The following is a 115,343-nucleotide window of genomic DNA, read 5'->3' on the forward strand; positions in this document are numbered from 1 at the left end:
GTATGGAACGTTACTTACAAATGTCAGCTGAAAATAACTGGTTCGTAGCAAACTGTTCAAACGCAGGTAACTACTACCACTTATTACGTCGTCAAGCAGCATTATTAGGTACAGAAGGCGTTCGTCCACTTGTGGTTGTATCACCTAAGTACTTACTTCGTCACCCATTAGCTGCAGCAAATGCTGATCAATTAGCAAATGGTTCATTCCAAGAAGTAATTGAACAACCAGGCCTAGGTTCAAAACCAGAAGCTGTAGAACGCATTGTTTTAGGTTCAGGTAAAGTCATGATCGACATCGCAGACCGTATTAAAGACGGTGAAGGATTCGATCACCTACACATTGCTCGTGTAGAACAACTTTACCCATTCCCAAAAGAGCAAGTTGCTGTTATTATTGCTAAGTATCCTAATGTAAAAGAAATCGTTTGGGTACAAGAAGAGCCTAAAAACCAAGGTTCTTGGAATTATGCATTAGAAACATTACACGACCTTTCAGAAGGTAAAAAGCTACGTTATGTAGGCCGTCCTGCAATGAGCTCAACTTCTGAAGGTGATGCAGATTCTCATAAAGCAGCTCAAGCCGGACTTGTAGAAGAAGCAGTTGCTGAGCCTGTAAAGGTTAAATAATCACATATTAAATATTTTTGAGAGCCGGGCTACTTGCTTAGGCAGTAGCCCATTGATGTGCACCAATGCACGTTAATTAAAGGAGGAAATGAAAGTGGCTGAAATTAAAGTCCCTGAATTAGCAGAATCGATTACAGAAGGTAGTATCGCACAGTGGGTAAAAAAAGTGGGCGATCGCGTTGAAAAGGGTGAATTCATCGTTGAACTTGAAACAGATAAAGTAAACGCTGAAATCATATCTGAAGAAGCAGGAGTTTTAACTCAAATTTTAGCTGAAGAAGGCGATACTGTACTTGTAGGTCAAGTAATCGCAGTTGTAGAAGCTGGCGAAGGTGCAGCACCTGCTCCAGTTGCAGCAGCTCCAGTTGAGGCAGCTCCAGCTCCAGCAGCACCACAAGCAGCACCTGCTCCAGTTGCAGCAGCTCCAGTTGTAGTAGAAACTTCTGGTGAGCGTGTAATCGCGTCTCCAGCAGCACGTAAACTTGCTCGTGAAAAAGGTATTGACCTTGCTGCTGTATCTCCAGTAGATCCACAAGGCCGCGTACGTGTACAAGACGTTGCAGCTCATGGTACAGCTCCAGTTGCAGCACCACAAGCAGCTCCAGCAGCACCTAAAGCAGTAGCAGCTGTTGATGATTCACGTGTGACAATTGAAAAAATGAGCCGTCGTCGCCAAACAATTGCAAAACGCTTACTTGAAGTAAAACAATCTACAGCAATGTTAACAACATTCAACGAAGTAGATATGACAAACGTTATGGCTTTACGTTCTCGTAAAAAAGACCAATTCTTCGAGTCAACTGGCTCTAAACTTGGTTTCATGTCATTCTTCACAAAAGCTGTAGTAGCAGCACTTAAAAAATACCCATATGTGAATGCACAAATCGTTGGTGATGAAATTCACTTAAACAACTTCTTCGATATCGGTGTAGCTGTATCAACAGAAGAAGGATTAGTAGTACCAGTTGTACGTGACGCTGACCGCAAAAACTTTGCAGAAATTGAAGATTCAATTGCAGATCTAGCGAAAAAAGCACGCGACAAAAAATTAGGTTTAGGTGATCTTCAAGGTGGCTCATTCACAATTACAAATGGTGGAGTATTCGGTTCATTAATGTCTACACCTATCATGAATGGTACACAAGCTGGTATCCTTGGTATGCATACTATCAAAAAACGTCCAGTTGAAGTGAATGGTGAAGTTGAAATTCGCCCAATGATGTACTTAGCACTTTCTTATGACCACCGTATTATCGATGGTAAAGATTCTGTAGGCTTCCTTAAAACTGTTAAAGAACTACTTGAAAACCCAGAAGATTTATTATTAAATTCTTAATTCCCGAGTTTCTTAAAACCTTGCGAACTTTGTTTCGCAAGGTTTTTTTCTTGTGTGGAATATTTGAGGAAGAGAAGGTTAAAGTAATCGGAGCGACGGATAAAGCAATCGATACGACGGAATGAGGATCCAGAATGACGGATAAAAGAGCCGAAGTGACGGTAAGAAAACGAAGCGACGGATAAAGCAATTGATACGACGGAAAGAGGAGCCGGACCGACGGATAAAAGGGTCAAAGTGACGGAAAGGAAGTAGAACGACGGAAAGAAGGGCCGAAGCGATGGATAAAGCAATCGATACGACGGAAAGAGGAGCTGGACAGATGGATAAGAATCAAATCAATGGACAGGTTATCTCACCGCTTTCGAAAGCTTCACCAAGTTGCATATAGTATAAAGGCTATTATTTTTATTGATTAACAATTTCTTTTGAATTAATAGAAAGTATGTTAAGTATTAATTATTTGCGGATTTTCTTTAAAAAGGATAAAAAACCCTAATATTGTAATTAGTCAGAAAAGTGATGAAATTATCTTGACGAATAAGTTAGTTTTATAGTAGTATCTTAATAATCAATTAAATATTCAAACCTCACATTTTTCTATTGTGAGGTAGAGGCGCGGTATTTATTAGTTCATTGTTGAGTACAAGCAAGCGAAGACGCAATGAAGAAGGAACTATCGCCGAAGTGTAAAAGGAGCTCGTACTTTTATGCTGGGCCTGCAGTGAATAAGTGCAGGACTGTCCTAGTGGATTTTTCCAGGTTTACTAGGTTGTGCTATCTCGGAATGATGGAATTATAGTGAGGATTTGGGCAACTGTTGAAAAGTAAGACCTAAGTTCAGAGCTTAGGCTTTTTTAGTACAGTTGTCTTATTTTTTTACAGAAAAAGGGGGAGTTTTACATGAAAAGAAATTGGTTAGTAGTAATGTTGACCGTAGTGACTGCAATTTTGCTAGCTGCATGTGGTACAAGCGACAAGAAGGAGCCATCGTCATCTAGTAATGAGGGGGGCAATACGAACAACGAGGAAGCTGGCGGCGAATTCCGTATCGGAATGGAAGCAAGTTATGCTCCGTTTAACTGGACGCAGCAAGGTGATGCAAATGGTGCAGTAAAAATTGCCGATAATGCAGAATATGCAGGCGGTTATGATGTACAAATGGCGAAAAAAATAGCTGAAGGCTTAGGAAAAGAATTGGTTATCGTAAAATTGGAATGGGATGGCTTAGTACCAGCTCTACAATCAAATAAAATCGATGCTATCATTGCAGGTATGTCACCTACTGAGGAACGGAAGCAAACGATCGACTTCACAGAAAACTACTATACGTCTGATTTTGTAATGGTAATTAAAAAAGGTAGTAAATATGAAAAAGCAACATCTATCCAAGATTTCTCTGGTGCAAAAATTACATCACAGTTAAATACATCTAACTACACTGTTATTGATCAAATCAAAGAAGTAAAAAAACAAACAGCAATGGATAGCTTCCCAGCGATGCGAGTAGCATTAGAGGCTGGAAAAATTGATGGCTATGTAGCAGAACGTCCAGAAGGTATTTCCGCTGCTGCTGCAAACGATAAATTAACATATGTAAAATTTGAAGAAGGCTTCGATACAGACATTTCAAATACATCGATTGCAGTTGGTTTACGTAAAGGTGATGCAAACCTTGAGAAGATAAATGAAATCTTAAAAGGTATTTCTGAAGATGATCGCCAAAAAATTATGGAAGAAGCCATTCACCAACAACCAGCAGCACAATAATATGATTGCGCGGGCTAGCTACTAGTCCGTGCAATAGCATTATATTAGAATCTTACTAAATTATTATAATGTCTTAGCTAAATGTTTCATAAGATAAAAGAAACAGGGGCCCAATGAAAATGGTAGATAGCTAAGACGATTGTAACGAAAAAGCAACACGACGTTGTTAGGAGGAACATCATGAGTCTTGAATGGATTATTTCTATTGTTGAGAACAACTGGCAAATGTTTTTACGAGGTGCGTATTATACATTACTTATTTCGATTTTTAGTACAATTATTGGTGCACTTATCGGATTTTTCATTGGAATTATGCATACCATCAAAGTTCGTAAAAAGGGAGTAAAATTTTATAGCTTGAAATTCATTAATTTTATACTAACTTGCTATGTCGAATTCTTCCGTGGTACACCAATGATTGTACAAGCAATGGTTGTATTTTACGGATTAGATATAGCATTTGGTATTGATATGCACTTTATTACGGCAGGTATTGTAGTTGTTTCACTAAATACAGGTTCTTATATGGCAGAAATCGTACGAGGTGGAATTGTTTCTATTGATCAAGGGCAGTACGAGGCTGCATCTGCTATAGGTATGAATCATGTTCAAATCATGCTACATGTTGTATTACCACAAGTTGCCCGAAATATATTGCCGGCAACAGGTAACCAATTAATTATGAATATTAAAGATACAGCAGTTTTAAACGTTATTGGAGTTACGGAATTATTTTTCCAAACAAAGTCGATTGCAGGTAATAACTTCCGCTACTTCGAATCCTTCTTCGTAGCATGTGTCCTTTATTTCATCATGACATTCACAGCATCAAGAATTTTACTGTATATAGAAAAACGGCTGGATGGACCAGATGCCTACCAAAAAGAACAGAAAGAAGCAGTATAGGGGGCTAATAAATGACAGTTATTAAAATAGAGCATTTAAGTAAATCATTTGGGCGTAACGAAGTGTTAAAGGATGTAAATTTTCAAGTAGAAAAGGGCGAGGTTGTCTGCTTAATCGGTTCTTCAGGTTCAGGTAAATCAACATTACTACGCTGCATTAATTTACTGGAAACACCAAGTGGCGGTCAAATTATTTACAAAGGTGAAAATATTTTAGATGAAAAGCATAATATCCAAGAATACCGTACACATTTAGGCATGGTATTCCAGCAATTTAACTTATTCAATAATCATAATGTCCTAAAAAATTGCACAGTTGGTCAAATGAAAGTATTAAAGCGTTCGAAGGCAGAAGCCGAGGAAGTTGCGCTAAAATATTTACAAATTGTTGGTATGGATCAATATGTCAATGCGAAGCCTCGGCAGCTATCTGGCGGTCAAAAGCAGCGTGTAGCGATTGCGCGAGCATTGTCAATGAGCCCAGAAGTAATGCTGTTTGATGAACCGACGTCAGCTCTTGATCCAGAAATGGTAGGGGAAGTATTAAAGGTAATGCGTCAGCTAGCGGATTCGGGAAATACGATGTTAATCGTTACACATGAAATGGAATTTGCCAAAGAAGTAGCCGATCGCGTTGTCTTTATGGATAAAGGTGTTATTGTAGAGGAAGGCCCACCAGCACAGGTTTTAGTAAACCCTCAGCATGAACGGACAAAAGCGTTTTTAAAACGGACATTAAAATAACAAAAAAAATAAGTACAAACGAATTTTATTAATAGTCAATATATAATGTGTAACAATGAAGCTGAACTAAATTTGTTCAGCTTTTATTTGTGATTAAGATATAATCTGGGCCACTCCGATTAACGATCACTCTAGGAACTTTCTTCCACTGGTAGCGTCAATTTTATGCAGTTAAGGAGATAGTATTTTGAAAAAATTATGGATTCTATTTACCGTAACTAGTGTTCTATTACTTGGATGTTCGCAAGAAAAAAGCTAAAACGTATGGGTTGATTCATCAACACAAAGTCAAAAAATGATTGATTTAGCGATAGAAAGGCTTACTGATGCCGAGGTTGATTTCATTATTGATGAAAATGGTAGTGTTTTAGTAAATGAAAAAGATATGGATAAGGTTTTAATGTGCTGTACTTAAGCTAATGGGATTATTCTTCAAGATTATTTTAACTTTATTGAAACGAAAACCACGAAATTCAGTCTAATTTTTTAAGGAGTGATGATAATGAAAAAATTTAGCTTAATTTTATCTCTCATATTTTTATCAATAGGGTTATTAGGCTGTCAAAAAAGTGGTAATGAAGAGGAACTCGATAAAGAGATTTCAAAGTCAAACGAGGACATAACAAATAAACCTACAATCATAGGCGAAATTGTTCGAATTGAAGGTGGAAGATTTTTAGTGGAAGACAAAACTGAAAAATTATCTGATGATAGACCATATGCGATATGGTTTTCAACATGAAATTGAATCTTTAAAAGAAGGACAAAATATTTCTGTTTGGACAAACGCAATTAAGGAAAGTTATCCCGCACAAGCAGATGCGAAAAAAATTGAGATGAATGAGTAATATGAGAGATTAAACAAGTAAGGAAACTTCCATGAAAAAATTTTTTATTGTAACTTAAACTTTCAAGTCTCCGTAAAGAATATCAAAGTAAAATGGCATGAGCGACTGATGAGCCTGTTCTCTTTTAGCCTTTCGAGCTGCAGTCCGTAATACTTCTTATAATAATTGAATGACTTTTAAAAATAAAAACGTACACTACTAAAATTGAATTTAGTAATGTACATTTTATTTTTTTACAATAGCATAGGATCCTTTATTTTCTAGAATTCCATTCTGCGTATAAAATAAAGCAAATTGCAAATGCAACGGCCAGGATAAAAAACCATTGCGGTACACCACCAAAGCTCATGTTAACACCTCGAAGTAAATTTTTTTATTAGGTATCTCCATTCATTTAGACTCCCATCTCTGCATGTATTGGGATGAGAGCTACAGTGAAATATCTACTGAATGAAGACATGTCCTCAGACGCATTGTTTATCTGTGCGACAGCACCTATTACGCCAATGAGAAATGGATATGGGTAAAAAAATGGATAGTTACGGAGAAAATATGGTCATCTATGGTTTTTTTCTCCACAAGCGGACAAAAATATTATAAAATAAGCTGTATACATTAGCTTCGTGCTAGTAAAGAGAGGTAGAGAGATTATGTTACATTTAAAATGGAAAGATGCTTCAACAGTACGTACAGTTACTTGTAAGCATACAAATGCATCAAAATATTTAGTGTCAAACGTATTAACAGTAGGGCAACAATATGATGTGAAAAATGAAACAGAAGAGTTCGTTTTTATTATCGATAACACTGGTAATATTGGTGGCTACTATAAAGATTATTTTGAATAAGCAAATCAATTTCGCGTTGGTGTAATTGAGTCCGGTTTTTCATTCAATAGGTTTGAGTGAAAACCAAAGGGTGGTTCAGATGATTTCTGAGCCACCCTTTTTTGTTGATTAAACGGAATCATCCCTGCTTAAAGGTTTTTAATTCAGCAACTTCTTGTAGATGCTCTTTTTCCTGCTCAGTAGCTGTATGAAGGGCGAAGACATCTTGGATAGCTGACTTCAGCTCATGCTGTGTTTCTTTGAATTTTGATACTTGCTGTGCAAAGGAAGGGCTCGTAAAACGATCATTTGCACGAGATAATTTTTCCTCTAGCTGCGCGTAGCGATGATCCATATGCATAGACAACATCATAGCTAACTGATTTTTCCAAAGTGGAATAAGGGTAACGATTGAAAATTCTATTTTTTCCGCTAGTGTTTGATTGGACTGTTGGATCATGCGTATTTGTGGCGCAGTTTGTAAGGCAACTTGCTGCGATACTTGTAAGTCATAAATACGTTGATCTAGACGTTCGATTTGAGCGGCAAAATCATTTAACTGTTGGACAGCTAGTGGTTGTTTTGATGCCTGTACACTTGTCACTTTTTCTGGAAGTTCTACTTCAATGGCTTGCTGCTTCTTCATTTGTCCAGCTACAATAGCAGTCGCTAACTCTTCAAAGTATCCTCTATTATGAGCATACAGTTCTTCTAGCATTTCTACATCTTTAATCATTTGAAGCTGTGCACGTTCAAGTTGAACACCAATTCGCTCTACTTGGATACTAGTACGTTCAAACTCCGTTAATGTTTGCTTAACAGTAGGCTCAATTTTACCAAACATTTTTTTAAAAAAGGACTGTTTTTTTGGTTCTAATGCGTTAGGGTCCACTCGGTCTAATGTATGCATTAACGAGTCTAGCATTTGGCCGATTTTTGTGACGTCTTTTTGTTTTACTTGTGCAAGCATTCGATCAGCAAATTGAGAAAGTGATCGTTGCGAATCTTGCCCTAAGGACAGGACTGATTCGAAGTTTGTTAGGTCAAGCTGACTAGCATATAAAAGTGCACGACTTTGTGCAAGAGGCGATAGCGTTTCATACGTCGCCATCGTCTCATTATTTGTAGTCTCTAAATAAGATTGCACAAGAGGGGAAATACCTTGTATTGTATTTAGTTGAAATGCGTGATCATTTGCCGTCACTTATCATCGCCTCGCCACTCCAATTGTTCTTTTCGTCGTATATTGGAACGATTCGCAAATTCGATTTCCATTTGAAGATGGTCGATGTCGTTAGAAAGTGCATCTTTTAAATCAATTTGAATCGTATCATTTAATTCTGTAAGTGTTTCTCTTGTTTTAGATAATGTAATTTGGATTTCCTTATCTTTCACAGGCTGCCTTGATAACATCGTATATTTATCCGTTAATTCAACAGCGGATGGGAGATGTGCATAAAAAAACTGTTCAACATTATAAAATTTTCGTGGATCTGTTTTAACAATTTTCACGATATTTTTTGAAATACGTGTCATTTCGAGTAATTGCTTAAATGCAGAAACAGAACGTACACGTAAGTAGTTTTGGCTTAATGTTTGGATGTTTTTATTGGCTGCTTTAAGTTGAGTTTCAATATGTTTGTATTCTTCTTTTGTTATACCGGCTAATTGCATGAATTTCTTTTTCTGTCTATGTTTCAACAACGTCGTACTTGACGCGTATGTTCCAGCGAACAATAAACTACCAAGTAAGTATCCTGGTGTTGCCGCAAATGCTGCAATAGAAACAGTTGTGATAGAAAATAAGAGGCTAGCGGTATGTCTAGAGAAAAACTGTCCGACACTGAGCATGTTTCTTCCTCCTAGCATTTAAATATGTCTATCTTCTTATACGAAATAATCGACATAAAGTTTCAATGAAAAATAAAGCTTACATAAATTTTACTGCTATTTGTAAAGTTTCTCAATGATATTACTTTAGAACAGGGAATTTCCTTATCTTTTTAATAGGCACAGTGGAAAGAAGTCGGACCAACCAAAAATCGACATCGTTAGTTCCAGATACTCATTGAGTGGTTGAAAACTTTAACTATCAAAGATTTTTTATTATTGCATAATCAATTCGTAGCTATTCATATAATTCGCAAATTGTTTGTCTTGCTTCACTTTCGTACAAATTTTAACGTTATGAATTCTCAGTAGTTTGAATGTCATTTTGTGTTAGTGAAACGTTTAATATTTGATTTTTTGTGAGTGATGAGGATCGAACATATAAAATAAAGTAGAAATAATAAAATTTTGTTAAAATTTGAGAATATGGGGATTGTTAAGTAAAAAAATATTTTTTATATAAAACTATTTACACATAGTGAATATGGTGATATAAAAGGAGAATGATAATTGTTATCAAATGAATTGATGGAGGCTTTCAAGTGTTTTTTAAGTGTAACAAAAAGACGATTGGCTTACTAATGGTTGTTTCAATGCTTTTCTTATTAGTAGGTTGCAATTCAAAAGAGGCGTCAAATAAAGATGCAAAAGATGTAACAGAATCAATCAGTATCAAACATGAAATGGGGACGACAGAAGTTCCGACAAATGCTAAAAAGATAGTTGTTTTAGAACTTTCTTTTGTGGATGCTTTACAAGGTGTTGGTATTACACCAATTGGTATTGCAGATGATAATAAAACGGATATGATTGAGAAGCTTGTAGGCGAAAAAATAAGCTACACTTCTGTTGGTACTCGTGAACAGCCAAACTTGGAAGTTATTAGCTCACTTCAACCAGATTTAATCATTGCGGATGTACAACGTCATAAAAACATTTATGAGGACTTACAAAAAATAGCGCCAACGATTGAATTGAATAGTCGTGAGTCAACATATACAGAAAATATTGATTCATTCAAAACAATTGCGAAAGCTGTAAATAAAGAGGCTGAAGCTGAGAAACGCCTCAAAGAACACGATAAGAAATTGGCTTCTTTAAAAGCTGAGTTAGCTGATGAAAAAGGAAAAAGTATTTTAACAGCAGTTGTTCGTGATACTTCTTTCCAAGGACATGCTGCTTCTTCTTATGATGGTGAACTTTTAGAGACTTTAGGCTTTGAAATCGCTGCAAAAAGTAATGAAGCTTATGTGGAAATCAACTTAGAGCAACTTTCAACAATCGACCCGGATATTTTAGTGTTAGCGCAGAATGAGGGAAAATTGGTGATTGATGATTGGAAGTCAAATCCTCTTTGGGAAAATTTAAAAGCTGTAAAAGAAAACAAAGTTTTTGTAGTAGATCGCGATTTATGGACTCGTTATCGAGGGGTTATTTCATCTGAAGCAATTGGTGATGACCTTGTTAAACAATTAAAAGATTAATTTCTTTCCTAAAAGCGAGAATGTTGATAATACAACATTCTCGCATTACTTATTTTTAGATATGTTTTCAGTTAAAGGTGTGATACAAACAATGGGTTCTAAACGAACATTGAATATATGGGTCGTTACAATTTTAAGTCTATCTTTTCTTTTAATTGGTTTATTTTTACACCTCAGTGTTGGTTCGACTATTATGAACATCCATACTATTTTTAATGCAATCTTTCAAATAGATCAATCAAGAGAAACAACGATTATTCAAACACTACGTTTACCTCGAACAATACTTACGGTGATGGTAGGGGCTGCATTAGCAGTAGCTGGCGCATTGATGCAAGCTATTACACGAAATGCACTTGCTTCTCCAGAAATCTTTGGTGTCAACGCGGGTGCCTCATTAGCAGTAGCATCTGCTACACTGCTATTTGCAACACTGAGTCCATCCATGACCGTGTATGCAGCGTTTATCGGTGCATTGCTAGGAGGGCTAACAGTATATGTATTCGCCTCTGGAAGGAAAATGACACATGTCAAACTAGCACTTGCTGGAACAGCGATTCATCTTTTCTTTTCTTCTATTACACAAGCTATCGTTATTTTAAATGAACGCGCAACCGATGTGCTTTACTGGCTTGTTGGATCTCTGAATGGGAAAGATTGGACACATGTACAAGTTGCATCGCCGTGGATCATTATAGGACTGGCAATTGCCTTTTTACTCTCGCGTTCATTTTCCATATTATCATTGGGAGAAAGTATGGCGTCCAGTTTAGGGGAAAGAGTCCAATTGATTCGCCTAATTGGAGGGTTACTAGTTATTATGTTGGCCGGTTCTTCGGTTGCAGTGGTAGGTCCAATTAGTTTTATTGGTTTAATTGTACCTCATATTACACGGAAACTTGTCGGTCCGGATTATAGCCGGGTCATTCCAATTTCGGCACTTTTAGGGGCAACTTTATTATTATATGCAGATATTTTGTCTCACTTTATCGTATATCCTTATGAGTCACCGGTGGGAATTGTTACTGCTCTAATAGGCGCTTCATTTTTCTTGTATTTAGTAAGGAAGGAGCGACTTATAAAGCAATGATTAGAAAGAAAAAGCCTAATTTACTTATTAGCATCTGTGGAATAATTTTGCTCGCATTTTCTTTTATTAGTTTAGGGATTGGTTCAATATCAATATCACCTATCGATATTTTTTATACATTAATAGGACATTCTAGTGATAATTCTTTCATTTTGTTTAACTATCGTTTACCTCGTATGATTATTGCGATTATCGTGGGAGCATCTTTGGCAGTTGCAGGAGCAATTTTACAAATAATATTGAAGAATCCACTAGCTTCTCCGGATGTTGTTGGTGTCACAAAGGGAGCTAGCTTATTTGCAGTTGCCTCCATGATTTTACTACCTAATGCTTTGACAATCATGTTGCCTATATCAGCACTTTTAGGAGCGGTCACTGTAGCAACGATTCTTTTAGTTTTTGCTTATAAGCAAGGAGCAAAAACGCACTCCTTTGCTTTAATAGGGATAGCATTAAGCGCGATATGCCAAGCGGGTATTCAATTTTTCATTGTTAAATTCCCTGATAATGTTAATACGACATTGCTTTGGCTTACTGGGAGTTTATGGGGACGTAGCTGGAACGAAATCATGTTCTTAATCCCTTGCCTTATTTTGGTACCGATCATGCTATTATTTGCTCGAAAATTAGAGATTTTAGGATTGGGAGATAAGGTGGCGTCAAGCCTAGGTGAAAATGTGCAATTATTACGTTATAGTTTCCTTTCTGTTAGCGTAATTTTAACAGGTGCTTCTGTAGCAGTTGTCGGATCAATAGGCTTCATAGGATTAGTAGTGCCACATCTTTCTAAAAGGCTTGTTGATACAAACGCACGTAGATTTATAATAATGTCAGCTATTTTAGGAGCCTTATTTTTATTAGTGGCTGATACGTTAGGAAAAGGACTTATGCCACCAGTAGAAATTCCAGCTGGAATCGTTACAGCTCTCATTGGTGCGCCGTATTTTCTTTATTTACTTAGACGTGAAAAAAATAAGTGAAAGGAGTATCGACTTTTATGACACAACTATCAGCAGAAGAATTAACACTGAATTATGAATCAAATACGATTATAAATGGAATCAATTTAAACATTCCAAAAGGGAAAATATCGATCATCATTGGGGCGAACGGGTGTGGAAAATCGACGATTCTTCATGCCTTAGGTCGTTTGATGAAACCTAAACAAGGTAGTGTCTATCTAAATGGGAAAAACATTCATCAATATTCTCCGAAAGAAGTAGCAAAGCAACTCGCCTTTTTAGCGCAGTCACCAGAAATACTGGAAGATTTAACAGTAGAGGAATTATGTCTATATGGACGTCACCCACATAAAAGCTTGTTTGCACGTCATTCAGATAAAGATAAGGCAGTAGTGGAAGAAGCATTAAAAGCTACAAAAATGGACTTATTAAAAGATCGAACATTAGATGCATTATCTGGTGGTCAGAGACAACGCGCATGGATTGCTATGGCATTAGCGCAAGAAACAGATGTATTACTACTTGATGAGCCAACAACATATTTAGATTTAGCACATCAAATAGAAGTACTTGAATTACTTCGTGCATTAAATCAGAAGCACAAAAACACAATAATAATGGTGCTTCATGACTTAAATCAAGCAGCGAGCTACGCAGATTATTTAATTAGTATAGCGGATGGGGAAATATATCAAGAGGGAACGCCTAATGATATTTTTACAGAAGAAATGATTCAACATGTATTTGGACTCAATTCAAAAATTATCGAAAGCCCTGTTAATCAAGCCCCCATTTGCATTCCAATAGGTGTTATTTAAATTAATAGTTTCATTTGAAATAAAAAGATTGAAGCAGTCGTTTTCAATCTTTTTATTTTTTTGCTATTTGAAAAAGCGTCTTCAAATACACATTACGCCTTTGCTAAGTTTAATCGTAACGCTTAAAATGCTTTAATTGTTCTGGCGAAAGAGTTGTCCCATCTATTGTATAATACTCAAATTGCCCTATATGGTCTTTATCATGAGCAAAATAAATATAGACGACATTTGTTTCATCAGAAAAAATAACATTCACCCAATAACTAGGAAGACCTGCAAAGTGCCAATTACATTCAATAGATTGGATAGATTCCTTCCGATACGACATATCTTCGATCAAATAGTTTTCGATTCTTTTTTCATAAAGACGCTTTTTGATATGTACTGTACAAAATGGTGCAAGCAACATAATGATTATCCCAACGATCAAAATTTTTTTCATTCGCCATCTCCCTAATCAGTTCTACCTATTTTCGTTTCTAATAATTATTATATTGTCTTGTCGTTTATAGATAGTCCTTTATATTTCATATAGTCACATCTAACTATATGTAGTTTTTTAATTTCATTTGAAAGAGATTAATATTGTTTAATAAGATAAACAACATTATAATAGTGTTAATTATATCCAATTCTTGGGATACTTTCATGTAGAAGAAAGGGAGTCTGCCATATGCTAAAGAACACAAAGAATGTTGAGATATTGGAAACTAAAATTATTTTAGAGAAATATAAGGAAAATATAGAATCAATTCAAAAATCATTAAATCAACTAGAGTTTGAAGTTAGTCATTTGCAAAGTGAAGGTTTAGTTGAATTAGAAAGGTTAGCAAATGAATTAAATATGTTGCAGCTACTTTCAACGAGTATAAAATTTAAAGCTAATAATCTAAACTGTAATAACAATAAAACCATTGTGTCATCAATAACTGAATAAAATAGTGAGATCAAGTCACATCCAATTTGAATTAGGTTTATAATATGCTTCATACTTTCAATTGTTACATATTCTGAGGGAGATAGATTCAAGAAGTGTGTTATTACTAGCGTGCAATAATAAAGAAGCTAGACTACATAATGACTTAGACTAGTAACTACAGTTTCTAACTGGAAAGAGCATAGGATATATCTTATCTCATGAGAGGAAAATTTGGCCACTTTAGGACCGATAGCAAGGCGCCACACTCACAACGAGTAGTGGCTTTTTATTTTACATGTTATTACATTATTAAAAGGGCCACCGAAGGGTAGTGACCCTTAGAAAGAAAAAGATATATTATTTTGAAAAATTCATTAAAGGTTTGAAGTTCATAATTGTCATGTTATGGATTAAATATCTATGAAATATGTCAGGTACGTTAATACGAATTATACAAAAACGCTGCACCGATAATAATTAGGAGAATAAAAAGAACAACAAGTAGCGCAAATGCTGAACCGTAGCCAGATCCTCCATTACCATAAGATTGAGACATAATAATTCCCTCCTTTCTGTAATTTATAATATGTATAGTTTTATATGGGGGGTGAGATATCTATCATAGGTTGTCTTAGAAAAAGATTTAACATCCTTCCAGGGGTATCCATTAACCTCGGAAGGAGAGCGAATACCCGCGGAGCAAAGCAATACCCGCGGAAGGAAGGCGAATACCCGCGGAAGCAGGGTAAATACCCGCGGAGCAAAGCAATACCCGCGGAAGCAGGGTAAATACCCGCGGAAGGAAGGTAAATACCCGCGGAGCAAAGCAATACCCGCGGAAGCAAGGTAAATACCCGCGGAAGGAAGGTAAATACCCGCGGAAGAAGAGCAAATACCCGCGGAGCAAAGCAATACCCGCGGAAGCAGGGTAAATACCCGCGGAAGCAAGGTAAATACCCGCGGAAGCAGGGTAAATACCCGCGGAAGCAAGGTAAATACCCGCGGAAGCAGGGTAAATACCCGCGGAGCAAAGCAATACCCGCGGAAGCAGGGTAAATGCCCGCGGAAGCAAGGTAAATACCCGCGGAAGGAAGGGAAATACCCGCGGAAGCAGGGTAAATACCGCGGAAGCGAAGAGAATACCCGCGGAAGGAAGGTAAATACCCGCAAAAGCAAGCAAGACAATAGGCGTGGGAGTTTACTTTCGAAATTCATTGTAGGTAGATAAATAATTCATAATGACTAAACATTTATTGTTTGCAGGAGACAACAATTAGTACAAGAACTTCATACTATTCTCTTTATGAGTGACATCCGCTAGAGGATTTGGTCACTCAGTCGTGTGTTGTCAACACCGCTGACGCCCCGCTTTCGCTACGTAACTCACTTACTGAAGGAATTTAAACAATTTTGTTCGGTATTAGTCCATATTGGCAGGAACTTTTGGGCATGTAGCAGAAGATACTATTATTGTATGTAATAGTAGGTTTTGTGATCATGAATAGTATAAGCAGTATACATACAAAGGTGGTTCATTTCTTCAACTTATTTTGTAAATAAATCCAACTGTAATATCAAAAAGTCTAATTTGAAGGAGACCAAAGTTATGAAAATATCGAAGGGAGTAGAAATGCTCCATATTGAATTTCATGGACATATTATTCATCCAACTCTTTTATGGGATCAAGAAATGGCTGTTTTAATAGATACTGGATTCCCTGGACAAATGGAAGATTTACGCGTGGCTATGGAAAAGGTAGGAGTGCCGTTTGACAAATTAAAAGTTGTCATTTTGACGCATCAAGATATAGATCATATAGGTAGTCTTCCTAATATATTACAGAAGTATGGAAATACTATTAAAGTATATGCTCATGAACTGGATAAGCCATATATTCAAGGGGATTTAACTCTGTTGAAGGATGGGCACCTAAAGGATCTACCAAAGGGCAAGGTGGATGATATTTTGAAAGATGGTCAAGAATTACCGTATTACGGTGGGATTCGCATTATTCATACTCCAGGGCATACACCTGGCCATATCAGCTTGTATTTGAAAGAAAGTAAAACACTAATTGCTGGAGATTCGATGTACAGTGTAAACGGAATAATTGGGGGAATTCATATACCGACAGCACTTGATATAGATGAAGCGCGAAACTCTTTGAAGAAATACCTAGAACTCGACATTGAATCTGTGATTTGTTACCATGGAGGACTGAGTAAGGATAAAATTAATGAGCAGATTCAAAAAGTAATTTCAGAACCTTAGTTAATTAAATCGTAAAAAGCCACTATGTATACTTGAGAAGTATAGAGTGATAAGAAGGGAAGTATAAAACTATGGATTTCGAAACTGTTATGCAGGAGCTTGAAGCACTCGGTAAGGAACGATCTAAAAAAATGTATATATCCAATGGTGCACATGAGCCTCTTTTTGGTGTTGCTACAGGTGCTATGAAACCCATTGCAAAGAAAATAAAAAAAAATCAACAATTAGCTGAAGAGCTTTATGCTACAGGTAACTATGATGCAATGTATTTTGCAGGCATTATTGCAGACCCAAAAGCAATGACTGAATCGGATTTTGAACGTTGGATAGATGGAGCGTATTTTTATATGCTATCTGATTATGTAGTGGCAGTAACATTATCAGAGTCAGATATTGCCCAAGAGGTTTCTGATAAATGGATTGCAAGTGGTGACGAGCTAAAAATGTCAGCGGGTTGGAGTTGCTACTGCTGGCTTTTAGGGAATCGCAAAGACAAAGATTTTTCTGAAAGCAAGATTTCCAATATGCTTGATATGGTGAAAAGTTCAATTCACGATTCACCAGGGAGAACAAAATCTGCTATGAATAATTTTCTATCCACAGTTGGGATTTCGTATTTGCCACTACATGAAAAGGCGATCGAGACCGCAAAGGAAACAGGTGTAGTAGAACTTAAAAGGGACAACAAAAAAACAAGTTTTTTAAATGCTTACGAAAATATTCAAAAAGAAATGGATAGAGGAAGAATCGGTTTCAAACGTAAGTATGTAAGATGTTAAAATTAGCTTTGCATTGAGTATTAATCCAAATAAATAACATTCTAAGTCACATCTAACAAGGTGTGGCTTTTAATTTTGCCAGCAAAGTCAGATAGAGGCTTCCACAATCAAAAAGTGTTAGACCTAATTTATATATAAAGATTGAAATAGCGCCATATAAATTACCACAGATTATAAATCAATGACGAAGTGTCCTATATGCGCCTACAATGGCATACAGTGTTTGGAAGCAAACATTTGAAAGGATGTGGAGGCAAATGAAAGTAACGGTTAAAGAATGGCGTGTTATGTCTGATCACAACAAACAATTACTTTTAAATGCGGTAGCGACTAAATAAAACATAGAAAAGAAGAAGAATGAGAACATGCAGCTACAAATATAGCACGTATTAGAAAAAGCAATCGGTGCTAGAAAGTAATAACAATGTTTATAGTTTATCTGCACAAATAATCAATTAAGAGTTGTCCAATAGGCAACATCTCATTTAATGGATAAAATTAATGAAATCACTCTTAAAGGTGATGGCCCTTCATATAGCTGAGAAAATTTAAGACTTAATGGTTTTAATGCGAGTGCGAGAGTGATTCAAAATACAATCATTTAAATGACGTGTTAATTTCCCAATAAAACGAATAAGGTCAAATAAAAAAACAAAGCTCATGCTTTGTTTTTTTGTCTATTGCTTATGATAAGAGGAATAATACATAACGATCCTAGGAGAATGAACAGTATTAAAGTGTTGATTGGATTATCTTTTACAATTGTATCTGCTTGATGTTTTTTTTCAAATGCTCTTACCTCTTCTATAGTATTTACTTTATCATTTGGAAGCAGTTCATTTTTATCTACATCGTAGTAATAAAATCTGTGTTTGTTAAAGGTGAAAAAGTCATCATTTATCGTTTTATATGAACTTGAAATCATCGCTAAGTTCACTTTTTCCGTATCAGTCACTTTTTTTACATAGTTTTTACTTTCTTCTTTAAACAATTCTTTTTCTTTTTTTAATAAGTTAGCTGCTTCACTTTTTACCTTTTCTACATCTTGCAGCGTTGTTGCTTTTTTCAATCCCTCTTCTATTAAGGCTATTTGTTCCATTTTCATTTTTTCTTCAAATTCTTTTGTTTTTTTCTCTAATAATGACTTATCTTCTCTTGTTGTTTTGATGAGCACCGTTTTTGTTTCTTGTGCTAATATTTTGGCGGAATCGTTTTTGTAATTATGAATTTCATTTTTGTTTTTTTCGTTTACTGAATTCTGGTGCTCATCTGTAACGATTTTTGTTGCCATGCTGGCTGATGAAAAGACGATACTCAATATACATACTGACAGTCCGATCACACTTAATTTTTTTATAAATTTCATGTAAATCACCCCGTTCTTTCTGTTATTATCCATGAAATCCGTTATTGCATTTTCTCTCTTTTGTTCAAATGTTTTCTATTTTATGATGAATCAAGAAAATTTATGAAAAATCATAAAGAACAGCTAAAAAACGAGTTCCAATACATTAGGGCAGCAGAATAGGGAAGTGGCATATGCAACCACTTTAGAAATTAATGCTTGTTAGTGCATGTTTTCCGTTATTAAAAGATATATCAAAAGAAGTAAAAACTATGATTAGAAATTAGGTATTTAAAAAGTAAGAGGAATCGAAATAGGGGGGAATCAATGAATCATCAGCGGTTTTTATGGAAGGGGAAAATAAAAAGGACTGGGGTATTATTCCCAATCCTAATTAATAAAATTTAAATTTGGCGCCTGCAACGTCATTGAATTCATTCATTGGCCACAATAGCTAGCTATAATGACGCTACAAAAAAGGAGTAGCCAGATTAAACAATGTCTGAGTCCATGCGTGCATATCCTTTTAAATCATCAAAAAGCTCTAATGCAAATGAATTGGAATCTGCTTGAGGGCTAACACCCTTTTGAACAAAGACTAAAAATTCATCTATCGCTTTTTTGGATCCTTCTACTTCAACCTCAATTTGTTCTTGATCATTAAGTTTACAGTAACCTTTTAATCCTAGCTCAATTGCTTTTTGTTTAATGAAAAAGCGGTAGCCAGTCCCATAAACGTCACCGAAAAATTTAATTAGCGCTCGCTTATTCAAGCTTACACCTCCTAGTGAAGGGGAAAAGTACCCCCTTTGTGCTTAGTGCATAACACGTTCTTGTTCTAAATAGGCAATTAAGTTGTTGATATAATAAAGAACCTGCTTAGAAGCTTGATCTACTTCTTTTAAATGAACTTCAGCTTGTTCGATATTCCCAACTTTATAAGCTTCCGCTGCTAACTTCGCTGATTCGTGGACATGTAAATGATATGCATCTAAATCACGATAATCCTGTAGGTGCCCAAAACGTTCTACTGAGCGAGCAGATGTATACCATTTACCGAGTCGACAATCTGTATGCGATGAAACATCACTTGGTTGGACGTTTTCAAGACCGAGGAACATATTGTAAATTCGCCATTTCCATAAAATATGGTCGGCTTTTGATAATTGTAATAGTGCTATAGATGATAGCTGAACATTATTATTTGCAATAATGTCATTTCGGAATCGATTAATTTCTTTCCCTAATGCGTGAATATCACTAGATGTGTTATGGCTATAATCGCGAATATCATCTTGAAGACTAGAAATTTCAATCATTCTTGCGGATACTTCATCAATAGCTGCTGCTTGCTCCTCTGATATCGCCGCTGTATTTGTAACATCCAGATTAATACCTTCAATGGCATTAACAATCGCATTTAATAATGGTAACGATTCTTTAGCTTCAACGGTTGCTTCTTTTATAATCTCTGTCGTTTCCGTAATCGAGACTGACACGTCATTTGAATAGCTTTTTAAATGATGTACATTTGTAGAGACTTCACTAAGCGCTGATACTGTGCCCTCAGCGAGCTTTCGAACTTCCTGTGCAACTACGGCGAAGCCTTTTCCATGTTCACCTGCTCGTGCTGCCTCAATAGAAGCGTTCAAAGCAAGTAAATTCGTCTGATCGGCAATTTGGTTGATTAACGTTACAACATTTTCAATATCATTTACCCGCTTTTGCAATTCTGAAAAGGACTCAACAATCGTTGTAAATGTCTCTTCAGTTTTAAAGATTTCAGAAAGGGCATGCTCTATGGCATTTTTTCCTTGTACGGCGTGATCAACAGATTCAGTTGTTTTTTCTGAAATACGTGAAGACATTCGTGCAACCTCATTAATAGAAGCAGCAATTTCTTCAGTTGCTGCGGTAGAGGATTGAATTTCCTCATTTTGCTTATCTAAGCTAAATACTAAATCTTTCATATACATGATTTTTGCGTTAACATCCATTAAAGAAGAAATTTCAGCAACTACATTTTCAATTGTACGTTCTGTTAATACTTCAACGAGCAATTCCTGATCAACATTGACTGCAGATTGGAAGGATTTCATGTATTCAAATGCCTTATTAGGTTTCAAACCAAAATTATGTAGTATGTATGTAGTAATATAAAATGCAAATTGATTGAAGACGACGATTAACTTACCGGGCTCATATTGATTTTTTCTGAATAAATTGAAAAATTTAACGGTTTCATCTACATATTCATCATCACGAGTAGCTAAGAAAAATTGAGTTAAGTATCGATTAATATATTCTTCACTAATCGTTAGCTCAGTGGAGAGAGAGATTTCACTTAAATAGTTATTAAAAATAGCGTTCATTGAAGGCGTGATATCGTTTAATTTATTATAAAGAGTTTTTAAATTCTCTTCATCTTGAGAGTTGAAATGGTTAAATGCTAGTGTTTTATTAAAACGGCCTGTAGCATTTAAATTTGTACCACGCTTTAATAATTCATCGAGTTCGGCCTTAGGTCGAATACTTGAAAACATAAAAAAAATACCTCCAAAAATTATGAATAATAAGGTAATAATAGCATATTAAAGTGTGTATTAATAGACATTTCAAATGTCTTTGCTAAAATGAAAGTATCTTATTACAGCAGGGAATGTGGCAAATATGTATACAATCATTTACATGAAAGCTGATTATGAGCCTTGGTGGAAGTTTGAAGGCTGGGAGGCTTTTATACAAACAAATGAAACTTTCGAAACAGAAGAGCAATTTGAATCAGCTTTACAAAGAAAACTGCAACACTTCCGATCAACATATGACAATGAAGTAACGAAAGAAGGGGGATTTTGGGCTTTTTGGTCAGAGGATGAAAGTGCTTTTTGCGAAGCTTGTGATGATGATGTACAAATTTATCACGGTATTATCACTTTGAAATCTGAGTCATAGAAATAAAATTTTGACATTTTTAAAAAAACATTTTTCTTTATTTGACAAAATTATGAATGATGGTTATACTTAGGTTAACAATTTAATTGCTTCACCGGAAACATGAATTCACATATTACAAAAAGTGATCGCGTTAGTACGGTACTCTTTGTAATATGTGAATTTTTTCATTCGCTGAAGAAATTACATATTGTTCACTTTTATTTTTTTGGAGGTTTTCTTAAATGAAACAAGGTACAGTAAAATGGTTTAACTCAGAAAAAGGTTTTGGATTCATCGAAGTAGAAGGCGAAAACGACGTATTCGTACACTTCTCAGCTATCGGAGGAGAAGGATTCAAAACTCTTGACGAAGGTCAAAAAGTGGAATTCGAAGTTGTAGATGGCAACCGCGGACCACAAGCTGCTAACGTAACTAAACTTTAATTCTCAGTAATTAAAATTACTTTCGTTAAACTTAAGACATCCTATATCAATAGGATGTCTTTTTTTGTATTTAAATAGATTTAGTCGATGAGAAATGAACAATACATTTATTAATAATAATTTTATTATGTAAATTAAAAAGTCATTTAAAGAGTGTTTTTTTGGGCCAAATAGATGTATTTATAAAATTCTTTTTTACAAATGAGAGAAAAGAGAAGGGCTGTTTAAATATATGATTGTCAAAGAAAATCTGTAATATGGATGATATAGAGCATAGATCCTGCGAGATGCTAGGACACGAGACCTGGCAATGAGCGTCAGGAGCACATGTCTTACCCACGAAAAGTGAAGTGGATTTTTACCATTTATAATTATGCTAGAATTCTTATAGAACTTTTCAGACATGCCCTTTTTTAAATAATTTAGTATGGACTAATTATTTTCCTGTTGTTTTTTCTCCATATATTTTTTACCCCATTCACCCATAGTGTGCAATACGGGTATAAAGCTTTTCCCTTGTGCTGTTAGCGAGTATTCCACTTTAGGAGGAACTTGTTTATACACTTCTCTATGAACCATTCCATCCTCTTCCAACTCTCTCAGTTGTCTTGTTAATATCCCTTTTGAAATGCCTGGTAACAACCTTTGAAGTTCGTTAAATCTTCTTGTTCGTCTACTTAGATACCATAAAATAGTGATTTTCCATCTTCCAGCGATTACATTTTGAGTAAGTGTCAAAGAACATACTTCTTCTTGTTCTTCGGTAGGTGGTTCTCCTTGAAAATTAAATCGAGCCATTGATTGATATTCCCTTCTCTCATTAGGTACTTTTTTTGTGACTATGTCATAAAAAAATGCCTACTTTTATTTTTGTGACTGTGGATATAGTATATACCTAGATTTCATTTTTCAAAATGAAAATTTAATTGGAGGGGAAAAAATGAAAATATTAGTTACAGGTGCAACGGGAAAATTAGGGTCAAAGATTGTAGAAGCATTATTAAAAGCTGTACCGGCAAGTGAGTTGGCCGTTAGTGTTCGAAATCCTGAGAAAGCAGAAGGATTTCGAGCTCTCGGAGTAGAAGTTCGACACGGAGATTTTGATCGACCAGAAACATTAGATGCTGCCTTTTCAGGAATTGATCGACTATTAATGATATCTACGTTTGGGGATGATGAAACAATAATGAGACAGCATACGAATGCCGTAACCGCTGCTCAACATGCTCAAGTAAAATTTATTGCTTATACTAGTGTAACAAATGCACGTGAAAGTAAGTTTTTCCTTGCTTCATCCCATAGAGCCAGAGAAGAAGCTATTTTGAAAACAGGTATTCCTTACTCATTTTTACGAAACAATTGGTATTTTGAAAATGAAATTGGGAGCATACAGGGCGCGATGGTAGGAGCACATTGGGTTACATCAGCAGGAAAAGGAAAAGTAGGCTGGGTACTTCGACAAGATTTAGCAGAGGCAACAGCAAATGTATTGATTGGAAAAGGACACGAGAATACAATTTACGAGCTTTCTGGAAAGCTAAAGACGCAAGAGGAATTAGTATCTGTCCTTGTAGATGTATTAGCGAAAGAAATCCATCTACAACAAGTCGATGATGTTACTTATGCGGACATTTTGAAAGGTGCAGGAGTACCAGAAGCATACCTTCCTATGCTCGTAAACACGCAAAAAGGTATTCGAGAAGGTGGTTTAGAAATTGAAAGTAACGATTTAGAAAAATTACTTGGTCGCCCTGTTACACCAATAAACGAAGCTCTTAGCCATATTATTAGTGAAATTTCTCAAACAGGAAATTAAGTTTAATCAAAAAAATGACCTTCCTATCTGTAATGGAGGTCATTTTTATATAAAAGGACTGACGGCTTTACTTGTTAAATAATGTATAAAATAAACTAATTAGCATTGTGTAGTGTAGTTAACTATCAAAAATTGAACAACTATATTTTCAACCGTATTTAGCCATTGGTCTATTTATTTAATACACGTTGTAGCACCTGAACCGGTATAAATAAACCGACACGACCATATGGATCTTTTTTCGCAGTTGCAAAGACAATCCCGACAACCTCGCCATCAGCATTTATGACAGGACTCCCACTATTTCCTCGATAAACAGGGGCATCCATCATCATAACAGGTTCCTGCCAATCCTCTAGGTATGTTGATTCCAGTAATGTTCCTTCATTTGCGATGCCCGTAAAGGCTAGTGGATTACCAATGAAATAGACAGGCTCATTTTTGCTATAGCTCGGATTATTAGCAAGTGAAAGGGAAGGTAGATCATCCCCGGATACTTGCAATAATGCTAAATCTACGTCGGGGTAACTTTCCACTATCTTGGCACCCATTAATCCTTCCTCAGGGAAAACAACGAGTAATGATTGTGCATCTTCTACAACGTGTGCATTGGTTACGATAAGTCCATCTGAAGAAATAACAAAACCAGTACCTTTACTAGAACCTGTAGAGATCTCCACAACAGCCTTTTTATATGTTTTTATATCTTCTTGCGTTGATAACCGAGCAGACACTTTCAAAAATTCAATCGCTGGAATGGAGTAAATTTGAAAGATAAGTGCAAATGTATTCAAAAATAACACAAATGCCATACTCCAGACAATCCATTTGACAATCGGTCTTTGTTTTTTGGGCTTTTTACCTTTGAGGCGTTCTTCTTGTTCTTGTGCTAACGCTTTTTCCTGTTCAGCGAGGACAAGCTCAATCAATTCTTCTTCGGACAAATCTTCATCTGTTGTTGATCTATGTATGTTGTCACTCATAAAAGCCCTCCTTACTCAAAATGAAAAGCGCCCAAGCAGGACGCCTGTGAAGTAATTCTTATGCAATTTTTGTAGGGTAGGTTTAATGCCAAACGGTTCCATATTAGTGTCAACATCATGTCTTCTATACGGAATATGTCGTTTGGTCATTGTACCCTTTAGAGCGTGTAATCTAAAGGAAGTCAGGGGTGATTGAATAGTTCTAGTTACTTGCTATTTTACAGTGAGACTTCTTCAGTTCTTTTCTTTCATTATACGTGAAGTCTATAGGTTATACGAATATTATGAAAACCAGTTTACAAGAGATCTACTTGCTAGACACATCGAGCCGCTCACAAAAAATATTGCTAGGTATACTGGACAAAAGGATGTGTTAGCAACAAAAGCAATTGTAATTAAAATAATTATATTATGTAAACTGAGCTAGAAACTTGTAAGAGAGTCTCTAATTTAATATGATAGAGATGAATTTACGAAAATGGGGGCGTATAGATGTATCGACAAGTAGATGATTTTTTAAATGAGTGGTCAGCATCAGCACAAGGCACAATTCAAGTATTAAAAGCTGTAACAGATGAAAAGCTAGAGCAAAGCATCGTAGAAGGTCATAGCACATTAGGCTGGTTAGGGTGGCATTTAGTTGGTGCTGCTGGTTATTTCAGTTATTTAGCAGGTTTACAGGTGCCGATGATTCGTCAAGAAGATCCAATTCCATCTACAGCGGCTGAGATTGTAGCTGCTTACGAAAAACTAGCAAATGGTGTGAAAGAGGAAGCGGCAAAGCTATCAGATGAAGACTTGCTGGAAGAAGTAAAAGGCTTCACGGGACCAATTGCTAGAGGTGCATTATTACGTGTACTAATCGATCATCAAACACATCACCGTGGACAAATGACAGTGCTACTACGTCAAGCAGGCTTACTAGTACCAGGCGTAATGGGACCAACGAAAGACATGCAAAAGTAGACGTATTAGGCAGATACTCAATGTATCTGTCTTTTTTATTTTTTGTGAAAATGAAAAACAATTACATATAACGAGAAAATAGGCAATCCAACTAGGAAGTGCCTATTTTTGTTTAAAGTAGAATTGGATATAGGCTATAAATTTTTAACGATCCTTATTTAATAGCAAACCATCTAAAAATATTGCAATAAAGCCTTTACTTTCGTGTAACAAATCAAAATCTTTTCCAAAAACTAACCAGTCATATAAAGAACCTCGCATACAACGAGTCATGTAAATGACGGTTTCTTGCACATTTATTTGTACAGATAATTCACCATCCTTAATTGCCTTTTGTATAAATGAATGCAAGATTTTATACAATTTGCGTTCAGAATTAGAAAAGAAATTTCTTTCGTTTTCAATTAAGCCACTTTTGTAAACAGACCGCATTAAATCCATTCCTAAATCATCTTTTAAATATGTCATTTGTGCATCAATTAATAAGATTACCTTTTCCTTGAAGGAAAGTTTTACGGGCAGAGTAGTCGTAAATTCTTCATAAAAATGATCAATTTCTTTAAATTTTTCTAGGAAAATATCGTACTTTGAAGAGAAATGACCATAAAATGCTCCTTTTGAACTGTTGCTTTGCTGAACAATTTCATCAACCGTTACTTGATCAAAGCCTTTCGTTTGGAACAATGTAAGGGCTGTTAAATATAGATGTTTCTTCGTTTCTTGAGCCTGTTGTTTTCTTGTCATTTTCATTTCTACATCACCTAATTTCCGCTAGATTTGCTATTTAACTTTAGCATAATACTCGTTCATGTAATTAACTTGTTTTCTGAATTTTTAGAAATAATATTGACAACTATTTATCTTGACGATTAATATACAGACTATAGTCTATGAAACTATTTCAAAAGGGGTGTAGATCATGGATCTTTTAAGGGAGAGAGTTGCGCAACAGCCTGAAAAAAATTTTATTCGGTTTGAGGATCGTAACGGAATGTATGTCGAAAAAAATAATGGGAATTTTTATCAGGAAGTTATGCGCTTTAGTAATGCACTTCATAAGCTGTGCATTAAAAAAGGGGATCATGTTTACTCGCTCTGCAATTAGTGAAGAGGCATTGATTGCACATTGTCGGGAACGTCTCGCAAAATTTAAAGTGCCGGATCGTATTGAATTTGTGACAGATTTCCCTCGCACACCAGTCGGCAAAATTCAAAAGCATGTTTTACGTAACGCTATTTTTAGGTAAAGCGAATGAAATAAAAATTTGACTGTAGAGAGAAGGGGCTATATGAAAAATGTGAAAGTATTAGTAGCAAGTTTAGCAGGCTCAATCATTGAATGGTACGATTTTTATTTGTATGGTACGGCAACAGGATTAGTTTTTACAACGCTATTTTTCCCATCGACTAATCCAGTAATTTCGATTTTAATTGCATTTGCTACGTTTGGAGCTGGCTATGCGGCACGACCAATTGGAAGTTTAATCTTTGGACATATGGGTGATCGTGTTGGAAGGAAAGCCTCGCTTATGCTCACGTTAATTGGAATGGGCGGTAGTTCTTTTTTGATCGGTTTATTACCTACCTATGCGCAAGTAGGGTTACTCGCGCCAACGCTATTAGTCATTTTGCGACTTATTCAAGGGATTGCACTTGGGGGTGAATGGGGAGGTGCTGTGTTACTAGCTACCGAATCGGCTACAAAAGGTGTGCGTGGCTTTTTTGGTTCTATTCCGCAGCTTGGTGTTCCAATCGGTTTAGTTTTAGGGACATTTAGTTTTACACTTATTTCTTCATTAACGACTGAAGCACAATTTATGGCCTGGGGATGGCGTTTACCATTTCTATTTAGTGCAGTTTTAATCGTAATAGCGATATGGATTCGAAGTGGGATTGAAGAAACACCTGAATTTAAACGCAAAAAAGACAATGGTGAACTAGCAAAGATACCAATTGTCCAAGTATTTAAATATAACAAAAAAGACATTTTCCGCATTATTGGATTAAAAATAGGGGACGGATTCTTTAATGTATTTTTAATGTCATTTATTTTAGTGTATGCGACGACGTATATTGGCTACACAAGGGATGTCGCATTATTTGCTTTAACAATAAGCTGCGCAACAATGATAGTAACAATTCCACTAGTTGGTTATTTTTCAGACTTTATAGGACGTAAGAAAATTTATATCGGTGGCCTTATTACAATGTTACTGCTTGCAATTCCTTATTTCGTGATGATTCCGATTAGTTCAACGTATTTCTTTATGTTACAAGTCGTATTACTTGGTGTCGTATGGGCAGCCATTTTCGCGACGCAAGGTACGTTCTTTTCTGAATTATTCCCAGCGAATGTTCGCTATACGGGGCTATCCTTTGGCTATCAAATCGCTGCAGCAATCGTCGGTTTTGGACCAATGCTATGGACTTCTTTAGCAACAGAGTATGGGGCTTCACCGTATTTATTTGGTGGATTGATGATAGCCGGGCTTCTACTATCACTGCTACTTGCAGTATTTTCGCCTGATACACGGATAATCACTCAATATGAAGAAACTGTCGAGAAAGTACAGGAAAATGAACGACTGTCAGATACTCAAGTGGAAGTGGCAATGACAACATCGACAAAGTAATCGTGGACATTATTTTTACAAGGAAAGCAAAAGTGTGTTTTATAGCAATAAAAAAACAGGGTTCTCCTTTTTGAATAGGAGAACCCTTTTAAAATTAGCTTAAGCCTTGGCTATCTTTCCACTCAAGGAATTCATCATAAGTTAATAGTTTATCTAAAATTGTGCCGTCTTCACGGATTTCGATGACACGGTTCGCAATTGTTTGAATGAACTGATGGTCATGAGATGTGAACAGCATCGCACCTTTGAAGCGCATAAGTCCTTCGTTTAGTGCTTGAATAGATTCAAGGTCAAGGTGGTTCGTTGGTTCATCTAGTAAAACAACGTTTGCTGTAGCAAGCATCATTTTAGATAGCATACAACGTACTTTTTCTCCCCCTGAAAGTACAGAAGGTGATTTTTTTACTTCCTCACCAGAGAATAACATACGACCTAAGAAGCCGCGTAAGAAGCTTTCTGTTTCATCATCAGGAGAATATTGGCGTAACCATTCAACTAATGATTTTTCTGAACCTTCGAAGTATTTATCGTGATCATTTTCGAAGTAACTTTGAGAAGTTGTTACGCCCCATTTGAACGTACCAGCATCTGCTTTTCTTTCATCCATTAGAATATCAAGAAGAGCTGTTTTGGCCATTGGATTACCAAGTAAAATGATTTTATCTTCTTTGTTCATTGAAAAGCGAATATCTTTAAATAGTGTTTCGCCTTCATTGCTTGCTGTAAGACCTTCCACTGTTAACACATCGTTACCGATTTCACGTCCAGTTTGGAAGTTGATGAATGGATATTTACGGCTAGAAGGTTTAATGTCGTCAAGCTCGATTTTATCCAACATTTTCTTACGAGAAGTCGCTTGGCTTGATTTAGAAGCGTTCGCAGAGAAACGAGCAACGAATGCTTGTAGCTCTTTAATCTTCTCTTCTTTCTTCTTGTTTTGGTCTGCCATCATTTTTTGTGCTAATTGGCTAGACTCATACCAGAAGTCATAGTTACCAACATATAATTGGATTTTAGAGAAGTCTAAATCCGCGATATGCGTACACACTTTATTTAAGAAGTGACGGTCATGGGATACGACAATAACCGTATTTTCAAAGTTAATTAAGAATTCTTCTAACCATTGAATTGCTTTTAAGTCAAGGTGGTTGGTAGGCTCATCTAGTAATAGAACGTCTGGTTTACCAAATAGAGCTTGTGCTAATAATACTTTGACTTTGTCAGAACCTTCAAGATCAGCCATTAGCATATAGTGAAGCTCGTCGCCAATTCCTAACCCGTTTAATAATGTTGCTGCTTCTGAGTCAGCTTCCCAACCATTTAGGTCAGCGAATTCACCTTCTAATTCAGCAGCACGCATGCCATCCTCATCAGAAAAGTCTTCTTTAGCGTAGATAGCGTCTTTTTCAGATTTTACTTCCCAAAGACGTTTGTTCCCCATAACAACTGTATCTAATACATTGAATTCATCGTATTCAAAGTGGTTTTGTTTAAGAACTGATAAACGTTCGTCCTTACCCATTGATACGTGTCCTTCTTGCGCTTCAATTTCACCAGAAAGAATTTTTAAAAATGTTGATTTACCAGCACCGTTTGCACCGATTAAACCGTAGCAGTTCCCTGGTGTGAATTTTATATTTACGTCTTCAAATAGTTTACGATCGCCATAGCGAAGACCTACATTACTTACTTGAATCATGCAAGTTCCTCCTTTTTTCACAATGGCACTAGTATATCATGAAATATGTACCATAGTCTATAAACATTATTAAATCAACGTTTGGTTATGTATTGTCAAATATTTGAGCGGGATAAGAGTGGGGATAATGTTAATAAAAAGTGAATACATATACTTTTTTATGTATTTAATCATCTCAAATGTAAAGAACAGGTTTTATGAAATAATGCCCTCTCTAGTGAGAAAGGCTTTATTTCACTAAATTATTTTAAATCAAACTTGAGAAAAGGCTTTTATCATTAAAGTTTCTCTTCCCATATCCAAATTGGCTGCTGAAGAACGATGGATGTAAGGTGACGGTTTATTTTTTTTGAATTCACCGTCATCTCATTGCTAAGAACAATCACTGTTAATTCTGCGTCATTTAGCCGTGTAACATAATGACGAAAACCACTCGGATATCCTCCTGGATGCCCAACAGCATTTTTCCCCATGACATCTTGAGTATACCAACCATATCCGTATTGATACGGAAACTTTTTAGCATGGGTCATACTCATCAGCTGAGAAGATTTTTTACTTATCAATACATGATTACGCAAGGCTCGGTCAAACAGTTCTAAATCTACAGCTGTAGAAATGATATCCCCAGCTGCATACGCTGCAGAATTATGCATTAATGGTCCGACTTTCCCCTCTATATGACCTTCCGCTTTCGGTAAATCATCCGGAACTGTAAACATAGAATTAATCATCTTACTCGGCTCAAAAATATGCTCTTCTATATAATTTGAATAGGGCTGTCCGCTGACTTTTTCAATAATAAGCCCTAACATCACATAACCAGTATTACTATAACTAAAGCTTCTACCTGGGGTAAATTCTAATTCAGAATCACTAACGGTATTTACAATATCAATTGGATTCCATTCTTTACTGTAATCAAAATTTTCCTTTAGATAGTCCGGAATTCCCGAGCTATGACTTAGTAGATGACTTATTGTAATAGTTTCTCCATTCGGAAAGTCTGGAAAGTATTGCGAAATTGGATGATCTAAGTTTAGAAGTTCCTTTTCTACTAGTTGCATGACTGCTACTGCTGTGAATGTTTTAGATAATGAAGCCATCTGAAAGAGCGTGCTTGGGCTATTAGGTAAATCAGTGGCAGCCAGTCCGTAACCCTTTGAAAATAAAACTTCATCTTCCTTAGCGATTAGGACAGTACCCTGAAATTTTTCATTTATCAAATATTAATCGATTTTTTCAGGAACGCTTCCAGATAAATTACTATGGTTACTACGTCCAAATAATAGCAAAGCTTCTATAGACACGACTACAATAACAAGAATAATAATTGAAGAAATTTTTAATGATTTATTCATATATACCTCGCAATCTATTTCTCTATAGCTTTTTAAAAACTTCCTACTTATTAGACGATATTTGACACGCAAAAAAAATAACAATTAATCATGATCTTGAATCAGTGAAGAAATTTTTTAAAATATGTAAGCTTTTTGGGTAAGTTAGACAACGGCTTATTTAAAAGTAAGAGGATGAACGATAGATCGTTTGACAAATAAATAAAACAAACGGTATGAGTATTACACTCGGATAATTACATACACACTGAGGGATAGATTAATTCGTATTTCTATTTTTTTATTTTATACAAATTATCCCTGAAATACCATATAATATTTACGCAGGGGAATATGTAATACAATACATTGTAGAAAAAGAAAGAGTTATAAACATTTTAGAAGAAGTAATACAAACTATTGAACAATCCAAGGTGTTACCTGAGGAAGTTCAGTGGCTGTTTTAGCGTCAATTATAAGCTATGAAGTACATTGGAAGACTAAACAGGTCATTAACAGCCTAACTAGGTGTGAATTTGTATCTGAATAAAATGGTATGGAATGAAAAATATATATTATTAAAGATACATTTTTTAAGGGTTTTTTATTTGTATTTATTCTTTTAACATTTGTCTTTATGAGTAGCAAACGCAAAGCATAATGAGGCATTGGCGGATGAATTAGAAAGGGTTGATAATGCATAAACATGTAGTAATTGAGGACATGACGCTTATTTAAGCTTTTACGATAATGTAGAAATGCTTTTTAAACAAATGGATGATTAAATCCAAATAGTTGTGAACGAAAGTATTTAGTAAGAAAGATTTATTCCAGGTACTCGAAAAAATGAGACTTGGTCTTTTTCAATTTCTTTAATTTAGAGGGGTTTTTATGCATAGAGAGCTAAAACAAAGAATAGTAAGTGAACCATCTGAATTCACTTTTTATGTGGAGAAACTAATTAGTACAAATAGATTTGACGATGGTGAAGTGTTGGAAATATCGATACTTGCCATAAAAAACGGACCGGGAAGATTATCAGATGAACAATGGCATGTCTTTATAGAAAATGGTTTATTACCTTATTATTATGATAAATGTGAAAGATGTACAGATGATATTCCATGGTCATTTATGTTCAGTGCTATTTTTATAAATAGAGATCATCTTTGTCCTTTCTGTAATTATTTAGAAAATAAAAAATAAGTCTTTTGCCTTCCGTGTTGAGGAGGGCTTTGCTTCTATTTTACAAGAAATACAGACATGTCATTAGTGGGAGTGATTTGGCGTATTCAGAAGTAATGGAATTAGATTTATTTGGTGGGCAAATGGACAGTAATAACTAACTATGTATCAAAAGCTTAAGCATGATGGAGGTGGATGGCTTTGCGATAGAACACATACATTTACACATTTGTCCTTTAAAACGCGTTCATACTTTCTATTAGATTATGATATAGAATATAAAATGATAATTTATTGAACTACTCCAATTTCGCTTCTCTTAGAAGGGGGAGATTCCAAAGCACACCTTCTTAATCGAAGGTTTTCATTACCTTACTGCCCTTTATATTTCTTAAAATGGAGATTACTGTCGGAAAATGAAAAAACAATCATAAAGACCTACAACAATTTAATAGGTTGTAGTTGCTTCATTGCTACAATATCGCTAGAATGATTATGTATCTTTTTTTGTTTTAGATTATACATACATATTTATTGTTGCATATGCGTTAAATGCATTTGGTTAGTTCTTAAAGTTGATATTCTGCTGCTATTCCAACCCCAAAGATTTACCACTACGAATATCAGTATAGGTAACTGTCAGTAGAAGACTATTATTTCATCATATTTTCATGCCGTGCCGTCCAAAAATGGTACCACTTGTTATAGGAAATGAAAACCCTTGAACTCACCAAGGTAAGTTATGTTAGTGGGATTCAATTTTATCTACTGTATGAAAAACTATTTTGAAAAGTACCTAGACTGTAAAGACCTATTAGGTTTGCTACGAACTCACGTTGAAATGTAAAACAGTTAATAACTATATAAATATGTCATGTCAACTTTTTCAAAAGGTGATCATGATTATAAACAAGAGATGCATATGGAAATTTTATCTATTGGAGGTATGTTATGGGTAAGGGCTTGATAAGATCAGCCATATTAATAGTAGTAATTGTACTAGGTATAGGAAGTTATTATTTTATAACAGATATTAGAAGTGAAATGGCACATAAAAAACTTGTGAAAAACTATGAAAAACCAATTCCGAAAACGATAAATGACGAATATGATGTAATAGTCATTGGTGGAGAGCCAGAAGGAGTTGCTGCTGCAGTTTCAGCAGCTCGTAATGGTGCAAAAACACTTTTAGTAGAAAAGCGTGAGGAATTAGGTGGGTTATTTACGTATGGAATGCTCAATTTCCTTGATATACCTCGAAATGACTCTAAACGACCAGTCAGTATGGGTATTTTTAAAGAATGGCACGACCTAGTTAGAGGGAAAGATGCCTTTGGAATTATAGATGCGAAGGCTGCCTTTAAAAAGCTTGTCGATGAAGAACCGAATTTAACGCTTTCTGTTCAAACAGAAGTTGTTAATGCCGGCCTTGATTCAAATCAGCTAACATCAGTAGAATTAAAAAATAAATATGGTACGTATATTGTAAAAGGCAAGACATTCATTGATGCTACACAAGATGCTGATTTTGCTACAATGTCAAAAGTTCCATTTTTCATGGGTGGAGAAGATATTGGTATTAAGGATAAGAGAATGGCTGTTACCTTGATGCTACATTTAAAAAATGTTGATTGGGATAAGGTGAAAAAAGAAGCAAACTCAAATACTTTTGGTGGTGCTCACCTAAATGATTCAGTTATGTGGGGCTTTACAAAGCTTCATGATGACTATAAGCCAGTACAAGAAGGTACGAGATTACGAGGCTTGAATTTAGCAAAAGTAGATGATGAATATTATATTAATGCTTTACAAATTTTCGGAATCGATGGTTTGAATGAACTTTCCAAACAGGAAGCAATTGAAAAAGGAAAGAAAGAGACTGAACATATTTTAAAATATTTACATGAGAAGTTTCCTGGTTTTGAAAATGCAGAAGTTGTGAGTTATCCGGAGGAACTATACGTCCGCGAAACAAGACATATTTGGGCAGAATACCAATTACCGATGTCTGATGTTTGGAAGAATAGTGATCATTGGGATAGCATTGGCGTAGCTGCGTATCCAGTTGATGTACAAGCGCAAACGCCTCATGATTATGGATATGTTATTTCAGCTCCAAAACAATATGCCATTCCTTTCCGATCTTTAGTGCCGAAAGAAATCGATGGCTTGCTTGTTGTAGGTCGTTCTGCAGGTTATTCATCACTTGCAGCGGGAAGTGCACGTGTCGTTCCAACGGGTATGGTGACAGGTGAAGCAGCGGGAGCAGCAGCAGCATTAGCGATTAAAGAAGACGTAACCTTTAGAGCATTGAGCAAGGACAAAAAACTCATCAATACTTTACGGGAAGATTTGAAGAAACAAGGAGCCTTTGTAGATCCTTTTGAGATGGATTATCCTTATAAAGGTGAATGGTATGATAAATCTATTCAAACTTTAATCAATTACGGTCTCGTTGTCGGTGGTTATTCGAATGATTTAAATGTTGAAGATACAGCAACAAAGATTAAATTTGCGAAAATGCTAAAAGAGGGCGTTCAACGTGTTAGTCCAGAGAAAATGAACGAGCTAAAGGATAAGCTGGATGTCGTTATCTATAAAGTAGCTAAAAAAGAAAAAAGCCCAATTAAAAGAGATGAAGTTGCAGAATTCTTGACGGAAGTATTAGTAGGTAAGTCAAGTGATAACAACTGGGATGTATTGATTGAAAAAGGGATTATCAGTGAAAAATTAGCAAAAAGATTAACAGAAAACAAGGAACTAAAATTAAAAGAGTTGTATGCCATAATGGCTGATGTCATCCATTATTCAGAAAAGGAACATACCCACTAATTAGTGGGGAATGTTCCTTTTCCTTATAGTTATGGCATTCATGTATTCGTAATATGCTCTATCACCTTAAGTGCTCCATTGGAATCGATTCAATTATTTAAAAATCAAAAGACGGTTGACTAAAAAAAGGAACTCCTGTAAAATATTTTGAAATTACAGATCAATTATGCTTCGGCATAATTGCGTCAGGAATCGGCTTTGTGCTTGCACAAAGAACTCCTTTCCGATCCCGTGACAACCGCCGGAGGCTTTAACTTTTTTCAGCTGGTGTTGAACATCTGTTGAAAAGTAGCTTAAATCTTAATTCAACTCACCACCTTTAGAGGGGAGTCTTCAGCTGAAAGAAGTTAAATTCGATGATAAAGAGAGTAGTTTATGGAGTTACTGGAAAGCGAATTAGGGATGGTGTGAGCCTAATGCAGGAGCTATAAATGAAACGCACTTTGGAGAAGGTTCTCGAATTAGTAGTAGAGAATATCGGGGAGTCACCCCGTTAACAATGGAAAGTGGTCATATTATATGGCAACTAGAGTGGTACCACGGGATAATTATGCTCTCGTCTCTATTTTAGAGACGAGGGCTTTTTTTATCTTCATTTAGTATGAATTGTGCGCGCACAATTCAAAATCCGGACACTTTGTTTGTCTACAAGAAAACGGGAGGAGAATGAATATGAATACACAAATTGCAAAAAGTATAGCTGTGGCATTAAATAATGTGCTGTCAGTTATTGAAATTCAAAATTTACTGGAGAAACCAAAAAAATTAGAATTAGGGGATTTGGCATTCCCGTGCTTTACGTTAGCCAAAAAACTAAGAAAATCCCCTCACACTATCGCGTCCGACATAAAAAATAATATAAGCTGCGATTTCATACAAGAAGTTCAAGTAGTAGGTGGTTATGTCAATATTTTTTATCATCAGCCAACGATAACTCAACTAGTTCTTTGCAAAATTGTAAAAGAGAAAAATTTATACGGGACTCAACAAGAGTCAAAAGGGAATATAGTGCTAGATTTTTCTTCACCTAATATAGCGAAGCCTTTTTCTATGGGCCATTTACGTTCAACAGTGATCGGTAATGCTTTGGCTAATATCGCCGAGAAAAACGGCTACAAAGCAATTCGCATTAATCATTTGGGTGACTGGGGAACGCAATTTGGTAAATTAATCGTCGCTTATCAAAAATGGGGAGATCAAAAGACGATTGAAGTTGCCCCAATAGAGGAACTACTGAAAATTTATGTAAAATTCCATGAAGAAGCGGAGCAGGATGATTCACTGAATGAACAGGCACGTACTGCATTTAAAGCATTAGAAGATGGGGATGAAAAGACGTTAGCTCTTTGGCAATGGTTTAGAGATGCATCACTCGAAGAATTCAAAAACATTTACGAATTGCTTGGAATTGGCTTTGATTCATTCGCTGGAGAAGCGTTCTATAATGACAAAATGGCTGCTGTTGTTAAGGAATTGGAAGAAAAAGAACTGCTTGTGAAATCCGAGGGTGCTCATGTCGTTGAAATAGACAATATGCCTCCATGCTTAATAACCAAAACTGATGGTGCTACGCTTTACGCTACACGTGATTTAGCAGCTGCTTTTTATCGTAAACAACAATATGACCCTAAAAAATCATTTTATGTTGTAGGGCATGAACAGTCACTTCATTTTAGCCAATTATTTAAGGTCATAGAAAAGATGGGGTATGATTGGGCAAAAGACTTGCAGCATGTACCTTTTGGGATGATTTTAAAAGAGGGTAAAAAAATGTCGACGCGTAAAGGAAAGATCGTTCTATTAACAGATGTACTAACAGAAGCAATTGCTACGGCGAAGCGAAATATCGAGGAAAAAAATCCAAATCTAATGCATAAAGAGAGTATCGCACAACAGGTTGGTGTAGGAGCGGTCATTTTTAATGATTTGAAAAATGATCGTCTTCATGATATTGAGTTTTCTATTGAGCACATGATGAATTTTGAAGGTGAAACAGGGCCATATATTCAATATACGTATGCACGTATCGCATCTCTTTTGGCAAAAGCAGATGCACAAAGTTATGAAGTATCACTCGAACCATTAGGTGAGCAAGCATGGCCTGTTATTTTATTACTCGAACAGTTTCCGAAAGTAATTGCTAACGCCTTTGAACTAGCAGATCCATCACAAATTGCTAAATACGCTTTACAATTAGCGCGTCAATTTAATAAATATTATGCGCAAAATAAAGTATTGGTCAATGACAGCCAAATAAAATTAAGATTAGCATTTTGTCTATGTGTATCCATTGTGTTAAAAGAGTCGTTGGCATTATTAGGCATTGCCGCACCTAAAAATATGTAAGTATGATTAGTGTGTCTACAACATCGTGCTAGCTATATCTTGCAACTAGTAATAGCTGTGGAAATTGACCGTTACTAGAAAAAATGGTAAAAGAGTATAGTGAGAATTCAAAGGTCTTATCAAATTTCGTTGAATTTTTAACCGCATAATTAGAGAGAAGGTTTTTAGAAAGTATGGAGAAAAAGCAAAGGCGTGTTTCCATGGTACTTGTGGTTGTTTGTATTTTCTTAGTTGCGCTCAATATGCGCCCAGCAGTCACAGGAATAGGACCACTATTTAATGTACTTTTAGAATCACTCCATATATCAAATACGAAAATGAGCTTTTTAACATCTATTCCGGTGTTTTGTATGGGACTCTTTGCACCATTCGCAGTCCCATTACAAAGAAAACTTGGAACAAAAACAGCTATTACGCTCTTAATAATCATCCTAATAATAGCAAATGGTCTACGCTTTTTAAAAGAAAGTTATGTACTACTTGTAGTCACAAGCTTTGCGGCAGGATTTGCCATTGCACTGATAGGACCTATATTAAATGCCTATATTAAGAAAAAATTCCCGAGTCGTTTTACTACGGTGGTTGGTATTTATTCATTTGGAATAGGAACAGGTGCAACACTGAGTGCGGCACTAACATTACCATTTTATAATCATTTTCATGAGAGCTGGACGATGGCACTTGGCTCTTGGGCAATACTTGCTATTATTGCTCTATGTATATGGATCCTGACAATACAAAATCAAGAGCTACCAGAGACAGCTGTATTTACAGAAAAAGTAGCACGGAATCCGTGGAAAAATGTCCGTGCTTGGACCATTTTAATTTACTTTGGCTTACAAACATCTTTGTTCTTCTCCATGATGTCCTGGTTAGCACCGATGTTACAGGATAAAGGCTTTTCCCTTGGCGCTGCAAGTACTATGCTAACATTTATGTCTATTGTACAAATGATTGGGAATATTTTGGTCCCTATATTAATGGAAAAATGGTCGAGTCGAATCGGCTGGCTCTTCTCCTTGGGGGTCTTTGGCATTTTTGGCTTTGTGTTGCTATGGGTAGGCTCAGGGGCTTTATTATGGATTGCGGTATTCATAATAGGTATTGTCTTAAGCGGCTTATTTCCAATCGGTTTATTACTACCTTTGGATGAGGCAAGAAATGACGAGGAAGCAAATAGCTGGTCATCTATGGTGCTTTCAGGCGGCTTCATGATAAGCGCCATTATCCCTATACTGATTGGCTATTGCTATGATGTGACGGGTAATCATACATTTACTTATGCAATTTTTATCACTTTAATGCTAGGCATTATAGCTACTATCATTTTTCTTAAAAAAAAATAATGTGGAAACATGCGCAAATGTACGCGCATGTTTTTTTTGCTGTTTTCGTGATTGATTTTGCCAAATAGGAACTATTGTTCTATAATGTGGAAGGAGTAAAATGGAGGTATATTTTATGAGACCTAAACTAACGAAAGATATAAGTGTAGATAATTTTAACGATTTTTATTGGTTAAAGGAAGAATTGCAATCTTTTTGTAGAAAAAACGGAATAAGTGCTTCTGGTTCTAAAATAGAGATTGCCAATAGGATTGAAACATTTCTACAGACAGGGGAGATTAAGAAGCCTGTCAGAAAATCAAAAGCGAAAAAAATAGAACAGCAAGTAGACTTACGTCTTGATACAGTCATTACCGAAAGTCATCGTTGTAGTCAAAATGTAAGGGCGTTTTTTAAGACAGTACTCCCAAAATTTCATTTTTCAACCTATATCCAAAACTATTTTAAAAACAATGTCGGAAAAACTTATCGTGATGTCGTAGATGCTTGGAATAAAGAGGAGGAACGAAAGAAAGACCCTTCATACAAGAAAAACATTGCACCCCAATTTGAATATAATCAATTCATCCGTGATTTTTTTTCTGACCCGGAAAACCAAGGGAAAAGTCGTGAAGAAGCGATTGAAGCATGGAATACAATCAAGAAACTACCTGGAAACAATAAATATAAAACTTAATAATTAGTTTACGGTGTTCAGTATATGGAATGATACATAATTTTTTAAGAGAAGCCTACCATTTATTTTCTAGATGGGGACTGGGACCACCGTGTAAATAAAGTAATAGCGGGTTATCATAGTTAGTACCAGAATGAAAGATCGGCACCATTAAACAAGACAAATTCCTCAATAGTAATTAACTTCTCGGATTTATTGTAATCGACCATTCTCCCTAATTATGATTACTTCATCTTTCAAACTATTTAAAGATATTCAACTGAAACGTCATTTTGGTTTTAATCCATATCTAATTGAGGTGTCTTCTTCAAAACCACCTTTACATCAACATAAAAACGATATAACTTCTTTTAAGACACACTACATTGTCTCCGATTCACTCGTCGAAAAACCTTTAAATAGATCTACTAAAAATAAATTCTTTTTTCAGCTACCTTGAACTCAACATGTCTTCCAAGCTCAGTAATTGAAGCGGGGAGGCATCTTTTTTTATATCAATTTAACTGCAAACGATAAGTTATTTTCTATAGCAAAGATAATAAAGAGTCGTTTTTTATAGGTAGAACGAATTGAACATAGGACAAGAGCCTAATTTTATTATTACATTTAAAATAATAATATTATTATGTAAACTTGAAACGTAGCGTAACCTTGTTTATGATAGAATAGAAAGATGTTTAACTTACTTTCAGTAATGAAACTTGCCACCTCTATAGGTGATGAGATGAATACGGGTTGAAGTTATTTTTCAGCACGTCCACTGAAAGAAGTTAAAGCCTTCGGACGCAATTATGCCAAGGCATAGTTGAATGATAGAAAGTTTTGGTGAACGTATGTGGAAAAAGATGCTCATTCTTGGAGCGACAACTTTACTTTTAACCGGCTGTGGCAATGAAACATTGGCAGAGGTAGTTCAAAGTAAAAAGAGTGATGTGAAATCGGAAAAGGCTGTGACGAAGCAGCAAGAAAAAATTGTTCCGGAAGTAAAAGTAGTTGGGGAGAACGGAATCGGTGCAGGGATTATTGTAAAAAAAGAGGATGGTAAACTTTATATTGTGACAAATGGGGCGCTCGTCGCTTCAAAGCCAACTGCGCTTGTACAATTTAACAATGATAAACTGAAGGAAGCCAAAGTTCACTATTTATCGACAGCTTATAATATAGCCATTTTAGAAGTTTCCTATAACGTATCGGTAAAGGTACCGACCGTTTATAATGAGGAATTAGATCAGTTAGCTGTTTATGTCGATAGTTTACCACACACTATTCAAAAATATAGTGACAGTGTAGCAGCTTATTACATAGATGCAAATCAAAATACACGTATAGGGAGTCCTGTTCTAGAAGCAGAGAATGGCAAACTTGTGGGCATCTATTTTAAACGTAAGGAAAACGGTGGATCACAGCCGTATATATTGCCATTTAAAGATATTGTGATGTTATTGGATGAATGGTGTGAAGGTGGCATGAAGCCAAGTAATAGACTAACTCAAGCCAAAAACTTGTATCCGTATATAGAACAGGGTAATAAGGAAGCCGTCCAGCAAGCAATTGATCAATATGGAAAGAACATTTTTGCTTTTAATACCGATGAAATAAAGCTATTTTTAGATACATTTCATAAGCAATTAAGAGCAGCTGTTGAGGTTCAAGATGCAAGTGTCATGAATTCTTTCGTAGGGTCAAACGATTTACAAAGCACCCTGGATAATATGGTTGCCTATTACGCTTCCAAAAAAGCGCAAATATATTTTTCCGATACGACGATAAAAAATATCAGCATGGAAGGACAAAATATTATTGTTCGTGCCAAAACAGAATATGTCCTAACAAATTCTGCTGGCCAAGAGGCACTTGCAAACTCTATGATGGTATATGAAATAAATAAAAATGAACAGGGCGAGTATAAGCTTATTCGTCTAACAACTGAGGAGTGAAAAGTTGGATGGAGCAAGCAAGACAAATGCTACAACATCATTTTGGCTATGATTCATTTCGCGATGGACAAGAACCAATTATTGAACAAACATTACGAGGTCAATCAAGTCTTTGTGTGATGCCAACTGGCGGAGGTAAATCAATTTGCTATCAAATTCCGGCGCTCATGCTAGATGGCCTTACAGTCGTCATATCCCCTTTGATTTCTTTGATGCAAGATCAGGTAGAAGCATTACGTGCTGCAAATATTCCAGCGGCGTATATTAATAGTACATTAACCGTGCAAGAAGTGAATGAAACGATCCAGCTCGCTAGTGCGGGTTATTTAAAGCTTCTTTATATAGCGCCAGAGCGATTAGAAAGTGCAAGTTTTTTACAAGTATTATCGAATTTATCTGTACCTTTGATTGCTGTGGATGAAGCACACTGTATATCTCAGTGGGGGCATGATTTTAGACCAAGCTACCGAGCAATCCAAAAATTTTTTACGTTGTGGCCGCAAAAGCCAACTGTCTTAGCACTTACTGCCACAGCTACACCAGCTGTTTGTGATGATATTAGACAATTATTAGACATTGACGAGCAATCAACTGTCATTACTGGTTTTTCACGCGACAATTTATCATTTTCTGTGTTAATCGGTGAAAACAAAGAGCGCTACATTAAAAATTACTTAATGAAAAATAAAAATGAAGCGGGCATTATTTATGCGGCTACACGAAAGGCTGTAGACGCGATCTATGAGCTGTTAAGTCGTTCGGGCGAAGCTGTTGCAAAATACCATGCGGGATTATCAGAGGACATGCGTATGTCAGAGCAAGAGCGCTTTTTAAAAGATGAGGCGCGCATTATGGTAGCTACCAATGCATTTGGAATGGGTATTGATAAGAGTAATGTACGCTTTGTTATTCATTATCAAATGCCACGCAATATGGAAAGCTATTATCAGGAAGCCGGACGTGCAGGGCGTGATGGATTACCAAGTGCTTGTATTTTACTGTATGCATCAGGTGATGTTCAAACACAGCGCTTTTTAATTGAACAGACGCAGGATGAAACACGGATTGCACAGGAATTAGGAAAGCTGCAAACGATGGTGGATTATTGCCATACAGAAGGCTGTTTACAAAATGCCATCTTAACGTATTTTGGCGAAGTACCAGGGGAGCCTTGTAGTCGTTGTAGTAACTGTAATGATGGACGAGAAGTGAAAGATGTGACGGTAGATGCACAAAAGGTGTTAGCCTGCGTCGTAAGGATGGGGCAAAAATTCGGTAAGACGATGGTAGCCCAAGTATTAATTGGCTCCAAAAATCAAAAGGTCACTGAATTTGGCTTTGCAAGGCTGTCTACCTATGGCATTTTAAAAGGACAATATTCCTCAAAGGATGTCTCAACCTTTATTGAGTTTTTAATTGCTGAGGGCGTTCTTGCCGTTAAACATGGCACGTTTCCAACCATTTATGTTTCAGAGGAAGGCAAAGAAGTTCTACTCGGAAATCAACAAGTCATGAGAAAAGAAGCTGTTACTGTGCGTAAGCTTGTAGACAATGATCCGTTATTTGAGCATTTACGATTATTACGTAAAGAGATCGCAGATGAGGAAAAGGTACCACCATTTGTTGTGTTCTCTGATAAAACATTACGTGATTTATGTGACAAAAAACCAAATGAGCTAGAAGATTTACGACATGTTAGCGGTATTGGTGAAGTAAAATTCGAAAAATATGGCGAGCGGTTCTTCGAGGCACTGCAGTCTTTTTTGAAAACAGTTTAAAGAGAAAAAAGGGAAGTGCTTAATTCAACAGAATTAGGCACTTCCATTTTATTTGCAAAGTATTACAACCTGTTATTTCTCCCAAAGCTCGATTAGTCGACCTTCAGGATCTTTAATCCAAATAAACTTTCCAAATTCACTTATTTCTTTTTCCTTCTCAAGTGGAACACCAATTTGTTCGAGATGCTTAATTGTTTCGTCTATATCATGTACTTGGAAATTTAACATTACTTGTTGTTCAGTTGGAAAATAACTGTCATCTTCGCTAAAGAAAGAAAAGATCGTCTCATTTCCTAATTGAGGTTTAATCACAGCCCCATTCCAATTTTCCATTTCAATCTTCAACACGTCACTGTACCATTTTTTTACTACATCAAGATTGTTAGTTCTCCAAAATATTCCCCCGAAACCTTTTATCATCGTATTTAGCTCCTGTCTGACTTTAAAATTTTTCGTTTTTCGAATTTAGGTTTAGTTCCTTCTTCACTATACCGCTTGAATTGTTTAAGTACAATTTTTCATAATATCAATTTCAGCATAAATATCCATTAAATAAATTACCATAAAGAATAACTAAAGAGGTGAATTGTCAAACCTACAGTAACAAAATAAAAAACCCGGAATTAATATTCCGGGCTTGATTCTCACTTACTTATAGTGCTCCATGACACACTGCCTCGCTTCCGCATTGATCTTAAATTTTTAAGACAACTGTGCTTTAGCTTCATTCAGCTTTGATGGTCCTTCTGAGTTACCGGTCAGCCCCACTCATCGGGTTAACCCTCCTTGTCATTGGATTTGAAAGTGAAATCTTAAATAGTATAGACCGATCATTATTTTTTATACACGTTTTTAAAAAGGAATAAAATCCAACGGCTATATTTATACTCCCGCATAAATGCGTCCTGAATTACCTTAGAGCCGCATATGTTTTTTTGCGTGAAAGCGAAGCGATAGAGCGACAGCAACAACATGTCTTCGTCTGTGCGAAAGCGAAGCGACAGCAACAACATGTCTTCGTCTGTGCGAAAGCGAAGCGACAGCAACAACATGTTTTCGTCTGTGCGAAAGTGAAGCGCCAGTAAACAACGTTTTGTCAGTTAGCTGTTATCGTAAGAAGAATAACTAAAGAGGGGATAAAACAAAAAAATAACCCGGAATATACATATTCCGGGCTTGATTCACTTACTTATAGTGCTCCATGACACACTGCCTCGCTTCCGCATTGATCTTAAAATTTTTAAGAAACTGTGCTTTAGCTTCATTCAGCTTTGATGGTCCTTCTGAGTTACCGGTCAGCCCCACTCATCGGGTTAACCCTCCTTGTCATTGGATTTGAAAGTGAAATCTTAAATAGTATAGACCGATCATTATTTTTTATACACGTAAACAAAAAAGAATAAATCCATTTCGAAAACGGCTAAACCTTGAGTTAAATAGGGGATTTGTCAATCAAAATGGAATTCCATAAAAATTATTTCACCCAATGCTCAGTGATGAACTGATCTCGGCCAGAAAGTGCTCGGTCTTTCTGATAATGCTCCGACTCTTTTTTATAAAAGTCCTGATGATAATCTTCTGCAGGGTAGAAGTATTTAGCAACGCGAATTGTGGTTACAATAGGTTTATCAAAGCGACCACTGTTTGCTAGCTTTTCCTTAGAGGCTTCTGCAATGCGTTTTTGTTCATCTGAATAAGTAAAGATAGCAGTCGTATATGATTCACCACGGTCATGGAATTGACCAAAAGCATCTGTAGGGTCTATTTGCATCCAGTAAATATCAAGTAGCTGCTCATAACTAAAAACGTTAGGGTCAAATTCAATTTCGACTACTTCTAAATGCCCAGAAGTACCTTTTTTGACATCCTCATAAGTAGGATTGTCTATATGGCCACCCATGTAGCCAGAAGTGACCTTATGTATACCATCCCATTCAACAAATGGCTTTACCATGCACCAAAAACAACCGCCAGCAAACGTAGCTTTCTCGATCATGTTCATCATCCTTTCTGTCGTGAAAATATTATAGCATTATTTGGTTCATTCCTGGCAAAAAGGGTGTAAAATAACCTTTAAATAGTTATTGAAAGGATTCGCAACATACTATAAAATGAACCTTTCTTAGATTGAATCGTTACATTACTATAAAAAATAGAGGAGTTAACAGTTATGGAAGAGCAAGATTATTCAAGACGCTCGCAGCGCCCACAAAAACGCCGCTTGCGTAAAGGGCGAGCATTGTTCACATTGTTATTACTTTTTGTCATCGTGATTGCAGGTTATTCCGTTATGCAATATCGGAGTGGACTGAAATTGGCAAGTGATACAAAGGTAGCCCAAGAGGCTTTCAAGGGCGATACAGTAAATGGCGATGTGGAAAACTATTTATTATTAGGGATCGATACTCGTGGTGAAGAAAAATCACGTACAGATACAATGATGGTATTATCGTGGAATAAGAAAACAAATGATATGAAGCTCGTGTCACTTATGCGAGATATTTATGCAGAAATTCCTGGTTATAAATCCTATAAGCTTAACACGGCCTACTATTTAGACGGTGTTCAATTATTAAAAGATACGATTACCAATATGTTTGGCCTCCCGATTCATCATTATGCCATTATTGATTTTAAAAATTTCGAATCACTTGTAGATATTTTAGCGCCAAATGGTGTTGAAATCGATGTAGATAAAGATATGTCTGAAAATATCGGGGTTTCATTAAAACAAGGTGTTCATAACTTAAACGGTCAAGAATTACTTGGCTTTGCCCGATTCCGTCACGATGCTGAAGGGGATTTTGGTCGAGTAGCACGTCAGCAAAAGGTGATTGAAGCCTTAAAAAATGAAGTTTTATCACCTCAAAATATGATGAACTTACCAAAATTCGTTGGAGCAGCGCAAGGATATATAACGACGGACTATTCATCAGCAGAAGAGGTTCAACAAGTGCTGAAAATGGTGTCGAAAGGTAAAGTCAGTATAGAAAAAGCAACAGTTCCAATTGAAGGTAGTTATAATTTCCAAAGCTTTAGAGGTGTCGGGGATTCAATTGTTATGGATGTGGAGAAAAACAAAGAATTTTTACGTAAATTTTTAGGAATTCCTTTAGAGTGATTTTTCGCAAAATCCAACATCATCTTGTAAAATAAGGATATAGGATTGATATTGGGGTGATTAGATGGAAAAAGACAGATCAGATGAGCGTTCAAATTTCTTTTCAACGAAGTTTATTCGCTTTATCGGTGGTAAAAACTTATTTTTTACACTGATTGTATTATTATTATTAGCATGCGTTATTTTTATGTTCCAAAAAGTTTCCTTTATATTTACCCCGTTAAAAGTTTTATTTGAGGTAGTTATTCTACCAGGGGTATTAGCCATTATTGGGTATTATTTACTTCGTCCAATATTGGGGCTTTTCGAAAGATGGCGGATCCCAAGGGTTTGGGGTATCTTTCTTCTATATATCATTCTGATCGGCATCATTACGTTATTAGTAGTACTTGTCTATCCGTTTTTACGAGACCAGTTTACTAATTTAGCACAGGAATTCCCGGGATATTTTATGGCATTTACACAAAATATCGCTGAGTTTCTCAATAATGCACGACTCAACGAGTACTTAGATAAAGTTAATTTAAATTATGATTCAATGGTAGAGAATTTTACTACAGATATGGTGGACACGGTAAAAGATACGGCTGCGAATTTAGCGCAAGGTGTAGCATCTGGAATTACTGGATTCGTATCAGCGTTAACTGGAATTGTTCTATCATTAGTGACGGTTCCATTTATATTATTTTACTTACTTAAAGATGGTAAAAAACTACCTAGTTTTATTATAAAAATTTGTCCGCCACGTATGCGTAAAGAAGTAACAGAAATCTTACAAGACATGGACAAGCAAATTAGTTCCTACATTCAAGGACAAATTTTAGTGTCCATGTGCATAGGTGCAATGGTGACTATCGGATTTTTAATTATCGGTATGAAATATGCCTTATTGCTTGGCTTCCTTGCTATGATTACGAGCGTGGTTCCATACTTAGGGCCTGTTATCGCCATTACGCCAGCGGTCATTATCGCTCTTGTTACATCGCCATTCATGCTTATTAAACTAGCCATTGTATGGACGGTTGTACAGCTCATTGAAGGGAAATTTATTTCTCCACAAATTATGGGTAAATCACTGAGTATCCATCCAATTACAATTATTTTCGTGTTATTAACGGCTGGTTCTTTATTTGGCGTACCAGGTGTCATTTTAGGGATTCCGGGTTATGCCATTTTAAAAGTGCTAGTAACACATTTATTTAAACTATATAAACAGCGTTATAATCGTTATACGGATGATATGCATCAAAAATATGATGTATAAGAAGAGACAGCTACTGCGAACGTGCAGTAGCTGTTTTTTATAAGGCTAGATATATACGTATGAGCACGAAAGAACAAAACGAGCAGCGACAATTTCGAATAATGCTGGAACTAAGGCCAGAGACCCGCTATATATTTGTCGGTAAGGCAAGTGGGAAAATAATTATCGCCTGCAGTATTTAGTAATAAAAATTACTGGACTATTCGTTCCGGAAATATTATATTATTGTTATTGAAAGGAGGAATTTACCATCGGACGTTCAAAAGAGTTTGACAAGGAACACGTACTACATAAGGCAATGTTAGTATTTTGGGAAAAAGGCTACGATGCAACGAGTATACCGGATTTGTTAGAAGCTATGGAATTAAGCAGATCAAGTTTGTACGAAACCTTTACAGATAAACAAACACTTTATGTTGAGGCAATTCACCATTACAAAAAATTCAATCAAAATAAACGCAATTTCTTGGTAAATGCGCCATCTGCGAAAGGTGGAATACGGCAGTATTTTGATCAGCATATTTCTTCTGCTTTTGATGATGATTTGCCCAAAGGATGCTTGATTACAAATGCAAGTATTGGTTTGGATTCACCGGATGAACAACTACGTAAATTGATACGAGACAGCTTTGAGGAATTAGAACAGTCTTTCTATGAACTATTAAGTAAAGGACAAAAGGTGGGAGAAATCGACCCTAAGAAAGATATTAAGGCTTTATCACATTTACTGCTTAATCTTAATCACAGTATCAAAGTAGTATCAAAGGTGAATAACAACAAAAAAAATATTTATAACATGATGAATACTGTAATTGAGATGCTATAGACAATTTTTTTTACTATTACTGGAATGTTCGTTCCAGTAAATAAGAATAAGACTTTAATAAAGTGAGGGAGAGTTTTCTATGAGTTTAATCGCAAAATAAAAAATGGAGAAACCTGTTTCATCGTGGATTATACTCATTCTGGCCATAGCTTGTGGCGTGATTGTTGCTAATCTCTATTATGCGCAACCCTTAGTAGGACCCATCAGTTCTACACTAGAATTATCTTCCGGGGCAGCTGGCCTCATCGTCACGCTGACTCAAATTGGTTACGGAATCGGATTGTTATTTATCGTTCCTTTGGGAGATATCCTGGAAAATAGAAAACTAGTTGTTACTTTATTGCTCTTCACTGCAGTCGTGTTGGCGATTGCTGCGGTGGTTAAAAGTGCTACGCTATTTCTTGCAACTTCACTGTTTATCGGGGTAGGCTCAGTAGCAGCTCAAGTACTAGTTTCGTATGCAGCTCATCTTTCATCCGATGCCACACGCGGCCGCAATGTGGGTAATGTTATGAGTGGTTTGTTACTTGGTATCATGCTCGCTCGTCCCATATCCAGTATTGTGGCGGAGTATATGGGTTGGCGCGCTATATTCGTCTTTTCCGCTGTAATAATTTTTGTTCTGGCTTTTGTATTAATAAAGTTACTTCCTACAAGGCAGCCATTGACAACAACACAATATCCAACACTGCTGAGATCTATGTTGCATTTACTCAAATCGACACCAGTCCTACAACGTAGAGCAATCTATCACTTTTGTGTGTTCGGAACTTTTAGTTTGTTCTGGACAACTGTTCCTATGTTATTGACTAGTCCGATTTTCAATTTTTCGCAAAAAGAAGTTGCGTTGTTCGCATTGGTAGGAGTATCTGGCGCGGTTGCAGCACCTGTGGCAGGCCATCTTGCTGATAAAGGTTGGGTTCGACCAGCTACAGGTTTAGCTTTAGCTTTAGTTATCATTTCTGTCATTCTACCCCTTATGATCCAAAGCGGCTCAACATTAGCATTAGTAATATTGGTAGTTTCGGCCATTCTTTTAGACATGGGGGTTTCTGCTAATCTAGTCCTTGGTCAACGCGCTATTTTCTCATTGGGAGCAGAGTTTCGAAGCCGACTTAATGGTTTATACATGGCCATTTTTTTTGGTGGCGGTGCAATAGGTTCTGCGACAGGAGGATGGGCATACGCCATGTTTGGCTGGAAAGCAGCATTATTGATTGGAATAGCTTTACCGACCATTGCGGCGATTTATTACGCGACCGAGAAAAAGTAATGGATAGTTGAAAAAATGATGCTACACAATAAAAATGGGTACGTGGCAAGCTATATATCATTATTCGTAGCGATTATTTCATGTTTAACTTGTTTAGAAGAAGGTAGGACTTGTTGTTGCTTATGAAGTTTATTTTTGCGTTCTCGTTTCTAGAAGAGATTGAAGCTACCTAATTGCCACTAGATAGGAGATGGGGAATTGTTATTTTTCGAAGGGGAAAACATACAAAATATTATATTTCAATCTTGGTCGATAGAATCAAGTTCTAAGTGGACTATTGCAAGGCTATTCGTCGTATCCTGATTCATTATTAAAATCAATAAAATTATGACTTAAAATACATCCATGCCTTTTACTGACATCATGACTCACATTTACAATAGGAGGATTTATAGAAAAGCAATTATAGAATTAATAAATGATTCCAAGTAAATCACCCTAGACAACCTAGATTTTAAACAGTAATATTAGATGTTGATCAAATTTGATAGCGTAGAATAAATAGAAAAGGTGTTATTTTTGAAAATCAATAAAAAATTCGAACCATTAATTTTTAGTATCTTTATGATTTTAGGTATATCCTGTATTATCTCTTTCGTTATGACTTCAATGAATGTTGGATATACAGCTTTTTTCCTTAAATCATGGATGAGAGCATGGGGGATTGCTTTTGTAGTTGCATTTTTAGCTTCTAACTTACTACCTTTCGTAGTTAAAAGAATAATGAGAATATTTATATTTGTTGAGAATAAAGCTTAATAAAAAAGTGAAATACTACGTCGGATATAGTACCAGGTATACTGTACAACCCCCATTAGTCGCCCCAATCCTTGAAAAGAACAACATATGCGTGTAAATCGGTTCCACGTATCAATTTCTTTTATGCTACTTTCATAGATCTGCACAAATTGTTGATCCATGAAAGTCTGCTTATTCTTTCTCTCCCAACATATTAAAAACAATTTATCTATTGTTCGAATAAAAAATAAAGTGTATGAGAATAGCTTTATAGAGTATGAACAAGAAAAAATTCTTTTAAAAAAGTATGATAAATGTTGCTATATAAGCTTTCTACAAGAAAATCCCTCTATTTTGAACGACATCGGTAAGAAAGATATGCTGAAGCAGTATCTATTCAATTTAAATCTGCTGTAAAATAGGAGAGAGAAGTTGTTTATGGATATTTGTAGAAAGAGGTGTTTTATGAAAAAGGTGTTATTAACAATCGGAATAATCATTTTCCTTGTTGGAGCATTCGTATTTTACAACAAACTTTATCTCCCTCCACTCCCAATAGAAAATATAAGTAAAAAGACAGTTATAGAAAAAATAAAGGATTCCAAGATACAAATGGTTAAATTGTCGAGCGAAAATGGTCAAGAATGGTATGTAATCAAGGAAAGAGATACATCTGTAGCTGATGAAATGATTAGAGAAATGCTTGATCAAAATGGATGGACTTTTAAACAAAAGGAGGGGAATGGACTCTTCTTTGAAAGACATGGCGAAAACTTGATTGTGTCGACACAAATGTGGACTGGAGACTATGTGTTAGTGAAAATTCCCGCCAAGTTTAACGAATGAGAGCTTCATGAAATAAAGGAGAACTTTATAGGATATATAAAGGATTCAAGCTAAGGCACAATGCTACAGTTTTTCTCTTTTAGATGATTTAACCAAAATATTAGTTCTCCTGAAAGGGGTAGCGTCAGGAAAATGCGGATTTAAAACGATAAAGAAGTTCCAAATTAAAAAGCCCAATTTCTCTGCAAAACAAAATAGAGAAAGTGAGCTTTTCAGTTACTTCATTATTTTATTCAAACTAATATAAAACTGCTAAGTTGATTTTTTAGCTCAGCTATTTATTGAATTCATTAACTGGAAGAAGTATTCAGGTTTATGAGTCTTATTTAGGTTATACCATGAATGTAATGTGTCGGGTGCAAATACATCTAATTTTTTCAGTACTTCCATCGTAAATTCTAGAGGTGCTACTCCTGATGCAGTAATCAAATTCTCACCAGATACCGCAGGTCTCATCTCATAAAATTTTTCTCCTTTATAATTAGGACAGACCATTTTAATATACTCTAAGTCATTGCTTGTGTGTTTTCTAGAATCTAAGTATCCCATATTCGCAAGGGCCTCAGTTGCACCACAAATTGCAGCAACAATAGTACCAAGCTTTAAAGCTTCGCCAATTTTTTTTAAGATAGGTTGATGAATATCTTCTCTCCAAGTAGTCCCTCCAGGTAAGACTAAAAGATCTTTACCCTCAAGTGTACATTCATCAATAGAAATATCTGGTTTTATGCTCAGTCCTCCCATCGTAGTAATCATTTCTTTATTAGCTCCTACTGTAACTACTTTTAAGGGTGCTAAATCTTTTTTGAAATATCTTCCTGAGTTTAATTCAGCAATTAAATATCCATATTCCCAGTCTGACATTGTATTAAAAACATAAAGATAAACTTTTTTTGTTTGCATCCAATAACACTCCAATCACAATTGATAAGCCTATTATAATATAACTTCCCTGACAGTTAACGTCAGGGAAGTTATCATACTTGATGAAATTTTATTAATTCCGACAGAACTTCAATAAGTCTTTTCTTAAGACTTATTGGCTCAATAACTTTAATAGATTTACCGTACGGTAAAAGTAAATAAGGTACATATGTATGTATCATATCTTTTTCAAGAAGAAAAACTGCTTGATTTGAAGTCCGTTCTTGTAAATAATGTCCTAAAAACCAATGTTGGCAAATATCATCCAACGTCCTTTTATTTCCATTAATAACCAAAGAAATAATCCCTTCCTTATCTTCTATAGTCGGAAGGAGGTTTTTCATAAAAAAGTCACGTGCTGAAAAATTTTCAGGCCGGCTAAACTTATTTTCGGTTAGCATTAGACTTTCAATTCGATCTACTCTAAAACTACGGATATCATTCCTAAGATGACAAAATCCAATCACATACCACTTATTATTCCAATAAATAATTCTGTACGGATCAACCAATCTATATTTTGATTGATCTTCGCCACTTTTATGGTAAAGAATTTTTAAAGAGTATCCGTTAGCTACGGCCTGCTCCAACTCCTTCAAGAAAGGTTCCATAGAGAGGGAACTTAATCGACTTATTACTTCAAGACTGGTCAAATGTTGGTTTATCTTTGTTTCCTGCTCTTGATTTGAATATTTGCTTAGCTTTGAAATAGCCCTATTTAGTGCTTCACCACCATAATATCTAGCTTCTTCTGCAAAAACAGCAGCATGATAAAGTGAAGTTTGCTCCTCAAAATCAAAAAAAAGAGGAGCCTCAATAAAATTGTTCAATAAAGTGTATCCACCGTTATGTCCTGGTTCTGAAATTATAGGTACGCCACTTGTTGAAATTGTATCAATATAACGATACACAGTCCTTATATTCATCTCTAACTTTTCCGAAATTTGTTTTGCAGTAATTTTTTCACCTGAACGAAGCATCCATAGAATTGCTAACATATTGTCAATCTTAGGCATATAATTCCACCTCTATATGAAATTTATTTTCTATTATATATTTCCGATTTTTGGTATAACTCATCAACTGTTCTTTTCCGATAGCTTTCTATATAATGAGGCCCTAGACACATTTGTAATTTCACAAATTTGATTTACAGTCATATCTCCTTCTTTATAAAGCTTTACTGCATAATTCATTCCTACATGATTTTTATGGTACTTCTTTAACCGACCTTTAAACTTTCCTTTTTTTTTAGCCAGTTCAATCCCGCCTACGGATAAGATCACGTTCTAATTGGTTTACATCCGCCATAACCGTAATTAAGAATTGGCTGTAGGGATTATCTTCTGATAAATCTAGCCATGTATCTTTTAAGGATTTTAAATTTGCCTTTTTACTCCATATATTATCGATTATAATTATTTCAAATAAATCTTGTGTACTACGAGTAATCCGAGTTAAGTCCGTAACATAAATGATGTCACCTTCTTGTATATTCTCTAACATTTTTTGAAGTTGCTCACGATCTTTTGTTGCTCCGGAAAGTAAAGGAGAAGCCATGAATGGACTGGCAAGAGCTATTTTCTTTGGAAAACAAGAGAGCTTAGGGAACGAACCATACAGCATCAATTGCAAAGAGCCAGTGCTTTAAACATAATTATCAATGCCATTAGTATTTGGAATACCTTACATCTAACAAAAGCACTTGAATATCAAAAACAGTCAGATAGTTTAAATGAAGAATTATTGCACAATATGTCACATCTAGGTTGGGAACATATTAATTTACTTGGAGGATACCTTTTAATTCAGAAAAAATGGTCTCGTTAGATTCTTTAAGACCATTGAAACTTTCTTAACGTTGTTAATAATGGGGGAATCGGCTTGAAAATGGGCTTAGCGTTGTAAATCCGCATTTTCCTGACGGTACCCCTGATAGACCAATACTTAAGAATTACATAATAATCTATAAAAACCCTTCCAACGATTAAAGTTAGAAGGGCTTTCATGTTGTTTAGCTCATGATTTTTGTAGTGCTAGTTGCACTTGTGCTAAGCGATCAACAGCTTCTTGCAACATTTCTTTCGGTTGTACTAACGCTAAACGTAAATAGCCTTGTCCAGCCGAGCCAAATACTGTACCAGGAACTGTCACGATGCCAGCTTGTTCAATTAGTTTAAAGGCTAGCTCTGTACAGTCAATATCGTACGGATATTTTGCCCAGACGAACATGCCACCTTCAGAAGGAGCGGCATCCCATCCTAAAGTATGTAAGCCATTCATTAATGTTTTATGGCGCTCAGAGAAAGTTGCGCGTAGGTCTGCAGTAATTTCCTCTGCATTATCAAGTGCTACGACGGCAGCATCTTGAATTGGTTCGAAAATACCGAAATCTAAATTTGATTTTAATTGTTTTAAAATCGAAATCATCTCAGCGTTACCCGTGATATAAGCGATACGTGTACCAGCAAGGCTAAAGCTTTTCGATAATGAGTTAATTTCCATCCCAACTTCTTTTGCGCCAGGAGTGGCTAGGAAGCTAATTGGGCCATCACCAGTAAAGTAGAACTCAGAGTATGCCGCATCATGTAGAACGATAATGTTGTATTTTTTTGCAAAGGCAATGATTTTTTCAAAATAAGCGATTGAAGGCATTGCAGGTACAGGATTACCTGGTAAGTTTAAAATTAATAGTTTTGCTTTTTGCGCAATCTCTTCGGGAACAGCATCTAGGTCTGGTAAATAATCGTTGTCAGCTGTTTGAGGCATATAGTAAGGTGTTGCGCCTGCTAGGTGAATTCCTGCATCATAGGCTACGTAAGCTGGGTTTGTAGATAGTACGATATCGCCTGGATCACAAAAGGCGATTGGTAAATGCACTAATCCCTCTTGAGAGCCGATCGTTTGAATGATTTCAGAAGCGGGATCTAAATCTACATTACTACGACGTTTATAGTAGCGACTAACGGCTTCATAAAAACGTTGCGTGCCTGTTAATGTATAGCCGTAGGATTCTGCTAAACCCGCTCTATACGATAAATGCTCGCGAATTTTAGCATGAGGAGGAAGGTCAGGACTACCTAAGCTTAAATCAATCATTTTCATGCCTTTTGCTTCCTGTTGCTTAGCATGATTTTTTAAATCTCCGAAAATTGCTGGTGTAAATAAAGACATTTTTTTAGATGGTACGATTTTCAAACTAGTACACTCCTTATAGTTGTATAACAGAATAGTAGTTCACATTTTATCATACTAAAGCATATAAAGGGAAAGATATTCTGAAAAAAGAATATATTTTTATAATGGAGAAATTGTATGCGTAGGCTAGCAGGAATAAATTAACTTCTTTCAGCTGAAGTCTCCCATCTTGATAGGTGATGTGATGTAACGAAAAGAATTTTCAGTTATTTTTCAGTGAGTGTGCAAAAACCAGCTGAAATAGAGGAACTCAGTCTAATAACGCCACGTCCTGTGGCATTATCGAAATGACCGACATCGTGTCGGTCCTCGTGCAGGCTTAAACACAAAGCCAATTCCGGACGCAATTATGCCGAGGGATAATTGATCTAATGCTGGAAACAATAATTTTGACGGAAAAAATGTACTGGTTCTGCTATCATAAAATGGAAAGGAGCTGTCAGTCATGGATGTTTATTCTTTGAGTGGTCCAAGTGGAACAGGGAAAAGTACAAGCGCACTAGTTTTCGCCCATAAAATCGGGGTAGAGGCTCTTATTGATGATGGTCTTCTTATTGTAAATGGTGTGAAAGTAGCTGGAATTTCCGCAAAATTTGAGAAAAATACGATTACAGCCGTTCGTCGAGCCATTTTTACAGATGATACACATCGTAATGAAGTAAAAAAAGCACTTGATACATATAAAGTACAGTCGATTTTGCTAATTGGTACGTCCGATAAAATGACTAAAACAATTGCTCGTCAACTTGAGATAGGTCCTATCAATACAAATTACTATGTTGAGGATGTACGTTCTCAAAAAGAAATTGCAAAAGCTCGCTTTATTCGACAGACGCAGGGGAAGCATGTGATGCCAATCCCGTACCGACAAGTCGAACAAAACTTTTTTAAACGACTCGTTCAAAAAGGGAAGGAGATTTTCTCTACAAAGCGTGAAAAAATAGGGGAGACGACGATTGTTCGTCCTGATTTTCAACAAGAGTATATTGAAATTGGTAAGCATGTTTATGTGCAGCTACTAACGTATTGCTGTGTAAAGCAAGATAACGTGCACAAAGTTGAGCACGTACAATTCGTGTTAGGCGACCTAGTACAAGCAACGATTACTTTACAGCTAAAGTTACCTATTACTTATTCCATACCAGATCGATTGTATGCATTACAAAAATCGATACAGGAGGAATTCTACCAGCATTTTGGGTATGAATTAGATGCGATTCATCTTCAAATTAAGTCGGTAGTACAAAAACGAAAATCCTAAAAACAGGTACTCCATTCGCAAGAGGGCGAGCGGAGTACCTGTTTTCTATTTCGATTGACGTGTAAATTGCGGCTGACGTTTTTCTACAAAGGCACGGCAACCTTCTGCAAAATCCTTTCCGACAAACGGTGTTGAGCCTTGCCATAATGAAGGTACACTGTCCACACATTCTTGAACAGATTGTTTCACAGCAAGTAAAGATTCAGGTGACATGCCTGCAACAAGCTTACCCATGCGAATCATGTATTTATTTAAGTCTTTTTCAGTTACTAAATAGTTAAGCATGCCAAGCTTAAAGGCTTCTTCAGCTTTAAACATGCGACCCGTAAATACTAAATCCTTTGTTGTAGAAGGGCCTACTAATTGAACTAAACGTTGTGCAAATTTGTTATTCAACGTGATGCCTAATTTACCAACAGGAATACCGAGCTTTGCTTTTTCAGAGCCGATGCGGATATCACAGGCTAATGCAAGCTCTAAACCAGCACCCATTGCGGGACCATTAATGACGCCAATTGTTGGAATTGGTAAACGCTCAATTGTGGAAATCGTTTTTTCCATATGTACAAACGCTTCTTCGGCTTTTTCAAGAGAAATGGCGTTGAATTCTTTAATATCTGAGCCAGCTGTAAAGTTTTCACCAGAGCCGCGTAAAATCAATACTTTATTTTTCGGATTATCTAATACTTGTAAGGCAATTTTAGCTAATTGATCCCACATATTTGCTGTAAGCGCGTTTTTAGCCTGTGGGCGATGGATCGTAATGATTGCTAGCCCAGCTGTTTCTTGATAAATAATTTTTGCGTCTTCTGCTTCAAGTCGAGTTGTTTTTACTTGCATACTTGAAAAGCCCCCTACATGTTATAGTTGTTACTCTTATTATATAACACAAACGGACATAAACACTAAATTATACGAATTTTCATGTAAATCAGCCTAGTTATACAAGAATAGAGGTATAGTAAAGAAATTGTATTACAACAAAGTGCGGAAAATTCCTATTGTAAGAAAACAAAAGATGTGGGACACTGCTATAGGATCATTTGTTTCTTCTTTTTGAAAGGAGCATTTGAACACTGGAAGCAGGATAGTGTATGAATACTACAGATTATCCGACATTACAATTTATATAAATGAATTATAAACTGACGCCCCCAAAATATAGTAAACTTAAATAAAACACGCACAGTTAATAAGGAGGTCGCAAGATGGTCACACTAGTGGAAGCATGGAACAGCTATTATTTACTTTTAAACTCTTTGAAGAAAAGTGCTGCTACGAAAAAGCAATACAATATAGATGGGCAGCAATTTTTAGCGTTTGCTCATGAGAATAACTACTTGTATGTAGATCATCATTTAAAAGAATTGTTATTTACATATAGTAATTATATAAAAGAGACCTACGCAAATGTCAACACGTTTAATCATAAAATTGCTACATTGCGGGGATTTGTAGACTTTGTCTTTTTAAGAGAATGGGTGGATCCCTTTGACTATGAGGCTATTTTACAACCCAAAAAGAGACAAAAAGAGGCTTTGACATTGTTGACAAAGAAGCAATTAATCCAAATTGCGAATGTCTGGCCAACTTATTTTCAATACGCTAAAACAATGGAGCATGCTTGGCTAGCAAGACGTAATGGCTGTATTGTTCAACTACTTATGGAAACAGGATGTAAGCCAGCAGAGCTTGTACGTATGAAATGGTCTCATATTCAATTTGACTCATCTGTGGTTTACATTGCTAATCAAAATGGGCGTAGAGAAATAAAGCTGACTTCAATTTTAATGGACATGCTGGCGCACTATAAGGAAGCAACAGAAGAATTACATGAAGAAAAGCTGGGAGAATGGATTTGGGTAAGCGAGGCTAGTCAATCTAAAGCCATCTCAACAAAAACAATTGAGCGAATTTTCCAAACGATTTCAAAGGATATCGGCACAAATGTAAGAGCCACGGATTTGCGCTATACCGTCATGCAAAAGGCATTTCAAAGTGAAAAAACAATCGAAAATATTCAGGGGAAAATGGGCTATGTACGGAAGTGGGTACTCACTGAAAGACAGGAGCGTTTTGAATAAAAATAGATCGTTTTTCGTCTTTATTGGATTGTGATTAAGCGTGTATAAATAACAATTGAAAATTTGTGCACGCTTTTATAAATGATTTAATAGTTTTTTAGTATATTTTTTAACTGTTCTATAATGGAGGTTATCATGGATTACTTTAAAAGTAAGGCATTTGAAGATCATAGAAAAAATACATATAGCATATTGGGACAAATACCTTCTGCTAAAAGTCCGGTTGGATGGACTTTTAAGGGTAATTTTAGTATTGGTGGTTTTGAATATTTCGGGTTTGATGAATCATCCGATTTGTTACTTGTCGTATCAAGTAACGGTAGGGGAATACTAGATTTAGCAAGGGCAGAAAAAATATCCCGAGATTATACAGATGACTTTGATTTAGATGAAACATTGTTAATTTGTGAAGGCTTCGACGTTTTAAAAAATAAATCGATTAAATTGGCAAGCAAATATGGTGGGAGCATACTGCCAGTCAGTAATAAATTCGGGGATTGTTACAAAGAGTATCTCCTCTGTACCCTTGTGAAGATATAATTTATCAACCTGCGTTTGAGAACTGTTTGGTCGAAGGACACAATAAAAATTGTGTTCGCATTTATAGAGGTTTTTTGTATTGTTATGGGTTTTCATTCAGTGGCAATTATTTTGTAATTGCAGATGACGGCGGTATTTTATTTTGGGAAAGAAATTATGCCGAGGCATAATTAAAAATGCGGTTTCATCCATTCCTTAATTAGATAATGAATAAATGTACTTAAAATAAGGGAGGGTGATTGTTCAATTAGTGCACTCGCTCTTTTACTAACGGCGCAAGTTAATTGAAGAAAAACGTCTGTTTTATCGTTTAACAAAAGAGATAGACGTACGCGCGAAAATAGATCATACAATTTCATATTAGTTTCGGTCAACCGTATCATAAGTAAGTGAGGTTTTTTTTGAAAAATAGTACAGCACTTCCCAAGATAGTAGAATAAGTGTTTTTTTGTTGTTTGGACGTATAAAAAGAATAAACTATGAGAACAGAATAGTGGTAAAGCAGAGAATAGAAGTTTCTCTGGATAGCAAGGTTCTAAAAAAATTGATTTAAACCAAAGAATTCCGTCAAAATGTCATTGATGATTCGCACTTATTGGAGTGATACGTGAACAATTTATTGGATAATGCGGTTAGACATACACCTCGCCATGGGGAGATTTTTATAGAATGCTATACGCAAAGATATTATCCAAATAATACTTTAGTTAAATTAATGTATTTGACTAAACCTAAATTTCTTCTTCGAATAAGATATATTATTCTAAATTGAAAAGAAGGTGGTATAATGTCAAATCAACGAAATCATAAAGATAGTAATGATGGGTCTAATTCCAAGGAATTACAAAGCGGTGTGGAAAGTAAAAATGAAAAAGTAAGGATTATTGTAAAAAAAGATGGAGAAGAAATTAGGACTGATGCTCCTGTATCGGATAAGTTAAAGGTTGTAATTGTTATAAATAATCAGTTCACTAGTGCACCTAATACCACGCAAATTGCAAGTGGGGCAGGAAGAAATAGTGCAGCTGGTAGTAATGCTGCAATAGATTCCTCGAATACCGATCAACAGCAAAGTGTGGGAGCACAAGGGGTAGCTAGAAACAGCGGTATGAAGGGGAAGCAGACTGAACCCCACGAACAGCATAAAGACTGTGATGGTGACGAAGAAATTGTTATCATCATCAATAATCAGATAAATAAGGGGCAAAAACAGTCGTCAGCTACTCAGGTAGCAAGCGGAAGTGGTTTAGATAGTACGGGAGGAACTAATTCAGCCATAGGAAGTTCTAATACGAAGCAGCAGCATGCGGTTGGTGGAGAAGGTCGTGCAATAAATAAAGGTGAGAATGGTGATCAAGAGGAAAAGTAACAATTCATTGGAAAAGTTAAAAAGGATTAAAATATAATATCTTTGTAAACTAAAAGAGAATTGATCCCATAGCTTATAGATAGTTAAGAATCAGTTTTTTATTTAATCAGATGGATAACGTCTGGGCCATATCATAGTTCTAGTTTTTTAGACTCGGCAGTAATGTTAACCATTGAAAGAATGGGTAGCAAATATTTATTCGTCTTTTTCATAGAATGAATATTCTATAGTTTTTACCTATAGGAAACGTAAATGCTGTTCTGTTCTCTCTCTCTTTTTAGATGATTGTAAAGCAGCGACTAATAGCGAATAGCTGACATGCGTAGGGCCAGAATAATGTATGAGTACATTTGATCGAAAACCTCATTTAGTTACGTTACGGTGAACATCATAAATAAGTGCGTTTTTTTCACAGAAGTCATCAAGAACAGTTATTTTTCCTAACATCCCAAAAGGACTATCCGGTTTGACTAAATATTTTTAATTAATCGCAACTCTTGGCTAACCACTACTACTTGTATTCGGGGGTTTGTAGTTGTTGGACCAAATTTGGCCCGAATTAAAATCCCATTTGGACTCATTATGGAGAAAAGTATCATAAGTAAATAAAGTTTTTTTGAAAAACAGAGAAAGCACCATTCCATTACGTGTGGATGGTGCTGTTTTATGTAAACAGAATTATAAATTTGAACGATCATCAGCTTCACTCCAACTTTTCATTCAATATGTAAACATTGGAATATTATAAAAAAAGAGCCCCTAAAAACATCAAATGTAAGCTGGGGAAAAATTGAATCAACAGTCATAGAAGTTGTTTCTAAATAACAAATACTTCTATTTATTGTGTATGAGAAATATACAAAGGGCTGTCATAAAAGTGAATTTTGTGACAGCCCTTATTCTATCCATGGTTTTCCATAAGAATGGATGTAACTTCATAGAACTCTATAATGACGTAGCGCTCACATTTTAACGAGAATATAAGCTAAGCAAATTTCTACATAGAAAGAGTTTAAGAAAAATTTATTCCTTTTTGGGGTTACAAAACCTCTAAATGGGTTGTGACTTTTTTATGTTTATTTGAAGTCTATAATTATGTTGACAGAATAGGACCGAATATTTAACCTACAAGGCATTTTTTTATAATTCTATTTTCTAGTCGCCTCGTTTCTCTAGATTTTTAACAGTTTTACTTTGGTCAACATCCTTTTGGTTTTTAAAGGTACCCATGAGAAAATCATAGGCTGGGTTCGTAACGCCATACCAGTAATTTTCATTTTTGAAATGATGCCATAAATGAACCTTTTTCATCCAACGCCCCCATGGAGATATTGGCTGAAGGGGACGATGGGCGATATAATGCTTCCACTCATAAAATAATAAAAAGAGCATGATACCTGCAATAAAAGCGTTTGTCATTACTAAGTTAGATGAAAATAAATTAAAAATGGCTGCTGCAATTGCAATGTTTGGCACACTATACCATAAGGGTAAAAATAATAAATGCAATTCATTCGGATTTGTATGGTGGTCATAATGTAAGCGTTTAAGCATTTTTAACAAAAATGCATTCTTTGGCGGTTTCAGATGAAAAAGAAACCTGTGTGTAACATACTCAGCTAAGGAATACATAATCATTCCCAAAATAAAAGCACCCAAAATTCCGATAGAGGTTAAATGTAGAATCATAAATCCAAAACTAATAAGGAATAGACAGGTCATGATTAATATATCAGGATAGAAAAAATATTCTTTAAAATATTTCAACTTCATTTATCACGCGCCTCCAGTATTCTTTATTTTTTTCTATCTTTCCAGAGTGCTAAGCTTTTCGCCATTGTTGTCGTAGATAACCTTTCCGCTTCCATTACATCTCCTTTTAATGCAGCTTTTAATAAGCCGTGGTAAAAGTCGAAAGACAACAGACGATGTTCTTTTACAGAAAAATATCTTTTTGCCATATCCAGATAAATAGAATCGAAGCTATTTAAAATGAGTAAGAAGATTGGATTGACTGCAAGGCCAGCACACCTTTTTTGCAAATTCCAATCAAATGCAGCATAGCTTTCTGCACTATCTTCGAGTTGCTCTAGATTGGCAAGGAGAGCAACCACTTTAGGTTGATTAAACGTGACAGCATCACGAATATAAGTCGGAGCCAAAGAACTTCTTAATTCTAATAAATACATGATAAATTCATCTGTTAAGGTATGATGATTCTCAATAATATTAACAAGTGTCGTTAAATTCCCATTGCGCCAATAATCATTAACAACCGCAGGCATTCTTTTTCTCCCTGTTATCCATCCACCCCTTCCTAAACGTTGAAGTACCTCCCGAATAGTTGGACGACCTACACCGAATTCTTTTGCAAGCTCTCTTTCTGGCGGTAAAGTACTTCCTACAGAATAAACACCAGCCACTATTGATCTAATTAATTCATTCTCAATTTTATCTGAGGAGCGTTCCTTTTCTTTCAAAACCTTGTCCCCTTTACTATGTGGTAATACAACTTAAATAAAGTGGTAATACCAAGAATTATATACTAAGTCTGATTTTTCTGTCAATGATACGTAGGAATTTTATAAATGGACATATCAAACAAGCCGTAAAATACTTAGTAGAATGCAATATAAATTTAAATTATTTGAATCAGACAATTGGTGGAAAGAGGGAAAAGGCATTAAATAAGCCTTCGCTAAGACAAATGAATTTCTCATTTCATAGCTTTGATGTCCATAGTGGTTTTAAAGATAAGGAAAGATATGTGAGAAGTATCCGTAGACAAAATCAACCTAGCAGTTTTAATAAATATGGTTAAAATTAGCTAATCAACATACCAAGTTTGAACCAAAGAATCGTCATGTTCTTCTTAGAACTGACCGAAAATAATAGTCTGAATTATAGAAATTTAACAGATTTCTATAAATAAAAGACGCTAATAATACCTGAATTTTCTTTGCTAATTTAAAATTTTTTTTGCTTACAATATGTTAATTTGACACATCTATTTACAAATTTAATAGGAGTTCGTTCTATTATTAATATAAAAAACCTTTGTGTGTATTTTTATTCACTTATTAGAATAAAAATTAACATCTTGTAAAATGTTACACTAAGTATTTTTTGGTTCAAAAGGGTAAATGAATTAATTTTCATAGCGATTCATTATTAAAAAATATTAAAAAATAAATTGACACTCAATTGTTTATGACTTAATATGAGTCTCAGCATAATAATATAGCTCTTATTAATAACCGTTGAGACGAGGGGTCGAAGATACGGTGGCCAAACAATTTAGTTCATAATGAACTGAATCCAGTGGGCCGAACCTGAGCACAAAATTAACTTTTGTGAACAATAAGAGGAACAGCAGCTGATAGTATTCGAAGCTTTCCTTAAAATTGGGTGAGCTTTTTTTTATGCCCTAAAAATCTATAATTTGTTAGGGGTAGTTAAAATTGTCAGAAAAAGTATTATTCACATCGGAGTCTGTATCGGAAGGACATCCAGATAAAATTGCAGACCAAATCTCAGATGCAGTATTAGACGCAGCATTATCGCAAGATCCGCTATCACGTGTGGCATGTGAAGTATTCACAACTACAAACACAGTAATTGTTGGTGGAGAGATCACTACAAAAGCAGAACTAGATATCGAAAAAATTGCCCGTAATACCCTAATCGGCATTGGTTACACAGATGATAAGTTCGGTATTGATGGTCATAACTGTAATGTACAAGTTTTAGTACACACGCAATCTCCTGATATCGCAATGGGTGTTGATTCTTCAAGCGATACAAAAGAAGTTGGTGCAGGTGACCAAGGTATTATGTTCGGTTTTGCGACTAATGAAACTGAAAACTATATGCCATTAGCAATTGAAATGGCACATATGCTTGTCAAACGTGCAACTGAGTTACGTAAAAATGGTCAATTCAAATGGGCTCGACCAGATATGAAATCACAAGTAACAATTGATTATACGGATAGTATGCAACCTAAAATTGATACTGTTTTAATGTCAATTCAACATGATGATGATTTTGACCGAGTAGAATTCATTGATTACGTTACAGAAAATGTAATTAAAGCTGTTGCGAAGCAATTTGGTATGAATGAAGACTTCCGCATTTTAATTAATCCTACTGGTCGTTTCGTAGTAGGCGGACCACACGGAGATGCAGGTTTAACAGGACGTAAGATTATTGTTGATACTTATGGCGGCGCAGCTCGTCATGGTGGAGGCGCATTCTCTGGTAAAGACTGTACAAAAGTTGATCGTTCAGCGGCTTACGCAGCGCGATACGTTGCAAAAAATATTGTTGCAGCAGGCTTGGCAGATAAATGTGAAATCCAATTATCATATGCAATTGGTGTAAGTGAACCAATTAGTATCGCTTTAGAAACATTTGGTACAGAAAAAGTAGCGAAAGAAGAAATTTCAAAAGCGATTCGTCAATTATTCGACTTAACGCCAAATGGCATTATTAACATGCTAAATCTACGTAAACCACAATATCAACAAGTTGCAGCTTATGGTCACTTTGGACGTAGTGATGTAAACGTAACTTGGGAAAAAATAGACAAAGTTTCAGAATTAGAGCAACTTTTAACAGTTGCTATGGGACAATAATGCAATGCGTGCAAAATCGAGTGGCTACTGAGGAATTTTTAGCCACTCAAGACCGCATGCCATTATTTGAAGCTTTAGTCAATTATACTAAACAAGATGTTACGCCGTTTGATGTACCTGGACATAAAATGGGGCTACATGAAAACCCATTAAAATGGACGCTTGGAGAAATGACATTAAGAATGGACGTAAACTCGATGAAGGAGCTTGATTTATTAAGCCACCCGGAATCGGTTATTAAAGAAGCTCAACAATTAGCTGCACAAGCATTTAATGTAGACTACGCTTACTTTTTAGTAAATGGAACTACTGTAGGAATTTTGGCGATGATTTTAGCGACATGTAAACAGGGCGATACATTGATCGTACCTCGTAACTGCCATAAATCAGTTATGAACGGCATTATATTAAGCGGAGCAAAACCAGTATTTATTCAACCTGAAGTTGATCAACATTTTGGCATTGCACACGGAATTTCAGTTGAAAATGTAAAAGCGGCACTTGCAGAAAATCCACAAGCGAAAGCTTTACTAGTAACGTATCCAACATATTTTGGTTCAATGAATCAACTGCAAGAAATTTGTAAGCTCGCACATGAACAAAATGTAACAGTTATTGTTGATAGTGCACATGGAGCGCATTTAACATTTTTACCTGATGCTAACGATGCGATTAGTGCTGGGGCAGATGCAGTAACAGTCAGTATGCATAAAACTGGGGGTTCATTAACACAAAGTTCGCTTCTATTACTACAAGAAAAACGAATCGATTCGAAGCATTTGCAAAAAGTATTAAATATGCTTCAAACGACGAGTGCGAATTATTTATTAATGAGTTCTTTAGATGTAGCGCGAAGAGAATTAGCGATGTATGGACAACAACGTTATAGCCAATTAAAGTCAATTGTTGATGCAGCAATTGAAGAAATTGAAAAAAATTCACGCTATGAAGTGCTTAAAGCTGATTATGTACAACAAAATTTCAATCAATCCTATGATTGGACGAAACTTGTTGTTCGTGTGAACGATCTCGGTTTAACTGGTTTCGAAGTTTACACAATATTGAAACAACAGTATGGCATTCAATTAGAACTTGCTGAAGGATATGTCATAATGGCAGTCATTAGTCATGTTGATACGAGTGAAACAATCGGTAAATTAGTACATGCGTTAAAAGATATTGAACTTAATCACACAAAAAAAGATGCTATTCAGTCGGCTTATGTGACAGCGAATCAAATTAATAAATTAGCAATGACACCGCAACAGGCGTGTAATGCTGAAACAGAAACAATTTTAATTTATGATGCGGTAGGTCGAATTAGTGCAGATTCATTAATGATTTATCCACCAGGAATACCACTAATTATCCCTGGTGAAGTTATTTCAGAGGAAGTAGTAGAATTATATAACTTCTATTTTCTTAATTTTGGGAATGTTCTGTTCGAAACGAAAGAAGAAAATTATATTACAGTCGTAAGGGAGACAAATAAATGAGCATTGAATTATCAACATTAGGTAGACACGTATTAATTGAATTCTATGGTTGCCCAAGTGAAATTATTGAGCAAAACGCATTAATCGAGCAGTTTATGAATGAAGCTGCTGACTATTCTGGGGCAACAATTGTAGAATCTTGCTTCCATCATTTCAACCCATATGGTGTTTCGGGTGCAGTAATTATTGCTGAATCACATTTAACGATTCATACTTGGCCAGAATACGGATTTGCTTCTGTAGATGTTTACACATGTGGTGACTCAGTAAGTCCTTGGAAGGCAGCAGAATATTTAGAACAAAAACTGCAAGCGAAAAAGACAGAATCATTTGAAGTACCACGTGGAATGGCAGATAAAATTCGCCAATTTGCAGAACAAGAAATTGATACAATTCTAGTGAAACAAGAAGTATTAGAGGACGTGATTTAATGAAATGGTATACAGAACAATGGAGCGATCACTGTAAATTTTCAATCGGATACAACGAAGAAATTCATAGTGAACAATCTCCGTTCCAAAAAATCGATTTTTATAAAAGTGAAGAGTTTGGTACTTTCTTCACGTTAGACGGTTTGATGATGGTTAATGAAAAAGATGAGTTCGTTTATCACGATATGATTACGCACCCAGCATTCGCTACTAACCCAGACATAAAAAAGATATTAATTATCGGTGGTGGTGATGGGGGTACTGCTCGTGAAGTACTACGTTACGAATCAGTAGAAAAAGTAGTAATGGTAGAAATCGATGAGTTAGTATTCCGTTTGAGCCAAAAATATCTTCCAATTACAGCTGCTGGTGTCGAAGAAGATCCACGTATGGAAATGATTTTCGATGATGGCTTAGCTTATGTTCAAAACGCAGCTAATCAGTCATTCGATTTAATATTAGTAGATTCTACTGATCCAATTTCAGTCGGTGAAGGTTTATTTACAACAGCTTTCTATAAAGAATGTTACCGTGTATTAAATGAAAAAGGAATTTTAATTAACCAACATGAATCTCCATACTTTGCCGAGTATGCAGAAAACATGCGCAAAGCACATAAAAAAATTAAAGGTATTTTCCCAATCGCGAGCGTATATCAATTCCATATGCCAACATACCCATCGGGACACTGGCTATTCGGATTTGCTTCAAAAGCATTACATCCAATTAAAGATATTCAAGTAAATGCTTGGGACAAATTTGATCTAAAAACGAAATATTACAATACAGATTTACACGTTGGCGCATTCGCACTTCCTACATTTGTGAAAGAGTCACTTGATCGTGATGAATAAGAGGCTGGGACAGAACTAAATCGTTCCTTTATAAAGCCGAATAAAATCTTGATTAACAAAACAAGATGAATATAAAAACCGAACGATTCCAAAAAACTTTATGAAAGTTTCATTGGATAGTTCGGTTTTTGTTGGGTCTGAAAGAAAATGTTCATAAGGGCGAGGTCATCCTTAGGTAAGAAATTAATAAAGGGTTACTCTACTGGAAGTGACCCAAAGTATAACTATAAGATTCTATTTGAACTTATCTAGTTTCTTAACTTTCATTGAGGCTACGTCTCCACAATTCTTACAAATAGTCAAAATCATTGGTGAACCTGTAATATTTAGCTTATCGATCCTAGTTCGTACGCTACAGCAAACTAATGAGCAATTTGAAGAGAATAATAAATAAGGTAATCCACAACTTATGACGAATCTCCAAGATTTTAAGAGAATTCATAATCAAAACCAAAAGAAAGCGTTCATGCTCTGCACATTTTGTAAAATTAATCTGTTCTTATGTTTTTATAGCTACAATCTTTTAGAAACAGCCTTTAAAAATCCATTTGACGTTTTCTACTATTTTTTGTATTATATTTGAGAAAAGAATGCCCGGACTAGAACGGGAGAGGTTCATAGCTGATACCCTCTATAAAAAACTATGGAAACATGATAATTATGCCATGTCCATATCGGACGTGGCTTTTTTTATGTTTTTACTTACGTTTTATTAGAACGATTGGTGATGCCTCTTTTGAAAAGTGTTGGGAAACATTTTACAAGGAGGTTTTTTTAATGTCTGGCCGAAGCCATGAAGAAGGACTGTAGGATTTACCATTATTGAGTAACCAAAGTACACAATATTTTAATTCGGAAAAGATTGATTATCGATAACTACGGTATTGAATCGTTCAATTAAGAAAGAGGTATTTAGCTACCCTCTAAAAAAAACTAAAAGAAGCAGTACTTTTTCTTATAGTGCTGTTTTTTTGAAACAAGGGAGTTTTTACAGATGAAGCAGGAAAAAGCAATTGTTGTATTTAGTGGAGGTCAGGACAGTACAACTTGTTTGTTCTGGGCAAAAGAACGTTTTCAAGAGGTTGAGGCAGTAACTTTTGATTATGCCCAAAGGCATCGTCTTGAAATTGAATGTGCAAAGAAGATAGCAGAAGATCTCGGTGTCAAGCATCACATTCTTGATATGTCACTCCTGAATCAGCTTGCTCCGAATGCATTGACACGACAAGACATAAAGGTAGAAGACGGAGAAAATGGTGAGCTTCCATCGACTTTTGTACCTGGTCGAAATCTTCTCTTCCTTTCATTTGCGGGCGTTTTAGCGAGCCAAGTACGAGCTAAGCATATTGTAACTGGCGTTTGTGAAACGGATTTTAGCGGATATCCGGATTGCCGAGATGTGTTTACTAAATCTTTGAATGTAACGTTAAATTTATCGATGGATGCTTCCTTTGTTATTGATACACCATTGATGTGGCTGGATAAGGCACACACATGGGAACTTGCTGATCAGTTTGGAGCACTTGAATTTGTTCGGGAAAGAACGTTAACTTGCTATAACGGTGTAATAGCAGATGGCTGTGGTGAATGCCCAGCATGTAAACTGCGAAAAAAAGGGCTTGATGAGTATTTGAGTTACAGGAAGGAGTCATAAGGCATGTCAGATTTTAGAATCGTCGATAAGCTCCAAAAACTAGATGTAGATATTCAAAGAAATCAATTGAACTATCATGCAAAGCGCGTTCTCGTAAGTAAAGAATTTACCTTCGATGCTGCTCATCATTTACATAACTATGAGGGGAAATGTAAAAACCTGCACGGTCATACGTATCGCGTAATATTAGGACTGAGTGGTTACACTGATGAACGGGGTTTGATGATTGATTTTGGTGATATTAAAGGAATATGGAAAGAAAAGATAGAGATTCATTTGGATCACCGTTATTTAAATGAGACGCTTCCACCAATGAATACGACGGCAGAGAATATTGTTGTTTGGATTTACGAAAAGTTGGCTGCGGCCTTGCTTGATGAACAAAGATATAACGGTGCGCGTGTTGAGTTTATCCGGTTATATGAAACTCCGACTAGCTATGCAGAAGCGAGACGGGAGTGGATGGAAGTTGAGTAAGATACCTGTTATCGAGATTTTTGGGCCGACGATTCAAGGTGAGGGAATGGTAGTTGGCCAAAAGACAATGTTTGTGAGAACTGCCGGCTGTGATTATTCCTGTTCTTGGTGTGATTCATCGTTTACGTGGGATGGCAGCGGAAAGCATCTTATTGTCCAAATGACAGCTGAGGAGATTTGGTCTGAGCTGAAACGTCTCGGAGGCAGCGGTTTTTCATTTGTTACGATTTCAGGCGGCAACCCTGCACTCATCCAAAATTTAGAGAAGCTCATTGCCATTTTAAAAGAAAATGACATAAAGGTCGGGGTGGAAACACAAGGTAGTAGGTGGCAAAAATGGATGTATGAGATTGATGAGTTGACAATTTCCCCAAAGCCACCTAGCTCTGGTATGACGACAAACTATTCGATGCTCTCTGAAATCTTCGAAAAACTTGAAAATCGAAACAGTAATCATCATGTATCTCTTAAAATAGTCGTTTTTAATCAAGAGGATTACGAGTATGCTAAACAAATTCACCATCGATATCCAACGATTCCTTTTTATCTTCAAGTCGGTAATGATGATCTCACGACGACTGACAATTCACGATTAATACTACATTTATTAGATAAATATCATGCACTGATTGATAAAGTGATGAAGGATGAGGAATTAACAGATATCAAAGTACTGCCACAGTTGCATGCCCTTGTTTGGGGGAATAAAAGAGGGGTATAGTGCACTTATGGCTTTAAGACATATTCTATTTGAAGTAGAAAATACTATTTTAATAGGAAGGAAATAATTACCTTACGTAGAATAATCTATATAAGAATAGAAAGTATTCTAGATGAGGTGTTCGATTGAATAAAATAAGAACTGAAACAGAAAGATTAGTTATTCGATTTCTTGAAGAAGGTGATTATTCTTCTTGGCTAACCCAGTATGAAAATCGTTTACCTTCTCAACATAAATACGATCAAGGTAAATTAGATATGAGCATCTGTACGAAAGAATGGTTTCGTGATTTAGTTACTAAACATCAGCAAATGGCTGAAGATGACAAAGTCTATGTATTTGGAGTATTTAGAAAAGAAGATAATACTCATATTGGTTTTATAGACTTTTCGACAATTATGAGGGAAGAATTTCAATGGGCCAGGTTCGGATATTCAATTCATAACCAGTTTTGGAGAAAAGGTTATGGGAAAGAGGCTGTAAAAGCTGCCTTTGATCTAGCGTATAAAAAATTACATTACATCGAATAGAAGCTCATATAAACCTTGATAATATAGCATCTATAAAGTTAGCAGAAAGTGTTGGAATGGTGTATGAATGCACGAGGAAAGGATTCATATTCGAAGACGACAAATGGACTGATCATCTAGTTTATTTTATAAACGCAAAATAAGTTTATAAGTAGACAAGAACAAAGAAGTTTTTTGTATACATTCTCTTATGAAGATTAAAAAGCAATAGATTTTAATAAAACCCCTGATTCTTCTGCTTAGCGTAGAAAAATCAGGGGTTTTTATTTAAACCTTTGATAAGTAACAAAAACTATTTTCACAAATAATAAAAAATCCTACCATTTTATCTACTTTTCAACCTTAATTTGCGTTAACTTAATATAAAAATAAGTTAACGCAAATTAAGAATAGGAGGAAATTACATAAAGTTATTACATGTTAATTTAAAAAGTAAGATGGAGGAAAAAAATGACCCGAAAGTTTTCTACTTATGATCTTGCTCAGATTTCATTGCTAGCATGTCTTATTATCATTACAGGCATGTTTAAAATTCCAACAGGTATTCCTGGGTCTGAATTTCAATTATCAGCACCCATAGCAGTTGCGATTGCAGCGGTATTTGGGTTTAAGCGGTATTTTCTAGCGGGGATTATTGCAAGTTTAATCTTATTTTTACTAGGGATACACTCGATCTTAAATGTGGAGATCGCATTGATTTTCCGATTGACTGTAGGCCTACTCATTGTTTCATTTGGGACTTCAATTCCAGTACTCGTTTTGGCAGGCCCAATTGGAACAACGATTGCTAGATTTGGTTTGGCTTATACGTTAGGGACTCCATTTTTACCGTTATTAGCTGTGGCTATTCCAGGGATGGTAATCACAGCTGTTAGTGTCTATCCCATAACGAAAATGTTACATACAATTAATAAGAAAGTAGTAGGTAATCATCATGTTAAAAGCGTGTTATAGCATTCGAATGCGTGCGGCTGAAAGAAGTCCTGAACTAGGGGAAAAGCATATATCTGGTGGTGAACGGATAGGTAGTAAATCTCAGATAGAGCCAATTGTAAAACAGTTATTGAAGAAAGCAAGTAATCATTCACGTGGCGATGCTGACTTTATTCAAATTACCGTTGAAAAAATTGCGCCTGATCAGATACAGTATATATCACCATTAGAAATTTCAACAGTTGAGGAGGCTTCAATCGAAAAGGCACGTAGTGAAGCAAGAAAGATACTAACCTCATTAGGTGTTTCAGAGCATGCACTGGATGTTGCTTTTCATCAACTTAGTAGGTATCAAAATCTTCGTGGGGCAATCATCCTAAATAGTAAAACTGGCTTACGGCTTGACGATCGAGGACAAAAGGGTGTGCGTGTATCACGAATCGATTGGCAAGATGATGATGGAGACCTTAATGAGCGTGTAGGTGAAGCGTTGGCTCTGGCGTCGAAAGTGGCAAATTCTCCGTTTACAATTGCAGAATTATGTTGGTCTGATGATCCAGATTACGTGACTGGATATGTAAGTAATCGTGGCATTGGCTATGTCAGAATTACTCCGTTAAAAAGGGATGGCTGTGAAAGTGGAGGTCGTGTTTATTTTGTGTCTGATGAAGTTGAACTAGAATCTTTTATAAACTATTTAGAAAGCGTACCGGTTCTCATTAGGAGGGATTAAAAAATGGATCATTGGTTTCAACGGGAACTACAATTAATAGAAGAGAAAGGATTGACAAGGAAGTTACGTTCGTTTTCAAATGGCAATGAGAGCGAGGTAATCATAAGTGGTAAGAAATTCTTGCTTTTTTCATCTAATAACTATTTAGGCCTTGCAACAGATTCTCGGTTGAAAAAGAAAGCATCGGAAGGTATTAGTAAATATGGTACAGGAGCTGGTGGTTCGAGATTAACAACTGGAAATTTCGATATTCATGAACAGCTTGAATCTGAAATTGCCGATTTGAAAAAAACTGAAGCTGCCATTGTTTTCAGCAGTGGTTATTTAGCGAACATTGGCGTGATTTCGAGTGTGATGAAGGCAGGTGATATTATATTTTCTGATGCCTGGAATCATGCGAGTATTATAGATGGTTGTCGCCTCAGTCAAGCAAAAACAATTGTTTATGAACATGCTGATATGGTGGATTTAGAGCATAAATTGAAGCAATCACGTGGAGATGGAAAGAAGTTAATTGTGACGGATGGCGTCTTTAGTATGGATGGTGATATTGCTCCACTTCCCGAAATCGTTGCGCTAGCAAAGGAATACAATGCTTACATAATGATTGATGATGCGCATGTGACAGGTGTCTTAGGAACTGATGGTCGTGGTACTGCTGATTATTTTGGGTTGAAAGATCAGATTGATTTTACAGTGGGCACGTTGAGTAAAGCGATTGGTGCAGAGGGTGGTTTTGTGGCGACGTCAGCAATTGCAAAGAACTATTTACTAAATAATGCTAGATCATTTATTTTCCAAACAGGTTTATCTCCAAGTGCGATTGAAGCCGCGCGAGAAGGGATATCCATTATTCAAAATGAGCCCGAACGAAGGGAACAATTGCTGAATAATGCTACGTATTTACGTTTGAAATTGGAGGAATCCGGTTTTGTAGTTAATGAGGGGGAAACACCAATTATAACGCTTCTTATTGGTGATTCCCATGAAGCTGTGCAATTTTCTGAGAAACTTATGGATGAAGGTGTCTTTATTCCAGCGATTCGACCACCAACTGTGCCAAAAGGGTCAAGCCGATTGCGGATTACAGTGATGGCTACACATACAATGGAGCAGCTCAATACAGTTTTAAATAAAATGAAGAAAATAGGAAAAGAAATGGGTATTGTATAAAAAGTCTTATAACACTTAATAATGTTGAAAATATGTAAATAATAGTTGGATTACTGAGATTTTCCGTTTTCAAATCAATAGTTCATAACAAAACCCCCTGATTCTTCTACTTAGGATAGAAAAATCAAGGGGTTTAATTTAAACCATTACCGTTATTTGTCACAAATGACTCAATGCTTTGACACTCACTTTAACTGTTAAATTGTGCTTTCCACCTGAATAAACACCTTCAACAGGGCTTATATCGGAATAATCACGGCCAATGCATAAAATAATGTGATGTTCTAATACTTCAACATTATTAGTTGGATCTAGACCAATCCAGCCGATTCCCGGTATCATGACTTCTACCCAAGCATGGGTTGCAATATCTCCGATCAAGGCAGAGTTTTCGTCCACATATAAATAACCGCTCACATAGCGCGCTGGAATTCCTTTAGCTCTTAGCACAGCCAGCATGACATGTGTGAAATCCTGACAAACACCTCGCTTCAGGGCGAAGGCTTCACTTGCCGTAGTTGTCACATCGGTTGCACCCGGATCGTATTCAAAAGTCGAGTATAAATATTGCATTAAATTTAATGAAAATAGTACAGGATTTTCAGCATGACCAATGGCATGATAAACTTCCTCTAACTGATTTTCTGTCATATACGTAAATTGTGTAAACTTTATATAGGGCAAATAATGCTCATAAAACAATTGCGAGTGAAAAATCGTCTGCATCTCTGGTGAATATTGAATACGATGAATGAATGGTGCACGTTGAATGCTGACAATAGAGGTTGTTTGAATTTCTAGTTCTTGATGCTGCTCTGGTATATAAAAAGTGCCAACTGTATTGCCCCATATATCTGTATGCTCCCGTGTTAAAGATGAAGGTGTAATGGCAATGCGATAGGATAATAAGCGCTGACGCTCATCGCCTCTTGGCTTTAAGCGGATTGTATTTAAGCTTTGATCGACTTCAGACTCATATTGAAAAATATTAGTATGTTGAATTTCAAATTTCATAGTGTCCGCTTCCTTTGAATTACTGACTTGCTTGTTGATAGGGAGCTGTCGTTGATTCCTTTCAAGGTTGTACGCTGGGTTCATATAAATGATATATTGTTGAAAATGTATTGCCTAAATCAATACATTGACACAATTTTTCCTCCATTAATAAAATTGTTTCTTCTAATGTACTATTCCAAACATCTACATTCATGATAGCAAACAATAAATTATCTAATGGAGCATGTAGCTCTAAAAATCTAGCAGAAAGAGGATCGTTTTCTAAACAAATAAATGCTTCCTCTAATTTTTGTAAGCAAAACATCACTGAACGTGGAAAATGCTTATCTTGTAATAAATATTGGAGCACACATAGTAAGTTAGTTTGGCGATGCTTTTGTAAATAAGACTCCGTCGCCTCTGATAAATCGAGTAAAAACGAACCGTCCGCTTCTACTAAGGAGATAGCTATCTCCTTATGTTGCTCCAGTATAATTAAAGCCATACGAATCGTTTTTTCTGCACGCTCTAACCATTTTCCAACTTGTATGAAATAAAACGGTACATCTCGATTCATCGAACCTTCGATAAGCCCTGTCACCGTTAATGAAGTTTTACGAACATTTTGTAAAAAAGAGTTAAGAACGATAAGTGGAATAGGTCTTTCACGTTCCAATAGTTCTTGCTGTAAGGATAAATAAAAGTCATTTTGCAATTCCCAAAGCTCAATGGGAATGCTATCTCGAGTTACACGCGCATTTTCTCTAACGGCACATAAAGTAGCATGAAGAGCGTTACAGTTATTAGTAGAAAAGAGTAGATATTCGATAAGTGGATTAACTCGAATCGACTCATATAAGGTCAAGTATTCTTCCTTCGAGGCGCAAATATTCAACACCGCTTCCCAATGATCGATGTATTCATTTTCATTGCCAGATTGCTCCAACATATTCAACAGCTGTACTTGTAATATATGTGCATTCGATTGTGATCGTTCACTATATCGTGCCATCCAGTATAGTGCATCGGCTACTCGACTTAGCATATTGCAATTCCTCCTTTAATATCCACGTATCTTTTGCTCCTCCACCTTGTGAAGAATTTACGACTAAAGATCCTTCTTTTAATGCTACACGTGATAAACCGCCAGGAAGCACATAAATATCTTTACCCTTCATCACATATACACGTAAATCAACATGACAAGGATAAAATCTTCCATCCTGAAAAGCTGGTGCTCTAGATAAACTAATCGTTGGCTGTGCAATGTATTGATGTGGGTTTTCCATAATTTTTTCTTTATAAATAGCGATTTCTTCATCACTCGCATGCGGACCAATAAGCATATCATAGCCACCAGAGGCACTAACATTTTTTATAACAAGTTCTCTTATATGCTCAAGAACCCAAGCTAATTGACGATGATCAGCTAGGTGATAAGTTTTCACATTACGTAAAATAGGTTCCTCATTCAAATAGTAACGAATCATATCCGGTACATAGGCATACATCGCCTTATCATCAGCAACACCGTTACCAACTGCATTTAATATAGCAATATTTCCAGCTTTATAAGCCTCCATAATATGCGGAACCCCGAGTAAAGAATCCTCACGAAAAACAACAGGATCTAGGAAATCATCATCAATTCGACGATAAATAATATCGATTTGTTCTAGACCGTAGATAGTCTTCATGTACACCTTATCATCTCGGACTACCAAATCACGGCCTTCAACAAGCTGAATATTGAGCTGTTGTGCTAAAAAAACATGATCGTAATAGGCCGAATTATACATGCCAGCTGTTAAAAGGACAGCTTTAGGTTCTCTATTCGGCTCCATACAAGGTGGCCGATGAGCAAGGAGTGCCTTCTTCATAAAGGCCATTTGTTTATCGAGTGACTGGATCGTATGTTTAGAGAAAAATTCAGGATACACTTCCTTCATCACAGATCGATTTTGAAAAACATAGGAAATACCTGAAGGATTGCGTAAATTATCTTCTAACACGTAATAAACACCATTTTCATCACGAATCAAATCGATACCAGCTAAAAAAATATGATTATCGATAGGTACTTTTACACCAAGCATTTCTTTATAATAATACGGATTGTTTTCAATGAGCTCTCTCGGAATAAGCCCATCCTCAAAAATAGATTGTTCATTGTAAACATCATGTAGAAAGCAATTTAACGCTTTTACACGTTGCTTCATCCCAGCTTCTATTTCTTGCCACTGTTCATTTGGAATAATAATAGGTATAAAATCAAAGGGCATTGTCCTTTCTGTTCCACCTTGTGCTCCATATACGGTAAATGTAATGCCTTGTTTAAGGAATCTAGATTGTGCTTGCTGATATTTTTCCTCTAATTGGTCCTTTGTGAATGCATTGAGCTTATGGTGGAAAGACCGATAATGAGGCTTCGGTTGATTGCCATCTAACATTTCATCAAAAAACAAACCAGATTCGTAAAACTTCATCATATGGATCGCCCTCCGAATTTAAGTAGTAGAGAAAACGTGTTACACTAAATATGAATCAATTTCGCCTTGGCGTAATTGTAGTAAATGGGTACCAATTGAAAAGGAACCACATCCGCATTCATCTCATCATTTTTAGAGAAATGTAGATAAATACATAAAAGGAGCTAGTAAAAATGACAATCATTAATTTAATGCAAGCTTATGAGTTAGACAAGCTTTCGAAATTAGATTTTACTAATAAGGAGATTGTGCGTACATTGCAAACAGGGGATTTATCAGTTTGGCAGGAAAAAGTACCAAACTATGAATTTTCCGAAACAATGGCACTTTTTCAAGAAGGGGAACAATTATTTTTGGACGCTTTGCATGGTAACTACCGTATCAAATATGTAACTTTGCCAGGCATTCAACGTCTACTGTATCTTCGCTTCCAATTAGAAGAAGGTAAGGATTATCAATTATTAGAAACAGGAATCCAACATTTAACTTGTAATGAGGAAACAATCGAGAAGCTTCAACGTATGCTATCAACAAATTGGTCTTTAACAAAACAAGTAGGTGGGACATATAGCATCTTTATTTCGTAAACGGATGTAGTCCTGGCGTAATGGACGCTTCACTGCCTTACAGGTAAAAAATGCGCCTGGAATTGATAAAATCCAAATAATCCCACGCGCGTTATGAGAGAAATCGACATGTATAGTTACCCATCTTTTCATTTTTCGAATCATCTCACAGCGCATAGTTCATTTAGTCCACTAGATTTAAATATTCATTTTTTTTGTGATTTATGCCTAAAAAGTGAAAACTTCTAAAAAACTTTTAAAAAAAGGTGATTTTCTTTCTATAAGGAAATCATCTTTTTTGTCGATTAAGAAAAGAACACTTGTTCCTTTTGTTAAAAAATATCATTTATTTCATTAAAAAGTTCCCAAATTTATATTTGGGAACTTTTTTTCGTGGTAAAATAGAGCAAATAGAGGTGATTTTATGGAAAAGCCTAAGCTACCAAAAATAATGAGAGATTTCCTAGTTTATTTAACAACGATTAAAGGGAAGTCTCAACGTACTAGAAAAGAATATGAATATGATTTGACATTATTCTTCCGTTTTTACATAGCCATTCAGAATGAACATGAACTATCAGATTTAACGAAAATAGATATTTCTACTATTTCAATAGAAGAAATTCGTGAGATGACCTTAGAAGATCTATATTTATTTATGGAATATTGCGAGGTACAGCGTGGAAATTCTGCATCAGCAAGAGCGCGTAAAGTAGCAACGTTGAAGTCATTCTTTAAATACTTGAAAGGGAAACGTCGCCTTGTAGAGGAAAATCCGGCAGATGAATTAGAAACACCAAAAATAGGACGGAAAAGACCAATCTATATGAATATCGAGGAAGCGACGCAATTTATCGACGGGATCCAGCCAAATCGAGCTTCACCAAGAAACTATTGTATGATGATGTTTTTCTTGAATTTAGGAATTCGTGTGACAGAGCTTTGCCAGCTAAATAAGTCATCCATACAAGGGCGCTACTTAACAGTTGTTGGGAAAGGGAATAAAGAACGGACTGTTTATCTGAATGATAGCTGTGTACAGGCACTTGCAGACTATGAAAATAGCGGGAAAACAACATTTAAAGGTGAGGGAGAGGAGCCCCTTTTCATCTCACAAAAAGGAACACGATTTACTCGTCAAACCGTCGCTAAAATCGTTAAACGAATTAATCAACAATCTGGACTTCAAAAAGAACGACTGACACCACATAAGTTACGTCATACATCCGCAACAATGATGTATAAATCAGGAGCGGATATTCGAAGTCTTCAGCACATACTGGGGCACTCAAGTGTGGCAACAACACAAATCTATACACATATTGAAAATGAAGAGCTGCAACATGTACTCGAAAACAATCCATTCAATATTGTTCGTAGTAGAGAGCAATTCATTGAATAAAATAGGCAACTAAAAAAGCCGATTATGCTTACTTGTAGGAATCGGCTTTTTGGCACAATTATCTGTTGTTAGCTTCCATTTCATCAATAGAGTTTGTTAGCTCAATAAACTGTCTTTCGATTGCCGTAATACTTCAGCATCTATACATATCCAAGGCGGAGTTTATCTGGCTTTTCAATTAGAAATCAGGGGAGAAAAGGGTGCATTTCGCTTAACACAAAAAAATTCCTATGGCCATGTCCAATTTGGTCATCTTATCATTGAAGAAAAAATGATACACCCTACTAATTTGTTTAATTCTAAAGATGTTTTATATGAAGAACTAAAAATGCCATCAAAACTAAATAATGACGCTATAAGCTATGTGAATCAAGCGTATACGTTGTTGGCAAAAGATATATTTGAGTGTACAAGACATATTCTGGATTTTAATGACGCTGTCAAACTACATCGATTGTTAGATGCAGTTCGAAAATCTGCAAAGAACGGAAAACGAATACTGATATAAACAAATATAGAATACTTCACATCATATAAAACATATACAGAAAAGGGAGTAAAAAACACTTAGTGGAGGAGATATCATATGAGTCAATTAATTAACGACCAACTATGTGAAACAAGAAATAACTTAGTAGAGGAGATCAAATTATTAAGTGATACTCAATTCAACGCTAAGCCTGATGCAAACAGTTGGAGTATAGCACAGGTTTGCCATCATTTAACTTTAACGGAGGCATCTTTCATAAGATTGATTGCATGGGCATTAAAACAAGAAAATAGTAAGCAAGCGGGACGTAAAAATATTCATATTATCGCAGATAGAACAAAGAAAGTCCCAGCGCCAGAATTTGTTGTTCCAGCTGAAGACTTTTTTACAGTTCAGCAAATTATTGAGTTACTTGACGAATCGAGAGGTAAATTTACAGCATTCCTTGATACAATTGAAGATCCATCTTTATTAGCAGAAAAATCCTATAAACATCCTTTTCTTGGCGATTTACCCCTCGATCAATGGGTAGAACTAGTTTCTATTCATGAACAACGACATATTGAACAAATAAAAGAAATAAAAAACATTCATCAAAGTTGAGCACTAATGAACTTCTAGGAGACTAAATACAAAGAATGAAAAAAAGCAAAGCTCGAAATTATATTAAAGAATTAATAAAAAGAATGAAAAAAAGCAAAACTCGATATTATATTAAAGAATTAATAAAAAGAATGAAAAAAAGCAAAACTCGATATTATATTAAAGAATTTATTATAGCAATTAAAAATTCAATCGTATCAGAAATAATTTGGAACATTTTAATATTTATCCCTAAAATGATCTTCCGATTATTGAAAAATTTATGGTGAATGGTCCAATTTCTCGATATTAATATTGAGAAATTGGGCTTTTTTGAAGTTCTAAAGAAGGAAACAAGTCACAAAAAGAAAGTAAGGACAGAGAGCCTTCCCTTCTTTTTTTGATTAATGGTATAATTATCATTATTTACTATTTTCAGTTAGGAGAAGTTATGAGAATTTATAAGTTAATTATTATATGCACTTCTATTATACTCTTATCTGGGTGTACTACATTTTCATCTAAAACAGAAGTACCCTCTAAAAATGAAACTTCAGAGGCTGTAAAAAAAGACCCTGTTGTTTTGGATAGCAAACATAAGGAGAAAGACGATAAACCTGTTGTCGTAGATATCACCAATACGGAAAAAGGCGATGAATCAATAGGTTCTCGTCCTATTAAAATATATGAAGAGGTAGCGGCTCCTCTAGGTGGAAGTAAATCATATTTTACTTATGAGGAAGATTTTCCATTTAGAGTGTCCGTATCAAATACTGGAACGAAAAGGTTTTATTACAAAATTCAAAATGTAGATAAAGAAGAAAAAATTGCAAATGGTATTTTAAACGGTAACGAAAGTTTTGAAAAGCTATTTAAAGGATTTCCCAAAGGAGCTTATGTCATAACTTACCGAGTAATAGAGGAAGAGCATCCAGTAGATATCAAACTAAAAGTAAAGGTAGAGATACTTCCTGAAGTATAATATTCGAAATAAAGAGAGCCATTGTTTTGATTAATCTTTTTCAAAACAATGGCTTTTATTATTTCATTAAATTAATACTTCAAGGATATTTTTAAATTGTAAAGCTTGACGAAATGAATCATCTGTTATATATTAATAAAAAATAATAACAACTGTTATAAAACAGTTTAATTTTAGGAGGAATTCAAATGTCAAAGTATCGTGATGGTTATGAGTTTTATTGTGAGATGTGTGAGCGTTATGGTTTAGAGCCAATTTCTTTCCGCTATTATGTGCTACAGTTATCACAGCAGCAACTTTCAGCTTATAATATGCAAGCAAAACAACTAGGTATTTAAAAGGTTTAAGATTAAAGGATGTGATTATAACGGACGCCGACGTGAATATTTTATGAAAAGCCCAGCCATACTAACTATAATGGACTGGGCTTTCAACTATTTGAAAGAAATATCAGACAATTCATTGACATAGTAAAGAAACTGTTATATATTATTAAAAAATAATTAATCTGTTGTATAACAAGAAAAGAAAGATGAGAATTTCTCAATATTAAACTGGATACGAAATTTTATCATTATTCAGTAGAAGACATTCACCTTTGAAGATGTGATGTCACTGATTTTCAAAGGAAGGAATTGTACGCTCACAATTCAAAATTCAGACTCAATTACGCCAAGGCGAATTTGATTGAAAGGATTGTGAACAATTTGATTTAGAGCCCATCAATTCCCATTTTTAAGTAAATCAATTATCACAAGAACAATTAGACTATTATTATGAAGTTCCACAAATGGAAGGAAGTATTACGATGACAAAATATCGCGAAGGCTATGATTTTTACCGACAAGTATGTGAGAAACACGGTTTAGAGCCCATTAATTTTCACTATTATATGTTGAACTTATCTCAGGAGCAACTTGATGCCTACAATGAACGAGCCAAAACATTGGGAGGTCCAATAGAATATGAAGTCTCTTAGCTTATAAAATACCTTACTGCCTAGTTATGACAGTAAGGTATTTTTGGTAACTATCATAAATGAAGTAATTATTCAAGTATCTAAAAATACAGAACAATCATTCAGTTGGAAGATAAATAGGCTAAACATAACATATAAATAGACTAAGGTACTTAGTGTATTCCAAAACAAGCGTATTAAATGAGTTAAAAGACCTTTTTTTGAGTCTGTTCTAACAAAAATCATTGTAATATAGATTTAAACGTTTGAATATTTGGGTTGAATTAACTGCTTTTCTAATACTATAATGTAATTACATAATAAAGGGCGATATCCCATAACTTTATACCCCGCATTTTATAAAGCAAAAGTACCAAACCCTTCTAATGAACGGAGAATGTAAATGATGAATATCACGCCTAGTAGTATTAATCAAGTTAACTATAGTCTGAAAGAATTGCAAGATATTTTTTCTGCAATGAATAGTTCAATCATTGTGGCAATCACAGACCGAACTGGGAAAATTACGTTTGTTAATGATCATTTTTGCAAAATTTCTAAATATACACGTGAAGAATTATTAGGGCAAGATCACCGTTTACTGAATTCAGGTTACCATCCACGATCTTTCTTTAGAGAAATGTGGAAAACGATAGGTAAAGGTGACATGTGGAATGGCGAGGTATGTAATCGCGCAAAGGACGGTAGTCTATACTGGGTGAAGACGACGATTTTTCCTTTTCTTGATGACAATGGTAAACCATATCAATATATTGCTATTCGAGTCGACATAACTGCACAAAAAGATATCAAAAAGATTACTCATATTGCCTATCACGATGAATTAACAGGGCTACCAAATCGTCGTAAGTTAGAGCAACGTTTAGAAAATGAATTTCATCAATCTCGACGTACAGGTGAGAAGTTTGCGTTATTTTTTATTGATGTAAATCGTTTTAAAAACATTAACGATGGACTTGGTCATATCATCGGGGATCTGTTCTTAGTGGAAATGGCGCATCGCCTACGCAACATTGATTACACATCGAATTCTATCTACCGCCACAATAGTGATGAATTTGTAATTATACTAAACGATGTTGAACGTATTGAAGAGAAGGCTGAGGAAATAATTAGCGTCTTTAATGAGAGTTTTATTGTGAATACGTATGAATTTTACGCAAGTATTAGTGTTGGAATTAGTATTTTTCCAGACCATGCAAACTCTGTAGAGGAATTATTGAAAAATGCAGATATCGCAATGTATGCTGCGAAATCTTCCCGTGGTAATCAATATCGCTTATATCGTCCAAATATGGATGAAGTCAATGATAAATGGCTATTACTTGAAACAAAATTACATCAAGCGTTAAAAAAAGATATTTTAGAATTACATTATCAACCAAAGATTGATTTAAAAACAAATACAATGATTGGTATGGAGGCTTTACTTCGTTGGCATGATCCTGTACTTGGGCATATACCTCCGGATCACTTTATTCCATTTGCTGAGGAATGTGGGCTTATAAATGATATAGGGGTATGGGTGTTAAGAAAAGCATCCGCCCAAGCACGCGCTTGGAACGAGGTACATAATTTAAACTTACGTGTTGCCGTAAACATTTCTCCGATTCATATTAGTACGACAGGCTTTGTCGAAATGGTACGCGAAATTATGTCAGAAACTAAAATCGATCCACACTTATTAGAAATTGAAATTACAGAAATGAGTATGTTGGATTATACTGAAGACTTGCTCAATACTATTAATCAATTAAGAGCACTTGGTATTACGATTTCATTAGATGATTTCGGAACGGGTTACTCATCACTCAATTACTTAAAATCATTTCCCGTAGATGTTTTAAAAATAGATCGGGCATTCGTCCGTGATATTTTACCTGAAAAATCAGGCATTGCCATGATTTCAGCTATGATCTCTCTAGCACATGCCCTAAATCTTCAAGTAGTAGCTGAAGGCGTCGAGGAAGAAGCTGAATTAAAAGTGCTGCGTGAACATGGCTGCGAGTACGTACAAGGCTATTATTTCAGTAAGCCACTATCGGTAGATGACTTTACGCAGTTGATAGTTGAGAGTAATAGTTAGTCGTTAGAAAGGATCTTGTCATTAATTTGGACAAGATCCTTCAATTGTTTAGAGATGATTTTCTATCGTGGAAGTACAGTTTTAACAGCCGGATAAAAAATGAACTGGGGGTATCCTGGAAGTTTATAAATGATTTCTTCTAAAACATAATGGGATACTGCTCGTATTGTATAACAGCATTAGAAGCAATTGAAATTGAAAACAGCTTTAAACGAAAGCTACAAGGCATTCCTTTTGGCTATATCGCAATTAATCAAGAAAATTAACGATTTTCCAAAAGGTGTATCCCAAATCAAATGGTGAAAATCCTTTACTATTGAAAGAGATCTTTAGTACGAAAAGCAATGGCAATTTTCAGATATTTCCCGAAAAATAATTATTAATATTTGAAATTTTTTTACTGTTTTGCTAAAGTTATATACAATATTAATTGATGATGTGGCCAAGTAGGGTAGAATTGTGAAACAGAAAATATAGCAATTGTTGAGAGCTATATCACCGCTTTTATCTGAAACCTACCACGGAGATGTTATGCAAACATAACCGAGTCGTTTTCGTTACAGAACGTTTGAGGGTTTTAAGATGTTCTTAAAACTAAATTCAAGGTGGTACCACGTTAATTCGGCACAAAGACGTCCTTATTTTAAGGACAGCTTTGTGCTTTTTTGTTTTTTTTTTCAATAGGTGACAAACACCCTTATCGAAATGGAGGAAAGAACATGACAACACAACAAAACGATTTTTCAAAATGGTACATTGAGACAATTCAAAAGGCAGACTTAATGGATTACACACCGGTCCGAGGCTGTATCGCATTTAAACCGGACGGCTATGAGATTTGGGAACATATTCAGGAGGAAATGGACCGCCGTTTTAAAGAAACAGGCCATCGCAACGCTTATTTCCCTATGCTAATCCCTGAATCCTTTTTCCAAAAAGAAAAAGATCATATCGAAGGTTTCTCACCAGAACTTCCTTGGGTAACAGAGGCAGCAGGCGAGAAATTAGAGGAACGTTTAGCACTTCGCCCGACATCTGAAACGATGATAGGACACTTATATTCAAATTGGATCAAAAGTTATCGTGATTTACCGGTCCTCATTAATCAATGGGCAAATGTTTTTCGTTGGGAGAAAAAAACACTTCCGTTCATTCGAACTTCTGAATTTTTGTGGCAAGAAGGCCATACAGCGCATGTTGATGAAGAAGATGCACGTAAAGAAACAATGCAAATGTTAACGATCTATAAAGAGGTAGTGGAGGATTTACTTGCAATCCCTGTCTATGATGGACAGAAAACACCTTCAGAACGTTTTGCAGGAGCGATTGATACATTTTCAATTGAAGCAATGATGAAAAATGGCAAGGCCGTGCAAGCTGGTACCTCTCACTATTTAGGGACAAAATTCGCTGAAGCCTTTGATATTAAGTATTTAAATAAAGCCAATCAGCATGAACATGTACACACAACATCTTGGGGGACTTCCACACGCTTAATCGGTTCGGTCATTATGGTTCACGGTGATGAACAGGGGCTTGTTTTACCGCCACGAATTGCACCAACCCAAGTTGTCTTAATACCTGTAGGTCCATGGAAAAAGAACCCTGAAATATTAGAGAAACTAGATGACATCTTCGCAGCCCTTAAGAAGAAGGGAATTCGAGTTCGTTTAGATGATTCAGACCAATCACCCGGCTTCAAATTTAACGAATGGGAATTAAAAGGTGTCCCGATTCGTATTGAACTAGGACCTCGTGATTTAGAGAAAAACCAAGTATTATTAAAAGCACGAGATGAAGATGAGAAGCAATCCATTGAACTGAATGACATTGTTTCAGCCATTGAGGTAGAACTAACAACGATGCAATCACGTTTATTTGAAAAAGCACGCACATTCCGCGATGAAAATGCTCATACAACGATTGATACACTGCAGGAATTACAGCAGCATATTAACCCGTCCCAGGAAAACAGATCTATACCAGGCTGGATTCTTGCTGGATGGTGTGGAGATGATGCATGCGAGGAAAAAGTGAAAGAAGAGACAAAATATACTTCTCGTAATATTCCATTTAACCCTCCAACTACGAAGACTACTTGTATTTGCTGTGGCAATGAAGCGAAACATACAGTTTGGTTTGCTCAAGCATATTAATCATTGTAGAGTTTAAAAAAGGATAATATTACAAATATAATAAGCTTGTTTCTCGCATTTTGAGAAACAAGCTTATTTTAATATTTAATTCTCTAGATAAACTCCGCAGTATCTCCATATAAACTACAGGTTACCCATTTATAGTATAGCTATCAAGGAGGTAATGAAAATGAATTTTATCAAACGAGCATTTTTAAGTGTTAAAGCAAGGAAGGGGAAATCGCTAATATTATTCACTGTATTTCTAGTAGTTTCCAATTTAGTATTAGCGGGTTTTGCAATTCAAAATGTCTCACAAAAGGCGAATGATCACGCTAGACAAACATTAGGTGTAGACGTGAGTCTTAGAATGGACGAAGAGAAGCTTATGGAAAATGTGGCGAAGCAGCGAGAAGAGAATCCAAATGGAAAAATAAAACACCCTGAACTTTTTGCAGATGAAGCAGACCAGTTAGCTAAATCACCCTATGTAATAGACTACAACTATCTAAAAAGTGACATGCTTGTTGCAGATGATTTTGCACCTATTAATAGTGAACAAGATGACGAAGGGGTAGTTGGAACTGTAGGCGGTAGTCACTCTGAAAATATGAAAATGCCTAATACATTTATCCAAGGTGTAAGAAGTTCTGATTTATTACAAGAATTTACAGATGGAACGAATGAAATTATTGACGGTCGTCCGATTACATCAGAGGATACGAATAAGAAAGTAGCTTTAATTGAAAAACGGTTAGCCGAACAAAACGAGCTTCAAGTCGGTGATAAGTTAAAGATTAAATCACCTGAAGAAACATCAGAGGTTGAGTTAGAAATAATAGGGATCTACAAAAATTCCGGGATCACTGATTTCGAGGCAAATTTACCAGCTATGATGCATCCGTCTAACAAAATATACACTATTTATGATTCGACGAAAGAAATGCATGAAGAAAGTGATGAAAAGGGTGTATCTATTAACGAAGCAATTTACTACTTAAATGATCCAGAAAATATTGAGGATTTTAAAGCGGAGGCAAAGAAAGCAAATATTGATTTCGATCTATTTAAGTTAGATGCGCATGATGCTTTATATCAAAAAATGGTAGGCCCAATCGAGAATATTGCCGCTACTTCCAAAATGATTGTCTATTTAGTATCCATTGCAGGATCCATTATATTAGGTCTTATTATTATGTTGACCATAAAAGAGCGACGTAAAGAATTAGGTATTCTATTAGCCATCGGTGAAAAAAAGAGGAAATTAATAGGACAACTGTTAGTAGAAGTACTATGTATAGCTGTACTAGCATTTGGCATTTCTATCATTACAGGTAAAACAGTGTCTCAAAAAATGGGAGACAGTTTATTACAGCAAGAAGTGATTGCTGCCGAAGATCAACAACAAGAATCAAATACTTTAGGATTCTCGTTTGGAAGTATGAATAAACAAGATAAAGATGTAGAGCCTATCGACGATATTGATGTAAGTATATCATCACAAGATGTGTTGAATTTAGGTGGATTAGGGTTATTAATCGCGATTTTATCAACACTTATTCCAGCATTATCAATTCTTCGTTTAAATCCAAAAGAAATTCTATTAAAAGATGAGTAGGAGGAGTCATATGAACACGATATTACAATTTAAAAATCTATTTTACTATTATCAAAGTAATAATAAGAAGAATACTTTATTAGAGAATGTAAATTTCACCTTTGAAACAGGATGTTTCTATAGCATTTTAGGTCCATCCGGTTCAGGAAAAACAACCGCACTTAGTTTAGCAAGTGGATTAGATAACCCAAAAGAAGGACATGTACTTTACAAAGGAAAAGATATACGGAAAATTGGTTTAGATAAATACAGAAATAAATATGTTTCGATCATCTTTCAATCTTATAATCTCATTACGTATATGACGGCACTTCAAAATGTCGTCACGGCAATGGAGATTACAGGAGTTAACATAAATGATAAAAAGAGAAGAGCGCTTGAATTATTAGAAATGGTTGGCTTGTCGGAAATCGAAGCAAAAAGAAAGGTGTTACAGCTTAGCGGCGGTCAACAACAGCGTGTAGCCATAGCTCGTGCATTGTCTTGTGAAGTAGATTTATTAATTGCGGATGAACCGACCGGTAATTTAGATGAGAATACTTCGGATGAAATTGTAAAATTGTTTAAAGAACTAGCTCATAAAGAAAACAAATGTATTATCGTTGTCACTCATTCCCAGGAAGTCGCTAAACAATCTGATAAGGTAGTGTATCTTGAAAAACAAAATTTGGTTTGTAAAAGTTTGAAGAAGAAACGGGAATAAAATGTTATCGAAAACCTTTTATAAAAATGTAAAATTGGAGTGAAAAAAATGTGGACGAAAATAGCACCATCCATTGCCTTAGTAACAATAGGAATAGCAATTGGTTTATTTGCGAATTTGATTAATTTAGGTGGAAACCTGGATCAAAGTGAAACGAATATGGACCAAGATCATAACACGTATTCAGAAGAAAAGATTCCCGATCAGCGACAGTGGGAATCTCCAAATCCAAGAGGAGAAATGACACCAGAACAGTGGGAGGAGTTCACAACAAAACCAGATGAACAAACACCAGAACAGTGGGATCCTTATTCATCTAATTCAGAAGAGGATATGATACAAGGTTCTACATCGGGTTCTACATCTCCTAATTGAATTTCTTAAATGTATGTAAATACAATTCTGTAAGATAATGAAGCCAATCAGATATATTTTCAGGCATAAATAAACTAATAGTTATGATAAACATATATTCCCCTTAGGATAAACAGGCTTGTTTATTCTAAGGGGAACTTTGCGTCTTAAAAATTCTCAAGAAAATTCAGTGAGAATTTTTTCTATTAGTGATGTTATTACATGTAAAAAACGATTTGTAGGAAGCTCAAAATTAATGGTAGGAAAGTGAAAAGAATAAAGAGGAGTGTTTTGAAACTTAAACGGCAAAATAAGAATCCATCTTTTTTCAAGATGGATTCTTATAATTGATCATATTGAAAATTAGATTTTAATAAATGTAATAAATGTCATATTAACAAGTGACTTCATACACTTAAAGAAGATGTCCTCTGCTCCCAATGCTTTAAGGGATACATATGTCAAACACGAACACATAAACAACATAAATACGACCAAAAATAACCATGGACGTAGATTGATTTTATACATAATAACTGCTCCTTAACTGAAAACGTTGAAAGATAACTGCTATATAGACAGAGAAATATTGATTCTGAACACTCTATAAAGGAGGTTAAAATCAATTTTCTTCCTAACAATTAATGTACATGACCAATCTGGAATCTGTATGAAGATATTGAGGAGTTTATATGGAGAAGTTGACCCGATAGCTTTTATTCAAGTGTAGCTTTGAAATAAAGTCGATACGTTTATAAAAATGTTCGATGAAAAACGTTATTGTGGATTAAAACAAGGTTTGACCGTTTTCTCTCTTTGAATAGTAATTTAAAATGGTATTTAAAAAAAGAATATCTAATTTTAAAGATCGATTAAGGAATGTAGAGTGACAATAAGCTGATCCACTAAAGGGCCATTTAATTGAATAACACATTAAAAGAAAATAGATGTTTATGTTAAGATTTATGAAAGCTTGTGAAGATATACTTAAGTCAACGATCAGGTTTCTTGAGGTATGAAAAAGTAATACTAACCATTAATAGTAGGTGTTAGAATAGATTATGTAATCGTGTTAATTAATATTTAAGAGGTGTTTTTATGAAGTTAGATGAATTTACAATTGGAGATGTGTTCGAAACTAAACCATACAAATTTACAAAAGAGGATATTATGAGGTTTGCAGGTGAATTTGACCCCCAATATATGCATTTAGATGAGGAAAAAGCAAATCAGGGAAGATTTAATGGAATCATTGCTTCTGGGATACATACACTAGCTATTTCATTTAAGCTATGGGTTGAAGAAGATAAATATGGAGAGGATGTTATTGCAGGAACAAGAATGAATAATATTAGATTTATAAAGCCGGTGTATCCTGATGATGAACTACATATCATTGTAAAGGTTATTGATATGAAAGCAACAAAGAATGAAATGGGTATCCTTACGGTATTGTTATCTACTTTCAATGATAAGGAAGAAAAAGTTTTTGAGGGCGAATTATCTGCATTGATAAAGCGATGAAGGTTATATTAAATTATTGAACGCCACCAGTTAATAGTATTTCAATTAAAGGGGAGAATTCTTAAGAGGAATTGCCCCTTTTTCAAGAATAGGGTCATATTATTGAATAACATTCTTTATGAAAGGTTCCTTACAATGATTAAAAACCTTCCAAAATCACGCTTAATAGGAACCAGACCTATATAATAGACAGAAATGAGCTGCAAAGAGGCCATTTTTTTCTGTCTATTCGGCAGCTTTTATCGATGCCATGTCAGAATGAATATTTGAATAAGAGGATAGTATAGCTTTCAAAGGGAATATGAGGTTTCTTCACATAAACTACAGATTGAAAGGTTATAATGTGCTTCGAGGGGGATATACCGATGAACTATCATATTCTTGTAGTAGAAGACGATTTAGAAATTCAGGAATTAATTAAACAGTTTTTAATGACACAAAATTATACAATAGAGGTTGCTTCAGATGGGCTAGAAGGAATGAAACGATTTAATACACAATCCTTTGATTTAATTCTTCTTGATGTCATGATGCCAAACCTTAATGGATTTGAAGTTGCCAAAATGATCCGTAGTCAGTCAAACATACCCATTATAATGTTGACGGCTTTGGAAGAAGAACAAGATCAAATGAAAGGCTTTGATATAGGGATTGATGATTATATAACGAAACCCTTTTCATTTCATGTGTTGATCAGACGAGTACAAGCAGTTCTAAGAAGAAGTTGTAATCAAAATAGCGATAATCATTTGAATTTTAATGAACTAAATGTCGATTGCGACGGATATAAAGCTTATGTAAATAAAGTTGAAATACCATTAACAACTAAAGAATTCGAAATTTTACAACTACTACTTCATAATGAACAAAAGGTGCTTACTAGAGAAATTATTGTAGAAAAAATTTGGGGATATGAGTATGCAGGAGAGACAAGGATGATTGATACACATATAAAAAATTTAAGAAAAAAGTTAAATATACCTTATATTAAAACGGTAAAGGGTATTGGATACAAAATCGATGAATAGGATTGTAAACATCATGAAGATGAAACGAATAACGTATAAGCTCTTTATGATCACTTCGCTCATATTGTTATCTTTTGCAGTCTTGATTTATTTAACGTTATACTTCTTCCTTCCAACATTTTATCAACAATATAAAACGAATCAACTCCAATCTGGAATTGAGGAAATAATTGATGAATCTAAAAATTTAACATTACAAAGTGCGATACCACTTTTGGATGAGTACACAAAAGAAAATAATGCCATCATTTACTTACAAACTAAAGAAGGAACTTATATATATTCGCCTTCTTTTTTTATTCAGGGGAATTCGCAACGATCAATGCTTACTGCAAAAACAGCACCAATACAAAATGCAGAAAGCTTTAATAATGCATTTAATGTTACTTTGCCCATTCAATTCCTAGATAAAGATAATTTAATGGTTACTGTATTTGCGACATTTCAACCTATTGACGAAGCGTCGCAGGTCTTAGTACGTTTTCTACCTTTTATAAGTATCATTGTAGTGATTATTGGATTGGGGAGTGCCTATTTATATTCAAGGTTCATTACAAAACCGCTCATCTATATTAATGAAGGTGCGCAAAAGATGGCCAACTTGGATTTTTCCGAAAACATCGTAGTTCGTTCAAATGATGAATTAGAGGAACTATCCAATAGTTTGAATGAGATGTCGAATAACTTGCAACGAACTATGCTCGATTTACAAAAAGCAAATGAGCAATTAAAAGATGATATTGAAAGAGAGCGAAAAATCGAAACAAAACGCCGAGAATTTTTCGCAACAGTTGCACATGAATTAAAAACTCCGCTTACTGTTATGAAAGGATATTTAGAAGGGATGATTTATAATATCGGTCCTTATCAAAATCGTGACCTTTACTTAGAAAAAAACCACAAAATTATCGAAGGAATGGAACAATTAGTTCGAGAGATTTTAAGCATGTCTAAATTAGAACAAGATACCTTTAAATTGCAATTGGAGGAAGTCAACCTTTTAGAATTATTAGATTCAATAACGAAAGATCTCGGTTTTTTTGCTTCTCAAAAAGACATTCAGATTATAAAACAAATTTCTCCTAACATGAATGTACGCACAGATAGAGATTTATTAGAAAAAGCTTTCAAAAACATCATCCATAATGCGATTACGTATTCACCGCATGGAGAAACAGTATGTATAGACGTAACTGATCTCCAAAAAGAAAATCAGATTCAAATACAAGTGATGAATACAGGTGTCACAATTAAAGAAGAGGAAATACAACAATTATTTGAGCCATTTTATAGAATCGAAAAATCGAGAAATCGAAATACTGGTGGGAGCGGACTAGGTCTTTATATTGTAAAGCAAATATTTGAATCACTTTCTATTATCTATTTAATGAATAATACCCAAAATGGTGTTCAATTTTTAGCTACTATTCCTAAAGGAAGATCATAGTATATATTTGGACTTAAACAACGCCTTCTAGTTAAAAAAATATCAGTCAAAAGAGTGTCAAATTGTGTAGGTATTTGACACTCTTTTTTATTGTTGTGAAAAAGTATAAAACGAATGTCATTTTGTCAAAAATAAAAATTGACTGGACACTAAATGGTGTCATATAATTAAGACACCATTTAGTGTCCTATTCAAAAAGGGAGAGGAGATTTTGAGCGAGAAAAATCTAGAGCGTGATGTTTATGCTGCGATTGCTGACCCAACAAGACGTCAATTAATACGCTTGTTGGCTGATGCAGAAGAATTACCTCTTCACGAATTAACGGCTCATTTTCAAATGGGGCGTACAGCAGTTTCTAAGCATTTGGCTATCTTGAAAGATGCTGATCTTGTAATTGCTCGAAGGGTTGGTAGAGAAACGAGATATCGGTTGAATCCCAATCCATTAAAGGAAATTCAAGATTGGATATCTTATTACGAAGGATTCTGGAAAGAAAGAATGGCTAAATTAAATCTACTATTGGAGGAAAAAAAATGAAAGCAGATGTATCTTTAGATTACCAATTTACAAGTTCAATCGAGAAAGTTTGGAGCGCATTAACGGATTCAGACACTCTTGAAAAATGGATATGGAAAAATAATTTTAAACCAATCGTAGGGCATAAATTTCAATTCCGAGCTGAGCCAAACGAATGGTGGGATGGAATTGTCAATTGTGAGGTGCTTATAGTGGATGAGCCACATACATTATCTTACACTTGGGCGAGTGCCGGAGAAATCACTACTGTTACGTGGACGTTGACACAAGGTGAAGATGGTACAACTAACCTACATCTTGATCAATCTGGATTTAGTGAAGCAACGAAAGCTCGACAAGGAGCAATCGAGGGAGCTAAATATGCTTGGATTAACAATGGTAATCAGCTTGAAAAAGTGTTAGCAGAACTATAATTCATTTTTATCGTTTATATAAATAAACCGTTCTTCTACAATTGACGCTTTTCCGAACACGGGAAGCGTCATTTTTAACTTCTTTCAGAAGAAGTTGACACGCATTTATGCCGAGGCTTAATTGATTGGCATGTCGATTCAAAAACACAGCAAATACTTCTGAAGTTATGCTAACATGACAATACTAGATTGAATGGAGAGTATCCGATGAAAATAAATCAATTAATTGCTAACAATATTAACCGGTTAGATGTCGACTTGCCGGAAGAACAATCATTAGGAATTGCTGGATTGTCCGGATCTGGTAAAACTACATTTTGCCAAGCAATTGGTGAAGAATCCAAAAAGCGTCTCGTTTCTTTATTACCAAAGGCTGAATATCAATATTTATTCCCGAATATTATGGTAACGAATTTTAGTGCCATTAAGATGGAAGAAATGCCTTTAGTCCTTTTTCTCGGGAAATCATCCATTTCAGCCAATCCACGTTCGACAGTTGGTACTCATACCGGCGTTTTTAAAGAGATTCGTGAAAAGCTGGCAAATAAATTTGATCTTTCGCCAGAAGTTTTTTCTTTTAATAATGCATTAGGCTGGTGTCCTGCTTGTAAAGGACGTGGTACGACTAAAAATGTCGAATGTAAAAAGTGTGAGGGAAAACGTTATAATCCAGAAGTTGAGCAAAATAAGTTTGAATTATGGGGTCAACCACATAGTATTTCCGATATTAACAACTTGAGTATAGAAGCGATTTATTCCCTTTCAGAGGAATTAGCAATTAGCGAAGAAAGACAACGTATTCTCACAAATATTATCCAAATGAATATTGGTTACTTAACGTTAAATCGGATTATGGGGACTTTGTCAGGTGGGGAATTAACACGACTGTACTTAGCAGAATTTATGGCAGCTAGTGAAAATACGGTCATTATTATAGATGAAATATCTGTTGGTCTTGATCATCAAACGCTGTTGAAAATTTTAGAGCAGATTAAACAATTGGGCTATAAAAACCAAATTTGGCTTATTGATCATTCTGATACAGTGCTAGATACAGCAGATGAGCAGCTGTTCTTTGGACCTGGTAGTGGTAAATACGGCGGTAAAATTGTCGAAGTATCACCACGTCCAGAACCAATCTATTGGGAACGAAATCAAGCAATGCCTACAGACTATTATCAATTTCATGATCTTTACTGTCGTAACATTGAAATGGCAAACATACAGATTCCAAAAAATAGACTCGTAACCGTTACAGGTGAGTCTGGCTGTGGGAAATCGACTCTGGTCAATGAGTGCATCGCTAAGGATTTCCAAAAACGATATCCGAAAGATAAATTGGTTATGGTAGGACAAGACCGCAACCAATCGATTACTAGTCGATCAACGGTTGCAACGTTTCTTGATATTAAAAAGAAAATGACGAAATACAGTGACGAAATTGATGATATTTTCCAACGTTCCATCGAGGACATTATCGTGGAGCTTCCAAATGAAGATATCGCTCATAAACGTTTAAGTTTATTAATTAAGCTTGGACTTGGTTATTTAACGTTAGAAAGAAAAACACAATCCTTATCGACAGGTGAATTTCAATGCGTTCATTTAGTGTCTGAGCTGTTTTCGAATGCCAGAAACCCCCATACATTATTTATTTTTGATGAACCTTCAAAAGGTTTATCACAAAATATTTTAAACCAATTCATTGATAGTGTTAGGGATATTTTGCGAGATGAATCTGTCTCTATTATGATGATTGAACATAATGCCTATATGATGGAAAGCTCTGATTTCATCGCCGGTTTTGGTAAAAGACAGCCAGAACCTGTTAGACATCTTGATGTTGTCAGTCATGATGATTATTTTAGTCAACATAACAAACTAAATAGTATAGCTCCATTGCATATATCTTCAACACTAAATTCTAAAAATGGCATTCATTACTTAGAAGAGAATCATATTAGCTATTTTAAAAATGCCGAAAACATTTATAAAGGTGGTATTTTAAAAAGCTTATCATCGATGGCCCGATTAATTTATGGTGAATACGAATCCGCAACTATTGCACCTGTCGTCGCCATCGATCTCGAAAGACACTTATATAGTCAATATAGTTTTTTATATGAAATAGGTGGTCTCATCAATCATATTGTGGCGTCACATCCGACGAATAAAGATACAAGAAGCTTCGATTTCTTTAGTCAGGAAAATCATTGCCCAAGCTGTTCTGGCCGCCTGCAAATTGAAAAATTTGATTTTGATTTGGTCATTCAGGACAAAACAGTGCCATTTTGGGATGGCTTATTACATCAAGACGTGATGGAAGTGTTAAAATATTATCAATATCCTAAATTGCAATTCCTCTTTGATGAGATAAAAAATGAACTGGGTCAAGATATTAGTAAAAGCTACAATGACATGACAGCAGAAGAAAGACATACATTCCTTTATGGTTATTGGGAAAAATCATTTTATGATAAAGCAACGAAGTCTTCGAAAAAATGGGAAGGGTTTAATTTGATCCTTGGACGTTATATGGTGATTTCGAAATCAATTATTAAAGAACAAATGAAAGCATCGAAAGAGATGATTGCCTGTCCTATCTGTCAGGGAGCGGTGCTAAACCATAAGAAACCACTAACATTTGGGGACACTGATATTCGTGAGCTTATCCATCAACCGATCGATCAGGTCATAAAAACGATTGGCAATTTACCAGAGCTTGAAAAACTAAAAGCAATTGTTGGTGGCGTTATGACACTTACGGAGGATGTCTCCTTACTTCCTAGAGAAACACAAGTGTCGTTAAAAATGCTGGAATTAGAACTCGCAAGCTTTGCTGGGTATGAAATAGTCCTACAAAATGTTTTACCATTTTGGGACAAAATCCAAAATAATATCGAAGCTATAAGCAGCAAAAATCAAATTACAATTTGTGATTTCGCGCATATTGACGAAACGAGAGAAGCTATTATTGATCAGTATTTTACGAATGGAAAATACAAAAAATTAACGTATGTTTATGAAGCATTTGGCTACAAAAAAATTGTTACACAAATTAATAAAATTAAAGCAAGTCATAAATGTCCATTCTGTAATGGGAAGAAGGTCATTTCTGAAGATAATCTCCATGATGGTGTTTATAAATTATCAGTACCATGTGTTCGCTGCTATGAAAGTGGTATCAATGACGAAGGGCGTAAGGAAATTGTCGATGGCATAGACGTGCAAACATGGCTAACCGGCAAAGTAAGCGATGTTGTTGCTGAAAACTTACGAACGGAGGCTGTTGCTAATATCCCTATTTTCAATCGTATTCGAGAGTTAAATAAACGAGAGATGATGGCGGTTTATCAATGCCTTGAGCAAAATAATTAATTAATGCAAGCTATATTTTAAAGGATTACTACATAAAAACTCATTTGCATTTATCATTGCAAATGAGTTTTTATGTTATCCTGAGAAAGTGCTTGTAAAAAAGTTAGTCGAATAAAAGGGGAAAGATATGAATGACAGAATTGATGGACTGGAAAAATAATGCTCAAGGGCATCGTTTTATAGCTTCATTTAGCGGAGGAAAGGATAGTGTCTTAGCTTTATATAAAGCAATGCAGGTTGGAGAAGCGGTTGGACTCATCGTCATGATGGAGGAAGAAGGAAATCGTTCCAGATCTCATGGGATGCCTCCGGAACTCATACGTGCTCAAGCTAATTCTATAGGTTTACCGGTTTATACTGCAGCAGCGAGCTGGACAGATTATGAAAAAGTATTTATGAGCCTTTTAGAAAAAGCTAAAAGTGAAGGTGCAGAAGTTTTAGTAACAGGTGACTTAGATATGCCTGAACATGGTTGCTGGCATGACAAAGTTACGAAGAATGCTGGATTAAAACTAGGCATGCCTTTATGGGAAATGGATCATCGTGAAGCTGTCGATGAATTTATAAACCTAGGATTTGTTACAATCATAGTCACTGTAAATTTATCATTAGGGATGCGAGAGGATGATTTAGGGCGAACATTAACCCCTGAATACGTGAAGGAGCTTGAAGCCCGCGGTATTGACCCTTGCGGAGAAGGTGGAGAATTCCATACGACAGTATTAGACGGACCAATTTTCAAACATCCTATTCCTGTTCGTAAATGTGATGTTATTAGAAGCGGAGAATATGCTTTTCTGCCTTTGGAACTTGATTAAAATGTAAGAGCCTTACTACATGTTATTGTAGAAAGGCTCTTTCATGTTGTTAATCCATATTAATTTACACAACAGATTAGTTAAAAAACTATTTTTTAAAATCATCTTAATTTTATAACAATGGAGAGTATGATCGATTTAATTCAGTCCTATTCTAAGTATTGGGATTGATTTGATTTATATAGCTACTGATCATACGTTCAAATAGCTGATTATTTAAGTACTGATACACTTAGATTAACTAAACTATTAAAAGGGTCACTGGTGGAAAGTAACCCTTAATGAATGGGAGGTAAACGGATTAGTTTGTATAATCCTATACATTATGAGCATGAAAGGTGGTTTTCGGTATTAGTAATAACCTATGAAGCTAGTACCAACAATAATCAATAGAATGAATAGAACTACGATTAGCGCAAATGATGAACCATATCCAGAACCAGAACCATTACCGCAATATTCAGACATAGTAATTTCCCTCCTTTCAATACTCTATAATATGAATCGTTGTTAAAATGATTAGCGATATTTATCTATTAAAACACAAAAATAATAAAATTAAATATCCAGACATTTATAAAAAGATGATTCAATTCTTCATCCGTGAAAATGTATATTTCTTTAGCATCCCCTTAATCAAATTCTAATTTTTTTGTATTAAAGTTATATCATACTGATTCGGTTAAACACTTTCTTTACTTGCAAGTACATTGGCATGAGCGAAATTTGGTGAAACTGTAGATATCAAAGTAAGTATTAAAGCTCAAATAAAACAGTAAACTTTTTAATTGCAACAATTCTCTTTTTGTATTTTTGTAAAATAATATATTTACAGATAATAAAAAAGTGATATTGTCATCATTTTACATAACTTACACATTGATGCATAATGTATATAAAGTGATGTGAGGTGTATTATTTGTATTTCTCGAATATGCAATTTTTAATGTTGATATTTGCTTTTATTATTGTGATTTTAAGCTTTATTAAAGTGTATCAAATAAAAAAAGAGTATTTGATTAAGCATAGGGAACTAGAAGTGGAATTGGAAAGAGTTGAATTAGAAAGACAAAAAATGAATGCCGGGATAAAAATGGCAAAATCTGATGGGAATACGTTTGGTAGAGGATGATTTGTTTTTAATTTTATGCAAGTTTAATTCATGAAAACCAACCGTGTATAAAATCTTGTATACACAATAAAAAGTTGTTCAAATGAAAGGCAGTAGTAACAAGGGTTTATCCGTTGTCGTTACTGCCTTTTTCTAATGATCCGAATAATCCCTATGATCATGAATGGTACGAAAATGACGAAGATTATACTTTTTAATATTTCTAGATTTTATCTGGGATCAAGGATAGCCTTAATCAGTTGTTCTTTTTAAATTGTACAAAAATATTCACCAAAATAATCAAAAATGGGTGCAATACAAAGGCTATTGCTATTTGAGCATATGAAGCATTGAAATATTCTGCATCAATCTCGAGAAGATATATGTTCAACAGCATAAATAGAGTCAATGCAGCCAATACAGTGTATCGAATGGCATTTTGAGAATTGATAATCGAGCCACAAATAGTTAACAGTGTAGAAATAAATAGAAGTACCTGTAGGGTAATGGCTTCATCCACTGCATATAAAACGGGTATATCAGAGGTAATCAATAAACCATAGGCGAAAGCACCCAGTAAAAAAAACGTGCCAAACATGAGTAATAAACTAGAAGTAAGGTTTTTTTTCATTTTTTCACCCTTTTTTAGAATTTAGGTTGTTGTTTTGTTTGGGGAAATGGGTCTTTACTATATTGGCGATAGGCTCGATTTTGAGCATACTATCGATGGTCAAATATAGACGAAACGAATTCAATGGGATACACGAGAATTAATAAAAGAGAAATCAAACGAACCTTTTAGCAAAGTATTTGTTATTTTATCAATAGGAAACGGTGATTGAATATACATATTATAAACCGGTACTAAACAGAATAGTTTTTAAGTCAGTACAAATTAGTACTGACTTTTTTAGAGGAGGGAGGGCATATGACATGGTATTGCCTAAAAGTATAAGAACGAAAAAAGGCATCTCATCCATAGATGAAACACCTTTTCTTGAAGTTATTGAGCTACGCGTTGAATAAAGGCGTCTAATTGTACTAATGTGACATTATCGTTAACCCCGAATGTATTGTCACCTTTACCAACCGTAATTTTATTGGAAGCGAGAATAGATACATAATTGTAAGCCCAATGCGCACTTGGAACATCCACGAATTGTACTGCTGATCCTTGTTGTTTTAAATGGAATGCTTCCACTAAAACTTTCGATAATTGACCACGTGTCATCGGAGAACCTGGATTGAATTTTCCATTTTCATCACCCGTAAAAACGCCGATTTTTTTAAGTGCTTCTGCAGCACCCGCATATTTAGACGATGGTGTTATATCTGGAAAACTTGAATTAGTGTTACTAGTATCTAACTTTAACTGCTTAGCTAGTTTAAGAGCTACCTCTCCACGCGATGCATAAACGTTAAAGTCAATCTCTGCATCTTTTACTTCTCCTTCAGAGAAGTTTGCTACGCGTTTTGCCCCTACGTAACGAGATCCCCAGTAATAAGGATCATTAAGTTTGTCAATTTTTACTCCAGAACTTGTAGTAGCTGAAATAAAATTGTTGTCACCTATGTATATGCCAACATGAGAAACGCCGCTTCCCGAAGTATTGAAAAATACAAGATCTCCAGACTTCAACTGAGCTTTCGCAATCGAAGTACCTTGTTGATATTGAGAACTCGATGTACGTTGTAGTGATATGCCCAACTTAGAAAAAACGATTTGTGTATATGCTGAGCAATCTATACCTGTCTTAATATCCGTTCCTCCATATTGATAAGGTACACCTATATATGATTTTGCTGTATTAGTGATATCTGCTACTGTTGCTGCTTTCGCATCATGAACACCCATGCCTGTGAAAAACATAAACGATGCAAAAATGGGAAGTAACCATTTTTTCTTCATGTAAACTTACTCCTTTCAAAAAGCTTTCAGTTTTTAATAAAGTAAGAATAGCATGAAACAGCCATGAGTTATTTTTCAATCATATTACCGATTACCGTTAAACAGCAAAATTGAAACCTTAATTTTAATTGTGTAAAACTTCTGCAATAATCATGGGCAATTTTACTAAAAATATTTTAAATAAATGGTTATAGAGGGTTTAAAGGGTTTATTTAGTGGTTTCATCCAACATAAAAACTTTAAGTGAATCATTGTTTTTCCACATCTAATCCTATTTAGTGCTTTATGGCATTGTTGGTCCTTTTCAGTTTACCGCCTTGTTTATTAGCTAGATTTTTATACTTATAAACGAAGACTTTCTTTACAAGCTAGTTCACAAAGGGCGAAATAGCACCTTTCATCCCCATTGTATTTTCATAAAGACAATTGGACATTCTCCATACATTTTTCATAATTTTTATTTATACTAAATAATTGATGTGTTTAATTAGATAAGGAAGGATTGGTGAATGGCTTTGGTAGGAGAATTGAATTTATTTCTTTCCTTTGCAGCGGGGTTATTGTCGTTTATTTCCCCTTGTTCATTACCACTTTACCCAGCATTTCTTTCGTATGTTACGGGGATGTCCTTTAATGAGCTAAAGGATGACAAAGGAGTATTTCATCGTAAAGCTTTGATACATACACTTTTATTTTTATTTGGTTTCTCTATTATATTTTTGGCTTTAGGTCTATCTACATCATTTATCGGTTCTCTTTTTATTATGCATAAAGATTTACTGAGACAAATTGGCGCTATTATTATCGTGATATTCGGTTTGATCATTTTAGGCGTTTTTAAGTTCGATTTTTTACTTTCAGATAAGAGAATACAGTTTAAGAAAAGACCTAAAGGATATTTTGGTTCTATTCTTATCGGTGTGGGCTTTGCTGCTGGATGGACTCCGTGTACTGGTCCAATTCTTGCTGGAGTTATTGCATTAGGCATATCTGATCCTAGTAGAGGAATTTTATATATGCTATTTTATGTACTTGGTTTCTCTATTCCGTTTTTAGTTATGTCACTATTTATTGGGAAAATGAAAATGTTTCAAAAACGAAGTGCTCTCTTTATGAAAATAGGTGGTCTGTTAATGGTGATTATGGGAATCATGTTATATTTTGATATGATGACAAAAGTGATAGCATTTTTATCACCGTTTTTAGGAGGATTTACAGGATTTTAGTCGATATAAAACGCGAGGTAAGGAGGAGTATGCAATAAGGTGAATAAAATCTCTACTAAATTAGCAGCTAGTTTTTTTGTAGTCGTGCTAATCATGGAATTATTTCTTATGTTTTACCTACATCGAAATATTATTAAGTCGAAAGTTGAAGAAGAGCTAGCCAGTTTATTAGCAAATGGAGAAAATCATAGAGATGTATTACTCGAGAATTATTCAGATATGACTATAAAGCATATCGTGTTAATGGAAAAGAATAAAGATCGAGAAGTCATGATCACAGATAAAAACGGTCGTATTATAGGTCGTTCCACTTTAAATAACACAATAGTAGAAGAATACCTGCCTTTCGTAAAAAATCTAAGTAAAACAAAGGATCAAATACTAGTAGCAGACTGGCGAAACTCTCCATATATAGTCAGCGTGCACCCTTATAAAATAAATAAAGATCAATCTGGTTATGTGGTCATGTTTCAAAGTACAAGTGCTATCAAAGAAATGGTTCATAATTTGAATAAACACTTTTTCATATCTGGTATTACTAGCATTGTCGTTCTTCTTGCTATATACGCATTATTATCGAAAGTCTTAACGAGACCTTTATTGCGTATGAAAGCAGCTACTGAAAAATTAAGTCATGGCGACTTTAATGTAAGTCTTGCCAATGTAGGAAAAGACGAACTAGGTGAGTTAGCAAGATCAATTCAGAAGTTAGCCGATGATTTAGAAAGGTTACAAAAAGAAAGAAATGAATTTCTGGCATCAATAGCGCACGAATTAAGCACACCCTTAACCTATTTAATGGGGTATTCAAAAGTAGCCATGAGAGAAAATTTGAACGAAAATGATCGAAATCACTATCTTGAAATTATTACTGAAGAGTCAAATCGAATGAAAGAACTTGTAAAAAACTTATTAGAATTAGCAAAAATGGATCAAAACACGTTTAGTGTGTCAAAGGAATATTTTTCTGCACGTCTATTTCTAGATAATATATGTAAGCGAGTTGCACCTTCTTTTGACATGAATAACATAAAGTTAATTCTTGTTTGCGAAGAGGACTTTGAAATATACGCAGATTCCATACGCCTGGAGCAAATTATGCTAAATTTATTAGATAATGCTTTGAAGTATTCAAATAAAAACACAAAAGTTAAAGTAGAAGCAATGAAACAAGAAGAAAGAACCGTAATAAACGTAATGGATGAAGGGATCGGTATTCCTTCAGACGAACTGGAATTGATTTTCGAAAAATTATACAGAGTGGAAAAATCACGTTCGCGAACTTTTGGGGGTTCAGGAATAGGACTTGCTATAGTTAAAGAACTAGTTGAGGCCCATGGCGGTACAATTAAAGTGAAAAGCAATTTAGGCGAAGGCAGTACATTTACAATCACAATATAGAAGGAGATAGGAATATAAATGAAAACAATTTTATTAGTTGATGATGAACTAAGAATGTTGGATTTAGTTGAATTATTTCTATTGCCATATGGTTTTAATTGCATAAAGGAAACAAGTGGCATAAACGCAATTGAGCTCGTAAAGAAAGAAGACATAGCTCTTATCATCTTAGATGTTATGATGCCCGAAATGGATGGATGGGACGTTTGTGAAGCAATCCGCGAATTCTCGAATGTTCCAATTATTATGCTAACGGCACGATCCGATAAAGTAGATTTAGCAAAGGGGCTAAATACAGGAGCGGATGATTATATTTCGAAGCCTTTTGACGAACGAGAGTTGCTTGCAAGAGTAAATGCGATACTACGTCGAACTTATCGTGATGAGAATAAAATTATTAGTTACAAAGATTTTACGTTGGATAAAGAAACGTACTCCTTACACTATCAGGATTTAACTGTTCAGCTGACGTTAAAAGAATTTAACATTATAAACACTTTAATTTCCCGACCATCTAAAACGTATACTAGAGAAGAATTATTACGTTCTGCATGGGAATATGATACAGATATCGATACACGAACAATAGACTCTCATATTCGAAATTTAAGAGAAAAATTAGTGAATGCTGGTTTTCCAAGTGATAATTTTATTAATACCGTTTGGGGAATCGGATATAAATGGGGCTAATGAAGCGCAAAGTATTATAAAGTAATATTAATTAGATGTCCAAAGTCAATTTTGACATGGATATCTTTTTTTATTGTCCAAAGAGTTATCATGATGTTTTTCAAGTATGATCTTGTAACTCCATAATTTCTTCATATTTATTTGCTACAGTTAATTTGTATTGAAATGCAAGGAGGAAACATCATGAAGCTTAAATTTTTGATTACTTCTTTACTAGTGAGTAGTGTGATCATTGGGGGATGTAGTGCTAGTAGTTCAAAATCTGATGAAACGATGGACCATTCCAAGATGACAAAAGAAGAAATGTCGAATATGGAGGGGATGGATCATTCCAATATGTCGGGAAAAAATATGGAAACAATGAATGGACATGAGAGCCATACGAATCCATTAGCATTAAATCATTCGACTGGAGAAAATGAACTGGCTCTTCCACCTTTACTAGAAGCAAAAGATGGCATTTTTACTATTACTGCGCAACAAGGAACAAGTGAAATTTTCAAAGGCATTAACACCGAAACATATGGCTATAATGGCTCGTATTTAGGTCCTGTCATTAAAATAAATGAAGGTCAAAAAGTAACGTTTAAAACAAACAATCAACTATCAGAGCCAACGACATTTCATTGGCATGGTGTAGATATACCAGGAGAAGGAGACGGAGGTCCGCATCATCTATTACAACCTGGAGATACGAAAAATGTGAAGTTTACTGTAAAACAAGGAGCATCGACATTATGGTTCCATCCTCATCCTGTAGGAGCGACTGCGGAACAAGTATATAAAGGTTTAGCAGGATTAATATATGTAGAAGATGAACATTCTAAAAAACTAGGCTTACCAAGTGAATATGGTGTGAATGATTTCCCTTTAGTATTCCAAGATAGAAAATTTGACGATAATAAACAATTAAATTTTAAAGCTGCAATGAATGAGGATGGTACTATAGGTGATACTTTGTTAATAAATGGCACAGTTAATCCTAAGCTAACAGTTGGCAAAGAAAAGGTCCGTTTACGTTTATTAAACGGGTCAAATGCCCGTAACTATACATTTAAATTAAATACAGGAGATTCATTTCAACAAATAGCTACTGATGGTGGCTTTGTAAATAAACCAATTTCGATGAATGAACTATCATTAACGCCAGGCGAACGTGCCGAAATTATAATTGATTTTTCAACATACAATGTGTCAACGGATATAGCTTTAATGAATGAAGAAGACACTAAATTACTATCATTTAATATCGTCGATAAAAAATCAGAAACATCTAGTGATTCTCTCAAAAACTTAAATAATTATGTAGTAACCGATGAAGAAAGAAAATTGCCAGTTTCTAAAAAGCTGGAACTTTTCGGAATGGGAAAGATGGTCACTATTAATAATAAACAATTTGATATGAATCGAATCGACTTTACGCAAAAACAAGGAGAGACTGAAATATGGGAAATTTATAATAAACCAGATATGATGGGCGGCATGACACATCCATTCCATATACATGGTACTCAGTTTAAAATTCTCTCCATCGATGGTAAAGAACCTCCGACAAACGAATATGGTTGGAAAGATACTGTCGCAATAGATGCTGGAGAAACAGTAAGATTAGCTGTGAAATTTAATAACAAAGGCATTTACATGTTCCATTGTCATATTCTTGAGCATGAAGAAAATGGTATGATGGGGCAAGTTAAAGTGGAATAGTGATCAATGATATAAAATATTTACTTTACGACAAAATCTGTCCATTTCAAAAGTTCTGTTTGAACCCTAATTATATTGTGATTTACAGTTAGAAGTCCTCTACAAAATAACCTGTAGAGGACTTTTCAATTATAGAAATAATCTACGGAAGTAATCATAGAAAATATCTATGGTTATTATAGAAATTATAGAATTGATATATAGTAATTTGATTCTTATAATTTTTTTATAAGCAATAGTTATTTTTAATGGGGAGGTAATACGGATGACAAATATTGCTGGTATTAAAATACCTGATAGCCGTTTGGCATTGGAAGCTCAGGATATTTTAAAAGAACATGGTTCAGAATTACTTTGGAATCACTCAAATCGTGTTTATATGTTTGGGGCTCTACAAGGTAAAAAAGCTCAGCGGAAATATGATGAAGAGCTACTATATGTAAGTGCTTTGTTTCATGATTTAGGTTTAACAAAACAATTCAGCAGCCTAGATAAACGATTTGAGGTGGATGGTGCAAATGCTGCACGTCAATTTCTAGCACACCATCATATTGATGATGCTTCAATACAACTCGTTTGGGATGCCATCGCACTACATACTACAATCGGTGTAGCTGAGCATAAAGAAAATGAAGTCGCTTTGCTGTATGCCGGAGTAGGTCTTGATGTAATGGGAGACGGTTATCATGATTTAACGCATGAAGAACGAAATGAAATTATACATGCATTCCCACGTAACCAATTTAAACAAAAAATTTTGCCAGCATTTTTTGAAGGATTCAAACATAAACCCGAAACAACATTTGGCAATATTAAATCTGATGTTTGTGCATTGTTCATTCCAAATTATAAATCTAAGAACTTTTGTGACTGCGTCTTGCACTCACCTTGGTCAGAATAAAAATTGATAGTAGATAAGGGGATTCATATATATGTTAAAACTAGCACATAAGAAAATTCGTCATGTTGCATTACAAGATAAAGTTGTATCAGCTCAAGAAGCGGCCTCTTGGATAAAAGATGGAATGTTATTAGGGATGAGTGGCTTTACAAGGGCTGGAGATGCAAAAGTAGTACCACTAGCGCTTGTAGAAAAAGCAAAAGAGGAAAAATTCCAAGTTGATGTTTATACAGGAGCTTCACTTGGTCCAGAGGTAGATCAACAGATGGCTGAAGCTGGCATTATTCGTAAGCGAGCACCTTATCAAGGTGATCCAGCTATTCGTCGTTTGATAAATAGTGGAGAAGTGCTGTATACAGATGCGCATGTTTCGCATAATGCAGAGTTAATTCGTCAAGGAATTGTAGGACCAATTGACTTTGCCATCATTGAAGCTACTGCAATTACGGAAGCTGGCTTGCTGATACCTACAACCTCTGTAGGAAACTCTCCAATTATTATGCAAATGGCAAATGAAATTATTATTGAACTAAATGTTTCGCACCCTGACTCTCTAGAGGGGATCCATGATATTTATATACCTGATGTACAAGGGAAGAGAAGTCCTATTCCTTTAAATAGTGCAGGTGAGCGAATTGGAACAGTTGGTATCCCATTAGATATTAGTAAGGTAAGTGGCATAGTACTCTCTGAAAAAACAGATGCTCCATCAACAATTGTACAGCCAGATGAGGAAACCGCTAAAATGGCAGAGCATTTACTCAATTTTTTACGTGATGAAGTTAAGGCTGGTCGTTTAACAAAAACATTAGCACCGATCCAATCAGGCGTAGGATCAGTAGCAAATGCAGTATTAAATGGTTTTTTAGAATCAGAGTTTGAAGATTTAGAAATATATTCAGAGGTGTTACAGGACGCCGTATTTGAATTAATTGAAGCGGGAAAAGTGAAATCCGCTTCAGGCACGTCCATTACACTATCACAGGAACGTGGTGAGCAAGTTTATAGTCAGCTAGAAAACTATAGAGACTGTTTACTTTTACGACCTCAAGAAATATCCAATCATCCTGAAATTATTCGCCGTTTAGGGTTAATTTCCGTCAATACAGCACTTGAAGTAGATATTTACGGAAATGTAAACTCAACACATGTTTCAGGTTCAAAAATGATGAATGGCATTGGAGGATCCGGTGATTTCGCTCGTAATGCGCGTTTAGGAATATTCGTCACAAAATCCTATGCGAAAGGTGGTAATATCTCAAGTATCGTTCCTATGGTATCTCACGTGGACCATACAGAGCATGATGTGGACGTCATTGTTACAGAATTCGGGGTAGCCGATTTACGTGGTTTAGCACCAAAAGAACGCGTGCCTTTGTTAATTAATAATTGTGCACATCCTGATTATCGTCCTCAATTGTGGGCGTATTATAATGCTGCTGTAGAGAAGACTGGTAATCATCACACACCTCATTTATTAGAAGAGGCGCTGTCTTGGCATGTTCATCTAGAGAAAGCTAAGACAATGAAAAAATAAGGCAATGTTGGCTAGGCATAGTGTTTAGTCAGTAGAAAAATAGAATCCACTAATCACAGCCATAGTATTGTGATTAGTGGATTTCTTATTGAGATTTTATCAATGATTGAATCAATAGTTGACTTTTTTCTGAAATTGAAAAGCCAGCTTTTTCAAGTCCCTCAACCATTAAACGAATAAAAGCTTTCGCCGCAAAATTAATGAATTTATCTTTTCTATATAGAAGTACAATTTCTCGCGTTAATGGTGGATTATAGATCGGTCGCTCACAAATAGTATTTGTTTTATATTGGTTACACAATGTTTTCGAAATAATTGTCGCCCCGACATTTTGTTCAACTAGTTTAAAAATGGCTTGAACACTAGCTGTCTCTATTTTAGGTTTCACATGAAGCTTTTCTTTGCGCGCTGCACTATCAATTACTTTCCTACATTGATGGATAGTTGGAAATAATATAAGCGGAAGCTCTAAAACATCTTGCAATGCTATTTTTTTTGATGCTAAAAGTGGATGCTCGATATGCGCAACGAATAGTAATTCTTCAGTAAACAATGGAATTATTAGAAGCTGCTCATCCTCATAATCGAAATATTCTTGTTTATAGGAAATCGCAAAATCTATTTTATTGTCTTTGAACTGTTTTAATAAATCATCTGTGCTATTTATGCAAATTTGTAAATCTGAATATTCAAGATGATAGTCTAACAAATAGTCCGACACTAAATTGGTTAATTCACCAGGTAGTGTACCTATCACTAATTTCCCGGCTTTTAATTCTTTCAGTTCAATTATCTGATTGCTTGTATTATCTATCGCTCGAAATATATGGGTACATTGTTCATGCAATATTTTACCTGCTTCTGTAATCGCTATTTTTTTCCCTAGACGATCGAATAGCGGAATGCCCAGTTCATTTTCTAATACTTTAATTTGATGGCTAAGCGTCGGTTGAGAAATATTCAATTTTTCGGCAGCCTTTGTAAAATGAAGCTCACTACATAGTACTAAAAAGTATTCAAGCTGTCGTATCTCCATATACGTACCTTCTTTAATAAAATTATTTCTTATATTATAACATTATTCTTATAGAGACCCGTATATTTCATCAGAGAATTAATATCAAATTTAGTAATGCGCAGAGGAGCTTTGACATCTACTAGCACGACAATGTAGATTTCTTTAAGCTTGTAGAGGGAGAATTAGTCGAATATATATTTAACATTAAAGCCGACAACTTAAATATGCTATTTTCACTATTCGTTAGTTATTTAACATGCAATCAAGGTACTAAATTACTATACTCGACTGAAATAATTTTATGGTATAATTTCCTTAAAAAGGAGTGGTAATTTTGGGAAATAAAAATCGTTTTAACGTAATAAAATTTCTAGTAGGCTTATCTGTTATTTTATGCATGATAAATTATCCGGTTATTTCCTTTGCTGAAACACTTGATACGCATTCTAGTGAGAAAAGCAAATCGAATGACATTGATTCGGGTATAGCAAACATGAACTACAATAATAACGAGGTTTTAGCTGTGAAAGGAGATAAGATTGATAGTTTCGTACCAAAAGAAGGTATTAACTCAAATGATAAGTTTATAGTGGTGGAACGTAACAAAAAATCACTTACAACCTCACCAGTGGATATTTCAATTATCGATTCTATGGCGAATCGTACTTATCCAGGAGCATTACAACTTGCAAATCAAGCTTTTGTAGACAATCAACCTAGTTTATTAGTGGCGAAAAGAAAACCGCTAAATATAAGCATAGATTTACCTGGTATGAAAAGAGAAAATACTACGACCGTGGATAATCCTACATATGGTAATGTTTCTGGTGCAGTAGATGAGCTAGTATCTACTTGGAGTGAAAAATATTCAACAACCCATACTTTACCTGCAAGACTACAATATTCAGAGTCTATGGTTTATAGCAAATCTCAAATAGCAAGTACGCTAAATGTGAACGCCAAAGTTCTTGATAATTCATTAGGAATTGACTTTAATGCAATTGCTAATGGAGAGAAAAAAGTGATGGTTGCGGCATATAAACAAATATTTTATACCGTAAGTGCAGAACTACCTAATAATCCATCAGACCTTTTTGATGACAGTGTGACTTTTGAAGAGTTAACGCGTAAAGGGGTAAGTAATGAAGCTCCTCCCGTTATGGTGTCAAATGTGGCTTATGGCAGAACAATTTATGTGAAATTAGAAACAAGCTCTAAGAGCAAGGATGTACAAGCTGCATTTAAAGCCTTACTTAATAATGTGAATACGAATGTAGAAACTAGTGGACAATATAAAGATATTTTTGAAGAAAGTTCTTTTACTGCAGTAGTATTAGGCGGAGATTCACAACAGCATAATCAAGTTGTCTCAAAAGACTTTAATGATATTAGAAATATAATTAAAGATAATGCAGAGTTTAGTCTTAAAAATCCAGCATACCCAATATCATATACAAGTGTTTTCTTAAAGGACAATTCAATTGCTGCTGTTCATAACAATACAGATTATGTCGAAACGACATCTACAGAATACTCTAAAGGCAGCATTACCCTTGATCATTATGGTGCATATGTTGCTCAATTTGAAGTAGCATGGGATGAATTTTCATATGATGAAAATGGCAATGAAGTGCTATCCCATAAAACTTGGAATGGAAACTGGAAAGACAAAACGGCTTATTTCTCAACTGTAATACCACTACCGCCTAATTCAAAAAATATAAGAATTTATGCGAGAGAATGTACAGGTCTCGCATGGGATTGGTGGAGAACAATTATTGATGAATACAATGTTCCATTATCTAAAGAAATAAAAGTTTCAATTGGAGGAACTACATTACACCCAACAGGTACTATTAATTAAATACCTATCATGATCCAATTTAAGCTAGGGCTTGAAGCGGGTAAATACGATCATGCATCCTGGTTAAACAAACGGCTGAGACTCTTGTTATTCAAGAACTCAGCCGTTTCTATTTTCACAAACATCTCTCCGAATAGAAAGAACACCTAAAGACTGGACCAAGTGTTATAGGAAGAAATTCTATTTTTACGACATAAAATGGAAACTGTTTTGTAACTTAGTTTAAACGAGTTCGTCGAATGGTAAGGGGGGACGTTCATGAAGAAATGTTTTTTATATGTAGTAGCTCTTTTAGGACTTACATTTATAACGGGGTGTTCAAATACTGGTGGATTGTCGGGAGAAAAACCTCCTAAAGCGTTTATAGAGATTGAAAATAAAAAATATGAAACTACACTCGGTACTTATTGTTGGCAAAATGGATGCGTTGATACTGCTGGACCAGTTGAACTTTTAGAAGGCCAAAAGCCTATAAAAGTTAAATCAGGTGAAACCATAACGCTTGAATTGGACTATGAAACAAAACCAAATGAATTTCATGTTGCGCAAATAAGTGGTAATAAGGAAACTGAGGTCGTGGTCAAAAACAATCGTTTTACGGCACCTACACAACGTGGCGTTTATTATTACTCTTATGGCGTTTGGTGGATGGATGAAAAGGAAGCGAATGTATCTAATGGCGACGCTTTCTATGCCTTTGTATTAGAAGTAGAATAGCTATTACATGATAAAGTGCGATATGGATCAACTACAGGTGAAAAAGTTGTGGGTATTGTTTTTCTTTGTGAATATGAATGGGGGAATCGATGAGCTCGAAGTGGTATTATGGTTAATTACTGAAGAACTATATGCCACCCCCAAGGCATTGATTCATATTCATTAGTCATCACTGCTTACAATTTATCATAGATGTAAAGTAGTTATACATAAATGGAGGGCTTTGTATGAATAAACGGATATATATTGTAAGGCACTGTGAAGCACAGGGGCAATCTTCGGAGTCACAACTTACGGAAAAAGGATTGATACAAGCAAACTATTTATCTAGATTTTTCTCCAATAGTGAAATTGATCGAATTATATCAAGTCCTTTTTTACGTGCAATTCAGTCAGTAGAACCGATTAGTGAGGAAACAAACATAATCATAGAGATTGATGAACGTTTATCAGAACGTACACTTAGTACTACGGATTTACCTGATTGGCTTGAAAAACTTAAAGCCACATTCAATGATTTGGAGCTGAAATTTCAAGGTGGAGAGTCAAGTAAAGAAGCTATGAATCGAATAGTAGCAGTTGTAGATGAAGTTTTTAAAAGTGAATCTGAAAACACAATAATAGTTACTCATGGAAATTTAATGTCTCTACTGCTAAAGAATTATGATAACAGCTTTGATTTTGATTGCTGGAAGAGTCTTAGTAATCCAGATGTGTTTGTATTATATTACACGAACAATGAAGTAAATATGGAACGTTTATGGAAAAAAGAACTAATAGAAAAATAGTAAAATTTCTTAAATAAGAGGCCAACTTTAGGGATGTCTCCACTCATCAAAGCTTAAAACAAAAAAAGCAGATTTATTCTACCCGTTTTGTAGAGTAAATCTGCCTTTTAGTTTTAACAGCAACGATCTTTGGGAAAGACTGTTTTCTCGAATCTTCAACTAAGCAACCGCTAGTTCAACAACTTCTTTAAAACAATTCTTGTATACGTTTTTAATTGTTTTAAATTACTTTGTGAATAAATCTTTATTATTTCTAATATCACATAAACCCGATAAGTCGTTTCATTCGCTAATTTTATAATGTAGTTCATTGTTACTTCCACTTCCTTTGCAAAGGAGCCCGTACAAAAAGTGAACGACTTTATAAGGCTCATCTAGTTCGGGTGAAATGTCTATTTTCGTGAAACCTTTAATTTGATTAATCTTGGTCTAAGGCAACTTATTTTTACGCTCGAATTTTATTTAGTAATGGTAAAAAAGATTGCTGTAGACCCACACGATATTCGTCTGATATCATAGTTGAGTATTAATTGGAGGAAGAAGAGTAAAGAGTATTTGCGAAGAATTCTTCCCACATTTTTTATGGATAAAACTCTTACTCGGAGGAGATATAAATGGTTAGTGAGAGAGAACAAATTAGCAAAAGAGTTGCATGGATTGCACTTATATCCAACATAATTCTTATGGTAGGTAAACTCTTCTTTGGTCTTTTTGGAGGTAGTGAGGCCGTTTTTGCAGATGGGATTCACTCTGGAGCAGATGTAGTTGCTTCGATTGCTGTGCTAGCGGTGGTCGGTATTTCTAATAAACCACCTGATAAGGATCATCCCTTTGGACATGGTAAGGCGGAGGTTATTAGTGAAGCAATCGTTGGAATTATTTTAATATTAGTTGCACTATATATTTTAGTAGAAGCAATTTTAGCATTTTTTGAAAAACCTAGTGTACCACAATACAGTGCATTGATCGCAGCTATCATTTCTTACATAGCGAAAGAAATACTATATAGATACTCTATAAAACAGGGGAAAAAGTGGAATAGTAAGGCGATTATAGCGATTGCATTAGATCATAAAGGTGATATTGTTGCATCACTTGCTGCATCTATCGGTGTCCTCTTAGCGATAATAGGAAATGCCATTGGATGGACATTTTTGTTATACGCTGACGCTATTGCCAGTGCTTTAGTAGCTTATTTTATTTTTAGAATCGCAATGGAATTAGTTAAACCTTCTGTTGATGTGTTAATGGAAAAAAGTGTGGATCAGGAACTTTTAGACAAATATGAAGTTACTATTCATGAATTTAATCAAGTGCAACGAATAGACAAA

106 protein-coding genes, 4 pseudogenes, 2 riboswitches and 2 other annotated features (2 of these 114 running past the window's edge) are annotated in these 115,343 nt (G+C 35.3%); of the genes and pseudogenes, 81 read left to right on the forward strand and 29 right to left on the reverse strand.

Annotated features, from left to right (window positions below; genetic code table 11):
* The 8 genes from ACFTQ7_RS09760 to ACFTQ7_RS09795 all read left to right on the forward strand — a co-directional run.
* Positions 1–629, forward strand: the 3' end of a protein-coding gene (locus tag ACFTQ7_RS09760; protein ID WP_386828352.1) for a 2-oxoglutarate dehydrogenase E1 component. It extends 2,197 nt beyond the left edge of the window; the window shows 629 of its 2,826 coding nt (coding positions 2,198–2,826); the start codon falls outside the window, past its left edge; it ends in the stop codon at positions 627–629.
* A 94-nt stretch (positions 630–723) separates the two neighbouring features.
* Positions 724–1,965, forward strand: coding sequence for a 2-oxoglutarate dehydrogenase complex dihydrolipoyllysine-residue succinyltransferase (gene odhB / locus ACFTQ7_RS09765; protein WP_386828353.1), 1,242 nt, complete (start codon positions 724–726; stop codon positions 1,963–1,965).
* 603 nt (positions 1,966–2,568) lie between these two features.
* A riboswitch (Lysine riboswitch) is annotated at positions 2,569–2,753 on the forward strand.
* 115 nt (positions 2,754–2,868) lie between these two features.
* The gene (locus ACFTQ7_RS09770) at positions 2,869–3,735 is read left to right on the forward strand and encodes a transporter substrate-binding domain-containing protein (protein ID WP_386828354.1); all 867 of its coding nucleotides are present in this window, start codon (positions 2,869–2,871) and stop codon (positions 3,733–3,735) included.
* 180 nt (positions 3,736–3,915) lie between these two features.
* Positions 3,916–4,641 carry an amino acid ABC transporter permease gene (locus tag ACFTQ7_RS09775; RefSeq protein ID WP_386828355.1) on the forward strand — a complete coding sequence of 242 codons (726 nt, stop codon included), beginning with the start codon at positions 3,916–3,918 and terminating at the stop codon, positions 4,639–4,641.
* An 11-nt stretch (positions 4,642–4,652) separates the two neighbouring features.
* On the forward strand, positions 4,653–5,384 hold the full coding sequence (locus ACFTQ7_RS09780) for an amino acid ABC transporter ATP-binding protein (RefSeq protein WP_386828356.1): 732 nt from the start codon (positions 4,653–4,655) through the stop codon (positions 5,382–5,384).
* Positions 5,385–5,886: 502 nt separating this feature from the next.
* Positions 5,887–6,126 carry a hypothetical protein gene (locus tag ACFTQ7_RS09785; protein WP_386828357.1) on the forward strand — a complete coding sequence of 80 codons (240 nt, stop codon included), beginning with the start codon at positions 5,887–5,889 and terminating at the stop codon, positions 6,124–6,126.
* Positions 6,104–6,232, forward strand: a complete 129-nt coding sequence (locus ACFTQ7_RS09790; protein WP_386828358.1) for a DUF3221 domain-containing protein — start codon at positions 6,104–6,106, stop codon at positions 6,230–6,232. The genes ACFTQ7_RS09785 and ACFTQ7_RS09790 overlap by 23 nt, the downstream gene beginning before the upstream one ends.
* Before the next feature lie 650 nt (positions 6,233–6,882).
* Positions 6,883–7,080: a DUF6501 family protein gene (locus ACFTQ7_RS09795; RefSeq protein WP_386828359.1), complete on the forward strand. Its 198-nt coding sequence runs from the start codon at positions 6,883–6,885 to the stop codon at positions 7,078–7,080.
* Between the two features lie 118 nt (positions 7,081–7,198).
* On the opposite strand, the gene ACFTQ7_RS09800 is transcribed toward ACFTQ7_RS09795, so the two are convergent.
* Positions 7,199–8,263, reverse strand: coding sequence for a toxic anion resistance protein (locus ACFTQ7_RS09800; protein ID WP_386828360.1), 1,065 nt, complete (start codon positions 8,261–8,263; stop codon positions 7,199–7,201).
* Positions 8,260–8,910 (reverse strand): 5-bromo-4-chloroindolyl phosphate hydrolysis family protein, encoded by a 651-nt coding sequence (locus ACFTQ7_RS09805; RefSeq protein WP_349657846.1) that lies wholly within the window; start codon positions 8,908–8,910, stop codon positions 8,260–8,262. Before ACFTQ7_RS09805 ends, ACFTQ7_RS09800 begins: the two co-directional genes overlap by 4 nt.
* 620 nt (positions 8,911–9,530) lie before the next feature.
* Here ACFTQ7_RS09805 and ACFTQ7_RS09810 point away from each other — a divergent pair.
* The 4 genes from ACFTQ7_RS09810 to ACFTQ7_RS09825 all read left to right on the forward strand — a co-directional run bounded on the left by ACFTQ7_RS09810 (position 9,531) and on the right by ACFTQ7_RS09825 (position 13,303).
* Positions 9,531–10,433, forward strand: coding sequence for an ABC transporter substrate-binding protein (locus ACFTQ7_RS09810; RefSeq protein ID WP_386828515.1), 903 nt, complete (start codon positions 9,531–9,533; stop codon positions 10,431–10,433).
* A gap of 82 nt (positions 10,434–10,515) precedes the next feature.
* Positions 10,516–11,523: a FecCD family ABC transporter permease gene (locus ACFTQ7_RS09815; RefSeq protein ID WP_386828517.1), complete on the forward strand. Its 1,008-nt coding sequence runs from the start codon at positions 10,516–10,518 to the stop codon at positions 11,521–11,523.
* Entirely contained in the window at positions 11,520–12,503 is a 984-nt protein-coding gene (locus tag ACFTQ7_RS09820) for a FecCD family ABC transporter permease (RefSeq protein ID WP_386828361.1), read from the forward strand. The genes ACFTQ7_RS09815 and ACFTQ7_RS09820 overlap by 4 nt, the downstream gene beginning before the upstream one ends.
* Positions 12,504–12,520: 17 nt before the next feature.
* Positions 12,521–13,303, forward strand: coding sequence for an ABC transporter ATP-binding protein (locus tag ACFTQ7_RS09825; protein WP_386828362.1), 783 nt, complete (start codon positions 12,521–12,523; stop codon positions 13,301–13,303).
* A 109-nt stretch (positions 13,304–13,412) separates the two neighbouring features.
* Here the strand turns inward: ACFTQ7_RS09825 and ACFTQ7_RS09830 are convergent, their stop codons facing one another.
* Positions 13,413–13,745 carry a DUF3139 domain-containing protein gene (locus ACFTQ7_RS09830; RefSeq protein ID WP_386828363.1) on the reverse strand — a complete coding sequence of 111 codons (333 nt, stop codon included), beginning with the start codon at positions 13,743–13,745 and terminating at the stop codon, positions 13,413–13,415.
* Positions 13,746–13,976: 231 nt separating this feature from the next.
* Here ACFTQ7_RS09830 and ACFTQ7_RS09835 point away from each other — a divergent pair, with 231 nt between their 5' ends.
* Positions 13,977–14,240 (forward strand): hypothetical protein, encoded by a 264-nt coding sequence (locus ACFTQ7_RS09835; RefSeq protein WP_386828364.1) that lies wholly within the window; start codon positions 13,977–13,979, stop codon positions 14,238–14,240.
* A 421-nt stretch (positions 14,241–14,661) separates the two neighbouring features.
* Here ACFTQ7_RS09835 and ACFTQ7_RS09840 read toward each other — a convergent pair whose 3' ends face one another.
* Positions 14,662–14,778 (reverse strand): YjcZ family sporulation protein, encoded by a 117-nt coding sequence (locus tag ACFTQ7_RS09840; RefSeq protein ID WP_349657852.1) that lies wholly within the window; start codon positions 14,776–14,778, stop codon positions 14,662–14,664.
* 111 nt (positions 14,779–14,889) lie between these two features.
* Positions 14,890–15,294, reverse strand: a complete 405-nt coding sequence (locus ACFTQ7_RS09845) for a hypothetical protein (protein WP_386828365.1) — start codon at positions 15,292–15,294, stop codon at positions 14,890–14,892.
* Positions 15,295–15,828: 534 nt separating this feature from the next.
* On the opposite strand from ACFTQ7_RS09845, the gene ACFTQ7_RS09850 reads away from it, so the two are divergent.
* Complete coding sequence (locus ACFTQ7_RS09850) at positions 15,829–16,494, forward strand: MBL fold metallo-hydrolase (RefSeq protein WP_386828366.1); 666 nt, start codon at positions 15,829–15,831, stop codon at positions 16,492–16,494.
* A 71-nt stretch (positions 16,495–16,565) separates the two neighbouring features.
* Entirely contained in the window at positions 16,566–17,273 is a 708-nt protein-coding gene (locus tag ACFTQ7_RS09855; protein WP_386828367.1) for a DNA alkylation repair protein, read from the forward strand.
* A 658-nt stretch (positions 17,274–17,931) separates the two neighbouring features.
* Here the strand turns inward: ACFTQ7_RS09855 and ACFTQ7_RS09860 are convergent.
* From ACFTQ7_RS09860 to ACFTQ7_RS09870, 3 genes are all read right to left on the reverse strand, one after another.
* Positions 17,932–18,639, reverse strand: coding sequence for a hypothetical protein (locus tag ACFTQ7_RS09860; RefSeq protein WP_386828368.1), 708 nt, complete (start codon positions 18,637–18,639; stop codon positions 17,932–17,934).
* Positions 18,640–19,109: 470 nt separating this feature from the next.
* Positions 19,110–19,391 carry an acylphosphatase gene (locus tag ACFTQ7_RS09865; RefSeq protein ID WP_197140733.1) on the reverse strand — a complete coding sequence of 94 codons (282 nt, stop codon included), beginning with the start codon at positions 19,389–19,391 and terminating at the stop codon, positions 19,110–19,112.
* Between the two features lie 42 nt (positions 19,392–19,433).
* The gene (locus ACFTQ7_RS09870) at positions 19,434–21,161 is read right to left on the reverse strand and encodes a methyl-accepting chemotaxis protein (protein WP_386828369.1); all 1,728 of its coding nucleotides are present in this window, start codon (positions 21,159–21,161) and stop codon (positions 19,434–19,436) included.
* Positions 21,162–21,288: 127 nt separating this feature from the next.
* On the opposite strand from ACFTQ7_RS09870, the gene ACFTQ7_RS09875 reads away from it, so the two are divergent.
* A complete protein-coding gene (locus ACFTQ7_RS09875) occupies positions 21,289–21,570 on the forward strand; it encodes a DUF1033 family protein (protein WP_349657857.1) in 282 nt (93 codons plus the stop codon).
* A gap of 224 nt (positions 21,571–21,794) precedes the next feature.
* Positions 21,795–21,995, forward strand: coding sequence for a cold-shock protein (locus ACFTQ7_RS09880; RefSeq protein ID WP_049665398.1), 201 nt, complete (start codon positions 21,795–21,797; stop codon positions 21,993–21,995).
* A gap of 432 nt (positions 21,996–22,427) precedes the next feature.
* On the opposite strand, the gene ACFTQ7_RS09885 is transcribed toward ACFTQ7_RS09880, so the two are convergent.
* Positions 22,428–22,793 carry a winged helix-turn-helix transcriptional regulator gene (locus ACFTQ7_RS09885; RefSeq protein WP_386828370.1) on the reverse strand — a complete coding sequence of 122 codons (366 nt, stop codon included), beginning with the start codon at positions 22,791–22,793 and terminating at the stop codon, positions 22,428–22,430.
* Positions 22,794–22,935: 142 nt separating this feature from the next.
* On the opposite strand from ACFTQ7_RS09885, the gene ACFTQ7_RS09890 reads away from it, so the two are divergent.
* The gene (locus ACFTQ7_RS09890) at positions 22,936–23,811 is read left to right on the forward strand and encodes an SDR family oxidoreductase (RefSeq protein ID WP_386828371.1); all 876 of its coding nucleotides are present in this window, start codon (positions 22,936–22,938) and stop codon (positions 23,809–23,811) included.
* A 170-nt stretch (positions 23,812–23,981) separates the two neighbouring features.
* Here ACFTQ7_RS09890 and ACFTQ7_RS09895 read toward each other — a convergent pair whose 3' ends face one another.
* Positions 23,982–24,794: a S1C family serine protease gene (locus ACFTQ7_RS09895; RefSeq protein ID WP_386828372.1), complete on the reverse strand. Its 813-nt coding sequence runs from the start codon at positions 24,792–24,794 to the stop codon at positions 23,982–23,984.
* A 492-nt stretch (positions 24,795–25,286) separates the two neighbouring features.
* On the opposite strand from ACFTQ7_RS09895, the gene ACFTQ7_RS09900 reads away from it, so the two are divergent.
* Positions 25,287–25,760 carry a DinB family protein gene (locus tag ACFTQ7_RS09900; RefSeq protein WP_386828373.1) on the forward strand — a complete coding sequence of 158 codons (474 nt, stop codon included), beginning with the start codon at positions 25,287–25,289 and terminating at the stop codon, positions 25,758–25,760.
* Positions 25,761–25,904: 144 nt separating this feature from the next.
* On the opposite strand, the gene ACFTQ7_RS09905 is transcribed toward ACFTQ7_RS09900, so the two are convergent.
* Positions 25,905–26,510, reverse strand: a complete 606-nt coding sequence (locus ACFTQ7_RS09905; RefSeq protein WP_386828374.1) for a TetR/AcrR family transcriptional regulator — start codon at positions 26,508–26,510, stop codon at positions 25,905–25,907.
* 296 nt (positions 26,511–26,806) lie between these two features.
* On the opposite strand from ACFTQ7_RS09905, the gene ACFTQ7_RS09910 reads away from it, so the two are divergent.
* Positions 26,807–27,007 carry an AMP-binding enzyme gene (locus ACFTQ7_RS09910; RefSeq protein WP_386828519.1) on the forward strand — a complete coding sequence of 67 codons (201 nt, stop codon included), beginning with the start codon at positions 26,807–26,809 and terminating at the stop codon, positions 27,005–27,007.
* 42 nt (positions 27,008–27,049) lie between these two features.
* Positions 27,050–28,393 (forward strand): MFS transporter, encoded by a 1,344-nt coding sequence (locus ACFTQ7_RS09915; protein WP_386828375.1) that lies wholly within the window; start codon positions 27,050–27,052, stop codon positions 28,391–28,393.
* Positions 28,394–28,487: 94 nt separating this feature from the next.
* On the opposite strand, the gene ACFTQ7_RS09920 is transcribed toward ACFTQ7_RS09915, so the two are convergent.
* Together ACFTQ7_RS09920 and ACFTQ7_RS09925 are read right to left on the reverse strand one after the other, a co-directional pair.
* Positions 28,488–30,092 carry an ABC-F family ATP-binding cassette domain-containing protein gene (locus ACFTQ7_RS09920; protein ID WP_197140750.1) on the reverse strand — a complete coding sequence of 535 codons (1,605 nt, stop codon included), beginning with the start codon at positions 30,090–30,092 and terminating at the stop codon, positions 28,488–28,490.
* Between the two features lie 278 nt (positions 30,093–30,370).
* Positions 30,371–31,318 carry a serine hydrolase domain-containing protein gene (locus ACFTQ7_RS09925; protein ID WP_386828376.1) on the reverse strand — a complete coding sequence of 316 codons (948 nt, stop codon included), beginning with the start codon at positions 31,316–31,318 and terminating at the stop codon, positions 30,371–30,373.
* Positions 31,319–32,323: 1,005 nt separating this feature from the next.
* On the opposite strand from ACFTQ7_RS09925, the gene ACFTQ7_RS09930 reads away from it, so the two are divergent.
* The 7 genes from ACFTQ7_RS09930 to recQ all read left to right on the forward strand — a co-directional run bounded on the left by ACFTQ7_RS09930 (position 32,324) and on the right by recQ (position 43,532).
* Positions 32,324–32,638 (forward strand): hypothetical protein, encoded by a 315-nt coding sequence (locus ACFTQ7_RS09930; RefSeq protein WP_386828377.1) that lies wholly within the window; start codon positions 32,324–32,326, stop codon positions 32,636–32,638.
* A 930-nt stretch (positions 32,639–33,568) separates the two neighbouring features.
* A complete protein-coding gene (locus tag ACFTQ7_RS09935) occupies positions 33,569–35,449 on the forward strand; it encodes an FAD-dependent oxidoreductase (RefSeq protein WP_386828378.1) in 1,881 nt (626 codons plus the stop codon).
* Between the two features lie 347 nt (positions 35,450–35,796).
* Positions 35,797–36,016 (forward strand) — a binding site (T-box leader).
* Between the two features lie 105 nt (positions 36,017–36,121).
* A complete protein-coding gene (gene argS / locus ACFTQ7_RS09940) occupies positions 36,122–37,795 on the forward strand; it encodes an arginine--tRNA ligase (RefSeq protein WP_386828379.1) in 1,674 nt (557 codons plus the stop codon).
* A gap of 173 nt (positions 37,796–37,968) precedes the next feature.
* Positions 37,969–39,141 (forward strand): MFS transporter, encoded by a 1,173-nt coding sequence (locus ACFTQ7_RS09945; RefSeq protein WP_386828380.1) that lies wholly within the window; start codon positions 37,969–37,971, stop codon positions 39,139–39,141.
* 115 nt (positions 39,142–39,256) lie between these two features.
* Positions 39,257–39,817 carry a DUF6434 domain-containing protein gene (locus ACFTQ7_RS09950; protein WP_386828521.1) on the forward strand — a complete coding sequence of 187 codons (561 nt, stop codon included), beginning with the start codon at positions 39,257–39,259 and terminating at the stop codon, positions 39,815–39,817.
* Between the two features lie 809 nt (positions 39,818–40,626).
* On the forward strand, positions 40,627–41,754 hold the full coding sequence (locus ACFTQ7_RS09955; RefSeq protein ID WP_386828381.1) for a TcaA NTF2-like domain-containing protein: 1,128 nt from the start codon (positions 40,627–40,629) through the stop codon (positions 41,752–41,754).
* An 8-nt stretch (positions 41,755–41,762) separates the two neighbouring features.
* Complete coding sequence (gene recQ / locus ACFTQ7_RS09960) at positions 41,763–43,532, forward strand: DNA helicase RecQ (protein ID WP_386828382.1); 1,770 nt, start codon at positions 41,763–41,765, stop codon at positions 43,530–43,532.
* 72 nt (positions 43,533–43,604) lie between these two features.
* Here recQ and ACFTQ7_RS09965 read toward each other — a convergent pair whose 3' ends face one another.
* Positions 43,605–43,952 carry a VOC family protein gene (locus ACFTQ7_RS09965; RefSeq protein ID WP_386828383.1) on the reverse strand — a complete coding sequence of 116 codons (348 nt, stop codon included), beginning with the start codon at positions 43,950–43,952 and terminating at the stop codon, positions 43,605–43,607.
* Positions 43,953–45,006: 1,054 nt separating this feature from the next.
* On the reverse strand, positions 45,007–45,528 hold the full coding sequence (gene msrA, locus ACFTQ7_RS09970) for a peptide-methionine (S)-S-oxide reductase MsrA (protein ID WP_386828384.1): 522 nt from the start codon (positions 45,526–45,528) through the stop codon (positions 45,007–45,009).
* Between the two features lie 174 nt (positions 45,529–45,702).
* On the opposite strand from msrA, the gene ACFTQ7_RS09975 reads away from it, so the two are divergent.
* The 6 genes from ACFTQ7_RS09975 to ACFTQ7_RS10000 all read left to right on the forward strand — a co-directional run bounded on the left by ACFTQ7_RS09975 (position 45,703) and on the right by ACFTQ7_RS10000 (position 51,600).
* The gene (locus ACFTQ7_RS09975; protein WP_386828385.1) at positions 45,703–46,653 is read left to right on the forward strand and encodes an LCP family protein; all 951 of its coding nucleotides are present in this window, start codon (positions 45,703–45,705) and stop codon (positions 46,651–46,653) included.
* A gap of 64 nt (positions 46,654–46,717) precedes the next feature.
* Positions 46,718–47,917, forward strand: coding sequence for an AI-2E family transporter (locus ACFTQ7_RS09980; RefSeq protein WP_386828386.1), 1,200 nt, complete (start codon positions 46,718–46,720; stop codon positions 47,915–47,917).
* A 298-nt stretch (positions 47,918–48,215) separates the two neighbouring features.
* Positions 48,216–48,743, forward strand: coding sequence for a TetR/AcrR family transcriptional regulator (locus ACFTQ7_RS09985; protein WP_386828387.1), 528 nt, complete (start codon positions 48,216–48,218; stop codon positions 48,741–48,743).
* A gap of 103 nt (positions 48,744–48,846) precedes the next feature.
* Positions 48,847–50,016 (forward strand): MFS transporter, encoded by a 1,170-nt coding sequence (locus tag ACFTQ7_RS09990; RefSeq protein WP_386828388.1) that lies wholly within the window; start codon positions 48,847–48,849, stop codon positions 50,014–50,016.
* A 519-nt stretch (positions 50,017–50,535) separates the two neighbouring features.
* On the forward strand, positions 50,536–50,775 hold the full coding sequence (locus tag ACFTQ7_RS09995) for a DUF2798 domain-containing protein (RefSeq protein ID WP_386828389.1): 240 nt from the start codon (positions 50,536–50,538) through the stop codon (positions 50,773–50,775).
* A 444-nt stretch (positions 50,776–51,219) separates the two neighbouring features.
* Positions 51,220–51,600, forward strand: coding sequence for a hypothetical protein (locus tag ACFTQ7_RS10000; protein ID WP_386828390.1), 381 nt, complete (start codon positions 51,220–51,222; stop codon positions 51,598–51,600).
* A 270-nt stretch (positions 51,601–51,870) separates the two neighbouring features.
* Here ACFTQ7_RS10000 and ACFTQ7_RS10005 read toward each other — a convergent pair whose 3' ends face one another.
* The 3 genes and pseudogenes from ACFTQ7_RS10005 to ACFTQ7_RS10015 form a co-directional block, all read right to left on the reverse strand.
* Positions 51,871–52,503, reverse strand: a complete 633-nt coding sequence (locus ACFTQ7_RS10005) for a type 1 glutamine amidotransferase family protein (RefSeq protein ID WP_386828391.1) — start codon at positions 52,501–52,503, stop codon at positions 51,871–51,873.
* A gap of 74 nt (positions 52,504–52,577) precedes the next feature.
* Entirely contained in the window at positions 52,578–53,540 is a 963-nt protein-coding gene (locus ACFTQ7_RS10010; RefSeq protein WP_386828392.1) for a helix-turn-helix transcriptional regulator, read from the reverse strand.
* A gap of 63 nt (positions 53,541–53,603) precedes the next feature.
* Positions 53,604–54,069, reverse strand: a pseudogene (locus ACFTQ7_RS10015) (recombinase family protein); the annotation flags it as partial.
* Between ACFTQ7_RS10015 and ACFTQ7_RS10020 the strand changes: the two are divergent.
* A pseudogene (locus ACFTQ7_RS10020) lies at positions 54,068–54,383 on the forward strand (Tn3 family transposase); the annotation flags it as partial. The pseudogenes ACFTQ7_RS10015 and ACFTQ7_RS10020 overlap by 2 nt on opposite strands.
* Before the next feature lie 160 nt (positions 54,384–54,543).
* Here ACFTQ7_RS10020 and ACFTQ7_RS10025 read toward each other — a convergent pair.
* On the reverse strand, positions 54,544–55,722 hold the full coding sequence (locus ACFTQ7_RS10025; RefSeq protein WP_386828393.1) for an aminotransferase class I/II-fold pyridoxal phosphate-dependent enzyme: 1,179 nt from the start codon (positions 55,720–55,722) through the stop codon (positions 54,544–54,546).
* A gap of 445 nt (positions 55,723–56,167) precedes the next feature.
* Here ACFTQ7_RS10025 and ACFTQ7_RS10030 point away from each other — a divergent pair, with 445 nt between their 5' ends.
* Complete coding sequence (locus ACFTQ7_RS10030; protein ID WP_386828394.1) at positions 56,168–56,983, forward strand: hypothetical protein; 816 nt, start codon at positions 56,168–56,170, stop codon at positions 56,981–56,983.
* Positions 56,984–57,028: 45 nt separating this feature from the next.
* On the opposite strand, the gene ACFTQ7_RS10035 is transcribed toward ACFTQ7_RS10030, so the two are convergent.
* Positions 57,029–57,823: an enoyl-CoA hydratase/isomerase family protein gene (locus ACFTQ7_RS10035; protein WP_386828395.1), complete on the reverse strand. Its 795-nt coding sequence runs from the start codon at positions 57,821–57,823 to the stop codon at positions 57,029–57,031.
* Between the two features lie 368 nt (positions 57,824–58,191).
* Between ACFTQ7_RS10035 and ACFTQ7_RS10040 the strand changes: the two genes are divergently transcribed.
* The 3 genes from ACFTQ7_RS10040 to ACFTQ7_RS10050 all read left to right on the forward strand — a co-directional run bounded on the left by ACFTQ7_RS10040 (position 58,192) and on the right by ACFTQ7_RS10050 (position 60,976).
* On the forward strand, positions 58,192–59,067 hold the full coding sequence (locus tag ACFTQ7_RS10040; protein WP_386828396.1) for a tyrosine-type recombinase/integrase: 876 nt from the start codon (positions 58,192–58,194) through the stop codon (positions 59,065–59,067).
* Positions 59,068–59,202: 135 nt separating this feature from the next.
* Entirely contained in the window at positions 59,203–59,607 is a 405-nt protein-coding gene (locus tag ACFTQ7_RS10045; RefSeq protein ID WP_386828397.1) for a hypothetical protein, read from the forward strand.
* An 853-nt stretch (positions 59,608–60,460) separates the two neighbouring features.
* Positions 60,461–60,976 (forward strand): hypothetical protein, encoded by a 516-nt coding sequence (locus tag ACFTQ7_RS10050; protein ID WP_483869435.1) that lies wholly within the window; start codon positions 60,461–60,463, stop codon positions 60,974–60,976.
* A gap of 1,155 nt (positions 60,977–62,131) precedes the next feature.
* Here ACFTQ7_RS10050 and ACFTQ7_RS10055 read toward each other — a convergent pair.
* Together ACFTQ7_RS10055 and ACFTQ7_RS10060 are read right to left on the reverse strand one after the other, a co-directional pair.
* Positions 62,132–62,749 (reverse strand): sterol desaturase family protein, encoded by a 618-nt coding sequence (locus ACFTQ7_RS10055; protein WP_386828399.1) that lies wholly within the window; start codon positions 62,747–62,749, stop codon positions 62,132–62,134.
* A 23-nt stretch (positions 62,750–62,772) separates the two neighbouring features.
* Positions 62,773–63,456, reverse strand: coding sequence for a GntR family transcriptional regulator (locus ACFTQ7_RS10060; RefSeq protein WP_386828400.1), 684 nt, complete (start codon positions 63,454–63,456; stop codon positions 62,773–62,775).
* A gap of 179 nt (positions 63,457–63,635) precedes the next feature.
* Between ACFTQ7_RS10060 and ACFTQ7_RS10065 the strand changes: the two are divergent.
* The 12 genes and pseudogenes from ACFTQ7_RS10065 to bioF all read left to right on the forward strand — a co-directional run.
* Positions 63,636–63,755: pseudogene (locus tag ACFTQ7_RS10065) on the forward strand (radical SAM protein); the annotation flags it as partial.
* A gap of 682 nt (positions 63,756–64,437) precedes the next feature.
* Positions 64,438–65,613, forward strand: coding sequence for a methionine adenosyltransferase (gene metK, locus ACFTQ7_RS10070; RefSeq protein ID WP_386828401.1), 1,176 nt, complete (start codon positions 64,438–64,440; stop codon positions 65,611–65,613).
* On the forward strand, positions 65,613–67,109 hold the full coding sequence (locus ACFTQ7_RS10075) for an aminotransferase class I/II-fold pyridoxal phosphate-dependent enzyme (protein WP_386828402.1): 1,497 nt from the start codon (positions 65,613–65,615) through the stop codon (positions 67,107–67,109). The genes metK and ACFTQ7_RS10075 overlap by 1 nt, the downstream gene beginning before the upstream one ends.
* The gene (speD, locus tag ACFTQ7_RS10080) at positions 67,106–67,540 is read left to right on the forward strand and encodes an adenosylmethionine decarboxylase (protein WP_082172725.1); all 435 of its coding nucleotides are present in this window, start codon (positions 67,106–67,108) and stop codon (positions 67,538–67,540) included. Before ACFTQ7_RS10075 ends, speD begins: the two co-directional genes overlap by 4 nt.
* Positions 67,540–68,394 (forward strand): polyamine aminopropyltransferase, encoded by an 855-nt coding sequence (gene speE / locus ACFTQ7_RS10085; protein WP_386828403.1) that lies wholly within the window; start codon positions 67,540–67,542, stop codon positions 68,392–68,394. The genes speD and speE overlap by 1 nt, the downstream gene beginning before the upstream one ends.
* Positions 68,395–68,998: 604 nt before the next feature.
* Positions 68,999–69,045, forward strand: a riboswitch (PreQ1 riboswitch).
* Positions 69,046–69,388: 343 nt separating this feature from the next.
* The gene (gene queC, locus ACFTQ7_RS10090; protein WP_386828404.1) at positions 69,389–70,048 is read left to right on the forward strand and encodes a 7-cyano-7-deazaguanine synthase QueC; all 660 of its coding nucleotides are present in this window, start codon (positions 69,389–69,391) and stop codon (positions 70,046–70,048) included.
* Between the two features lie 3 nt (positions 70,049–70,051).
* On the forward strand, positions 70,052–70,525 hold the full coding sequence (gene queD / locus ACFTQ7_RS10095; protein ID WP_349657894.1) for a 6-carboxytetrahydropterin synthase QueD: 474 nt from the start codon (positions 70,052–70,054) through the stop codon (positions 70,523–70,525).
* Positions 70,518–71,246, forward strand: a complete 729-nt coding sequence (queE, locus tag ACFTQ7_RS10100) for a 7-carboxy-7-deazaguanine synthase QueE (RefSeq protein WP_386828405.1) — start codon at positions 70,518–70,520, stop codon at positions 71,244–71,246. Before queD ends, queE begins: the two co-directional genes overlap by 8 nt.
* Positions 71,247–71,371: 125 nt before the next feature.
* A pseudogene (locus tag ACFTQ7_RS10105) lies at positions 71,372–71,919 on the forward strand (GNAT family N-acetyltransferase).
* Between the two features lie 307 nt (positions 71,920–72,226).
* Positions 72,227–72,730, forward strand: a complete 504-nt coding sequence (locus tag ACFTQ7_RS10110) for a hypothetical protein (RefSeq protein ID WP_386828407.1) — start codon at positions 72,227–72,229, stop codon at positions 72,728–72,730.
* Positions 72,711–73,442, forward strand: coding sequence for a 6-carboxyhexanoate--CoA ligase (bioW, locus tag ACFTQ7_RS10115; RefSeq protein WP_386828408.1), 732 nt, complete (start codon positions 72,711–72,713; stop codon positions 73,440–73,442). Before ACFTQ7_RS10110 ends, bioW begins: the two co-directional genes overlap by 20 nt.
* Before the next feature lie 3 nt (positions 73,443–73,445).
* The gene (gene bioF / locus ACFTQ7_RS10120) at positions 73,446–74,615 is read left to right on the forward strand and encodes an 8-amino-7-oxononanoate synthase (RefSeq protein ID WP_386828409.1); all 1,170 of its coding nucleotides are present in this window, start codon (positions 73,446–73,448) and stop codon (positions 74,613–74,615) included.
* 159 nt (positions 74,616–74,774) lie between these two features.
* Here bioF and ACFTQ7_RS10125 read toward each other — a convergent pair whose 3' ends face one another.
* The 3 genes from ACFTQ7_RS10125 to ACFTQ7_RS10135 form a co-directional block, all read right to left on the reverse strand.
* Complete coding sequence (locus ACFTQ7_RS10125) at positions 74,775–75,629, reverse strand: transglutaminase family protein (protein WP_386828410.1); 855 nt, start codon at positions 75,627–75,629, stop codon at positions 74,775–74,777.
* A gap of 61 nt (positions 75,630–75,690) precedes the next feature.
* A complete protein-coding gene (locus tag ACFTQ7_RS10130) occupies positions 75,691–76,656 on the reverse strand; it encodes an alpha-E domain-containing protein (protein WP_386828411.1) in 966 nt (321 codons plus the stop codon).
* On the reverse strand, positions 76,610–78,100 hold the full coding sequence (locus ACFTQ7_RS10135; protein WP_386828412.1) for a circularly permuted type 2 ATP-grasp protein: 1,491 nt from the start codon (positions 78,098–78,100) through the stop codon (positions 76,610–76,612). Before ACFTQ7_RS10135 ends, ACFTQ7_RS10130 begins: the two co-directional genes overlap by 47 nt.
* A gap of 173 nt (positions 78,101–78,273) precedes the next feature.
* Between ACFTQ7_RS10135 and ACFTQ7_RS10140 the strand changes: the two genes are divergently transcribed.
* The 19 genes from ACFTQ7_RS10140 (at position 78,274) to ACFTQ7_RS10230 (ending at position 99,143) form a co-directional block, all read left to right on the forward strand.
* Complete coding sequence (locus ACFTQ7_RS10140; RefSeq protein WP_386828414.1) at positions 78,274–78,687, forward strand: hypothetical protein; 414 nt, start codon at positions 78,274–78,276, stop codon at positions 78,685–78,687.
* A gap of 403 nt (positions 78,688–79,090) precedes the next feature.
* On the forward strand, positions 79,091–80,068 hold the full coding sequence (locus ACFTQ7_RS10145; protein ID WP_386828416.1) for a tyrosine recombinase XerC: 978 nt from the start codon (positions 79,091–79,093) through the stop codon (positions 80,066–80,068).
* Between the two features lie 328 nt (positions 80,069–80,396).
* Positions 80,397–80,576: a hypothetical protein gene (locus ACFTQ7_RS10150; RefSeq protein ID WP_386828417.1), complete on the forward strand. Its 180-nt coding sequence runs from the start codon at positions 80,397–80,399 to the stop codon at positions 80,574–80,576.
* Between the two features lie 78 nt (positions 80,577–80,654).
* A complete protein-coding gene (locus ACFTQ7_RS10155; RefSeq protein ID WP_386828419.1) occupies positions 80,655–81,161 on the forward strand; it encodes a DinB family protein in 507 nt (168 codons plus the stop codon).
* A gap of 430 nt (positions 81,162–81,591) precedes the next feature.
* Positions 81,592–82,122 (forward strand): hypothetical protein, encoded by a 531-nt coding sequence (locus ACFTQ7_RS10160; protein ID WP_386828421.1) that lies wholly within the window; start codon positions 81,592–81,594, stop codon positions 82,120–82,122.
* Positions 82,123–82,310: 188 nt separating this feature from the next.
* On the forward strand, positions 82,311–82,460 hold the full coding sequence (locus ACFTQ7_RS10165; RefSeq protein WP_004230023.1) for a hypothetical protein: 150 nt from the start codon (positions 82,311–82,313) through the stop codon (positions 82,458–82,460).
* Between the two features lie 470 nt (positions 82,461–82,930).
* Positions 82,931–83,101: a transcriptional regulator gene (locus ACFTQ7_RS10170; protein WP_079562331.1), complete on the forward strand. Its 171-nt coding sequence runs from the start codon at positions 82,931–82,933 to the stop codon at positions 83,099–83,101.
* A gap of 382 nt (positions 83,102–83,483) precedes the next feature.
* Positions 83,484–85,187 carry a putative bifunctional diguanylate cyclase/phosphodiesterase gene (locus ACFTQ7_RS10175; RefSeq protein WP_386828425.1) on the forward strand — a complete coding sequence of 568 codons (1,704 nt, stop codon included), beginning with the start codon at positions 83,484–83,486 and terminating at the stop codon, positions 85,185–85,187.
* A 424-nt stretch (positions 85,188–85,611) separates the two neighbouring features.
* Positions 85,612–85,830: a binding site (T-box leader), on the forward strand.
* Between the two features lie 76 nt (positions 85,831–85,906).
* Positions 85,907–87,343 (forward strand): proline--tRNA ligase, encoded by a 1,437-nt coding sequence (gene proS, locus ACFTQ7_RS10180; RefSeq protein ID WP_386828427.1) that lies wholly within the window; start codon positions 85,907–85,909, stop codon positions 87,341–87,343.
* Between the two features lie 169 nt (positions 87,344–87,512).
* The gene (locus tag ACFTQ7_RS10185) at positions 87,513–88,940 is read left to right on the forward strand and encodes an ABC transporter permease (RefSeq protein WP_386828429.1); all 1,428 of its coding nucleotides are present in this window, start codon (positions 87,513–87,515) and stop codon (positions 88,938–88,940) included.
* A 10-nt stretch (positions 88,941–88,950) separates the two neighbouring features.
* On the forward strand, positions 88,951–89,643 hold the full coding sequence (locus tag ACFTQ7_RS10190; RefSeq protein WP_386828431.1) for an ABC transporter ATP-binding protein: 693 nt from the start codon (positions 88,951–88,953) through the stop codon (positions 89,641–89,643).
* Positions 89,644–89,691: 48 nt separating this feature from the next.
* A complete protein-coding gene (locus tag ACFTQ7_RS10195) occupies positions 89,692–90,018 on the forward strand; it encodes a hypothetical protein (RefSeq protein ID WP_386828433.1) in 327 nt (108 codons plus the stop codon).
* Between the two features lie 1,077 nt (positions 90,019–91,095).
* Positions 91,096–91,521 (forward strand): MaoC family dehydratase, encoded by a 426-nt coding sequence (locus ACFTQ7_RS10200; RefSeq protein ID WP_386828435.1) that lies wholly within the window; start codon positions 91,096–91,098, stop codon positions 91,519–91,521.
* Between the two features lie 341 nt (positions 91,522–91,862).
* Positions 91,863–92,549, forward strand: a complete 687-nt coding sequence (locus ACFTQ7_RS10205; protein WP_386828437.1) for a response regulator transcription factor — start codon at positions 91,863–91,865, stop codon at positions 92,547–92,549.
* Entirely contained in the window at positions 92,542–93,996 is a 1,455-nt protein-coding gene (locus ACFTQ7_RS10210) for a sensor histidine kinase (protein ID WP_386828439.1), read from the forward strand. The genes ACFTQ7_RS10205 and ACFTQ7_RS10210 overlap by 8 nt, the downstream gene beginning before the upstream one ends.
* 211 nt (positions 93,997–94,207) lie before the next feature.
* Positions 94,208–94,534, forward strand: coding sequence for an ArsR/SmtB family transcription factor (locus ACFTQ7_RS10215; RefSeq protein WP_386828441.1), 327 nt, complete (start codon positions 94,208–94,210; stop codon positions 94,532–94,534).
* On the forward strand, positions 94,531–94,947 hold the full coding sequence (locus ACFTQ7_RS10220) for an SRPBCC family protein (protein WP_386828443.1): 417 nt from the start codon (positions 94,531–94,533) through the stop codon (positions 94,945–94,947). The genes ACFTQ7_RS10215 and ACFTQ7_RS10220 overlap by 4 nt, the downstream gene beginning before the upstream one ends.
* Before the next feature lie 207 nt (positions 94,948–95,154).
* Positions 95,155–98,325 carry an ATP-binding cassette domain-containing protein gene (locus tag ACFTQ7_RS10225; RefSeq protein ID WP_386828445.1) on the forward strand — a complete coding sequence of 1,057 codons (3,171 nt, stop codon included), beginning with the start codon at positions 95,155–95,157 and terminating at the stop codon, positions 98,323–98,325.
* A 131-nt stretch (positions 98,326–98,456) separates the two neighbouring features.
* A complete protein-coding gene (locus ACFTQ7_RS10230; RefSeq protein WP_386828446.1) occupies positions 98,457–99,143 on the forward strand; it encodes a Dph6-related ATP pyrophosphatase in 687 nt (228 codons plus the stop codon).
* Between the two features lie 351 nt (positions 99,144–99,494).
* Here the strand turns inward: ACFTQ7_RS10230 and ACFTQ7_RS10235 are convergent, their stop codons facing one another.
* The gene (locus ACFTQ7_RS10235) at positions 99,495–99,611 is read right to left on the reverse strand and encodes a YjcZ family sporulation protein (RefSeq protein WP_349657922.1); all 117 of its coding nucleotides are present in this window, start codon (positions 99,609–99,611) and stop codon (positions 99,495–99,497) included.
* A 451-nt stretch (positions 99,612–100,062) separates the two neighbouring features.
* Between ACFTQ7_RS10235 and ACFTQ7_RS10240 the strand changes: the two genes are divergently transcribed.
* A complete protein-coding gene (locus tag ACFTQ7_RS10240; RefSeq protein WP_386828448.1) occupies positions 100,063–100,275 on the forward strand; it encodes a hypothetical protein in 213 nt (70 codons plus the stop codon).
* A gap of 235 nt (positions 100,276–100,510) precedes the next feature.
* Here the strand turns inward: ACFTQ7_RS10240 and ACFTQ7_RS10245 are convergent, their stop codons facing one another.
* Positions 100,511–100,885: a hypothetical protein gene (locus tag ACFTQ7_RS10245; protein WP_386828449.1), complete on the reverse strand. Its 375-nt coding sequence runs from the start codon at positions 100,883–100,885 to the stop codon at positions 100,511–100,513.
* Positions 100,886–101,257: 372 nt separating this feature from the next.
* Entirely contained in the window at positions 101,258–102,163 is a 906-nt protein-coding gene (locus ACFTQ7_RS10250) for a C40 family peptidase (protein ID WP_386828451.1), read from the reverse strand.
* A gap of 509 nt (positions 102,164–102,672) precedes the next feature.
* Between ACFTQ7_RS10250 and ACFTQ7_RS10255 the strand changes: the two genes are divergently transcribed.
* The 6 genes from ACFTQ7_RS10255 to scpC all read left to right on the forward strand — a co-directional run bounded on the left by ACFTQ7_RS10255 (position 102,673) and on the right by scpC (position 109,625).
* Positions 102,673–103,389 (forward strand): cytochrome c biogenesis CcdA family protein, encoded by a 717-nt coding sequence (locus ACFTQ7_RS10255; protein ID WP_386828453.1) that lies wholly within the window; start codon positions 102,673–102,675, stop codon positions 103,387–103,389.
* A 39-nt stretch (positions 103,390–103,428) separates the two neighbouring features.
* Positions 103,429–104,790, forward strand: coding sequence for a HAMP domain-containing sensor histidine kinase (locus tag ACFTQ7_RS10260; protein WP_386828455.1), 1,362 nt, complete (start codon positions 103,429–103,431; stop codon positions 104,788–104,790).
* Positions 104,791–104,808: 18 nt separating this feature from the next.
* Positions 104,809–105,480, forward strand: coding sequence for a response regulator transcription factor (locus ACFTQ7_RS10265; protein ID WP_386828457.1), 672 nt, complete (start codon positions 104,809–104,811; stop codon positions 105,478–105,480).
* Positions 105,481–105,663: 183 nt separating this feature from the next.
* Positions 105,664–107,187 (forward strand): multicopper oxidase family protein, encoded by a 1,524-nt coding sequence (locus ACFTQ7_RS10270; protein ID WP_386828458.1) that lies wholly within the window; start codon positions 105,664–105,666, stop codon positions 107,185–107,187.
* A 265-nt stretch (positions 107,188–107,452) separates the two neighbouring features.
* Positions 107,453–108,088: an HD domain-containing protein gene (locus ACFTQ7_RS10275; RefSeq protein WP_386828460.1), complete on the forward strand. Its 636-nt coding sequence runs from the start codon at positions 107,453–107,455 to the stop codon at positions 108,086–108,088.
* Positions 108,089–108,119: 31 nt separating this feature from the next.
* Entirely contained in the window at positions 108,120–109,625 is a 1,506-nt protein-coding gene (gene scpC / locus ACFTQ7_RS10280) for a succinyl-CoA:acetate CoA-transferase ScpC (RefSeq protein ID WP_386828462.1), read from the forward strand.
* 85 nt (positions 109,626–109,710) lie between these two features.
* Here scpC and ACFTQ7_RS10285 read toward each other — a convergent pair whose 3' ends face one another.
* A complete protein-coding gene (locus ACFTQ7_RS10285) occupies positions 109,711–110,661 on the reverse strand; it encodes a LysR family transcriptional regulator (protein WP_386828464.1) in 951 nt (316 codons plus the stop codon).
* A 379-nt stretch (positions 110,662–111,040) separates the two neighbouring features.
* Between ACFTQ7_RS10285 and ACFTQ7_RS10290 the strand changes: the two genes are divergently transcribed.
* The 4 genes from ACFTQ7_RS10290 to ACFTQ7_RS10305 form a co-directional block, all read left to right on the forward strand.
* The gene (locus tag ACFTQ7_RS10290) at positions 111,041–112,507 is read left to right on the forward strand and encodes a thiol-activated cytolysin family protein (RefSeq protein ID WP_386828523.1); all 1,467 of its coding nucleotides are present in this window, start codon (positions 111,041–111,043) and stop codon (positions 112,505–112,507) included.
* A gap of 258 nt (positions 112,508–112,765) precedes the next feature.
* The gene (locus ACFTQ7_RS10295; RefSeq protein ID WP_386828466.1) at positions 112,766–113,224 is read left to right on the forward strand and encodes a hypothetical protein; all 459 of its coding nucleotides are present in this window, start codon (positions 112,766–112,768) and stop codon (positions 113,222–113,224) included.
* A 227-nt stretch (positions 113,225–113,451) separates the two neighbouring features.
* Complete coding sequence (locus ACFTQ7_RS10300) at positions 113,452–114,012, forward strand: histidine phosphatase family protein (protein ID WP_386828467.1); 561 nt, start codon at positions 113,452–113,454, stop codon at positions 114,010–114,012.
* Between the two features lie 614 nt (positions 114,013–114,626).
* Positions 114,627–115,343, forward strand: partial view of a cation diffusion facilitator family transporter gene (locus tag ACFTQ7_RS10305; protein WP_386828469.1) — the 5' portion only. 189 nt of this gene lie beyond the right edge of the window; the window shows 717 of its 906 coding nt (coding positions 1–717); it begins with the start codon at positions 114,627–114,629; the stop codon falls past the right edge of the window.

Origin of the sequence: Lysinibacillus sp. NPDC056959 (assembly GCF_042674095.1) — a bacterium.
GTDB lineage: Bacteria > Bacillota > Bacilli > Bacillales_A > Planococcaceae > Lysinibacillus > Lysinibacillus zambalensis.

Bases quoted from the DNA above. Each gene is read 5' to 3' on its own strand.
- ACFTQ7_RS10235 (WP_349657922.1), bottom strand. From the start codon at position 99,611: ATGTCTGAATATTGCGGTAATGGTTCTGGTTCTGGATATGGTTCATCA.
- ACFTQ7_RS09785 (WP_386828357.1), top strand. From the start codon at position 5,887: ATGAAAAAATTTAGCTTAATTTTATCTCTCATATTTTTATCAATAGGG.
- ACFTQ7_RS09830 (WP_386828363.1), bottom strand. From the start codon at position 13,745: ATGAAAAAAATTTTGATCGTTGGGATAATCATTATGTTGCTTGCACCA.
- ACFTQ7_RS09885 (WP_386828370.1), bottom strand. From the start codon at position 22,793: ATGGCTCGATTTAATTTTCAAGGAGAACCACCTACCGAAGAACAAGAA.
- ACFTQ7_RS09910 (WP_386828519.1), top strand. From the start codon at position 26,807: ATGCACTTCATAAGCTGTGCATTAAAAAAGGGGATCATGTTTACTCGC.
- ACFTQ7_RS09810 (WP_386828515.1), top strand. From the start codon at position 9,531: ATGGTTGTTTCAATGCTTTTCTTATTAGTAGGTTGCAATTCAAAAGAG.
- ACFTQ7_RS09935 (WP_386828378.1), top strand. From the start codon at position 33,569: ATGGGTAAGGGCTTGATAAGATCAGCCATATTAATAGTAGTAATTGTA.
- ACFTQ7_RS09780 (WP_386828356.1), top strand. From the start codon at position 4,653: ATGACAGTTATTAAAATAGAGCATTTAAGTAAATCATTTGGGCGTAAC.
- ACFTQ7_RS10165 (WP_004230023.1), top strand. From the start codon at position 82,311: ATGTCAAAGTATCGTGATGGTTATGAGTTTTATTGTGAGATGTGTGAG.
- ACFTQ7_RS09980 (WP_386828386.1), top strand. From the start codon at position 46,718: ATGGAAAAAGACAGATCAGATGAGCGTTCAAATTTCTTTTCAACGAAG.
- ACFTQ7_RS09950 (WP_386828521.1), top strand. From the start codon at position 39,257: ATGAGACCTAAACTAACGAAAGATATAAGTGTAGATAATTTTAACGAT.
- ACFTQ7_RS10140 (WP_386828414.1), top strand. From the start codon at position 78,274: ATGACAATCATTAATTTAATGCAAGCTTATGAGTTAGACAAGCTTTCG.
- queD (WP_349657894.1), top strand. From the start codon at position 70,052: ATGTCAGATTTTAGAATCGTCGATAAGCTCCAAAAACTAGATGTAGAT.
- ACFTQ7_RS10295 (WP_386828466.1), top strand. From the start codon at position 112,766: ATGAAGAAATGTTTTTTATATGTAGTAGCTCTTTTAGGACTTACATTT.
- ACFTQ7_RS10170 (WP_079562331.1), top strand. From the start codon at position 82,931: ATGACAAAATATCGCGAAGGCTATGATTTTTACCGACAAGTATGTGAG.
- ACFTQ7_RS09965 (WP_386828383.1), bottom strand. From the start codon at position 43,952: ATGATAAAAGGTTTCGGGGGAATATTTTGGAGAACTAACAATCTTGAT.
- ACFTQ7_RS10300 (WP_386828467.1), top strand. From the start codon at position 113,452: ATGAATAAACGGATATATATTGTAAGGCACTGTGAAGCACAGGGGCAA.
- ACFTQ7_RS09775 (WP_386828355.1), top strand. From the start codon at position 3,916: ATGAGTCTTGAATGGATTATTTCTATTGTTGAGAACAACTGGCAAATG.
- ACFTQ7_RS10030 (WP_386828394.1), top strand. From the start codon at position 56,168: ATGGATGTTTATTCTTTGAGTGGTCCAAGTGGAACAGGGAAAAGTACA.
- bioW (WP_386828408.1), top strand. From the start codon at position 72,711: ATGTTAAAAGCGTGTTATAGCATTCGAATGCGTGCGGCTGAAAGAAGT.
- ACFTQ7_RS10245 (WP_386828449.1), bottom strand. From the start codon at position 100,885: ATGAAAAAAAACCTTACTTCTAGTTTATTACTCATGTTTGGCACGTTT.
- ACFTQ7_RS10160 (WP_386828421.1), top strand. From the start codon at position 81,592: ATGAGAATTTATAAGTTAATTATTATATGCACTTCTATTATACTCTTA.
- ACFTQ7_RS10040 (WP_386828396.1), top strand. From the start codon at position 58,192: ATGGTCACACTAGTGGAAGCATGGAACAGCTATTATTTACTTTTAAAC.
- queC (WP_386828404.1), top strand. From the start codon at position 69,389: ATGAAGCAGGAAAAAGCAATTGTTGTATTTAGTGGAGGTCAGGACAGT.
- ACFTQ7_RS10255 (WP_386828453.1), top strand. From the start codon at position 102,673: ATGGCTTTGGTAGGAGAATTGAATTTATTTCTTTCCTTTGCAGCGGGG.
- ACFTQ7_RS09930 (WP_386828377.1), top strand. From the start codon at position 32,324: ATGCATAGAGAGCTAAAACAAAGAATAGTAAGTGAACCATCTGAATTC.
- speE (WP_386828403.1), top strand. From the start codon at position 67,540: ATGAAATGGTATACAGAACAATGGAGCGATCACTGTAAATTTTCAATC.
- ACFTQ7_RS10185 (WP_386828429.1), top strand. From the start codon at position 87,513: ATGAATTTTATCAAACGAGCATTTTTAAGTGTTAAAGCAAGGAAGGGG.
- ACFTQ7_RS09895 (WP_386828372.1), bottom strand. From the start codon at position 24,794: ATGAGTGACAACATACATAGATCAACAACAGATGAAGATTTGTCCGAA.
- ACFTQ7_RS09855 (WP_386828367.1), top strand. From the start codon at position 16,566: ATGGATTTCGAAACTGTTATGCAGGAGCTTGAAGCACTCGGTAAGGAA.
- ACFTQ7_RS10220 (WP_386828443.1), top strand. From the start codon at position 94,531: ATGAAAGCAGATGTATCTTTAGATTACCAATTTACAAGTTCAATCGAG.
- ACFTQ7_RS10000 (WP_386828390.1), top strand. From the start codon at position 51,220: ATGAAAAAGGTGTTATTAACAATCGGAATAATCATTTTCCTTGTTGGA.
- ACFTQ7_RS10175 (WP_386828425.1), top strand. From the start codon at position 83,484: ATGATGAATATCACGCCTAGTAGTATTAATCAAGTTAACTATAGTCTG.
- ACFTQ7_RS10290 (WP_386828523.1), top strand. From the start codon at position 111,041: ATGATAAATTATCCGGTTATTTCCTTTGCTGAAACACTTGATACGCAT.
- ACFTQ7_RS10270 (WP_386828458.1), top strand. From the start codon at position 105,664: ATGAAGCTTAAATTTTTGATTACTTCTTTACTAGTGAGTAGTGTGATC.
- ACFTQ7_RS09795 (WP_386828359.1), top strand. From the start codon at position 6,883: ATGTTACATTTAAAATGGAAAGATGCTTCAACAGTACGTACAGTTACT.
- ACFTQ7_RS10055 (WP_386828399.1), bottom strand. From the start codon at position 62,749: ATGAAGTTGAAATATTTTAAAGAATATTTTTTCTATCCTGATATATTA.
- ACFTQ7_RS09915 (WP_386828375.1), top strand. From the start codon at position 27,050: ATGAAAAATGTGAAAGTATTAGTAGCAAGTTTAGCAGGCTCAATCATT.
- ACFTQ7_RS10285 (WP_386828464.1), bottom strand. From the start codon at position 110,661: ATGGAGATACGACAGCTTGAATACTTTTTAGTACTATGTAGTGAGCTT.
- ACFTQ7_RS10125 (WP_386828410.1), bottom strand. From the start codon at position 75,629: ATGAAATTTGAAATTCAACATACTAATATTTTTCAATATGAGTCTGAA.
- ACFTQ7_RS09860 (WP_386828368.1), bottom strand. From the start codon at position 18,639: ATGAAATTTATAAAAAAATTAAGTGTGATCGGACTGTCAGTATGTATA.
- ACFTQ7_RS09820 (WP_386828361.1), top strand. From the start codon at position 11,520: ATGATTAGAAAGAAAAAGCCTAATTTACTTATTAGCATCTGTGGAATA.
- ACFTQ7_RS10110 (WP_386828407.1), top strand. From the start codon at position 72,227: ATGACCCGAAAGTTTTCTACTTATGATCTTGCTCAGATTTCATTGCTA.
- ACFTQ7_RS10035 (WP_386828395.1), bottom strand. From the start codon at position 57,823: ATGCAAGTAAAAACAACTCGACTTGAAGCAGAAGACGCAAAAATTATT.
- ACFTQ7_RS10010 (WP_386828392.1), bottom strand. From the start codon at position 53,540: ATGCCTAAGATTGACAATATGTTAGCAATTCTATGGATGCTTCGTTCA.
- ACFTQ7_RS10150 (WP_386828417.1), top strand. From the start codon at position 80,397: ATGCCATCAAAACTAAATAATGACGCTATAAGCTATGTGAATCAAGCG.
- ACFTQ7_RS09905 (WP_386828374.1), bottom strand. From the start codon at position 26,510: ATGAAAATGACAAGAAAACAACAGGCTCAAGAAACGAAGAAACATCTA.
- ACFTQ7_RS09805 (WP_349657846.1), bottom strand. From the start codon at position 8,910: ATGCTCAGTGTCGGACAGTTTTTCTCTAGACATACCGCTAGCCTCTTA.
- ACFTQ7_RS10130 (WP_386828411.1), bottom strand. From the start codon at position 76,656: ATGCTAAGTCGAGTAGCCGATGCACTATACTGGATGGCACGATATAGT.
- ACFTQ7_RS10005 (WP_386828391.1), bottom strand. From the start codon at position 52,503: ATGCAAACAAAAAAAGTTTATCTTTATGTTTTTAATACAATGTCAGAC.
- ACFTQ7_RS09825 (WP_386828362.1), top strand. From the start codon at position 12,521: ATGACACAACTATCAGCAGAAGAATTAACACTGAATTATGAATCAAAT.
- ACFTQ7_RS09985 (WP_386828387.1), top strand. From the start codon at position 48,216: ATGTTAGTATTTTGGGAAAAAGGCTACGATGCAACGAGTATACCGGAT.
- scpC (WP_386828462.1), top strand. From the start codon at position 108,120: ATGTTAAAACTAGCACATAAGAAAATTCGTCATGTTGCATTACAAGAT.
- argS (WP_386828379.1), top strand. From the start codon at position 36,122: ATGAATACACAAATTGCAAAAAGTATAGCTGTGGCATTAAATAATGTG.
- ACFTQ7_RS09875 (WP_349657857.1), top strand. From the start codon at position 21,289: ATGTATACAATCATTTACATGAAAGCTGATTATGAGCCTTGGTGGAAG.
- ACFTQ7_RS09880 (WP_049665398.1), top strand. From the start codon at position 21,795: ATGAAACAAGGTACAGTAAAATGGTTTAACTCAGAAAAAGGTTTTGGA.
- ACFTQ7_RS10200 (WP_386828435.1), top strand. From the start codon at position 91,096: ATGAAGTTAGATGAATTTACAATTGGAGATGTGTTCGAAACTAAACCA.
- ACFTQ7_RS09900 (WP_386828373.1), top strand. From the start codon at position 25,287: ATGTATCGACAAGTAGATGATTTTTTAAATGAGTGGTCAGCATCAGCA.
- ACFTQ7_RS09975 (WP_386828385.1), top strand. From the start codon at position 45,703: ATGGAAGAGCAAGATTATTCAAGACGCTCGCAGCGCCCACAAAAACGC.
- speD (WP_082172725.1), top strand. From the start codon at position 67,106: ATGAGCATTGAATTATCAACATTAGGTAGACACGTATTAATTGAATTC.
- ACFTQ7_RS10195 (WP_386828433.1), top strand. From the start codon at position 89,692: ATGTGGACGAAAATAGCACCATCCATTGCCTTAGTAACAATAGGAATA.
- ACFTQ7_RS10225 (WP_386828445.1), top strand. From the start codon at position 95,155: ATGAAAATAAATCAATTAATTGCTAACAATATTAACCGGTTAGATGTC.
- ACFTQ7_RS09990 (WP_386828388.1), top strand. From the start codon at position 48,847: ATGGAGAAACCTGTTTCATCGTGGATTATACTCATTCTGGCCATAGCT.
- ACFTQ7_RS09835 (WP_386828364.1), top strand. From the start codon at position 13,977: ATGCTAAAGAACACAAAGAATGTTGAGATATTGGAAACTAAAATTATT.
- ACFTQ7_RS09840 (WP_349657852.1), bottom strand. From the start codon at position 14,778: ATGTCTCAATCTTATGGTAATGGAGGATCTGGCTACGGTTCAGCATTT.
- ACFTQ7_RS10205 (WP_386828437.1), top strand. From the start codon at position 91,863: ATGTGCTTCGAGGGGGATATACCGATGAACTATCATATTCTTGTAGTA.
- ACFTQ7_RS10135 (WP_386828412.1), bottom strand. From the start codon at position 78,100: ATGATGAAGTTTTACGAATCTGGTTTGTTTTTTGATGAAATGTTAGAT.
- ACFTQ7_RS10230 (WP_386828446.1), top strand. From the start codon at position 98,457: ATGACAGAATTGATGGACTGGAAAAATAATGCTCAAGGGCATCGTTTT.
- ACFTQ7_RS09890 (WP_386828371.1), top strand. From the start codon at position 22,936: ATGAAAATATTAGTTACAGGTGCAACGGGAAAATTAGGGTCAAAGATT.
- ACFTQ7_RS09955 (WP_386828381.1), top strand. From the start codon at position 40,627: ATGATAGAAAGTTTTGGTGAACGTATGTGGAAAAAGATGCTCATTCTT.
- ACFTQ7_RS10250 (WP_386828451.1), bottom strand. From the start codon at position 102,163: ATGAAGAAAAAATGGTTACTTCCCATTTTTGCATCGTTTATGTTTTTC.
- ACFTQ7_RS10275 (WP_386828460.1), top strand. From the start codon at position 107,453: ATGACAAATATTGCTGGTATTAAAATACCTGATAGCCGTTTGGCATTG.
- ACFTQ7_RS09945 (WP_386828380.1), top strand. From the start codon at position 37,969: ATGGAGAAAAAGCAAAGGCGTGTTTCCATGGTACTTGTGGTTGTTTGT.
- ACFTQ7_RS10045 (WP_386828397.1), top strand. From the start codon at position 59,203: ATGGATTACTTTAAAAGTAAGGCATTTGAAGATCATAGAAAAAATACA.
- ACFTQ7_RS09790 (WP_386828358.1), top strand. From the start codon at position 6,104: ATGCGATATGGTTTTCAACATGAAATTGAATCTTTAAAAGAAGGACAA.
- msrA (WP_386828384.1), bottom strand. From the start codon at position 45,528: ATGATCGAGAAAGCTACGTTTGCTGGCGGTTGTTTTTGGTGCATGGTA.
- proS (WP_386828427.1), top strand. From the start codon at position 85,907: ATGACAACACAACAAAACGATTTTTCAAAATGGTACATTGAGACAATT.
- ACFTQ7_RS10155 (WP_386828419.1), top strand. From the start codon at position 80,655: ATGAGTCAATTAATTAACGACCAACTATGTGAAACAAGAAATAACTTA.
- ACFTQ7_RS10145 (WP_386828416.1), top strand. From the start codon at position 79,091: ATGGAAAAGCCTAAGCTACCAAAAATAATGAGAGATTTCCTAGTTTAT.
- bioF (WP_386828409.1), top strand. From the start codon at position 73,446: ATGGATCATTGGTTTCAACGGGAACTACAATTAATAGAAGAGAAAGGA.
- ACFTQ7_RS09850 (WP_386828366.1), top strand. From the start codon at position 15,829: ATGAAAATATCGAAGGGAGTAGAAATGCTCCATATTGAATTTCATGGA.
- ACFTQ7_RS09870 (WP_386828369.1), bottom strand. From the start codon at position 21,161: ATGTTTTCAAGTATTCGACCTAAGGCCGAACTCGATGAATTATTAAAG.
- ACFTQ7_RS09920 (WP_197140750.1), bottom strand. From the start codon at position 30,092: ATGATTCAAGTAAGTAATGTAGGTCTTCGCTATGGCGATCGTAAACTA.
- recQ (WP_386828382.1), top strand. From the start codon at position 41,763: ATGGAGCAAGCAAGACAAATGCTACAACATCATTTTGGCTATGATTCA.
- ACFTQ7_RS10190 (WP_386828431.1), top strand. From the start codon at position 88,951: ATGAACACGATATTACAATTTAAAAATCTATTTTACTATTATCAAAGT.
- ACFTQ7_RS09770 (WP_386828354.1), top strand. From the start codon at position 2,869: ATGAAAAGAAATTGGTTAGTAGTAATGTTGACCGTAGTGACTGCAATT.
- ACFTQ7_RS10210 (WP_386828439.1), top strand. From the start codon at position 92,542: ATGAATAGGATTGTAAACATCATGAAGATGAAACGAATAACGTATAAG.
- ACFTQ7_RS10075 (WP_386828402.1), top strand. From the start codon at position 65,613: ATGCAATGCGTGCAAAATCGAGTGGCTACTGAGGAATTTTTAGCCACT.
- ACFTQ7_RS10265 (WP_386828457.1), top strand. From the start codon at position 104,809: ATGAAAACAATTTTATTAGTTGATGATGAACTAAGAATGTTGGATTTA.